This is a genomic window from Variovorax paradoxus (assembly GCF_040544635.1).
GTDB classification, from domain to species: domain Bacteria; phylum Pseudomonadota; class Gammaproteobacteria; order Burkholderiales; family Burkholderiaceae_C; genus Variovorax; species Variovorax paradoxus_R.
Map to the genome: position 1 here is coordinate 1 of NZ_JBEPKJ010000005.1, position 110,518 is coordinate 110,518.

Annotated in this window: 105 protein-coding genes and 2 pseudogenes (1 of these 107 cut by a window edge); 41 read left to right on the plus strand and 66 right to left on the minus strand. The window is 65.9% G+C overall.

What is annotated here, in order from left to right:
- Positions 1–130: 130 nt before the first annotated feature.
- On the minus strand, positions 131–1,441 hold the full coding sequence (locus ABIC94_RS09500) for an O-acetylhomoserine aminocarboxypropyltransferase (protein ID WP_354372778.1): 1,311 nt from the start codon (positions 1,439–1,441) through the stop codon (positions 131–133).
- A gap of 142 nt (positions 1,442–1,583) precedes the next feature.
- Between ABIC94_RS09500 and ABIC94_RS09505 the strand changes: the two genes are divergently transcribed.
- Positions 1,584–2,024, plus strand: coding sequence for a CBS domain-containing protein (locus ABIC94_RS09505; protein WP_354372779.1), 441 nt, complete (start codon positions 1,584–1,586; stop codon positions 2,022–2,024).
- Positions 2,025–2,054: 30 nt separating this feature from the next.
- Here the strand turns inward: ABIC94_RS09505 and ABIC94_RS09510 are convergent, their stop codons facing one another.
- Positions 2,055–3,047, minus strand: coding sequence for a Bug family tripartite tricarboxylate transporter substrate binding protein (locus ABIC94_RS09510; protein WP_354372780.1), 993 nt, complete (start codon positions 3,045–3,047; stop codon positions 2,055–2,057).
- Positions 3,048–3,055: 8 nt separating this feature from the next.
- Positions 3,056–4,147 (minus strand): adenosine deaminase, encoded by a 1,092-nt coding sequence (add, locus tag ABIC94_RS09515; RefSeq protein ID WP_354372781.1) that lies wholly within the window; start codon positions 4,145–4,147, stop codon positions 3,056–3,058.
- A gap of 85 nt (positions 4,148–4,232) precedes the next feature.
- On the opposite strand from add, the gene ABIC94_RS09520 reads away from it, so the two are divergent.
- The gene (locus ABIC94_RS09520) at positions 4,233–5,189 is read left to right on the plus strand and encodes a LysR family transcriptional regulator (RefSeq protein ID WP_354372782.1); all 957 of its coding nucleotides are present in this window, start codon (positions 4,233–4,235) and stop codon (positions 5,187–5,189) included.
- Positions 5,190–5,201: 12 nt separating this feature from the next.
- Here ABIC94_RS09520 and ABIC94_RS09525 read toward each other — a convergent pair whose 3' ends face one another.
- On the minus strand, positions 5,202–6,419 hold the full coding sequence (locus ABIC94_RS09525; RefSeq protein ID WP_354372783.1) for a polyhydroxyalkanoate depolymerase: 1,218 nt from the start codon (positions 6,417–6,419) through the stop codon (positions 5,202–5,204).
- A 101-nt stretch (positions 6,420–6,520) separates the two neighbouring features.
- On the opposite strand from ABIC94_RS09525, the gene ABIC94_RS09530 reads away from it, so the two are divergent.
- Positions 6,521–7,177, plus strand: a complete 657-nt coding sequence (locus ABIC94_RS09530) for a glutathione S-transferase (RefSeq protein ID WP_354372784.1) — start codon at positions 6,521–6,523, stop codon at positions 7,175–7,177.
- Positions 7,178–7,187: 10 nt separating this feature from the next.
- Here the strand turns inward: ABIC94_RS09530 and ABIC94_RS09535 are convergent, their stop codons facing one another.
- The 5 genes from ABIC94_RS09535 to ABIC94_RS09555 are packed head-to-tail and all read right to left on the minus strand — an operon-like array spanning position 7,188 to position 10,291.
- On the minus strand, positions 7,188–7,535 hold the full coding sequence (locus ABIC94_RS09535) for a DOPA 4,5-dioxygenase family protein (protein WP_354372785.1): 348 nt from the start codon (positions 7,533–7,535) through the stop codon (positions 7,188–7,190).
- Between the two features lie 7 nt (positions 7,536–7,542).
- Positions 7,543–8,172: a DUF4166 domain-containing protein gene (locus ABIC94_RS09540; protein ID WP_354372786.1), complete on the minus strand. Its 630-nt coding sequence runs from the start codon at positions 8,170–8,172 to the stop codon at positions 7,543–7,545.
- Positions 8,173–8,181: 9 nt separating this feature from the next.
- Positions 8,182–9,177, minus strand: a complete 996-nt coding sequence (locus ABIC94_RS09545) for an SAM-dependent methyltransferase (protein WP_354372787.1) — start codon at positions 9,175–9,177, stop codon at positions 8,182–8,184.
- A 17-nt stretch (positions 9,178–9,194) separates the two neighbouring features.
- Positions 9,195–9,620, minus strand: a complete 426-nt coding sequence (locus tag ABIC94_RS09550; protein WP_354372788.1) for a thiol-disulfide oxidoreductase DCC family protein — start codon at positions 9,618–9,620, stop codon at positions 9,195–9,197.
- A gap of 56 nt (positions 9,621–9,676) precedes the next feature.
- Positions 9,677–10,291, minus strand: a complete 615-nt coding sequence (locus tag ABIC94_RS09555) for a GbsR/MarR family transcriptional regulator (protein ID WP_354372789.1) — start codon at positions 10,289–10,291, stop codon at positions 9,677–9,679.
- A 119-nt stretch (positions 10,292–10,410) separates the two neighbouring features.
- Here ABIC94_RS09555 and ABIC94_RS09560 point away from each other — a divergent pair, with 119 nt between their 5' ends.
- Complete coding sequence (locus tag ABIC94_RS09560) at positions 10,411–11,505, plus strand: PA0069 family radical SAM protein (protein WP_354372790.1); 1,095 nt, start codon at positions 10,411–10,413, stop codon at positions 11,503–11,505.
- Positions 11,506–11,643: 138 nt separating this feature from the next.
- Positions 11,644–12,138 (plus strand): gluconokinase, encoded by a 495-nt coding sequence (locus tag ABIC94_RS09565; protein ID WP_354372791.1) that lies wholly within the window; start codon positions 11,644–11,646, stop codon positions 12,136–12,138.
- Here ABIC94_RS09565 and gnd read toward each other — a convergent pair.
- The 11 genes from gnd to ABIC94_RS09620 all read right to left on the minus strand — a co-directional run bounded on the left by gnd (position 12,135) and on the right by ABIC94_RS09620 (position 20,884).
- A complete protein-coding gene (gene gnd, locus ABIC94_RS09570) occupies positions 12,135–13,553 on the minus strand; it encodes a decarboxylating NADP(+)-dependent phosphogluconate dehydrogenase (RefSeq protein ID WP_354372792.1) in 1,419 nt (472 codons plus the stop codon). The genes ABIC94_RS09565 and gnd overlap by 4 nt on opposite strands.
- A gap of 105 nt (positions 13,554–13,658) precedes the next feature.
- Positions 13,659–14,267, minus strand: coding sequence for a 3'-5' exonuclease (locus tag ABIC94_RS09575; RefSeq protein ID WP_354372793.1), 609 nt, complete (start codon positions 14,265–14,267; stop codon positions 13,659–13,661).
- Entirely contained in the window at positions 14,264–14,677 is a 414-nt protein-coding gene (locus ABIC94_RS09580) for a TfoX/Sxy family protein (RefSeq protein WP_354372794.1), read from the minus strand. The genes ABIC94_RS09575 and ABIC94_RS09580 overlap by 4 nt, the downstream gene beginning before the upstream one ends.
- A 55-nt stretch (positions 14,678–14,732) precedes the next feature.
- Positions 14,733–15,122 carry a VOC family protein gene (locus ABIC94_RS09585; protein ID WP_354372795.1) on the minus strand — a complete coding sequence of 130 codons (390 nt, stop codon included), beginning with the start codon at positions 15,120–15,122 and terminating at the stop codon, positions 14,733–14,735.
- 22 nt (positions 15,123–15,144) lie between these two features.
- A complete protein-coding gene (locus tag ABIC94_RS09590; RefSeq protein WP_354372796.1) occupies positions 15,145–15,657 on the minus strand; it encodes a GNAT family N-acetyltransferase in 513 nt (170 codons plus the stop codon).
- A gap of 36 nt (positions 15,658–15,693) precedes the next feature.
- Positions 15,694–16,569, minus strand: coding sequence for an S-formylglutathione hydrolase (fghA, locus tag ABIC94_RS09595; RefSeq protein WP_354372797.1), 876 nt, complete (start codon positions 16,567–16,569; stop codon positions 15,694–15,696).
- Positions 16,566–17,492, minus strand: a complete 927-nt coding sequence (locus ABIC94_RS09600) for an alpha/beta fold hydrolase (protein ID WP_354372798.1) — start codon at positions 17,490–17,492, stop codon at positions 16,566–16,568. The genes fghA and ABIC94_RS09600 overlap by 4 nt, the downstream gene beginning before the upstream one ends.
- A gap of 22 nt (positions 17,493–17,514) precedes the next feature.
- Positions 17,515–18,621: an S-(hydroxymethyl)glutathione dehydrogenase/class III alcohol dehydrogenase gene (locus ABIC94_RS09605; RefSeq protein ID WP_055799863.1), complete on the minus strand. Its 1,107-nt coding sequence runs from the start codon at positions 18,619–18,621 to the stop codon at positions 17,515–17,517.
- A 53-nt stretch (positions 18,622–18,674) separates the two neighbouring features.
- Positions 18,675–19,313, minus strand: coding sequence for a glutathione S-transferase family protein (locus ABIC94_RS09610; RefSeq protein ID WP_354372799.1), 639 nt, complete (start codon positions 19,311–19,313; stop codon positions 18,675–18,677).
- Positions 19,310–20,173 (minus strand): aromatic ring-hydroxylating dioxygenase subunit alpha, encoded by an 864-nt coding sequence (locus ABIC94_RS09615; protein WP_354372800.1) that lies wholly within the window; start codon positions 20,171–20,173, stop codon positions 19,310–19,312. The genes ABIC94_RS09610 and ABIC94_RS09615 overlap by 4 nt, the downstream gene beginning before the upstream one ends.
- Before the next feature lie 9 nt (positions 20,174–20,182).
- Positions 20,183–20,884, minus strand: a complete 702-nt coding sequence (locus ABIC94_RS09620) for a Rieske (2Fe-2S) protein (protein ID WP_354372801.1) — start codon at positions 20,882–20,884, stop codon at positions 20,183–20,185.
- Between the two features lie 76 nt (positions 20,885–20,960).
- Here ABIC94_RS09620 and aroQ point away from each other — a divergent pair, with 76 nt between their 5' ends.
- Positions 20,961–21,401: a type II 3-dehydroquinate dehydratase gene (aroQ, locus tag ABIC94_RS09625; RefSeq protein ID WP_337295296.1), complete on the plus strand. Its 441-nt coding sequence runs from the start codon at positions 20,961–20,963 to the stop codon at positions 21,399–21,401.
- 25 nt (positions 21,402–21,426) lie between these two features.
- Here aroQ and ABIC94_RS09630 read toward each other — a convergent pair whose 3' ends face one another.
- The 19 genes from ABIC94_RS09630 to ABIC94_RS09720 all read right to left on the minus strand — a co-directional run bounded on the left by ABIC94_RS09630 (position 21,427) and on the right by ABIC94_RS09720 (position 43,332).
- Positions 21,427–22,980 (minus strand): SpoVR family protein, encoded by a 1,554-nt coding sequence (locus ABIC94_RS09630; protein WP_354372802.1) that lies wholly within the window; start codon positions 22,978–22,980, stop codon positions 21,427–21,429.
- Positions 22,977–24,269, minus strand: a complete 1,293-nt coding sequence (locus ABIC94_RS09635; RefSeq protein WP_354372803.1) for a YeaH/YhbH family protein — start codon at positions 24,267–24,269, stop codon at positions 22,977–22,979. Before ABIC94_RS09635 ends, ABIC94_RS09630 begins: the two co-directional genes overlap by 4 nt.
- A gap of 63 nt (positions 24,270–24,332) precedes the next feature.
- Complete coding sequence (locus tag ABIC94_RS09640) at positions 24,333–26,255, minus strand: PrkA family serine protein kinase (RefSeq protein ID WP_354372804.1); 1,923 nt, start codon at positions 26,253–26,255, stop codon at positions 24,333–24,335.
- A 648-nt stretch (positions 26,256–26,903) separates the two neighbouring features.
- Positions 26,904–28,040 carry a molecular chaperone DnaJ gene (dnaJ, locus tag ABIC94_RS09645; protein ID WP_354372805.1) on the minus strand — a complete coding sequence of 379 codons (1,137 nt, stop codon included), beginning with the start codon at positions 28,038–28,040 and terminating at the stop codon, positions 26,904–26,906.
- 97 nt (positions 28,041–28,137) lie between these two features.
- A complete protein-coding gene (gene dnaK / locus ABIC94_RS09650) occupies positions 28,138–30,075 on the minus strand; it encodes a molecular chaperone DnaK (RefSeq protein WP_354372806.1) in 1,938 nt (645 codons plus the stop codon).
- A 117-nt stretch (positions 30,076–30,192) separates the two neighbouring features.
- Positions 30,193–30,768: a nucleotide exchange factor GrpE gene (grpE, locus tag ABIC94_RS09655; protein WP_354372807.1), complete on the minus strand. Its 576-nt coding sequence runs from the start codon at positions 30,766–30,768 to the stop codon at positions 30,193–30,195.
- Between the two features lie 232 nt (positions 30,769–31,000).
- The gene (locus ABIC94_RS09660) at positions 31,001–31,351 is read right to left on the minus strand and encodes an FKBP-type peptidyl-prolyl cis-trans isomerase (RefSeq protein ID WP_012746856.1); all 351 of its coding nucleotides are present in this window, start codon (positions 31,349–31,351) and stop codon (positions 31,001–31,003) included.
- Between the two features lie 91 nt (positions 31,352–31,442).
- Positions 31,443–31,898, minus strand: coding sequence for a winged helix-turn-helix transcriptional regulator (locus tag ABIC94_RS09665; RefSeq protein ID WP_354372808.1), 456 nt, complete (start codon positions 31,896–31,898; stop codon positions 31,443–31,445).
- A 175-nt stretch (positions 31,899–32,073) separates the two neighbouring features.
- Entirely contained in the window at positions 32,074–32,925 is an 852-nt protein-coding gene (gene asd / locus ABIC94_RS09670; RefSeq protein ID WP_354372809.1) for an archaetidylserine decarboxylase, read from the minus strand.
- Positions 32,926–33,054: 129 nt separating this feature from the next.
- Positions 33,055–34,047, minus strand: a complete 993-nt coding sequence (locus ABIC94_RS09675) for a Bug family tripartite tricarboxylate transporter substrate binding protein (protein WP_354372810.1) — start codon at positions 34,045–34,047, stop codon at positions 33,055–33,057.
- A gap of 41 nt (positions 34,048–34,088) precedes the next feature.
- A complete protein-coding gene (locus tag ABIC94_RS09680) occupies positions 34,089–35,180 on the minus strand; it encodes a lactonase family protein (protein WP_354372811.1) in 1,092 nt (363 codons plus the stop codon).
- Positions 35,177–36,163 (minus strand): Bug family tripartite tricarboxylate transporter substrate binding protein, encoded by a 987-nt coding sequence (locus ABIC94_RS09685; RefSeq protein WP_354372812.1) that lies wholly within the window; start codon positions 36,161–36,163, stop codon positions 35,177–35,179. The genes ABIC94_RS09680 and ABIC94_RS09685 overlap by 4 nt, the downstream gene beginning before the upstream one ends.
- A 68-nt stretch (positions 36,164–36,231) precedes the next feature.
- Positions 36,232–36,993 (minus strand): SDR family NAD(P)-dependent oxidoreductase, encoded by a 762-nt coding sequence (locus tag ABIC94_RS09690; protein ID WP_354372813.1) that lies wholly within the window; start codon positions 36,991–36,993, stop codon positions 36,232–36,234.
- Between the two features lie 17 nt (positions 36,994–37,010).
- Positions 37,011–38,618 carry a galactarate dehydratase gene (gene garD / locus ABIC94_RS09695; protein WP_354372814.1) on the minus strand — a complete coding sequence of 536 codons (1,608 nt, stop codon included), beginning with the start codon at positions 38,616–38,618 and terminating at the stop codon, positions 37,011–37,013.
- A 31-nt stretch (positions 38,619–38,649) separates the two neighbouring features.
- Positions 38,650–39,948 carry a TRAP transporter large permease gene (locus ABIC94_RS09700; protein ID WP_354372815.1) on the minus strand — a complete coding sequence of 433 codons (1,299 nt, stop codon included), beginning with the start codon at positions 39,946–39,948 and terminating at the stop codon, positions 38,650–38,652.
- Complete coding sequence (locus ABIC94_RS09705) at positions 39,939–40,385, minus strand: TRAP transporter small permease (protein ID WP_354373148.1); 447 nt, start codon at positions 40,383–40,385, stop codon at positions 39,939–39,941. Before ABIC94_RS09705 ends, ABIC94_RS09700 begins: the two co-directional genes overlap by 10 nt.
- 201 nt (positions 40,386–40,586) lie before the next feature.
- Positions 40,587–41,555 carry a TRAP transporter substrate-binding protein gene (locus ABIC94_RS09710; RefSeq protein WP_354372816.1) on the minus strand — a complete coding sequence of 323 codons (969 nt, stop codon included), beginning with the start codon at positions 41,553–41,555 and terminating at the stop codon, positions 40,587–40,589.
- Between the two features lie 35 nt (positions 41,556–41,590).
- Positions 41,591–42,490, minus strand: a complete 900-nt coding sequence (locus tag ABIC94_RS09715; RefSeq protein WP_354372817.1) for an SMP-30/gluconolactonase/LRE family protein — start codon at positions 42,488–42,490, stop codon at positions 41,591–41,593.
- Between the two features lie 8 nt (positions 42,491–42,498).
- Positions 42,499–43,332 (minus strand): NAD-dependent epimerase/dehydratase family protein, encoded by an 834-nt coding sequence (locus tag ABIC94_RS09720; protein WP_354372818.1) that lies wholly within the window; start codon positions 43,330–43,332, stop codon positions 42,499–42,501.
- A 184-nt stretch (positions 43,333–43,516) separates the two neighbouring features.
- Between ABIC94_RS09720 and ABIC94_RS09725 the strand changes: the two genes are divergently transcribed.
- From ABIC94_RS09725 to ABIC94_RS09750, 6 genes are all read left to right on the plus strand, one after another.
- Positions 43,517–44,332, plus strand: coding sequence for a FadR/GntR family transcriptional regulator (locus tag ABIC94_RS09725; protein WP_354373149.1), 816 nt, complete (start codon positions 43,517–43,519; stop codon positions 44,330–44,332).
- An 81-nt stretch (positions 44,333–44,413) separates the two neighbouring features.
- Positions 44,414–45,388, plus strand: a complete 975-nt coding sequence (locus ABIC94_RS09730; RefSeq protein ID WP_354372819.1) for a Bug family tripartite tricarboxylate transporter substrate binding protein — start codon at positions 44,414–44,416, stop codon at positions 45,386–45,388.
- A gap of 66 nt (positions 45,389–45,454) precedes the next feature.
- A complete protein-coding gene (kdgD, locus tag ABIC94_RS09735) occupies positions 45,455–46,366 on the plus strand; it encodes a 5-dehydro-4-deoxyglucarate dehydratase (RefSeq protein WP_354372820.1) in 912 nt (303 codons plus the stop codon).
- Between the two features lie 38 nt (positions 46,367–46,404).
- Complete coding sequence (locus ABIC94_RS09740; RefSeq protein WP_354372821.1) at positions 46,405–46,854, plus strand: nuclear transport factor 2 family protein; 450 nt, start codon at positions 46,405–46,407, stop codon at positions 46,852–46,854.
- Between the two features lie 21 nt (positions 46,855–46,875).
- Positions 46,876–48,231 (plus strand): glucarate dehydratase, encoded by a 1,356-nt coding sequence (gudD, locus tag ABIC94_RS09745; protein ID WP_354372822.1) that lies wholly within the window; start codon positions 46,876–46,878, stop codon positions 48,229–48,231.
- 87 nt (positions 48,232–48,318) lie between these two features.
- Complete coding sequence (locus ABIC94_RS09750; RefSeq protein ID WP_354372823.1) at positions 48,319–49,755, plus strand: aldehyde dehydrogenase family protein; 1,437 nt, start codon at positions 48,319–48,321, stop codon at positions 49,753–49,755.
- Between the two features lie 55 nt (positions 49,756–49,810).
- Here ABIC94_RS09750 and ABIC94_RS09755 read toward each other — a convergent pair whose 3' ends face one another.
- A complete protein-coding gene (locus tag ABIC94_RS09755) occupies positions 49,811–51,058 on the minus strand; it encodes an MFS transporter (protein ID WP_354372824.1) in 1,248 nt (415 codons plus the stop codon).
- Positions 51,059–51,158: 100 nt separating this feature from the next.
- Between ABIC94_RS09755 and ABIC94_RS09760 the strand changes: the two are divergent.
- Positions 51,159–51,971, plus strand: a pseudogene (locus ABIC94_RS09760) (LysR family transcriptional regulator); the annotation flags it as partial.
- A gap of 49 nt (positions 51,972–52,020) precedes the next feature.
- Here ABIC94_RS09760 and ABIC94_RS09765 read toward each other — a convergent pair.
- Positions 52,021–53,559 (minus strand): ABC transporter permease/substrate-binding protein, encoded by a 1,539-nt coding sequence (locus ABIC94_RS09765; RefSeq protein ID WP_354373150.1) that lies wholly within the window; start codon positions 53,557–53,559, stop codon positions 52,021–52,023.
- 135 nt (positions 53,560–53,694) lie between these two features.
- On the opposite strand from ABIC94_RS09765, the gene ABIC94_RS09770 reads away from it, so the two are divergent.
- A complete protein-coding gene (locus ABIC94_RS09770; RefSeq protein WP_354372825.1) occupies positions 53,695–54,747 on the plus strand; it encodes an ROK family protein in 1,053 nt (350 codons plus the stop codon).
- Here the strand turns inward: ABIC94_RS09770 and ABIC94_RS09775 are convergent.
- From ABIC94_RS09775 to ABIC94_RS09795, 5 genes are all read right to left on the minus strand, one after another.
- Positions 54,744–56,279, minus strand: a complete 1,536-nt coding sequence (locus ABIC94_RS09775) for an efflux transporter outer membrane subunit (protein ID WP_354372826.1) — start codon at positions 56,277–56,279, stop codon at positions 54,744–54,746. The genes ABIC94_RS09770 and ABIC94_RS09775 overlap by 4 nt on opposite strands.
- A 15-nt stretch (positions 56,280–56,294) precedes the next feature.
- Positions 56,295–57,413, minus strand: a complete 1,119-nt coding sequence (locus tag ABIC94_RS09780; protein ID WP_354372827.1) for an ABC transporter permease — start codon at positions 57,411–57,413, stop codon at positions 56,295–56,297.
- 13 nt (positions 57,414–57,426) lie between these two features.
- Complete coding sequence (locus tag ABIC94_RS09785; RefSeq protein WP_354372828.1) at positions 57,427–58,563, minus strand: ABC transporter permease; 1,137 nt, start codon at positions 58,561–58,563, stop codon at positions 57,427–57,429.
- Positions 58,560–60,353, minus strand: coding sequence for an ATP-binding cassette domain-containing protein (locus ABIC94_RS09790; RefSeq protein WP_354372829.1), 1,794 nt, complete (start codon positions 60,351–60,353; stop codon positions 58,560–58,562). Before ABIC94_RS09790 ends, ABIC94_RS09785 begins: the two co-directional genes overlap by 4 nt.
- A gap of 161 nt (positions 60,354–60,514) precedes the next feature.
- Positions 60,515–61,525, minus strand: a complete 1,011-nt coding sequence (locus tag ABIC94_RS09795; protein WP_354372830.1) for an HlyD family efflux transporter periplasmic adaptor subunit — start codon at positions 61,523–61,525, stop codon at positions 60,515–60,517.
- Between the two features lie 101 nt (positions 61,526–61,626).
- On the opposite strand from ABIC94_RS09795, the gene ABIC94_RS09800 reads away from it, so the two are divergent.
- Positions 61,627–62,349, plus strand: coding sequence for a TetR/AcrR family transcriptional regulator (locus tag ABIC94_RS09800; RefSeq protein ID WP_354372831.1), 723 nt, complete (start codon positions 61,627–61,629; stop codon positions 62,347–62,349).
- On the opposite strand, the gene ABIC94_RS09805 is transcribed toward ABIC94_RS09800, so the two are convergent.
- From ABIC94_RS09805 to ABIC94_RS09815, 3 genes are read right to left on the minus strand one after another with little or no spacing between them, the layout of a single operon-like run.
- A complete protein-coding gene (locus tag ABIC94_RS09805; protein ID WP_354372832.1) occupies positions 62,327–63,706 on the minus strand; it encodes a phospholipase D-like domain-containing protein in 1,380 nt (459 codons plus the stop codon). The two genes, ABIC94_RS09800 and ABIC94_RS09805, sit on opposite strands and share 23 nt — an antisense overlap.
- A gap of 36 nt (positions 63,707–63,742) precedes the next feature.
- The gene (locus ABIC94_RS09810) at positions 63,743–64,420 is read right to left on the minus strand and encodes a glutathione S-transferase family protein (RefSeq protein ID WP_354372833.1); all 678 of its coding nucleotides are present in this window, start codon (positions 64,418–64,420) and stop codon (positions 63,743–63,745) included.
- A 27-nt stretch (positions 64,421–64,447) separates the two neighbouring features.
- Positions 64,448–65,569 (minus strand): 5-methyltetrahydropteroyltriglutamate--homocysteine S-methyltransferase, encoded by a 1,122-nt coding sequence (locus ABIC94_RS09815; protein ID WP_354372834.1) that lies wholly within the window; start codon positions 65,567–65,569, stop codon positions 64,448–64,450.
- A gap of 146 nt (positions 65,570–65,715) precedes the next feature.
- Here ABIC94_RS09815 and ABIC94_RS09820 point away from each other — a divergent pair, with 146 nt between their 5' ends.
- The 9 genes from ABIC94_RS09820 to ABIC94_RS09860 all read left to right on the plus strand — a co-directional run bounded on the left by ABIC94_RS09820 (position 65,716) and on the right by ABIC94_RS09860 (position 75,375).
- Complete coding sequence (locus tag ABIC94_RS09820; RefSeq protein ID WP_354372835.1) at positions 65,716–66,822, plus strand: aromatic ring-hydroxylating dioxygenase subunit alpha; 1,107 nt, start codon at positions 65,716–65,718, stop codon at positions 66,820–66,822.
- A complete protein-coding gene (locus ABIC94_RS09825) occupies positions 66,819–67,592 on the plus strand; it encodes a GntR family transcriptional regulator (RefSeq protein ID WP_354372836.1) in 774 nt (257 codons plus the stop codon). Before ABIC94_RS09820 ends, ABIC94_RS09825 begins: the two co-directional genes overlap by 4 nt.
- Before the next feature lie 39 nt (positions 67,593–67,631).
- On the plus strand, positions 67,632–68,618 hold the full coding sequence (locus tag ABIC94_RS09830; protein WP_354372837.1) for a PDR/VanB family oxidoreductase: 987 nt from the start codon (positions 67,632–67,634) through the stop codon (positions 68,616–68,618).
- 154 nt (positions 68,619–68,772) lie between these two features.
- Entirely contained in the window at positions 68,773–69,948 is a 1,176-nt protein-coding gene (locus ABIC94_RS09835; RefSeq protein ID WP_354372838.1) for an ABC transporter substrate-binding protein, read from the plus strand.
- A 363-nt stretch (positions 69,949–70,311) separates the two neighbouring features.
- Positions 70,312–71,184 carry a branched-chain amino acid ABC transporter permease gene (locus ABIC94_RS09840; protein WP_126747390.1) on the plus strand — a complete coding sequence of 291 codons (873 nt, stop codon included), beginning with the start codon at positions 70,312–70,314 and terminating at the stop codon, positions 71,182–71,184.
- Positions 71,185–72,189, plus strand: a complete 1,005-nt coding sequence (locus ABIC94_RS09845; RefSeq protein WP_354372839.1) for a branched-chain amino acid ABC transporter permease — start codon at positions 71,185–71,187, stop codon at positions 72,187–72,189.
- A complete protein-coding gene (locus ABIC94_RS09850; RefSeq protein WP_354372840.1) occupies positions 72,186–72,947 on the plus strand; it encodes an ABC transporter ATP-binding protein in 762 nt (253 codons plus the stop codon). The genes ABIC94_RS09845 and ABIC94_RS09850 overlap by 4 nt, the downstream gene beginning before the upstream one ends.
- The gene (locus tag ABIC94_RS09855; RefSeq protein ID WP_354372841.1) at positions 72,940–73,644 is read left to right on the plus strand and encodes an ABC transporter ATP-binding protein; all 705 of its coding nucleotides are present in this window, start codon (positions 72,940–72,942) and stop codon (positions 73,642–73,644) included. Before ABIC94_RS09850 ends, ABIC94_RS09855 begins: the two co-directional genes overlap by 8 nt.
- 66 nt (positions 73,645–73,710) lie before the next feature.
- Positions 73,711–75,375 carry a tannase/feruloyl esterase family alpha/beta hydrolase gene (locus ABIC94_RS09860; protein WP_354372842.1) on the plus strand — a complete coding sequence of 555 codons (1,665 nt, stop codon included), beginning with the start codon at positions 73,711–73,713 and terminating at the stop codon, positions 75,373–75,375.
- Between the two features lie 40 nt (positions 75,376–75,415).
- Here the strand turns inward: ABIC94_RS09860 and ABIC94_RS09865 are convergent, their stop codons facing one another.
- The 3 genes and pseudogenes from ABIC94_RS09865 to ABIC94_RS09875 form a co-directional block, all read right to left on the minus strand.
- A complete protein-coding gene (locus ABIC94_RS09865; RefSeq protein WP_354372843.1) occupies positions 75,416–76,147 on the minus strand; it encodes a DsbA family protein in 732 nt (243 codons plus the stop codon).
- A gap of 2 nt (positions 76,148–76,149) precedes the next feature.
- Positions 76,150–77,043: pseudogene (locus ABIC94_RS09870) on the minus strand (MBL fold metallo-hydrolase); the annotation flags it as partial.
- A 135-nt stretch (positions 77,044–77,178) separates the two neighbouring features.
- The gene (locus ABIC94_RS09875) at positions 77,179–78,081 is read right to left on the minus strand and encodes a LysR family transcriptional regulator (RefSeq protein WP_354372844.1); all 903 of its coding nucleotides are present in this window, start codon (positions 78,079–78,081) and stop codon (positions 77,179–77,181) included.
- 146 nt (positions 78,082–78,227) lie between these two features.
- On the opposite strand from ABIC94_RS09875, the gene ABIC94_RS09880 reads away from it, so the two are divergent.
- Genes ABIC94_RS09880 through ABIC94_RS09890 form a run of 3 tightly spaced genes read left to right on the plus strand, consistent with a single transcriptional unit; the run spans position 78,228 to position 81,403 of the window.
- On the plus strand, positions 78,228–79,181 hold the full coding sequence (locus ABIC94_RS09880) for a hydroxymethylglutaryl-CoA lyase (protein WP_354373151.1): 954 nt from the start codon (positions 78,228–78,230) through the stop codon (positions 79,179–79,181).
- Entirely contained in the window at positions 79,172–80,377 is a 1,206-nt protein-coding gene (locus ABIC94_RS09885; protein WP_354372845.1) for a CaiB/BaiF CoA transferase family protein, read from the plus strand. The genes ABIC94_RS09880 and ABIC94_RS09885 overlap by 10 nt, the downstream gene beginning before the upstream one ends.
- Positions 80,378–80,416: 39 nt before the next feature.
- Positions 80,417–81,403 (plus strand): tripartite tricarboxylate transporter substrate binding protein, encoded by a 987-nt coding sequence (locus ABIC94_RS09890; RefSeq protein WP_354372846.1) that lies wholly within the window; start codon positions 80,417–80,419, stop codon positions 81,401–81,403.
- Between the two features lie 9 nt (positions 81,404–81,412).
- Here the strand turns inward: ABIC94_RS09890 and sugE are convergent, their stop codons facing one another.
- From sugE to dnaG, 5 genes are all read right to left on the minus strand, one after another.
- The gene (sugE, locus tag ABIC94_RS09895; protein ID WP_354372847.1) at positions 81,413–81,733 is read right to left on the minus strand and encodes a quaternary ammonium compound efflux SMR transporter SugE; all 321 of its coding nucleotides are present in this window, start codon (positions 81,731–81,733) and stop codon (positions 81,413–81,415) included.
- 20 nt (positions 81,734–81,753) lie between these two features.
- Positions 81,754–82,887: an HPP family protein gene (locus ABIC94_RS09900; RefSeq protein WP_354372848.1), complete on the minus strand. Its 1,134-nt coding sequence runs from the start codon at positions 82,885–82,887 to the stop codon at positions 81,754–81,756.
- A gap of 4 nt (positions 82,888–82,891) precedes the next feature.
- Complete coding sequence (locus ABIC94_RS09905) at positions 82,892–84,127, minus strand: multidrug effflux MFS transporter (RefSeq protein ID WP_337314471.1); 1,236 nt, start codon at positions 84,125–84,127, stop codon at positions 82,892–82,894.
- Between the two features lie 89 nt (positions 84,128–84,216).
- Positions 84,217–86,571 (minus strand): RNA polymerase sigma factor RpoD, encoded by a 2,355-nt coding sequence (gene rpoD, locus ABIC94_RS09910; protein ID WP_354372849.1) that lies wholly within the window; start codon positions 86,569–86,571, stop codon positions 84,217–84,219.
- A 335-nt stretch (positions 86,572–86,906) separates the two neighbouring features.
- Positions 86,907–88,883: a DNA primase gene (gene dnaG, locus ABIC94_RS09915; protein ID WP_354372850.1), complete on the minus strand. Its 1,977-nt coding sequence runs from the start codon at positions 88,881–88,883 to the stop codon at positions 86,907–86,909.
- 94 nt (positions 88,884–88,977) lie between these two features.
- On the opposite strand from dnaG, the gene ABIC94_RS09920 reads away from it, so the two are divergent.
- The gene (locus ABIC94_RS09920) at positions 88,978–89,919 is read left to right on the plus strand and encodes a YihY/virulence factor BrkB family protein (protein ID WP_354372851.1); all 942 of its coding nucleotides are present in this window, start codon (positions 88,978–88,980) and stop codon (positions 89,917–89,919) included.
- Here the strand turns inward: ABIC94_RS09920 and ABIC94_RS09925 are convergent.
- Complete coding sequence (locus ABIC94_RS09925; protein ID WP_354372852.1) at positions 89,867–90,625, minus strand: 3-hydroxyacyl-CoA dehydrogenase; 759 nt, start codon at positions 90,623–90,625, stop codon at positions 89,867–89,869. The genes ABIC94_RS09920 and ABIC94_RS09925 overlap by 53 nt on opposite strands.
- A gap of 135 nt (positions 90,626–90,760) precedes the next feature.
- Complete coding sequence (locus ABIC94_RS09930; RefSeq protein ID WP_354373152.1) at positions 90,761–91,315, minus strand: phasin family protein; 555 nt, start codon at positions 91,313–91,315, stop codon at positions 90,761–90,763.
- A gap of 187 nt (positions 91,316–91,502) precedes the next feature.
- Here ABIC94_RS09930 and ABIC94_RS09935 point away from each other — a divergent pair, with 187 nt between their 5' ends.
- Positions 91,503–92,429: a histone deacetylase family protein gene (locus tag ABIC94_RS09935; RefSeq protein WP_354372853.1), complete on the plus strand. Its 927-nt coding sequence runs from the start codon at positions 91,503–91,505 to the stop codon at positions 92,427–92,429.
- A complete protein-coding gene (locus ABIC94_RS09940; protein ID WP_354372854.1) occupies positions 92,426–92,869 on the plus strand; it encodes an acyl-CoA thioesterase in 444 nt (147 codons plus the stop codon). The genes ABIC94_RS09935 and ABIC94_RS09940 overlap by 4 nt, the downstream gene beginning before the upstream one ends.
- A gap of 70 nt (positions 92,870–92,939) precedes the next feature.
- Here ABIC94_RS09940 and ABIC94_RS09945 read toward each other — a convergent pair whose 3' ends face one another.
- Together ABIC94_RS09945 and ABIC94_RS09950 are read right to left on the minus strand one after the other, a co-directional pair.
- Positions 92,940–93,347: a hypothetical protein gene (locus tag ABIC94_RS09945; protein ID WP_354372855.1), complete on the minus strand. Its 408-nt coding sequence runs from the start codon at positions 93,345–93,347 to the stop codon at positions 92,940–92,942.
- Positions 93,348–93,403: 56 nt separating this feature from the next.
- Entirely contained in the window at positions 93,404–93,637 is a 234-nt protein-coding gene (locus ABIC94_RS09950; protein WP_354372856.1) for a CsbD family protein, read from the minus strand.
- Between the two features lie 175 nt (positions 93,638–93,812).
- Here ABIC94_RS09950 and pncB point away from each other — a divergent pair, with 175 nt between their 5' ends.
- From pncB to ABIC94_RS09975, 5 genes are read left to right on the plus strand one after another with little or no spacing between them, the layout of a single operon-like run.
- Positions 93,813–95,033, plus strand: a complete 1,221-nt coding sequence (pncB, locus tag ABIC94_RS09955) for a nicotinate phosphoribosyltransferase (protein WP_354372857.1) — start codon at positions 93,813–93,815, stop codon at positions 95,031–95,033.
- 27 nt (positions 95,034–95,060) lie between these two features.
- Positions 95,061–96,473: a sodium:proton antiporter gene (locus ABIC94_RS09960; RefSeq protein ID WP_354372858.1), complete on the plus strand. Its 1,413-nt coding sequence runs from the start codon at positions 95,061–95,063 to the stop codon at positions 96,471–96,473.
- Positions 96,474–96,486: 13 nt separating this feature from the next.
- Positions 96,487–97,473, plus strand: coding sequence for a 2-hydroxyacid dehydrogenase (locus ABIC94_RS09965; RefSeq protein ID WP_354372859.1), 987 nt, complete (start codon positions 96,487–96,489; stop codon positions 97,471–97,473).
- A gap of 33 nt (positions 97,474–97,506) precedes the next feature.
- Positions 97,507–98,877, plus strand: coding sequence for a DNA recombination protein RmuC (locus ABIC94_RS09970; RefSeq protein WP_354372860.1), 1,371 nt, complete (start codon positions 97,507–97,509; stop codon positions 98,875–98,877).
- Complete coding sequence (locus ABIC94_RS09975; protein ID WP_354372861.1) at positions 98,874–100,037, plus strand: MFS transporter; 1,164 nt, start codon at positions 98,874–98,876, stop codon at positions 100,035–100,037. The genes ABIC94_RS09970 and ABIC94_RS09975 overlap by 4 nt, the downstream gene beginning before the upstream one ends.
- Before the next feature lie 31 nt (positions 100,038–100,068).
- On the opposite strand, the gene ABIC94_RS09980 is transcribed toward ABIC94_RS09975, so the two are convergent.
- The 4 genes from ABIC94_RS09980 to earP form a co-directional block, all read right to left on the minus strand.
- Entirely contained in the window at positions 100,069–100,932 is an 864-nt protein-coding gene (locus ABIC94_RS09980) for a TIGR00730 family Rossman fold protein (RefSeq protein WP_354372862.1), read from the minus strand.
- A gap of 61 nt (positions 100,933–100,993) precedes the next feature.
- A complete protein-coding gene (locus ABIC94_RS09985; RefSeq protein WP_354372863.1) occupies positions 100,994–101,773 on the minus strand; it encodes a crotonase/enoyl-CoA hydratase family protein in 780 nt (259 codons plus the stop codon).
- Between the two features lie 83 nt (positions 101,774–101,856).
- On the minus strand, positions 101,857–102,411 hold the full coding sequence (gene efp, locus ABIC94_RS09990) for an elongation factor P (RefSeq protein ID WP_093011949.1): 555 nt from the start codon (positions 102,409–102,411) through the stop codon (positions 101,857–101,859).
- Between the two features lie 177 nt (positions 102,412–102,588).
- On the minus strand, positions 102,589–103,689 hold the full coding sequence (earP, locus tag ABIC94_RS09995) for an elongation factor P maturation arginine rhamnosyltransferase EarP (protein ID WP_354372864.1): 1,101 nt from the start codon (positions 103,687–103,689) through the stop codon (positions 102,589–102,591).
- A 96-nt stretch (positions 103,690–103,785) separates the two neighbouring features.
- Between earP and uvrC the strand changes: the two genes are divergently transcribed.
- The 3 genes from uvrC to ABIC94_RS10010 are packed head-to-tail and all read left to right on the plus strand — an operon-like array spanning position 103,786 to position 107,253.
- The gene (gene uvrC, locus ABIC94_RS10000; RefSeq protein WP_354372865.1) at positions 103,786–105,747 is read left to right on the plus strand and encodes an excinuclease ABC subunit UvrC; all 1,962 of its coding nucleotides are present in this window, start codon (positions 103,786–103,788) and stop codon (positions 105,745–105,747) included.
- 55 nt (positions 105,748–105,802) lie between these two features.
- Complete coding sequence (pgsA, locus tag ABIC94_RS10005; RefSeq protein WP_354372866.1) at positions 105,803–106,369, plus strand: CDP-diacylglycerol--glycerol-3-phosphate 3-phosphatidyltransferase; 567 nt, start codon at positions 105,803–105,805, stop codon at positions 106,367–106,369.
- Positions 106,366–107,253 (plus strand): DMT family transporter, encoded by an 888-nt coding sequence (locus ABIC94_RS10010; protein ID WP_354372867.1) that lies wholly within the window; start codon positions 106,366–106,368, stop codon positions 107,251–107,253. The genes pgsA and ABIC94_RS10010 overlap by 4 nt, the downstream gene beginning before the upstream one ends.
- 19 nt (positions 107,254–107,272) lie before the next feature.
- Here ABIC94_RS10010 and ABIC94_RS10015 read toward each other — a convergent pair whose 3' ends face one another.
- A complete protein-coding gene (locus ABIC94_RS10015) occupies positions 107,273–108,220 on the minus strand; it encodes a LysR substrate-binding domain-containing protein (RefSeq protein WP_354372868.1) in 948 nt (315 codons plus the stop codon).
- Positions 108,221–108,305: 85 nt separating this feature from the next.
- On the opposite strand from ABIC94_RS10015, the gene ABIC94_RS10020 reads away from it, so the two are divergent.
- The 3 genes from ABIC94_RS10020 to ABIC94_RS10030 all read left to right on the plus strand — a co-directional run.
- Entirely contained in the window at positions 108,306–109,220 is a 915-nt protein-coding gene (locus ABIC94_RS10020; RefSeq protein ID WP_354372869.1) for an alpha/beta fold hydrolase, read from the plus strand.
- On the plus strand, positions 109,217–110,302 hold the full coding sequence (locus ABIC94_RS10025) for a tartrate dehydrogenase (RefSeq protein ID WP_157613134.1): 1,086 nt from the start codon (positions 109,217–109,219) through the stop codon (positions 110,300–110,302). Before ABIC94_RS10020 ends, ABIC94_RS10025 begins: the two co-directional genes overlap by 4 nt.
- 214 nt (positions 110,303–110,516) lie before the next feature.
- On the plus strand, positions 110,517–110,518 hold a 2-nt sliver of the coding sequence (locus ABIC94_RS10030; RefSeq protein WP_354372870.1) for an HU family DNA-binding protein. 271 nt of this gene lie beyond the right edge of the window; a 2-nt sliver of its 273-nt coding sequence is all that appears in the window; the start codon is cut by the window's right edge — 2 of its three bases fall inside, at positions 110,517–110,518; the stop codon falls past the right edge of the window.

Below are 110,518 nucleotides of genomic sequence, written 5' to 3' on the forward strand. Positions count from 1 at the left end.
GATGGGGTGCCTTGCGCAGCGAAATAAAGGAGGAGGCCGCAGGCCGGGGGACATTCGCGGAGCAAGGTACCCCGTCGGCGGGAGCGCGCCCCGAATGAACCCACGAGCGTTGAACACGAAAACAAAACATTCAGCCACCCGCCTTTTCCGCAGCCTTCAGCGCCCGCTTCAGGTCGTCGATCAGGTCGGCCGGATCTTCGAGCCCGATCGAAAGCCGGATCGTCCCTTGCGAAATGCCCGCACCCGCCAGCGCCTCGTCGGTCATGCGGAAATGCGTGGTGCTTGCAGGGTGAATCACCAGGCTGCGGCAATCGCCTACGTTGGCCAGGTGGCTGAAGAGCTTCAGCGCTTCGATAAACGCCTTGCCCTGCGCGCGGCTGCCCTTGATGTCGAAACTGAACACCGCGCCGGCACCGCGCGCACCATGGCGCAACAGCTTCTGCGCGAGTGCGTGGCTAGGGTGCGATTCGATCAGCGGGTGGCCCACGCGCGACACGAAGGGGTGGCTGGAAAGGAACTCGACCACCTTCTGCGTGTTGTCGATGTGACGCTCCATGCGCAGCGGCAAGGTTTCGATGCCCTGCAATATCAGCCAGGCCGTGTGCGGGCTCATTGAGGCGCCGAAGTCGCGCAGGCCCTCGCGCCGGGCGCGCAGCAAAAAGGCGCCGACCGTGCTTTCCTCGCTGAAGACCATGTTGTGGAAGCCGTCATAAGCCTGGGTGAGCTCGGCGAATTTGCCCGATTTCTCCCAGTCGAAACTACCGCCGTCGACCACCACGCCGCCAATCACGGTGCCATGGCCCGAGAGAAACTTGGTCGCCGAGTGATAGACCAGATCGGCGCCCCAGTCGAAGGGCTTGATCAGGTACGGCGACGTGAGCGTGGAATCGACCAGCAGGGGCACGCCGGCTTCGTGGGCAATGTCGCTCACCGCCGGAATGTCGAGCACGTCGAGCCCGGGGTTGCCCACGGTTTCGCCGAAGAAGAGCTTGGTTTCGGGGCGCACGGCGGCACGCCAGCCGTCCAGGTCGCCGGGCTTCACGAAGGTGGTTTCGATGCCGAAGCGCCGCATCGTGTAGTGCAGCAGGTTCTGCGAGCCGCCGTAAAGCGCGGTGCTCGCCACGATGTGGGAGCCCGCGCCCATGAGCGTGGCTATCGAGAGATGCAGCGCGGCCTGCCCGCTGGCGGTGGCAATGGCGCCAATGCCGCCTTCGAGCGCTGAAACGCGCTGCTCGAGCACCGCATTGGTGGGGTTGCTGATGCGCGAGTACACATGGCCCGCGCGCTCGAGGTTGAAGAGCGCCGCCGCATGGTCGCTCGACTCGAAGACGAAAGAAGTGGTGAGGTGGATCGGCACCGCCCGCGCGCCGGTGGCGGGGTCGGGTGCGGCGCCTGCATGCAGCGCCAAAGTATCGAATCCGGGGTCGGAATAGCCGGGCATGAGGACCTTTCTGGGTTCGTTCGCAATGCCCCGTTACGTCTGCTAATCATGCGCGCGCATCATGGGCGTGGGAGTCGGCGCCGATTGTGGGCTATATTCAAATCGGCACCCCGCCGAGAACGATTTCCGAGAGGAGCACACGATGAAAGTCAGCGACATCCTTCGCGTCAAGGGCAGCACGCTCTTCACCATCACGCCTGACGACCTGCTGGCCGAAGCGGTCAATACCATGGCGGAAAAGGACATCGGCTCCCTGGTGGTCATGGAACACGGCGATCTGGTCGGCATGCTCACCTTTCGGGAAGTGATCCTGGCCCTTGTCGACAACGGCGGCCAGGTGGGCGGCACGCTCGTGCGCAAGGCCATGGACGACGCGCCCGTGACCTGCACGCTCGAAACCGAACTCGACGAAATCCGCCGCATCATGCTGGAGCGCCACGCGCGCTACATGCCCGTGATGGACAAGCGCATGCTGATGGGCGTGATCAGCTTCTACGACGTGGCCAAGGCCGTGGTGGACAGCCAGAACTTCGAGAACAAGATGCTGAAGGCCTACATCCGCGACTGGCCCGAAGAGCAGTAACCAGCCGAGCTCCGGCTCTGGCTGGATAGCTTATTCCTTGATATTGGCCGACTGCACGATCTTCTGATTGCGGGCGTATTCGGCCTGCACGAACTGGCCGAACTGCTCGGACGTGCCGCTACCGGGCAGGGCGCCTTGCTCATTGAGCTTGGCACGCACCTGTTCTTCGGCGAGCACCGCGTTCAGCTCTTGGTTGAGGCGCGCCACCACAGCGGGCGGGGTCCTGGCGGGGGCGAAGATGCCGGTCCAGCTCACCATGTCGTAGCCCTTGAGTCCGGGCATCTCGTTGAAGGTGGGCAAGTTGGGCAGCGCGGCGAGGCGCTGGCTGCCGGTGACGCCCAGCGCCTTCAGGCGATTGCCGTTCACATGCGGAATGGCGCTGGTGCTGACCAGCATCGCCAGGTCGACCTGGTTGCCGATCACGTCGGTGGCAATCTGCGCGCCGCCGCGGTAGGGCACATGGGTCACGAAGATGCCGCTGCGCTGCTTCAAAAGCTCCATGGCCAGCTGCAGCACCGTGCCCACGCCCGAGGTGGCGTAGCTGTAGGCACCGGGCTTGGCCTTGGCGAGCTTCACGAAGTCGGCATAGGTCTGGGCCTCGAGGCCGGGGCGAGCCACCAGCACCATTGGCGCGGTGTTGAGCATGCCGATCGGGGCCAGGTCCTTGAGCGGATCGAACTTGAAAGCCGAGGGGTTGACCAGCCGGCCGATTGCGATGGCGCTGTCGGGCCCGACCACCAGCGTGTAGCCGTCGGGCGCCGCATTCACGGCCTTGGCCACGCCGATGGCGCCGCCCGCGCCGCTCACGTTCTCGATGACGACCGACTGCTTCAGCCGCTCGGCCAGCCGCGTGGCGACGAGGCGGGCGTTGACGTCCACGCTGCCGCCCGCCGTGTAGGGAACGATCAGCGTGATCGGCTTGGCGGCGGGCCATGCGGCCTGCGCGAGCGCGGCGGCAGGCAGCATCGCGCAGAGGGTGGCGGCAAGAAGAGTGCGGAGGGGCAGGCTGAAGGGTTTGGTCATGGCTTGGCTCATTGCGGGTGGGCGGGATGCGGCTCTTGTGCAAGGCGGGCGCGCAGCGTGTCGAACTCCCGGCTCCATTGCATGCGCCATGCGCGGCGCTGGGTGTCGTCGATCCATGCGCCGTCGAGCCCGTTGTGCATGAAGCCGCGCAGGTCGTCCAGCCCGAAGCCAAAGTCGCGCACCATCATCAGCCAGGCCTGCGTGGGCGTCACCTTGTGCAGCGTCGGGTCGTCGGTATTGGGGTGGATGCGCAGGCCCAGGCCGGGCATGCGGCGAATGGGATGGTCGAGCGCCCAGCGCTCGGGTGGCAGGGTGCGCAGGTAGTAGGAGTTGGTCGGCACCACGGTAAAGATCACGCCGCGCTCGGCGCACTGGCGTGCGAAGTCGGGCTGGTCGACCACCGTGTAGCCGTGGTCGATGCGGTCGACCTGCAGCATGTCGAGCGCGGTGCGCACGTTGGTCCACGGCATGCCGAACTCGCCGGCGTGCGCGGTGGCCTTGAGCCCCGCGCGCCGCGCTTCGGCATAAGCCTCGGCGAAGAGTTCGGGCGGCCGGTCGACCTCGCGGTAGTCGATGCCGATGCCGATCACCTCGTCGCAGCGGTGGGTCTTGACCCACTCCACCATCTCTACGGCGGCCTCCGGGCTGGCCTCGCGGTCGATGGCGGCAATGAGCCGGCCGGTAATGCCGAACTCCTGCTGCGCGTCCTGGATTGCGCGCACGATCGCGCACTGCGCCATGGGATACGGAATGCCGGAACCATGCACAGTGCCCGTCGGGTTCCAGAAGAACTCGGCGTAGCGCACGTTGTGGGCCGCCGCGTCCTCGAGGTATTCGCGCGTCAGCTGATAGAGGTCGCCGGGGCCGCGCACCAGTTGCGCATCGAGCGCGCGCAGCACGCGCAGCACGCCCACCGGCTTTTCTCCACGCGTATAGAAGCCTTCGATTTCCTCGGCCGCGAGCGGCGAACCGGCGCGATGGTTGAGTTGCCTGAAGGTTTCGTGGCGCACCGTGCCGAACAGGTGGCAATGCAGCTCCACCTTCGGAATCGCGTGCAGCATGGATTCCAGCGTGAGGGGCGGCAAGGTGGGGCTGGTCATGCCGGCCAGTCTAGGGAGCGGGGCTCCATAAGCGAAATTTTGAATTTCTATAATTTGATTCATCAAATCGATAACCGGAACGCCAATGGCCTCTTCGCCGCTTCGGGCGCTCACCCTGCGCCAGCTTCAGTTCTTCTCGGTGCTGGTGGAAGAAGGGCACTTCGGCCGCGCGGCGCGCCGGTTGGCCATTACGCAGCCGGCGCTGAGCAACGCCATCAAGCAGATGGAAAAACTGCTTGGCACAGAACTGCTGACCCGTTCCACCCATCGCCTGGAGCTCACGCCTGTGGGCGCCGAGGTGCTGGCGCGCACCGATTTCCTGGTCAACGCCTTCGACGTGGCGCTGCGCGATATCGAGAGCACGGTGCAACGCGGCCGGGCCTTTGTGCGCGTCGGCGTGATTCCATCGGCCAGCGCGCGCGTCATGGCCGCGGCCAGCGAGTTTCTTCAAGGCGGCGGGCGCGAGGTCGAGATCGCCTGGCATGACGCACCCTCGACCGACTTGCTGGCCGAGCTGCGAGGCGGCCAGCTCGACATGGCGATTGCAGCCATTACCGAGCCGCCCGGCGGCCTGACCTGCGTCGACCTGTTCCGCGACCCGCTGGTGCTGGTGGTGCGGCGCGACCATGCGCTGGCCGCGGCCGAGGACACGAGCTGGGAGGCCATCGGCAAGGAGCGGCTGGTGCTGTTCGAGAGCGGCAGCATGCCGGCACTCGGCAACCCGGCCCGCGCGCAATTCGAGCAGGGCCCCGAACCCTACCGCGTGAGCTATTCCGAAACGCTGTATGCACTGGTGCGCAGTGGCCAGGCCCTGGGATTGATGCCGCGGCTCTACACCTCGTCGCTGCGCGATCCCGAACTGGTGGTGCTGCCGCTGCTGAAGCCGCGCATCGAGCGCCGCGTGGTGCTGGCCTACTTGCCGGGGCCCATGCGCAACGTGGCAGCACAAGAGCTGATTGCGTTCCTGCGCGAGCGGCTTCCTCAAGCCGGCGAAGTGGCGGTGCGGCGCGTGGCTGCGAAGGGCGCGCGCAGCCGGCGCTGAACGCTGGTTGATCTAGTGCAGCTCAGCCGCAGCGTGAATGGTTTCCCGCACCCGCGGATAGATCTGCGCATTCCACTTGCTGCCGCTGAAAACGCCGTAGTGACCCACGCCGGCCTGCAGGTGGTGCGTCTTCAGGTATGGCCGGATGCTGGTGCAAAGGTCTTGCGCCGCCACGGTCTGGCCGACCGCGCAGATGTCGTCGCGCTCGCCTTCCACGGTGAGCAGCGCGGTGCGGCGGATGGCGGCCGGGTTGACCGTGCGGTCGCCCACGGTGAGCACGCCGCGCGGCAGGTCGTAGGTCTGGAACACGCGCTCCACCGTCTCCAGGTAGAACTCGGCCGGCAGGTCGTTCACCGCCAGGTATTCCTCGTAGAAGGCGGCAATGGTGCGGGCCTTCTCGATCTCGCCTTCGACCAGGTGCTTGGCCATGTCCTCGAACTGCTTCTTGTGGCGCGCGGGGTTCATGCTCATGAAGGCCGAAAGCTGCAGGAAGCCCGGGTACACGCGCCGCATCATGCCGGCATGCGGCCACGGCACGTGGCTGATCAGGTTGCGGCGGAACCACTCGATGGGCTTGCTGGTGGCGAGCTTGTTCACACCGGTGGGGTTGATGCGGCAATCGACAGGGCCGGCCATGAGCGTCAGGCTGCGCGGCGTGGCGGGGTTGTCGTCTTCGGCCATGAGCGCGGTGGCGGCCAGCGCGGCCACGCAGGGCTGGCAGACCGCGACCATGTGCACGCCCGGGCCGACGGCCTCGAGAAATTGGATGAGCTGCAGCGTGTAGTCGTCGAGGCTGAAGCCCCCATGCCAGAGCGGCACGTCGCGCGCGTTGTGCCAGTCGGTCAGGTACACGTCGTGGTCGCGCAGCAGGGTGCGCACGGTTTCGCGCAGCAGTGTCGCGAAGTGGCCCGACAGTGGTGCAACCAGCAGCACGGGCGGGTGCACGGCTTTCGTGTCCTTGCGGAAATGCAGCAGCGTGCCGAAGGGCGAGACCAGTGTTTTCTCTTCGTGCACGGGGGTTTCCGCGCCATCGACCAGAACGCTGCCAATGGCGTAGTCGGGCCGCGAATGGGTCAGTCGCATGCGCGAGAAAACCTCGAACTGCGCGGCCATGCGCCGCACCATGGTGCGTTCGGTGCCGTCCTTCCAGAGCGCCTGGCCGAGGTACTGGGCTGCGAGCCGGGAGGGCGAGAGCAGGTCGGCTTGGTTCTGGTAGGCCCGGTACAACATATAAGTAGTACAGGCAAGTTGCGGGCCAAGCGGTGGCACAGGCCTTGCACGGCCATGGGAGCCAACCCGGCAGCAAGGCAGATCCGCCAAGGAGACCCACGATGGCCAAACCCGTTCTCACCATCAGCAGCAAGAACTACGGCGCCTGGGCGCTGCGGGGCTGGCTGATGTGCAGGCTGGCCGGGCTGGATTTCAGCGAAAAGATCATTCCGCCCGACGATCCGGCGATGAAGGCCGAGATGCTGCTGCTCTCGTCGTCGATGCTGGTGCCTTCGCTGCAGCACGGCAGCGTGAAGGTGTGGGACACGCTGGCCATCGGCGAATACCTGAACGAGATCAAGCCCAAGGCCGGACTGCTGCCGGCCGACATCCAGGCCCGCGCGCATTGCCGCGCAATCTGCGGCGAAATGCATTCCGGATTTGCTTCGATGCGCGGCGCCTTGCCGATGAACATCAAGGCCCGCTTTCCGGGTTTCAAGATCTGGTCGCGTGCGCAAGCCGACATCGACCGCATCGTCGCCATCTGGCGCGAGTGCCTGAAGACCTATGGCGGCCCCTTCCTGTTCGGCAAGCAGCCCGGCATGGCCGACGCCATGTACGCGCCGGTGGTTACGCGCTTTCTGAGCTACGACGTGCCGCTGGACACCGTCTGCGCCTCATACTGCAAGCGCGTGATGGACTTGCCCGCCATGCAGGAGTGGGTGGCCGCCGCGAAGCAGGAACCCGAGGAAATCGACGAACTGGACGCGGAGTTCTGAGCCGAGCCCCCTAGTGCCGGAACATCCGCAGGTCGAGCGCGCTTTCCTCGCCAAGCCACATGGCATGCGCCGTGTGGTCGGCCAGGTCGTCGCCCGTGACGCCGTGCACAAAAATGTCGAGGCCGTTGCGGTTGGCCTCCAGCCACTCGATGACCTGATCGAACTCGGCCGCGTCGAACGCCAGTTGGCAGCTCCAGTGCGGATGCGGGCCGACCAGCCGTTCGTGCACCCGGCCCACCACCACCATCAGCTCGCGGCCCGCGCGCTCGCACAACTGCCTTGCCTGGGCCACCGTGGCGGGGCCGAAGTAGACGTGGGCGTGGTATTGCGGATAGAGGTTTTCAGGGCGGCGCGGCATGATCGGCTCATTGTGGCCCCAACCGGAAGCGCCCGCTGTAGCGGAACACATCGCCGAACCAGCGGTGGCGCAGCACCATCTTCATGGTGAAGCCGTCGGCATCGTTCGGATCGGGCCGTTCTTCGACGTAGGCGGTGCCGAGCAGCAGGCCGAGCGGCAGCGGCAAGCGCAGCCTGCCAAGGCGCCAGATGTAGCCCCGGTCGCGGAACACCAGCGCGCCTTCTTCCGCGCTCACGGCCAGGCGCATGCCGATACCGAAGCGCACGTATTCGATGACCTCGTTGCCGCCCTTTTTCGCGTGCGCCACGTGTGCCATGTGCGATCGGAAGTGGAACGGTGCGCGGCCTTCGAAGCTGAAGACGCGGTCCCAGTACAGAAAGGCGTCGCCGGGGCGGCAGCGGTAGTGCACTTCGATGGGCACGCCGGTGCCGGTGTAGGGAACGAGCGCACCGAACAAGCGGCCGAAGGGCATCAGCATGCCCGCCCAAGGCGCGTGATGCACTTCGTCCATGATGCCTCGCACGCACACGTGGGCGTTCGAGAACGGCGCCATCGTGTAGTGCCGGCGGATCACGTCGCCGAGTTGCTCCCAGCCAGGGCCGAGCGCTTGCTGGAAGACGGGCCGTGTGTCGTTCATGCGGCCGTTTCAGCCGCTGCGCTTGGCGGTCACGATGCAGTAGTCGAAGTCGCGCCAGAAAATTCCCAGCACCAGGGCGCAATAGCTGGCCACGATGTGCTTGCGGCGCCAGGGGCTGAGCCGGCCGCGCGCCTTCCAGAGCTCGACCAGCGCAAAGCGCGTGGCCAGCGCCGGAATGTGCAGCGCACTGGGTGCCACGCGCCAGCGCAGCGACTGCACCTCGATGTCTTCGAAGCCGTTGTCGCGCAGCGCGGCCACGAAATCGTCCTGCACGGCCAGCGTGGGCACGGCCCAGCTGTCGGCCCACAGACGGTGCAGCCAGCCGGCACTGCGGCCGGGCTGGCGCCGCAGCAGAAAGCCGTCGACCACCGCCAGCCGCGCGCCGGGCTTCAGCAGGCGGGCCGCCTCGCGCACGAAATCGGCCTTGGCCGTGCCATTGGCATAGCAGGCGCTTTCCACGGCCCATGCGCCGTCGGCTTGCGCCGCGGGCAGGCCGGTGCGCGTGTAGTCGGCCTCGATGTGCGCCATGCGATCGGCCACTCCGGCACGGGCGTCGAGCCGGGCGGCGATGCTGTTCTGCACAGCCACGTTGGTCACGGTGACGGCGTACAGCGACGGGTCGTCGCCTACCAGCGTGCGCGCGGTTGCGCCCGCGCCGCAGCCGAGATCGATCACGCAGCGGCGGCGTTGCGAGGCCTCTTGCGCCAGCCGTGGTTCACCCGATTCGTCGAGCTTCAATGCGCGGCCGACCGCGCGGTTCATTTCCACCAGCATGACTTCGCGGCGCAGCGGATTGAGCCCGAGCCGCCAGAAGCCGAAGTGCATGTTGTAGCTGGGGCTCCATGCGCGGTAGTCGTCGGCCACCTCGGTGAAGTAGTCGTGCGTGTCGGCCGTGGTGATGGCGGGGTTGGAGAACGGAGCTTCGGGCGCGGCAAGCGGGTGTGGCGCGAGAGGGCCACCTGGCGTTTGCGGCACGCGGAAATCGGGCTGGAAAACATTGGGCACGAAAGCTCCTTCTTTTTTCAGATTCGGCAGTTGCCGCCGGCGCACGTGGCCGACGAGCGCGCGGCCTTTCCGGCGAGCACGGCGACCAGCCAGCGCGGCAGCCGGTAGCGGTTGCGTGCGAGCACCGCATAGGCGCGGTCGGCCAGCGGCGCGACGAGCGGCAAATCGAGCAGGAAGCTGCCGCTCGGCAGCCCCACGGCATCACGGCAGGCCCGTATGGCGGGAACACCCGCGAACACTTGCCCGGCGGCATCGACCGCATGAATGGCTGTCATCAACGCCTCGCGCGGCGCAGGGCCGGCGTTGAAATCGGCGGGCGAGCAGTCGACGAGGTTCAGGCGCTCGGCGGAATCGCGCGCCTTCATGCCGTTCATCTCGGCCGTGCAGAGGGCGCAGGTGGCGTCGTAGTAGACCGTGAGGGGATAAGTGGCAGTGGAGCGCATGGGTTTTGTTTCGTTATTTCTGTCAAAACAGAAATTAATGGGCAAAAAAAGAGAGCTCAGATCATCGGCAGGCTGGCATGGTGTGCATCGGGGTCGTCGTCGTTCTTCTTGGGTGACTTGGGTGGTGCGGGGGCTGCAGGAGCGGAATCGCCGCCGCGAACGAACTTCTGCACGCTGGCGCCGAGCGTCAGCACCTTGTCGAGCGTGCCGGGCGAGAGCCGCAGCATTTCGTCGGCCCAGGTGGCAAGCTTGCTCATCAGGTCCATGGTGGAGCGGATGCGGTCTTGCGCGTCGGCGGGCTCCTTCTGGAAGTCGGGGCTGGAGACCAGTTCGCGCAGCATGCGGATGGTGGGGTCGAACTCGCGTTCCTTGCGCTCGCGCACCACGGTGCGGAACAGCTCCCACACGTCGACGCTGGTTTCGAAGTAGTCGCGCCGGTCGCCGAGGATGTGCGTCACGCGAACCAGGTTCCACGCCTGCAGTTCCTTCAGGCTGTTGCTCACATTGGAGCGGGCCACGCCGAGCGTCTCGGAGAGCTCTTCCGCGTGCATGGGCTTGCCGTGCGCGAACAGCAGCGCGTGGATCTGCGAGACGGTGCGGTTCACGCCCCACATGGAGCCCATTTCGCCCCAGTGGAGGACGAACTTGCGTTGGATGTCGGTGAGTTCCATGTCTCGGAGTCTAGGATTTTAGAAATTTCTGTCAATAGAGAAATTGAAAATTCGTTTGCCGGATCGATCGGATTGGAATACTGTACAAATAACCAGTATTCAGCGAGAAAGGATCTGCCATGCCGGCTGCCCACATTCCCATCCACGCCATCAAGGGCCGCGGCGCGGCCACGCGCCTGGCGCACCGCTTTTCGCGCGACGAGCGCAATGCCTTCGACGACGGCTGGGGCACGCTCGAAGAAGGCGCGGCCGAAGCCGAAGACCTGCCGCCGCTTGCTACCGAGGTGCGCTTCGAAGACGTGAAGTCGGTGCTCAATGAAAACGACTCGCCCGATGTGTCGTTCGACCGTTCGCTGAACCCGTACCGCGGCTGCGAGCATGGCTGCATCTACTGTTTTGCCCGGCCGACCCACAGCTACCTCAACCTCTCGCCGGGGCTCGACTTCGAAACCAAGCTCATCGCCAAGCGCAACATCGTCGAGGTGCTGCGTACCGAACTCGGCCGCAAGGGCTACCGACCCAGCCACATCGCGATAGGCACCGCCACCGATTGCTACCAGCCCATCGAGCGCGAACTGCGGCTGACCCGATCGATCATCGAGCTGCTGAAGGAAACGCGGCACCCGTTCGCGCTGGTGACCAAGTCGAGCGCGGTCGAGCACGACCTCGACCTGATCGCGCCCATGGCCGCCCAGCACCTGGCCGCGGTGTACGTGACCGTGACCACGCTCGACGGCGAGCTGGCCCGCAAGCTCGAGCCGCGCGCGGCCGCGCCGCATCGGCGGCTGCGCACCATTCGCACCCTGGCCGAAGCGGGCGTGCCGGTGGGCGTGAGCGTGGCGCCGCAGATTCCGTTCGTCAACGAAGACATGGAGCAGGTGCTCGAAGCGGCCTGGGCGGTCGGTGCGCGCAGCGCCTTCTACACGGTGATCCGGCTGCCTTGGGAAGTGGCGCCGCTCTTCAAGGAATGGCTGGAGCTGCACTACCCGCAGCGCGCCGACCGCATCATGGCGCGCATCCACGAAATGCGCGGCGGCAAGGACTACGACGCCGACTTTGCGACGCGCATGAAGGGCTCCGGCCTCTGGGCCGACCTGATCCGCCAGCGCTTCGAGAAGGCGGCAAACCGCATCGGCTTCAACCGCGAGCGCATTCCGCTCGACCTGGGCGCTTTCCGGCCGCCCGGTGCGGCGGGGCAGGGCAGTCTTTTTTGAGGGCTCTTGCCGTGCGGCCCGCAGCCGGGTATTGCTTCAAATCCGTTTCAAAATAAGCGGTAGATTCAACCCACCGGCGGCAGCGGCCGTCCGGCCTTGGCTGCAAAGGTACACATGAACGGGATATGGATGGTGGTAATGGGAGTTTCAGGCTGCGGCAAGTCGAGCCTGGGGGCGGCGCTTGCCACCGCCTTTGCGCTGCCGCTGATCGAAGGGGACGATCACCACCCTGCGTCGAACGTCGAAAAAATGCGCCAGGGCATTCCGTTGACCGATGCCGACCGCGCCGGCTGGCTTGCCACGCTCGGCCGCGCGCTTGCCGACAAACCGCAGGGCGCGGTGTTGACTTGCTCGGCGCTCAAGCGTGCTTACCGCGAGCAGTTGCGTGCGGCCATGCCGGACCTGCGTTTCGTGTTCATGTCCATCGAGCGTGACGAGGCCGAGCGGCGCGTGGCCGCACGTGCGGGCGCGGGCGAGCACATGTTTCCGGCCAGCCTGGTGGCCAACCAGTTCGCGACGCTCGAATCCCCGGTGGGCGAACCCGGCGTGGTGACCGTCGACGCGACCGCGCCGCTGCCGGAACTGGTAGCGCAGGTCAAACGCGAAATCCCGGAAGCTGCGCGCCAGCCCTAGATCACTTCCGGCCAGTTGGTATGGAAGAACTCGCCCGCGGGCTTGTCGACCCGCTCATACGTATGCGCGCCAAAAAAGTCGCGCTGTGCCTGCAGCAGGTTTGCCGATAGCCGCTCAGTGCGGTAGCTGTCGTAGTAGGCGAGCGATGCGCTGAACGCCGGCACCGGGATGCCGTTGCTCACGGCTAGCGCCACCACGTCGCGCCAGTTCTGCTGCGTGCGGTTGAGCACGTCCTTGAAGAAGGGGTCGAGCATCAGGTTGCCCAGTGCGGGATCGGTGCGGTAGGCGTCGGTGATGCGGTTCAGGAAGCGCGCGCGAATGATGCATCCGCCGCGCCATATCGCCGCGATGCGGCCGAGGTCGAGCTTCCACTCCTTCTTTTCGCCCATGGTCTTGATGAGGTCGAAGCCCTGCGTGTAGCTGATGACCTTCGAGGCATAGAGCGCGTCGTGCACCTTGGCCACCAGCGCCTTCTTTTCGAGCGAGAGTGCGGCCTTCGGCCCCTGCAGCAGCTTGCTCGCCGCCACGCGTTGCTTCTTTTGCGACGACAGCACGCGCGCCTCGACAGCGGCGTTGATGGTGCTGATGACCACCGCGTTCTCGGCCGCGTTGATGAGCGTCCACTGGCCCGTACCCTTCTGGCCCGCCTTGTCGAGAATGAGGTCGACGATCGGCTTGCCGGTTTCCGGGTCTTTCTGCTCGAGCGCCTTGGCGGTGATCTGGATCAGGTAGCTCTGCAGTTCGCCTTCGTTCCATTCGTTGAAGACCGCGGCCATCTCGTCGGTGGTGAAGCCGGCGGCCTTGAACAGGCTGTAGGCCTCGCAGATCAGCTGCATGTCGCCGTACTCGATGCCGTTGTGCACCATCTTCACGTAGTGGCCCGCGCCGCCGGGGCCGATGTGAATCACGCAGGGCTCGCCGTCCACCTTGGCTGCAATGCTCTCGAAAATCGGCTTCATCACCTCCCAGGTGGAAAGCGGCCCGCCCGGCATGATCGACGGGCCCTTGCGCGCGCCTTCTTCGCCGCCCGACACGCCCGCACCGATGAAGCGCAGGCCCTTGCCCGAAAGATGCGCATCGCGCCGTTCGGTGTCGGTATACAGGCTGTTGCCGCCGTCGATGACGATGTCGTCCTTGTCGAGCAGCGGAATCAATTGCTCGATGACCTGGTCGACCGGTGCGCCGGCCTTCACCATGATCTGGATCTTGCGGGGCCTGGCGAGGCTTTGAACGAATTCCTCGAGCGTCTTCGCGCCGATCAGCTTCTTGCCGGGGTTCGCCGCCACGAAGGCCTCGGTGGTGGCTTCGGTGCGGTTGTGCACGCTGACCTGGAAGCCGCGGCTTTCCACGTTCAGCACGAGGTTCTGGCCCATCACGGCCAGGCCGATCAAACCGAAATCGCTTTTGTTGCTCATGGCCCTTCTTTCGTGTGCGATGGATGTGACCGGCATTGTGCCGGGGGTACCGCCGGGCTGCTGCTGGAGCGCGCCTATGGCCGAGCGGGCCGCAGGGGCGGCAGTTCAGCCGCCGAAGAGCGCATCGAACACGCGGATGGAGGCATAGGCGTCGTTGGCCGCGTAGCGGATCTGCGCTTCGGTCAACTGCTTATTGGCCCAGTTCGACGTGGTCGCCTTGCGCGACTTGACGAAGCGGCGGTTGAACACCAGCGCCACGGCCGTCTTCACGCCCACCGACTTGCGGTAGCCCTGGCGGCGAAACTCGGTGTCGATGTCGAACACCGCCTTCGGCTCGATGTTGAGGCGGTTGCGTATGAGCGTGAGATCGCTCGAAAGGCCGAAGCCGACCTTCTTGAGTTCGGTCGAGGCGAGCAGCGCGGCGACGACCGGGTTGCATTCGGTGCGGTGCAGCTGGAAAAGCCACGCCTTCTCGCGCGTGGAAAACTGCACCACGTGCGGGCCGCCAGACACCTCGTTCTTGGCGAAGGTGGGCTTCGATTCAGTGTCGAAGCCTGCAACGCCGGCGGCCAGCAGCTCGGCGGCGGCGTGCTCGGCGTCTTGCAGCGTTGTGACGACGACGATGTCCTGAAGGCCGAGGCCCTCGAAGGCTTCCAGAAGCGCGATCTGCTCGCGTTCGGGAAGGGGCGGCAGCGCGATGATGTCGTCGCTCACGAGGAGGCTGCTTTCTTTTTCTTCTTCACTGGGACTTTCTTTGCGGTTGCCTTCTTTGCGGCGGTTTCGGTCTTTTTCTTCTTCGGCGGCTGGCCCGAGCGCAAGGCCGCTTCGTAGGCGCGGCGGCCCCAGAGCGCGGCTTCCTCGCGGTCCTCGAAGAGGTCGGCGGGCGCTTGCCGGTACGACATCGGCATGGCCTTGCCGTTGCGCTCGTAGGTGAAGGGCGGCAGGTTCAGCTTGTCGAAATGCTCGGCACTGCCGGCATCGGACTTCAGGTAGAGCGTGTCCCTGGCCACGAACGCGATCATCCGGGCCTCGTGCCACACGCCATGGCCGCCGAACATGCGGCGCGTCTCGATGCGGCCGAGGCGCTCGAAGATCTCGTGCAGGCTTTGTACGAATTCGCTCATCGCGCAAGCTTCGCGAGATGCGCTGCGGCATGCGCCGTGGAAACGGCCCGGCGGCTCATGCGGTGATCTCGATGCGGTTGCCGTCCGGGTCGAGCACCACGCTCTCGTAGTAGCCGTCGCCCGTGCGGCGCGGGCCGTCGAGCAGCGGGTAGCCGTCGGCCTTCAGGCGCTGCGTGAGCTCGTCCACGGCCGCGTCCGAACCCACGCTGATGGCCAGGTGCGTCCATCCCATGCGCTGCGCGCCGGGTTCGGCGGGCACGGGCGAGAGGGTGCTGGTGGCCATGGCTTCGATGCGGGCGCCGTCGCCCAGGCTCAGGAAGCAGGAGGCAAAACCCTTGGCCGGGTTGACGTAGCCCGCGCCGGCCGTGGCGCCGAAGTAGTCGACGTAGAAGCGCTTGCAGCGTTCGAGATCGGTGGTCCAGAGAGCAATGTGATCGATGCGCATGAGAAACAGGGAAAGAAAGCGCTCAGCCGATAGGCCGTGGCTGTCGCGATGGCCGTGGCAGGCTCTGCGGATACCAATGGTAGGCGACGCGTTCGCGTCCGCTGGTGGGATGCCGGTCGACCGCGCCGCGCACGAGGCCGTAGCGCTCGTAGAAGCGCTGGGCCGCGGTGTTGTTGATGGCAACGTGAAGCTTCCAGCCGAGCGGCATGCGCACGCTGGCTTCGTCGAGCAGCGCCTGCCCGAGACCCTGGTTGCGCAGGTGCGGTTCGACAAACAGTTGCGCCACGTATTCGCGCCGCGCCAGCAGCACCATGAAGGCAAGCACCTGGCCTTCGCGCTCTGCGAGCACGATGTCCGCCGGGGGCACGAATTCGGTTTGCACGCGCCGCAGCCAATGCGTGATCGGCTCGATGACGGTGGCCCTGCGGTTGGCCGCGATCCAGGCCCGGCGCCAGATGCCGGCCAGCACCAGGTTCTCTTCGGGGGCGCCGTCGCGGGAGCGCAATTGGAAGGCAGGAATCTGTGCTGCGGACATGCGCTACATGATACGGCGCCCGTCCGTCGAGGTCGATCAGCCGTGCAGCGTTTGCGCGTGGTGCGCGATATGGTCCGCCATGAAGGTCTGGATGAAGTAGTAGCCGTGGTCGTAGCCCGCGTGGCGGCGCAACGTGAGCGGCTGGCCGGCGGCAAAGCAGGCGCCCTCGAACGCCTCCGGATACAACTGCTCGGCAAGGAATTTGTCGGCCAGGCCCTGGTCGATCAAAATGCCCTGCGGGTAGGGCGCGGCGGTCTGCGATTTCATGAGTGCGCTGGCGTCGTGCGCAAGCCATTGGGCGCGGTCGCCGCCGGGCTCTCCCAGGTAGCCGCTGAACGCCTTTTCGCCCCAAGGGCATTGCGTGGGCGCGCAGATGGGGGCAAAAGCCGACAACGACTTGAAGCGGCCCGGGTGCCGCATCGCGAGCGTGAGCGCACCGTGGCCGCCCATCGAATGGCCGAAGATGCCAAGGCGCTGGTCGTCGACGGCGAAGTGCTTTGCCACGAAGGGCAGCAGCTCGTGCACGATCCAGCTTTCCATGCGCCAGTGGGCGGACCACGGAGCCTCGGTCGCGTCGAGGTAGAAGCCCGCGCCAATACCGAAGTCCCAGTTCGCGGTGGCGCCGGGCAGGCCTTCTACAGCGCTCCCGCGCGGGCTGGTGTCGGGCGCGATCAGTGCCAGGCCCAAGCTTGCCGCCATGCGCTGCGCACCGGCCTTCACCGCGAAGGTTTCCTCGTTGCAGGTCAGCCCCGCGAGGTAGAGCAAAGCCGGCACGCGTTCATGCGCGGCCTGCGGCGGCAGGTAGACCGAGAAGCGCATCGGCAACCCGATTTCGTGCGAGGCGTGCTCGTGAAAACTTTGCACGCCGCCGAAGGCATGGTGCTCGGAAAGGGTCTTGAAGATGTCGGTCATCGGGAGTTGGTGTTGTGCCGTAGAGCGGGCACGAGTTCGAGCACGGCGTCGGCAAAGATGCGCGGCGCCTCTTGCGGCATGTTGTGGCCCACGCCCGGCACCAGCCGGTGCGAGCGCGCTCCGCTGAAGCAGTGCGCATGGGCCGAGGCCTCGGCGGGCGGGCGTACGCCGTCGTCGAGGCCGTCGAAGGTGATGGTGGGCACGGAGACCGCAGGCTGCGCGGCCAGCCGGCGTTCGATGCCGGCGCAGGCCGGGTCGCCCGGAACGAGCCCGAAGCGGTGCCGGTACGAATGGATCACCACGTCGACGAAGTCGGGGTTGTCGAAGGCGGCGGCGCTACGCTCGAAAGTGGCGTCATCGAACTTCCATGTCGGCGACCACAGTTGCCACAGCAGGCGGGTGAGCGCCTTGCGGTCTTTTGCCAGACCGGCGCGGCCGCGCTCGCTGTGAAAGTAATACTGGTACCAGAGGCTGTGTTCGTTCGCGGGCGTGTCGGGCGTCATCGCCTTCGCGATGTTCTGGATGTTGTAGCTGTTGAACGAAACCAGCCCCGCACAGCGCTCGGGCCACAGGGCCGCCACCACGCAGGCGGCGCGGCCGCCCCAGTCGTAGCCGGCGAGCACCGCGCGCGGAATGGCAAGCGCATCGAGCAGCGCGAGCAGGTCGGCGCCGAGCGCGGCCTGCTCGCCGGAGCGCGGCGTGGCATCGCTCAGGAAGCGCGTGGCGCCGTAGCCTCGCAGATAAGGAACGACCACGCGGCAGCCCTGGTCGGCGAGCATTGGCGCCACTTCGGCATAGGTGTGAATATCGTAGGGAAAGCCGTGCATCAGCAGCACGGGCGGGCCGTCGGCCGGGCCGGCTTCGTAATAGGCGATTTCGAGAACGCCCGCTTCGATCTTGCGCAAGGGCTCCATGCGATTCATGGCGGGCGTTCTCCTCGAAAGGCTAGTAAAGCACCACGCCGCGGATCGACTCGCCGCGCTTCATTAGGTCGAAGCCCTTGTTGATGTCTTCGAGCGGCATGGTGTGCGTGATCAGGTCGTCGATGTTGATCTTGCCTTCCATGTACCAGTCGACGATCTTGGGCACATCGGTGCGGCCGCGCGCGCCGCCGAAGGCCGAGCCTTCCCACTTGCGGCCGGTGACCAGCTGGAAGGGGCGCGTGCTGATCTCGGCGCCGGCCTCGGCCACGCCGATGATGATGCTGCGGCCCCAGCCCTTGTGCGTGCATTCGAGCGCCTGGCGCATCACCTTGGTGTTGCCGATGCACTCGAAGCTGTAGTCCGCGCCGCCGTCGGTCAGCTGAACGATGGCATCGACCACGTTCTCGGTGTCTTTGGGGTTGATGAAATGCGTCATGCCGAACTTGCGCGCCATGGCTTCGCGCTCGGGGTTCAGGTCGACGCCGATGATCTTGTCGGCGCCCACCATCTTCGCGCCCTGGATCACGTTCAGGCCAATGCCGCCGAGGCCGAACACCACCACGTTGGCGCCGGCTTCCACCTTGGCCGTGAAGATCACCGCGCCAATGCCGGTGGTCACGCCGCAGCCGATGTAGCAGACCTTGTCGAACGGCGCGTCTTCGCGGATCTTGGCGAGCGAGATTTCAGGCGCGACCGTGTAGTTGCTGAAGGTCGACGTGCCCATGTAGTGGAAGATCGGCTTGCCGTCCAGGCTGAAGCGCGAGGTGGCATCGGGCATCAGGCCCTTGCCTTGCGTGCCGCGGATCAGCTGGCAGAGGTTGGTCTTGCGCGACAGGCAGAACTTGCACTGGCGGCACTCGGGCGTGTAGAGCGGAATGACGTGGTCGCCCTTCTTGAGCGTGGTAACGCCGGGGCCCACGTCGACCACGATGCCCGCGCCTTCATGGCCGAGGATGGCCGGGAAGATGCCTTCGGGGTCGGCGCCCGAGAGCGTGTAGTAGTCGGTGTGGCAGATGCCGGTGGCCTTGATCTCGACCAGCACCTCGCCGAACTTCGGGCCCTCGAGGTCGACGGTTTCGATGGTGAGGGGGTCTCCGGATTTCCAGGCGACGGCAGCTTTGGTTTTCATGGGGCTTCAGGGCAAAGAGGGGAAGGGATCGGCAAGGATACCCAGACCGGCGTTCAGGCGGGGTCGGCAGGAAAGATACCCGACATTCCGATGAAATCGGGCAGATGGCGAAAGTCCCAGACCCAGCTTCGCAATGCGGGGTATTCGTCCAGGGAAATTCCGCCTTCGCCGGCCAGCGCCACATAAGGAAAACAGGCCAGGTCGGCCACGGTGGCGTGCGGCCCGGCCAGCCATTGCCGGCCCTCGCAGGCCCGCTCGGCCAGGTGATCGTCCAGCATACGAAAGACCGCATGCGCGCCGCGCCGGCAGGCTTCGATGTCGAGATTTTCGTAGCCGAATGCATCGTGCAGCCGGGCCGCCGATGCGGTGCGGGTGATGTCGTCGGCCGTGGCGAACCACATCGCGATCTGCCCGCGCAACCGCGGGTCGGCCGGGTACCAGCGGCTTTGCGGGGCGTACTTGCTCGCGAGATAGACGAGGATGGCCTGCGCGTCGCGCAGCACGAAACCGTCGTCGTCGATCACCGGGAGCTGCCCCAGCGGATTGACCTGCGCCAGAAACGCGGCCGACTTGTGCTCGCGGCCTGGGTGAAAGTCGACCGGCAGGCCCTGGTAGTCCACGCCGAGCCAGGCGAGCATCTGCCGCACCTTGAAGCAGTTGCCCGAAAGGGCGTAGTCGTAGAGCCGGATCATGCGGCTTCCCTCACGCCGAAGCGCATGCCGCGCTCGCGCAGCCAGCGCCGGTAGGTGACCGAAGAGGTGTCGCCGCGCGTCGGTGTTTCGGCGCGGCCTTCGAGCGGCATGCGCTTGAAGGCGTGGTTCTCGAGAATCGGCTTGTCCTGACCGAAGATCGTTTGCTGGAACGCAATGAGTTCGGCGTCTGTCGAGGTGTCGTCGTAGCAGGCGAGCAGCGTATGGGCGATCACGTGTTCATCATCGAGCGGCTGCAGGAACAGTGCGATGGCATCGAGTTCGCCGGCACGACTGCTCGACTTGTAGAGCATGGCCGTGAGCGGCTGCATGACCCGGTATTTGTAGACCACCTCGCTGCCGCTGTCATGCGCGGCCGAGGCGCGAGGCTGCCAGAAGCGGCAGTCGGTGGCCCAGATTTCTCCGGTGCCTGGTTCGACTTGCACCTGGTACTTCACCACCTCGGTGTGCGGCACTTGGCCCAGGAAGCCGGCATGCACGAAGGGGAAGTGCGCCATGTCGAGAAAGTTCTCGATCACGCGCAGCCCCGACACGGCCACGCCGATGCTGCCGCAATCGACGAGGCGGCGCCCGGGTTCGTCGTATTCGGCAAAGTCGAACAAGGGCCGTGCCGGCTTGCCGCTGGGGCAGACCCAGAGATAGCCGTAGCGCGACTGGATGGCCAATGCCTGCGCGCCAAGCCGGCACTGCGGCGTACCGGTTGCATCGGCCCACAGCTGCAGCGTTTCGCCGAGCAGGCGCGTCGTGCGAGGCTGTGCGTCGGAGGTGCCGGTGAGCGCCGCCGAAGGGCCGGCGACCAGCCAGTCGTCGAGCATGTTGGGGTCGTCGGTGATGAAGGGCATGGTTCTTTTTCAGGCTGCCTTCTGCGGCCGGCGATATTGCTCGATCTCGCCTTCGATCTCGCTGCGCAGGCCTCGCGCGGCTGTATGCAGAGCCTTCATCTCTTCGGTGCCGGGTGCGGCATCGGCCCAGAGATGAACGAAGGCCAGATTCGGTTGTGCGTCGAGCACCAGGGCCAGCGTGTCGACCTGACCGATTACCCCGCGCCATGCGATCCATGCCGCATCTGCCGCGAAGCCGCGCCGAACGAGCGCGTCGCGCACGCCGGCCGCATCGGCGCGCACGGTGAGCGTGCGGCAGAACGACCAGCCGGCAGGCACGATGTCGTCCTGCGGCGGGGCGGGCGGCGCCTCGGATGCAAGGTTGACCCACAGCATGCCCGCCGCGTCGACCGCGCTGAAGACCTTGGCGCACAGGTTGCGCGGCGGCGGCATGTCGGGATGCGCGGGGATGCTCGTGCACTGGCCGCTGCCGGCGGCGTACTGCCAGCCGTGGTACGCACAGGAGAGGCGGTCTTTCAACACTCGCCCGAGCGTGAAGCGCACGCTGCGGTGGGGACAGCGGTTTTCCCATGCCTGGGCCGCGCCGTCGGCCGAACGCCAGAGCGCAAGCTCCTGGCCTTGGACAAAGCCCGCGACGATGTTGGCGCCGGGTCGCACATCGGGCGAGCGGGCCACGGGATGCCAGGGTGAAATGCTGTCTGCGCTCATCATGATGCGCGTTACCTTAGCGCAAGTCTTTGCCGGGGGCGCGCACTCATAATGGCGGCATCGCCAGACGCCATTCATCATGAAGAAAATACTCGTCCTCAACGGTCCCAATCTCAACCTGCTCGGCACGCGAGAGCCCGAGCAATACGGACGCGACACGCTGGCCGACGTCGAGCGCCTGTGCAAGGATGCGGGGGCCGCGCATGGCGTGGAGATCGAGTGCCGCCAGTCGAACCACGAGGGCGTGCTGATCGACTGGATCCACGAAGCCGGCCGCGAGGTGGCCGCGGGCAACATGCTCGGCGTGGTGATGAACCCGGGCGCCTACACCCACACATCCATTGCGCTGCACGACGCCATCAAGGGCGCGAGCGTGCCGCTGATCGAGCTGCACATCTCGAACGTGCATGCGCGTGAGGAGTTTCGCCACCGCTCGTACATTTCGCCGGCGGCGCGGGGCATCATCGTCGGCTTGGGCGTGAAAGGCTACGCACTGGCCATCGCGGCCCTGGTGCCCTGACTCTCCGCCCTGGGGGCGCGGCCGGTCAGTCGTTTTGCCTGGGAGCCGCAGCCTTCCAGCTGCGGCTGATGTGGCCCTGCGCGTCGACGCTCTCCAGGTGCACATCGAAGCCCCACAGCCGTGCGACGTGCTTCAGGACCTCTTCGGCGCCGTCGTGCAGCGGCAGGTTGTTGCGTTGCGTGTGGCGCAGTGTCAGGGCGCGATCGCCGCGCATGTTGACGTTCCAAACCTGGATGTCGGGCTCCCTGCTGCTGATGTCGTACTGGCGTGACAGCGATTCGCGCAGGGCGTGATAGCCGCTGTCGTCGTGAATGGCGGACACCTCGAGCTCGGACTCGCTCTGATAGTCGCGGATGGAGAAAAGCCTGAAATCGCGCATCGTCTTCGGGCTCAGGAACTGGCCGATGAAGCTCTCGTCCTTGAAATTGCGCATTGCATAGTCGAGTGTCTTGACCCAGTCGGTGCCCGCGAAGTCGGGAAACCAGCGCTTGTCTTCCTCGTTGGGCTTTTCGCAGATGCGCCGCAGCTCCGTGAACATGGCGAAGCCCAGCGCATAGGGGTTGATGCCGCTGTAGGCGCGATGCCCCACCGGCGGCTGAAAGATCACGCCCGTGTGCGAACTGAGCCATTCCATCATGAAGCCGTCGGCGAGTTGGCCACGGTCGTACATGGTGTTCAGCAGCGTGTAGTGCCAGAAGGTGGCCCAGCCCTCGTTCATGACCTGGGTCTGGCGCTGCGGATAGAAATATTGGGCGATCTTGCGCACGATGCGCACCACCTCGCGCTGCCAGGGTTCGAGCAGCGCGGCGTTCTTCTCGATGAAGTAGAGCAGGTTCTCCTGCGGCTCCGAAGGAAAGCGGCGGGATGAGTCGGACTCGGTGGTGTGTTCGCTCTTGCGCGGCAGGGTGCGCCACAGGTCGTTCACCTGCTGCTGCATGTAGCGTTCGCGCTCGGCGCGCTGAGTGCCTTCCTGCGCCAGCGATCGCTTCTGCGGACGGCGATAGCGGTCGACGCCGTAGTTCATCAGCGCATGGCAGGAGTCGAGCAGTTGCTCCACCGCATCGAGGCCGTGGCGCTCCTCGCACTCGGCGATGTAGTGCCGCGCGTACACGAGGTAGTCGATGATCGACGACGCATCGGTCCACATCCGGAACAGGTAGTTGCCCTTGAAGAAGCTGTTGTGGCCGTAGGCCGCATGCGCGATCACCAGGGCCTGCATGGCCATGGTGTTTTCTTCCATCAGGTAGGCAATGCAGGGGTCGGAGTTGATGACGATCTCGTAGGCCAGCCCCATGTGGCCGCGGCGGTAGTTCTTCTCGGTGGCGATGAACTGTTTGCCGTACGACCAGTGGCGGTAGATCATGGGCATGCCGACGCTGGCATAGGCATCCATCATCTGCTCGGCGGTGATCACCTCGAGCTGGTTCGGGTACACGTCCAGGCCGAAGCTCTTGGCCGTTTTCGCGATCTCGGTGTGATAGGTCTCGATGAGGTCGAAGGTCCAGTCCGATGGGCTGGGCAGGCGTTCCAGGCGGTCCGTGGGGGTCATGCGCTCGAAGGGAGGGTGGTCGGAGGTCATGCGGGCACTCCCTCCTTCTTGAAGAGGTCGCGGAAGACGGGGTAGATGTCTCGTGCGTCCGACACCTTGCGCATCGCAAAATTGGGCTCTATGCCTTCGAGCTGCGCGTATTCCTGCCACAGGTTCTGCTCGGTCTCGGCCACCTGCACATAGGCGTAGTAGCGCACCACCGGAAGGATGTGGTCGACCAGCAGCTCGCGGCAGCGCCCGCTGTCCTGGTGCCAGTTGTCGCCGTCGCTCGCCTGCGCGCCGTAGACATTCCATTCGCCGCTCGGGTAGCGCGCCTTGATGATTTCATCCATCAGCACCAGCGCGCTCGACACCACGGTACCGCCGGTTTCGGTGGCGTGGAAGAACTCTTCCTCGTTCACTTCCTGCGCCTGGGTGTGGTGGCGCAGAAATACGAGGTCGATGGTTTCGTAGTGGCGCGTGAGGAACATGTAGAGCAGCATGAAGAAGCGCTTCGCCATGTCCTTGCGCGCCTCGTCCATGGAGCCGGAAACGTCCATGAGGCAGAACATCACCGCCTTGGCGCTGGGCACTGGCGTCTTCACGCGGTTGCGGTAGCGCAGGTCGATGGGATCGATGTACGGCACGTGCCGCGCGGTTCGCCGCAGCTCCGCAATGCGTTCCTCTGTTTCGTGGATTTCCTTCTGGATGAGGGGCTGGTCCGCCTGCGGATGCTGTTTCAGCCGCAGCAGATGCGCCTCGAGGCGGCGCAACTCCTTGCGCGGCTCGCCGCCGAGCGCGATGCGCCGTGCCAGCGCACCGCGCATGGAGCGCACCACGTGCAGATTGTTGGGCGTGCCGTCGCTGGTGAAGCCGGCGCGGTGGCTCTTCCATTCGGGCACTTCGGCGATCTGCGTGCGAATGAGGTGCGGCAGCGCCAGGTCGTCGAAGAACACGCGCATGAACTCCTCGCGCGTGAGGCGGAACACGAAGTCGTCCTCGCCTTCGCCGCTGTCTCCGGCCTCGCCGCTGCCCGAGCCGCCGCCGGCTTGCCCTTCGGGCCGCGCGATGCGGTCGCCCTTCAGGTATTCCTGGTTGCCCGGGTGCACGTACTCGCGGTCGCCGCCGCGTGCATGGCCGAACACCGGTTCGGACACATCGTGGCGCGGCAGGGTGACATCTTCGCCTTGCTCCAGTTCGCGGATGTTGCGCCCGCTGACCGCGCGCCGCACGGCCTCCTGGATCTGTCCCTTGTAGCGCCGGAGAAAGCGCTCGCGGTTGCCAATGGACTTGTTCTTGCCCGAAAGCCGGCGGTCGATGATCTGCTGCAGGATGGCCACGATGATGTCAAAGCTCCTTGCAAAAAGGGGGCGAAGCCTTTGCCTCGCCGCTATGAACTGTCGCTATGAACTCTTGCGTACCCGCAGGTACCACTCGCAGAGCAGGCGGACCTGCTTGGCCGTATAGCCTTTCTCGACCATGCGGGTCACGAAATCTTCGTGCTTCTTCTGTTCGTCGGCGCTGCTCTTCGTGTTGAAGCTGATCACCGGCAGGAGTTCCTCGGTGTTGGAGAACATCTTCTTCTCGATGACCGCGCGCAGCTTTTCGTAGCTGGTCCAGGCGGGGTTGCGCCCGGCGTTGCCGGCTCGCGCGCGCAGCACGAAGTTGACGATCTCGTTGCGGAAATCCTTCGGGTTGCCGATGCCCGCGGGCCGTTCGATCTTCTCGAGCTCGGCGTTGAGCGAAGCCCGGTCGAACACCTCGCCGGTGTCCACGTCGCGAAACTCCTGGTCCTGGATCCAGTAGTCGGCGTAGGTCACGTAGCGGTCGAAGATGTTCTGGCCGTACTCGCTGTAGCTTTCCAGGTAGGCGGTCTGGATTTCCTTGCCGATGAACTCGGCGTAGCGCGGTGCCAGCAGTTCCTTGATGTAGCTGATGTACTTCTGCTCGGTCTCCGGCGGGAACTGCTCGCGCTCGATCTGCTGCTCCAGCACGTACATCAGGTGCACGGGGTTGGCGGCAACCTCGGAACTGTCGAAGTTGAACACCTTCGAGATGATCTTGAACGCGAAGCGGGTCGAGACGCCGCTCATGCCTTCATCGACTCCGGCGTAGTCGCGGTATTCCTGGATCGACTTGGCCTTGGGGTCGGTGTCCTTGAGGTTTTCGCCGTCGTACACCTGCATCTTGCTGTAGATGCTGGAGTTCTCGGGCTCCTTCAGCCGCGTGAGCACCGAGAGCTGGGCCATCATGCGCAGCGTGCCCGGAGCGCAGGGCGCCTTGGCGAGCGACGAGTTGCGCACCAGCTTCTCGTAGATCTTGATTTCTTCCGAGGCACGCAGGCAATACGGAACCTTGACGATGTAGATCCGGTCGAGAAAAGCTTCGTTGTTCTTGTTGTTGCGGAAGGCCTTCCACTCGCTCTCGTTGCTGTGCGCCAGCACAATGCCGTCGAACGGAATGGCGCCGAAGCCTTCGGTACCCTTGAAGTTGCCTTCCTGCGTGGCCGTGAGCAGCGGGTGAAGCACCTTGATGGGTGCCTTGAACATTTCCACGAACTCCAGCAGGCCCTGGTTAGCCAGGCACAGGCCGCCCGAGTAGGCGTAGGCGTCGGGGTCGTCCTGGGCGTAGGTCTCGAGCTTGCGGATGTCGATCTTGCCGACCAGCGAGGAGATGTCCTGGTTGTTTTCGTCGCCCGGTTCTGTCTTGGCCACGGCGATCTGCCGCAGCACCGAGGGGTAGCGCTTGACCACCTTGAATTGGCGGATGTCGCCGCCGTATTCTTCGAGCCGCTTGACGGCCCACGGCGAGAGGATGCGGTTCAGGTAGCGCCGCGGGATGCCGTATTCCTTTTCGAGGATTTCGCCGTCTTCCAGGGTGTCGAAGAGGCCGAGCGGCGTTTCGTTCACCGGCGAACCCTGAATGGCATAGAAGGGCACGTGCTCCATGAGCTGCTTCAGGCGCTCGGCGATCGAGCTCTTGCCGCCGCCGACGGGGCCCAGCAGGTAGAGGATCTGCTTCTTTTCCTCGAGGCCCTGGGCGGCATGCCTGAAGTACGACACCACCTGTTCGATGGCGTCCTCCATGCCGTAGAACTCCTTGAACGCGGGGTAGATCTTGATGACCTTGTTCGCGAAGATTCTCGAAAGCTGGGAATCGTTGCGCGTGTCGACCAGCTGGGGTTCGCCGATCGCCTTGAGCATCCGCTCGGACGCAGTGGCATACGCAGTGGGGTCGCGTTTGCAAATATCCAGGTAGTCCTGCAGCGAGAGGACTTCCTCGCGGGTGCGCTCGTAACGGGCGGCAAAGTTGCTGATCACATCCATGGTCACGCCTCCATCAGGTCTGCGGGTTTATTGACCCGAAGCCTGCAGCCGCAATGCGTCGCAACTTTTTAAAGGTGTGCCCGCCCCATGGCTGCAAGCCGTGGAAAACTCCCTTAATCACATCTGCACAAACAGCATAAAGCAAAGAGTGCACCCGGAATATTGTTTGTTAAATCAGAACCACAGTGCCGAGTAAAGTTCCCAAGAAAAACCCGCACCATTTCTCAAATTCCAGCTAAATTTCAAGGTTCGGCAAACGGACTCAGTGCTACCCCGATGCCCAGTGAAAATACCTATGGCAATCGGTCTATGCAGTCATTGCATCTTTTCCGGCGAAAGCACCTCCTATTGAGCCCGCCGCGGCTCAAAAACGGTTACATCACAATAACGCGCCAAGGCCTGTTTGGGTTTATTGCTCAAACGAAAAATATATAAAAGCAATCTGCGCGCCATCTTTTGATGGGCCGGTCGCGCATGTTTGCGTGGGAAAGCGCGCCAAAGCTCGGTCGGCGTGATTCTGGAGGGAGCCGTCATGGTGCGCGGCACCGAACAAGGTCGGCAGGCACCGTTCGCGTGCGTAGAGCACGCGGCAAGAGCAGCCGCAAGAACAGGATGCAGCGGGTGCGCCCTGTTCCTGCGGCGGTTTCTTCAGCTGAAGAATTCCTTGGCTTTGTCGAGCCAGCCTTTGTCCGTGGGGCTGTGCTTGTCGCCGCCCTTCTTGAGCGATTCGTCGAGATCCTTCAAGAGCTTGCGCTGGTGCTCGGTGAGCTTGACCGGCGTTTCGACGCGCACGTGGCAATACAGGTCGCCCGGATAGCTCGAGCGCACGCCCTTGATGCCCTTGCCGCGCAGGCGAAACTGCTTGCCGCTCTGGGTGCCGTCGGGAATGTCGATGGCGGCGGGGCCCTTCAGCGTGGGCACGCTGATCTCGCCGCCCAGCGCAGCCGTGGTCATGCTGACGGGCACTACGCAGTGCAGGTCGTCGCCGTCGCGTTCGAAGATCTCGTGTTTCTTGAGCCGGATGTCGATGTAGAGGTCGCCCGGCGGCCCGCCATTGGTACCCGGCTCGCCATCGCCGGTGCTGCGAATGCGCATGCCGTCGTCGATGCCGGCCGGAATCTTGACTTCGAGCGTCTTGTAGTTCTTGATCTTGCCCTGGCCGTGGCACACCGTGCAGGGCTCGGGAATGATCTTGCCGCTGCCGTGGCAGGTGGGGCAGGTCTGCTGCACGCTGAAGAAGCCCTGGCGCATCTGCACGGCGCCGGCGCCGTGGCAGGTGGTGCAGGTGATGGGCTTGGTGCCGGGCTTGGCGCCCGAGCCGTGGCAGGTGCCGCAGTCATCCCAGCTCGGAATGCGGATCTGCGCTTCCTTGCCCTCAGCGGCTTCTTCGAGAGTGACCTCCATGGCGTAGTGCTGGTCGCTGCCGCGGAACACCTGGCGGCCGCTGCTGGTGCGGCCGCGGCTACCGCCGAACACGTCGCCGAAGATGTCGCCGAAGGCTTCCGCGAAGCCGCCGAAGCCCTCGGCACCGGGGCCGCCGCGCATGTTCGGGTCGACGCCGGCGTGGCCGTACTGGTCGTAGGCTGCGCGCTTCTGTCCGTCGGACAGCATTTCGTAGGCTTCCTTCACCTCCTTGAACTTGGTCTCGGCATCCTTGCTGGTGTCGCCGTGATTGCGGTCGGGGTGGTGCTTCATCGCAAGCTTGCGATAAGCCTTCTTGATTTCTTCCTCGCTCGCGTTCTTGGGAACGCCGAGGGTTTCGTAGTAGTCGCGTTTTGTGGCCATGGCAGATTCGGTCGGGGCGGGCGTGAAGCCTTAACTTGAAGCGAGAAAGGCTGGAACACCCTGTCAGGTGCTCCAGCCTTGTTCGAAGGGCCGAAGATCAGCCCTTCTTGACTTCCTTGACTTCGGCGTCGACCACGTTGTCATCGGCCGGTGCACTTGCAGCTTCCGGGCCAGATGCAGCGCCCTGGCCGCCGGCGGCGCCTGCCGCAGCCTGCGCTTCGGCATACATCTTTTCGCCGAGCTTCTGGCTTGCGGTCATCAGCGTGTTGGTCTTTTCCTCGATCGAGGCCTTGTCCTCGCCCTTGAGGGCTTCTTCCAGGTCCTTGATCGCGGCTTCGATCTTTTCCTTTTCGCCGGCATCCAGGCTCGCGCCGTGTTCGCCGAGCGACTTCTTCACGCTGTGCACCATGGCTTCGCCCTGGTTGCGGGCCTGCACGAGCTCGAGCTTCTTCTTGTCGTCGGCCGCATTGAGTTCGGCGTCCTTCACCATCTTCTGGATCTCGTCTTCCGAGAGGCCCGAGTTCGCCTTGATGGTGATCTTGTTTTCCTTGCCGGTGCCCTTGTCCTTGGCGCCGACGTGCAGGATGCCGTTGGCGTCGATGTCGAAGCCCACCTCGATCTGCGGCGTGCCGCGCGATGCCGGCGGAATGCCTTCGAGGTTGAACTCGCCGAGCAGCTTGTTGCCCGAAGCGATCTCGCGTTCGCCCTGGAACACCTTGATGGTCACGGCCGGCTGGTTGTCTTCGGCGGTGGAGAAGGTCTGCGCGAACTTCGTCGGGATCGTGGTGTTCTTCGTGATCATCTTGGTCATCACGCCGCCCATGGTCTCGATGCCCAGCGACAGCGGGGTCACGTCGAGCAGCAGCACGTCCTTGCGGTCGCCCGAGAGCACCTGGCCCTGGATGGCGGCGCCGACGGCCACGGCCTCATCGGGGTTCACGTCCTTGCGTGGTTCCTTGCCGAAGAAGGCCTTCACCTTTTCCTGCACCTTGGGCATGCGGGTCATGCCGCCGACCAGGATCACGTCGTTGATGTCCGACACGCTGATGCCGGCGTCCTTGATGGCCAGGCGGCAGGGCGCGATGGTGCGCTCGACCAGCTCGTCGACCAGGCTCTCGAGCTTGGCGCGCGTGAGCTTGATGTTCAGGTGCTTCGGGCCCGAGGCGTCGGCCGTGATGTAGGGCAGGTTGATGTCGGTCTGCGCGCTGTTCGACAGCTCGATCTTCGCCTTTTCAGCGGCTTCCTTCAGGCGCTGCAGTGCGAGCACGTCCTTGCCCAGGTCGACGCCTTGCTCTTTCTTGAACTCGGCAATGATGTAGTCGATGATGCGCTGGTCGAAGTCTTCGCCGCCCAGGAAGGTGTCGCCGTTGGTCGACAGCACTTCGAACTGCTTCTCGCCGTCGACGTCTGCAATTTCGATGATCGACACGTCGAAGGTGCCGCCGCCCAGGTCATACACGGCAATCTTGCGGTCGGCCTTGTCCTGCTTGTCGAGGCCGAAGGCCAGGGCCGCAGCGGTGGGCTCGTTGATGATGCGCTTGACGTCCAGGCCCGCAATGCGGCCGGCGTCCTTGGTGGCCTGGCGCTGGGCGTCGTTGAAGTAGGCCGGCACCGTGATCACGGCTTCGGTGATGGTTTCGCCGAGATAGTCTTCGGCGGTTTTCTTCATCTTGCGCAGGATGTCGGCGCTCACCTGCTGGGGCGCGATCTTCTTGCCGCGCACTTCCACCCATGCGTCGCCGTTGTCGGCCTTCGCAATGGTGTAGGGCATCAGGTCGATGTCCTTCTGGACTTCTTTTTCTTCGAACTTGCGGCCGATCAGGCGCTTGATCGCGTACAGCGTGTTCTTGGGGTTGGTCACGGCCTGGCGCTTGGCCGAGGCGCCGACCAGCACTTCGCCGTCTTCCTGGTAAGCGACGATCGACGGCGTGGTACGCGCACCTTCCGAGTTCTCGATCACACGCGTGGTGTTGCCTTCCATGATCGACACGCACGAGTTGGTGGTGCCGAGGTCGATGCCGATGATCTTTGCCATGTTCTGTACTCCTGAAAGCCTGAAAAATATGTTGTTATGAACTTGTGGATAACCCGGCGCGATTCAAGGTATGAAGCGGGGATTTCCTGTGGGAATCGTGTGTATCGGTAGAGCGGATTACTTGGGCGCGCTGACGGTGACCAGCGCCGGGCGCAGCACGCGCTCGTTGATGGTGTAGCCCTTCTGCAGCACGCTCACCACGGTGTTCGGCTCCTGCTCGGGCGCGGGCACCACCGAGATGGCCTGGTGCTGGTGCGGATCGAACCTGGTGCCCGGGGCCGGGGCCACTTCGATCACCTTGTTGCGTTCGAGCGCGCTCTTCAGCTGGCGCAGCGTGGCTTCGGCGCCTTCGCGAATCTGCTCGGGCGTGGCGTCCTTGATGGCCAGGCCGGCTTCGAGGCTGTCGGTCACGGGCAGCAGGCTCTCGGCAAAGGCCTCGACGGCGAACTTGCGCGCCTTGGTGATCTCGTCGTCGGCGCGGCGGCGCGCGTTCTGCACGTCGGCCTGCGCGCGCAGGTATTGATCGGCCAGTTCGGCATTCTTGGTCTGCAGGGCTGCGAGCTCGCCTTGGGCTGCGGCCAGGGCGTCTATCGCCTCGGCTTCGTTGGCAGCCTGCGCGGCTTCCAGTTCTTCGGGGCTTGGCTCGCCTTGCAGCATTTGAGAATTCTGTGCGGATTGTTGCGGGTCAGACATTTTTCAAAGAACCGGCGTATGCCGGAAAACAAACGATAGCCAGCCACTTGGGGCTGGCTCGGGGCATTTCAAGCGAAAAAATGCGGCCTAAGTGGCCGCAACAGGGGGGCGAAGCGAATTTCACGTGGGGCACCGCGGAACCGGCTTTGCCGGGCCGCTGGTGTCGCCCCCGGTAGGGGGTTGGCGAAGCGGACACGAAGTGCCGCGCAGCCTGGGGGTGAGCCTAGCTTGTTCAGTGCGCGTCGAGCAGTTCGACGTCGAACTTCAGCGTGGCGTTCGGGGGAATCACGCCGCCGGCGCCGCGTGCGCCATAGCCCAGCGAGGCGGGAATGATCAGCGTGCGCTTGCCGCCGATCTTCATGCCGGCAACGCCTTCGTCCCAGCCCTTGATGACCTGGCCGGCGCCCAGCGAGAACGCGAACGGGTCGTTGCGGTCGCGGCTCGAGTCGAACTTGGCGCCTTGCACGCCGTCGTTGTAGAGCCAGCCGGTGTAGTGCACGTGCACGTGTTGGCCGGCCTTGGCTTCAGCGCCGTCGCCCACGGTGGTGTCTTCGTATTGCAGGCCGGAAGGGGTGGTAGGCATGTGAACGCTCCTTGCGTCAATTTGGATGTGAATGGATGGACAAACGAGGCCCGAAGTTTACCGACGCCCCAGGAGGGGTCCGCGAGCCTGCTCAATTGGCAGGGTCGACAGGCGGGGTAGACGAGGACGGCGAAGACGACGGTGCGGACGGTGCCGAAGGAGAAGAAGACGCAGGCGCCCCGGCGGCGGAAGAAGCCGGAGCGGCAGGCGCCGCACCGGGCGCGGCCGGTGCCGGTGCCGCCGCCTTCTTGACCTGCCCCAGCTGCCATTTACCCGCAAAGGCCTGCAGGTCGGACAGCCGCTTGAGCAGGTCTTGCCCGCTCACCGTGAGGCTGTAGCCGTCGCCGCCGTGGCTGACGAGGCCGGCCTCGCGCAATTCCTTGATGCGGGTATTGAGCGTGTTGGGAGTGATGCTGCCGACGCTGTCCTGCAGCAGCCGGAAAGTCTGGGCATGCCCGTCGCGCAGCGCCCAGAGCACGCGCAGTGCGTAGCGGGCCTCGAGCAGCGCAAGCAGCTGGCTGACGGCTGCGTTTTCCTTGGTACTCATCGACATCATCTCCTCGGGGCTGGGCGGGCCATCGATCCTGGGGCAGGGCCGGTGCCGCGCGTTCTTGTTGGCTTGCTATGGCCGCTCGTTGGCCGGCGACTATAGCGCAAGGATCAAGATGCTACTAGTTTTATAGCTACGGGTGCATGCTGCATGCGGGCCGTGAGACAAAGCCTCACAAATTAACAGAATCGGCCATGGCTTCGCCCAAGCGAACGGCACGGGCGGGCGACCACTCGGGGTTGAACACCAGCGCGGGCGCCGGGAACAGCATGACGACGGTGGAGCCGAGCAGGAAGCGGCCCATCTCCTCGCCTTGCTTGAGCACGATCTGCTGGTCGGCGTAGTGCCATTCGCGCAGCTCGCCCCCGCGCGGCGGATTGACCACGCCGTGCCACACGGTGGCCATGCTGCCGACGATGGTGGCACCCACCAGCACCAGCACGAAGGGGCCGCGTCCGGTTTCGAAAACGCACACCACGCGCTCGTTGCGCGCGAACAGGCCGGGCACGCCGCGCGCAGTGGCGGGGTTGACCGAGAACAGGTCGCCGGGCACGTAGATCATGCGCAGCAGCCGTCCGTCGCACGGCATGTGAATGCGGTGGTAGTCCTTGGGGCTCAGGTACAGCGTTGCGAAGCTGCCGTGCGCGAACCGGGCCGCCAGCGTGGAGTCGCCGCCGACCAGCGCGGTGGTCGTGTAGTTGTGGCCCTTGGCCTGGAAGATCTGGTCGCCCTCGATGGCGCCGAACTGGCTGATGGCGCCGTCCACCGGGCATACGAGATCGGCCTGTGCGAGAGGCCGCGCGCCCGGCTTGAGCGCGCGCGTGAAGAACTGGTTGAAGCTCTTGTAGTGGTTGATGTCGGACTCGAGCGCTTCGCCCATGTCGACACCGTACTTGGCAACGAAGCGCCGGATGATCCACGTGGTGACGGCGCCGCGTTCCTTGCCTGCGACCCAGCCGGCGAAGTTCGTCAGTGCCTGCTTGGGAAACAGGTATTGGTGCAGTACAGCTGAGCGGTCGGACACGTGTGAAAGGCCGGGAAGGCCTGGAATGCAAATCGGAGGGGCATTCTATAAAGGCCCCCGGGGCCCGAGCGTAGGAAGCTTCCCTTGTATCGCCCGGGCCCGGAACGGGTCGCGTGCCCGGGGCCGCAATCAATCCGCCTTGATGCCCGCCGCCTTGATCACCTGGGCCCACTTCTCGACCTCGGCCTTCTGGAAGGCCGCGATCTTTGCCGTGGTCAGGTCGGCGGGTTCCATGCCGAAGCCCTTGAGCTTTTCCTGCATTTCCGGCGTTGCAAGAATCTTGCGGATCTCGGTGTGCAGCCGGTCGACCACGGGTGCCGGCGTGCCCGCGGGCACGAAGATCGCCTGCCACGACAGCACCTCGAAGTCCTGCAGCCCCGCGATGCCGGACTCGGCCACGGTCGGCACGTCGGGCATCGAAGCCAGGCGCTTGGCCGAGGTCACGGCAATGGCGCGCAGCTTGCCGCTCTGCACGTGCGGGCCCGCCACCACGCTGGTGTCGAACATCATGTCGACCTGGCCGCCGATCACGTCCTGGATGGCGGGGCCGCTGCCCTTGTAGGGAATGTGCGTGAACTTCACGCCCGACTTGAACGCCAGCAGTTCCAGCGACAGGTGCTGCGAGGTACCCGTGCCAGCCGATGCCGACGAGAGCCCGCCCGACTTGGACTTGCTGGCTTCCAGCACGTCCTTCAGCGTCTTGTACGGGCTGGCCTGGTTCACCACCAGCACCAGCGGGTTGGTGCCGATCAGCGTGACGGGCGCAAACGACTTCTGCGGGTCGTAGCCGAGCTTCGGATACAGGCTGATGTTGATTGCGTGCGAGCTGATCGTGCCGCCCACCATCGTGAAGCCGTCGGGCGCCGCGCGCGAGCCGATTTCCGAGCCCACGCTGCCGCCGGCGCCACCCTTGTTGTCGATGATCACGCTCGTGCCCAGCACCGTGCCGAGCTTCTGCCCGATCAGGCGGGCCAGCACGTCGGTGGTGCCGCCGGCGGGGAACGGCACGAGATAAGTAATGGCCTTGCCCGTGGGCCAGTTGCCGGGGCCCTGCGCGAAAGCAGGCAGGCCCACGGCCAGCGAAGAGGCGAGGGCGGTGCGAATCAGTGTGCGGCGTTGCATGGCGATGTCTCCTTTGATGATGATGATGTTCGGTTTCGTCGTCACGGTGTGTCGACGATTTCGATCCAGTTCGGGTTCTTGCCCACGCTGACGCGCGAAGGCTTGCCCAGCGCGCCGGTGGCGGAATCGATGGCGTACAGCGAAACGCCGTGCGACTCTTGTCCGGCGGCAATCAGGTAGCGGCCGCTCGAATCGATCGCGAAGCCGCGCGGCGTTTTCTCGGTCGGCGTCTGGCCGAGCGGCTGAAGCTGCCCGGTGGACGCATCGACCCTGAAGGCTGACAGCGTGCTCGACGTGCGCTCCGAGGCATACAGAAAGCGCCCGTCGGGCGTCAGGTGCAAATCGGCCGCCCATGGCTTGCCGGTGAATCCGGCCGGCAGCACGGTGGTGCTCTGCTCTAGCTTGAGCGTGCCGCGCGCGGCATCCCAGGCGTACACGTGCAAGCTCGCGTCGAGTTCGTTCAGCAGGTAGACGCGGCGCTGTGCCTTGTCCCACACGAAGTGGCGCGGGCCCGACTTCGCGGTGGCCATGGTCAGCGGCGGATCGTTGGCCGAGAGCAGGCCCTTCTCCGCATCGAAGCGCCAGCTCGACACGTTGTCGCCGCCCAGGCTGGTTGCGAGCACGAAGCGGTTGCTTGCATCCGCGCGAACCGCGTGCGCATTCGGCCCGGTCTGCACCAGTTGCTGAATGGCGCCCGCCGAGCCGTCCTTGCCGATGGCGTTGATCGAGATCTTGCCGCCCTGGTAAGAGGCCGCGAAGAGCCATTTGCCGCTCGCGTCGAGGTCGATGTTGGCCATGCTGTCGGCCAGCGGGGCCTCGCCGAGTTTCTGCAGCTTGCCGGTGGCTGCATCGATCGACATGCTGACCACGCGGAACGGCTGCGAGCGCAGCGCGGCATACAGCACGCGCTTGTCGTGGCTGACCGCCATCGGCATGACCGTACCGCCGACATTGAGCGTTTGCACGGGCTTGAGCACGCCGTCTGCGCGGTCCAGCTCGAGCACCGAGATTTCCTGGCTGTCGGCGTTGGAAACGTAGACCCAGGTGGCCGCCGAGGCGTGGCCCACGGCAGCAACCGACAGCAGCGCGACCGCAGCCCGAAGAGCGCGAAGGATGGGAGTAGGGCGGTTCATGGCTTGATGTTCAGTTTGGCGATCAGCGCCTTGAAGTACGCGTTGTCCTTGGCGAGCGTTTCCTTGAACACCGCGCCGTCGGTGTAGACGTAGCCGAGGTTCTGCTTATCCATCACTTCATGCATGAGCGGCTCGGCCGCGGTCTTGGCCGTGATCTCGCGCAGCTTTGCCATCACTTCGGGCGGCGTGTTCTTGGGTGCGCCCAGGCCGCGCCACGTGCCGATCGACAGGTCGATGCCGCGCTCCTTGGCGGTGGGCACCTTGTCGAAGCCCTTCACGCGCTTGTCGGCCATGACCATCAGCACCTTGAGCTTGCCGGACTGCACATGCGTCGTGACCTCGGCGGGGCTTACCGCCACCGCCTCGATGTGCCCGCCCAGCAGCGCCAGCACCGCAGGCGCCGCGCCCTGGAACGGAATGTGGCCGAACTTGGTGCCGGTCTTGTCTTCGAGCGCCGCCGCGGCCAGGTGCCAGATCGAGCCGTTGCCCGAATTGCCGACGCGCACGCTTTCGGGCGACTTCTTTGCCGCCGCCAGGAATTCTTCAATGGTGTTCCAGGGCGCGTCGGCCTTGACGGTGATTGCGGCCGGGTCGGCATTGAGCTGCGCAATCGGCTGGAAGTCGTCGTAGTTGAACTTGGCCAGGCCCAGGTGCGGCAGCGTGAGCAGCTCCACCGTCAGCACCGCGAGCTTGTAGCCGTCGGGCCGGGCGTTGATCACCTCGGTCCAGCCGATGGCGCCGCCGGCGCCAGGACGGTTGACGATCACGATGCTCTGCGACGTGTGCTTGCGGCTCGCTTCGGAAAACGCGCGCGCCAGGCCGTCGGTGCCGCCGCCCGGCTGGTAGGGCACCAGCAGCTCGATGGCGTGGTTCGGAAAGTTGTTGCTGTTGCTTTGGGCCGCGGCCAGTGCCGCGTAGCCGAGCGAGAGGCCCGCTGTCGCCGAAAGGGCGGCCAGGCCGCGAAGGAATCTGTTTCTTCTCATTGGTTGTTGTCTCCGTTATTGATCTTGATTCGGCAAGCCTCGAGAAAGGGCTGAAAAGGCGCTTCCCGTCAGGGCATGTACTGCCCGCCGTTGACTTCGATCACCTGGCCCGTGACATAGCCCGAAAGCTGCTCCGAGGCCAGATAAAGAAAGGCACCCACGCATTCGTCGGGCGTGCCGATGCGCCCCATGGGGATGCCGGCGCGGAATGTCTCGAGCATTGCGGGCGTCGAGAAGCGGTCCTGGAACGGCGTCTGGATGACGCCCGGCGCCACGGCGTTCACGCGGATCTTGTCGCCGACCAGTTCCCGGGCGAGCCCGTGCGTCGCGGTGCTCACGAAACCCTTGGAGCCCGCATACAGGTAGGCGCCGGGCCCCCCGCCGGTGCGCGCTGCGACCGAGGTCACGTTGATGATGTTGCCGCCGCCATGGGTGCGCATCAGCGGAACGACATCACGCGCAAACGCGAGCACGGAGCGCGCGTTGATGTGCATCACCTCGTCGAACAGCGCGTCGTCGAACTCGGCGATGGGCACGCGCTTCACCAGGCTGCCGGCGTTGTTCACCAGCACGTCGATGCGGCCGAAGCGTGCCGCCGTCTGCTTGACGCATTCGCGGATGGCGGCGGTGTCGAGCACGTCGCCCTGCAGCGCGAAGGCATCGCCGCCGGCCTTGCGAATGGTCTCGACGACGTGGTTCGCCGCTTCGGCGGAGCTGTTGTAGTGCACCGCCACACGCATGCCGCGCGCTGCGAACGCAATGGCCACGGCGGCGCCGATGCCGGTGCTGGCGCCGGTAACCAGCGCTGTCTTGCCTTTGAGGTCTTCCATGGTGTTTCCTTTCGAGGTCAGGTCACGGGAGCGGGGTTGAACAGCACCAGCGCGTTGTGCAGCTTCCACTGTTCGGCCCAGGTTTTCTTCCTGCCGCTGGCCACGTCGAGCATCAGGCGGAACATCTCCCAACCCACGTCCTCGATGGTGGCGTCGCCATCGGCGATGCGACCCGCGTTCACGTCCATCAGGTCGTGCCAGCGGCGCGCCAGGTCGCTGCGCGTGGCGACCTTGATCACCGGCACTTCGGCCAGGCCGTAGGGCGTGCCGCGGCCGGTGGTGAACACGTGCAGGTTCATACCGGCCGCCAGCTGCAGCGTGCCGCAGATGAAGTCGCTGGCGGGCGTGGCGGCATAGAGAAGGCCCTTTTGCCTTGCCTTCTCGCCCGGGGAAACCACGCCGGAGATCGGCGAGCTGCCGCTCTTCACGATCGAGCCCATGGCTTTTTCGACGATGTTCGAGAGCCCGCCCTTCTTGTTGCCCGGCGTGGTGTTGGCGCTGCGATCGACGCGGCCACGGTCCAGGTAGGCGTCGTACCAGGCCATCTCGCGGATCATGGCTTCGGCCACCTCGGGCGTGGTCGCGCGCGAGGTCAGCTGGTCGATGCCGTCGCGCACCTCGGTCACTTCCGAGAACATCACCGTGGCGCCGGCGCGCACCAGCAGGTCGGTGCAGAAGCCGACCGCGGGATTCGCCGTCACACCCGAAAACGCATCGCTGCCGCCGCACTGCACGCCCACCACCAGCTCGCTGGCCGGCACGGTCTCGCGCCTGCGGGCATTCAGCCGCTCGAGGTGTTCCTCGGCCTGCCGCATGATCGAATCGATCATCGACATGAAGCCGACATGCGCGTCGTCCTGCAGGCACACCACGTCGAGCTTCTCGTCGGCCGTGGTGCCGACATCGGCCACGTTGCGCTCGTCCACCAGCGCAATGCTGCCTGGCGGCAGCAGGCGCTCGGGCTGCAGCTTTTCGCAGCCCAGGCTGATGACCATCACCTCGCCGCCGAAGTTCGGGTTGAGGCTGATGTTGCGCAGCGTGCGAATCGGAATGACCGCGTCGGGCGCATCGATGGCCACGCCGCAGCCGTAGCTGTGCGAGAGGCCCACCACGTCGTCGACGTGGGGGTACTTCGGCAGCAGCTCGGCCTTGATGCGCTGCACCGCGAAGTCAACCACGCCCGCCACGCATTGCACGGTCTGCGTAATGGCGAGGATGTTGCGCGTGCCCACCGATCCGTCCAGGTTGCGGTAGCCCTCGAAGGTGTAGCCCTCGAGTGCCGGCTGCACCGGTGGCTTGACGGTGGCAATCGGCAAGCCCTCGAGCTCGCGCGCGGCGGGCATCTTCAGCAGCCGTTCATGCACCCAGCTGCCGCGCGGTATGGCCTTCAGCGCGTAGCCGATCGGCACGTTGTAGCGGACGACCGCGTCGCCTTCGGCCAGGTCGGTCAGCGAGACCTTGTGGCCCTGCGGCACGTTGTCGACCAGCACCAGGCCATCGGCGAACGTGGCGCCCGCCTTCAGCCCGCCGTCGTTGGCAACGATGGCGACGTTGTCCGCCGCGTGCATGTGGATGCGGTGCGGCGGACGCACTGCCGGGGAAGAGGTGAGCGATGAGTCGGCCATTGAACGAAATTCGCGTTGCTGGTCTTTGCAGTTACTTGACCGAGTTGACGAGGTCGGGGAGCCACATCGAGAACGCCGGCACGTAGGTCACGAGCATCAGGCAGATCAAAAGAGCACCATAGAACGGCCAGATCGACCGCATCACCTGCCCGACCGATACCCCTCCGATCGCACAGCCTATGAACTGCGTGGTGCCCACCGGCGGCGTGTTGAGGCCGAGCGCGCAATTGATCAGCATGACGATGCCAAACTGCACCGGGCTCATGCCGAACTGCATGGCAATGGGCAGGAAGATGGGCGTGCAGATCAAAATCGTGGCCGCCATGTCCAGGAAGGTGCCCAGCACGAACAGCAGCACGTTGATCATCAGGAAGATGACCCACGGATCGCTCGAGACGCTGGTCATGAGCTCGCCGGTCTTCTGCGGCACTTCGTACAGGGCCATGAAGTAGCCGAAGGCGGAAGAAATACCGATCAGCAGCAGCACCACGCCGGTCGTCTTGCAGGCCTTGGCGCAGGCCTTGAAAAAGTCCTTGCGGCTGAGCGACCGGTACACGAACACGGTCACGCCCAGCGCCCACAGCACGGCCGTCGCCGCCGATTCGGTGGCGGTGAACACGCCCGACAGAATGCCCACCAGGATGATCGCCACGATCATCAGGCCCGGCAGCGCGCCGATGAAGGCCGAGAGCACCTCGCCCCAGCCGGGGAACGCGCCGCGAATCGGGTAGCCGCGGCGAATTGCCACGTAGTAGGCGGCGCCCAGGTTGCACAGCGTGAGCAGCAGCGCGGGAATCAGGCCCGCGAGAATCAGGCTCAGCACGCTGACCGACGCGATGCCGGTGGTTGCGAGCGTGAAGATGATCAGGTTGTGCGACGTGGGCATCAGCGCGCCCACCAGGGCCGCGTGCGTCGTCACGTTGACGGCGTAGTCGGCGTCGTAGCCTTCCTTCTTCATGAGCGGAATCATCACCGAGCCCATGGCCGAGACGTCGGCCACCGGCGAGCCGGCAACGCCGCCGAACAGCGTGCAGCCGATCACGTTGCTCATGCCCAGGCCGCCGCGCACGTGGCCCACCAGGCTGTTGGCAAAACGGACGATGCGCTGCGCAATGCCGCCGTAGAGCATGAGTTCGCCGGCGAACACGAAGAACGGAATCGCCAGGAACGAGAAGATCTGCATGCCGCCAACCATCTTCTGGAACACCACGGCAACGGGGAGGCCCGCATAGAGCACCGTTGCAACGGAGGCCAGGCCGATCGAGAAAGCGACCGGCACGCCCAGCACCAGCAGCACCAGGAAAACGAGAGAAAGGACAGTCAGTTCCACGCCGGCACCACTTCTTCATCGCGCAGCAGGGCGACGATATGTTCAATCGAAAAAAGCACGATCAGGAGGCCCGCAATCACGAGGGCCAGATAGTCGAGACCCACCGGAATGCCCATCATGGGCTTGATGTCGGTCCACTTGAGGCGGGTCCAGATCCAGCCGCTCCAGGTCATGATTCCGCCGAAGAGCGCGACCAGCGCATGAATCAGTATTTCGATCTTCAGGCGGAGCGATTCGGGCAGCAGCACCACCAGCGAGTCGAGCCCGATGTGGCCGGCATCCCGCACACCGACGGCAACCCCGAGAGCGGTGACGTACAACACGAGTTGAAGCGCGAGGCCTTCGGCCCACGTGGGCGTGTCGTTGAACACATAGCGGCCGACCACCTGGTACTGGACGCACACGATGATGGTGATGAGCATCGCGACGGCGAGCATCAGGCTGGCCTTCGACAGGAATGCGCAGAAGCGCGAATAGGCGTGGCTGGACGGAGGGCGTCCGTTCGGATGAACCAGGTCTTCGAGCTCGACGGGCGCGCCGGCTGCCATCGTGTCTACCGCGGGGACGGTCAGTGTCATGGGAACTTCCCTGAATATGGGTGAAGGGCCCTCCCGGAAAGCGGGAGGGCCTGGACACGTTTACTTGTTGTCTTGAACGGCCTTGACGAGGCGCTGCAGATCAGGCGTCGAAATGAACTTCGTGTAGACCGGCGTCATGGCCGAGCGGAACGAGGCCTTGTCCACATCGGCAACGATCTGGGCGCCGCCCTTGGTGACCACTTCGAGCGACTTGGCTTCCTGCTCGTCCCACTTCTTGCGCTGGAACCCGACCGATTCCTTGGCCGTGGCGCGGAACAGGTCCTGGTCGGCCTTGGGCAGCTTGTCGTAGATGGCCTTCGACATCACGAGCATTTCAGGCGCCATCGAGTGTTCGGTGCGCGAATAGAACTTCACTGCTTCGTAGTGCTTGAAGCCGTCGTACGAGGGAATGTTGTTTTCCGCCGCATCGATGAGGCCGGTCTTGAGCGCGGTGAACACCTCGCCGGCAGGCATTGGCGTGGCATTGGCGCCCATGGCGCTCACCAGCGCAACCCACAGGTCGGACTGCTGCACGCGGATCTTCAGGCCCTTGGCGTCGGCCAGCGTCTTCACCGGCTTCTTGGCGTAGATCGAACGTGCGCCGCTGTCGTAGAAGGCCAGGCCGACCAGGCCTTCGTGCTCGCAGCCCTTCAAGATTTCTTCGCCGATGGGGCCGTCGAGCGACTTGCGCATGTGGGCGATCGAGTCGAACAGGAAAGGCATCGTCGGCACCAGCGTCTTGGGGCAGATCGAATTCAGCGCGCTGATGTTGACGCGGTTCATTTCGAGCGCGCCGATCTTGACCTGGTCGAGCGTTTCCTTCTCGCTGCCGAGTGCGCTCTTGTTGAACACCTTGATCTTGTATTTGCCGTTGCTGCGCTTGTCGAGCAGCTCGCTCATGTGCTTGACGGCTGCGACGGTGGGGTACTCGTCGCTGTTGTGCACGTCGGCCGAGCGGAACTCGATGGCGTTTGCTGCCATGGCGCAGACGCCGGCGGCCAGTGCAATCAGGTGGCGGTTGTATTTCATTTGTCTTCCTCTTTGGTTTGGTGGATAAAAAGCAGTCAAAAACGGCATTCGGGTTCCGGCAAACCCTTGATGCCGGGACGCAGTGCAAAAACACCGCCCGCCAGCGGCTGATCGGACAGATCGCCCCCGGGGCGGATCGATGTCACGTAAAGCGTGTCGAGTTGCGGGCCGCCGAAGGCGCACATCGCGGGCTTCTTGACCGGCACTTCGAGCGAGCGGTCGAGCTTTCCCTCGGGCGTGAATCGGTGCACCAGGCCTGCGTCGTTGCCACAGATCCAGTAGCAGCCGTCGGCGTCGACCGCGGCGCCGTCGGGGCGGCCCGGCAGCGGCTTCATGTCGACGAACACGCGGCGGCCATGCGGCGTGCCGGTGTCGGTGTCGTAGTCGAAAGCCCAGATGGTTTGAACCGACGGATGCGAGTCCGAGAGGTACATGGTCTTGCCGTCGGGGCTGAAGGCGAGGCCGTTCGGAACAATCATTTGTTCTAAGTGCGGACGCAATGCGGCACCCGCGTTCACGTCGGCCTGGTAGCGGTAGACACGGCCCACCTCGTGCGCCGCCGCCATGTCCATCTGCATGGTGCCGGCCCAGAAGCGGCCCTGGCGGTCGCAGCGGCCGTCGTTGAAGCGCATGCCGTGCTCGGCATGGGCCGCACTGGCAAGCGGGCTCGCGGCCAGCGTGCCATTGGCAAGCGTTGCGATCACGAACAGCCCGCTTTCCATGCCGGCGATCCATTCGCCCGGGTGGCCCGCGCGCGGCGCGATGCAGGCCAGCATTTCGTCGCCGGTCCATCGGCTGTGTTCACCGGTTGCGGCGTGCCAGCGATGCAGCTGCCTCGCCGGAATGTCGACCCAATAAAGCGCCTGTTCGTCCGCGCGCCAGACCGGGCTTTCGCCAGTCGCGCACTGCACATCGAGCACGAGTTCGGCCTTCATGCCGGCAGTCATTGGGTGTCGCCGAACGGGCCTTGCGCCGTGAAAGCGCCGCCCTGGTAGATGGCGTTCGGGTCGGTCGGCGCCACGGGAGGCTGGGCCTCGACCTTGTCGCGGAACACTTCGGAGGTGTCCTGCGGCACGAAACCCAGGTGCGCCGCCGCACTGTTGTCCCACCACACGTCGCGGTTGGCCGACATGCCGTAGACCACGGTGTGCTTCACGTCGGGCGTGAAGAGCGATTTTTCGATCAGCGTGGTGAGGTCGCGGTAGCTGAGCCAGGTGCTCATCATCCGGCGGTTGAGTGGCTCGGGGAACGAGGAACCGATGCGGATGCTCACGGTCTCGATGCCGTAGCGGTCGAAGTAGAACTGCGCCACGTCTTCGCCGAAGGACTTGGACAGGCCGTAGTACCCGTCGGGACGGCGCGCAATGCCGGCGTCGAGCCGCTCGCTCTGCTTGTAGAAGCCGATCACGTGGTTCGAGCTCGCGAACACCACGCGCTTCACGCCATGGCGGCGGGCGGCTTCGTAGATATGGAACACGCCCTTGATGTTGGCTTCGAGAATCTCTTCGAACGGACGCTCGACCGACACGCCGCCAAGGTGCACGATGGCGTCGCAGCCCTCGACCAGTGCATGCACCGCGGCTTTGTCCGAAAGATCGCAAGGCACCACTTCTTCATGCGCACCCTCGGAAGGTGCGACTGCGGCAATGTCGGAAAGGCGAAGGATCTCGGCATAGGGCCGGAGGCGTTCGCGCAATACCTTGCCCAAGCCGCCGGCCGCGCCGGTGAGCAGAATCCGGTGGAGCTTGTTGTTTGGGACTTGTGAAGACGTCGACATGTTTGTTGGCGCGTGAAATGGGTTGGTGCTGTCGGTCAGAAATCCGGCGGCCTCAGGGCTGAAACTTCAGCTGGATATCGGGTCAGTCCAAATAACCGGCCGATGGATAGAGCAGCGCTTTCGGAGGGCTGGAGTGATAAGTTATCTGTTGTCGTACAACTAATAGGGGATTATTATCTTGACCATGGTCCAAACGGCTACGGGTAATCCCTCAATATCCACCGCGGCGGCAGAAGTCGCCGGCGGCGGCTCCTTCGTGGGGCGCGCGCGCCCGCGCGGCCTTGCCCATGGGCTGGTGGAAGACCTGGGCGAGAAAATTCGCAATCAGTCGCTGCGCCCGGGCGACAAGCTGCCTACCGAGTCGGCCATCATGAAGTCGTTCGGTGTGAGCCGCACCGTGGTGCGCGAGGCGCTGTCGAAGCTGCAGGCCGCCGGGCTGGTGGAAACCCACCATGGCGTCGGCACCTTCGTGCTGCAGCCGCGCGCGGCGGGCATGTTCCGGCTGGACTCGACCGACATCGCCAACTCCGTGGATGTGCTGGCGGTGCTCGAGCTTCGCATCAGCCTTGAAACCGAATCCGCCGGGCTGGCCGCCTCGCGCCGCACCGAGGAACACCTGCTGGCCATGCGCCAGGCGCTCGACGATTTCGAGCGCAATGTGGCGGTGGCAGGGGATACAGTGGCGCCGGACTTCCGCTTTCACCTGCAGATTGCCCAAGCCACCGGCAACCCGTATTTCGCGGACATCATGAGCCACCTGGGCACCACGATCATTCCGCGCACGCGCATCACCGCCATTCGCAACTACGACCGGCGCGGCGAATACCTGAGCCGCGTGAACCGCGAGCACGAAGAGATCTACGCAGCCATTGCGCGCCGCGATCCCGAATCGGCCCGCGCGGCCATGCGCATCCACCTGACCAACAGCCGTGAGCGGCTGCGTGTGGCGCAGGAAGCTGCTCAGCAGACGGCAGCCACCACACCGCCGACGGCGTCCTGAGCGAAATTTCCAGCAATACGCTGGACAATCGTTGTTTGTAGTTGTACGATGACTGACAACATAAACCAGCTGGAGACTTGAATGAGTTTGAAAAGACGCGATCTGATGCTCGGCGCCCTCGGCGGCGGTGTACTTGCAGCCAGCGGCGCACATGCAGCCGACGCCTGGCCATCGAAGCCCGTGCGCATCGTGGTCCCTTACCCGCCCGGTGGTTCGTCCGACATCATTGCCCGCTCCATCAGCCAGTTGCTGTCGGAAGCCCTCGGCCAGCCCGTCATCGTCGAGAACAAGCCGGGTGCCAACGGCAACCTCGGCGCCGATTACGTTGCCAAGTCGAAGCCCGACGGCTACACGCTGCTGTTGTGCGACGTGGGCGCGCTCGCGATCAGCCCCTCGGTCTATACAAAGCTGCCTTTCGATCCCTCGAAAGACCTGCGCGGCGTGACCATGCTGGCCTACTCGCCGCACTTGCTCGTGGTGCACCCGTCGGTGCAGGCCAACAGCCTGAAGGAACTGATTGCACTGTCGAAGAAGTCGGACATCAATTTCGCCGTGACCGCCACGGGCAGCGCGCCGCACCTTGCCGGCGTGGCGCTCGAGCGCGCCAGCGGCGCACGCTGGCAGTACGTGCCCTACAAGGGCGGCGTGCAGGCGGTGCAGGACACAGTCGCAGGCCAGACCCAGATTCTGATGAACGGCATGCTGGCCACCCTGCCGCACGTGCAGAGCGGCAAGCTCAAGGTGCTCGGCGTTTCGAAATCGACGCGCATGCCGCTCATCGGCGACGTGCCCACCATTGCGGAGCAGGGCGTGGCCGGCTTCGAGTCGGGCACCTGGCAAGGCGTGCGGGTTGCCAAGGGCACGCCCGACGCGATCGTTCAGCGCCTGAACAAAGAGCTGATCACCGTCATCCGCTCGGCTGACATCCGCTCGCGCCTTGCAGGGCAGGGCGCCGAGGTCGTGACCATGGCGCCGACGGAAGAAGAGCAGTTCTTCGGCAAGGAGCGCGCACGCTGGGCCAAGGTGGTCGCCGATGCCGGTATCAAACTCGACTGATCCGCTGCGAACGCGGCACCCTCTTTTCTTCGATCTTTTCTTCCATCCTCACGTTTCTTCATTCCTATGAACCCGCAAGAACTCAAGACCATCATGGGCTCCGGCCTGCTCTCGTTCCCGTTGACCGACTTCGACGCGAACGGCGACTTCAACAAAAGCAGCTACGAGAAGCGTCTCGAGTGGCTTGCCCCCTACGGCGCGAGCGCGCTGTTCGCGGCCGGCGGCACGGGTGAGTTCTTCTCGCTGACCGGCGACGAGTACCCCGGCATCATCAAGACCGCGGTCGACACCTGCCGCGGCGTGGTGCCGATCATCGCGGGTGCCGGCGGCCCCACGCGCTTTGCCATCCAGTGCGCACAAGCGGCCGAGAAGGCTGGCGCGCACGGCATCCTGCTGCTGCCGCACTACCTGACCGAAGCCGGCCAGGAAGGCCTGGCCGCGCACGTCGAAGCCGTGTGCAAGAGCGTGAAGTTCGGCGTGATCGTCTACAACCGCGCCACCAGCCGCCTCAAGCCCGACACCCTGGCCGGCCTGGCCGAGCGCAACCCGAACCTCGTCGGTTTCAAGGATGGCGTGGGCGACATCGAAGCCATGGTTGCCATCTACCAGAAGATGGGCGATCGCTTCGCCTACCTGGGCGGATTGCCCACGGCAGAGGTCTATGCCGCGGCCTACAAGGCCATGGGCACGCCGGTGTACTCGTCGGCCGTGTTCAACTTCATTCCGAAGACCGCGGTGCAGTTCTATGAAGCCGTGCGCGACGACGACATGGCCACCCAGCATCGTCTGCTGAAAAACTTCTTCATGCCCTACCTCGAGCTGCGCAACATCACGCCTGGCTACGCAGTGAGCATCGTCAAGGCCGGCGCCAAGATCGTCGGCCACGACGCAGGCCCGGTGCGAGCGCCGCTCACCGACCTGAAGCCCGCCGAGATGGAACAGCTCAAGGCGCTGATCGATACCCTCGGCCCGCAGTAAGCAGCTAGGTCAACAACAAAAACAACGGAGACAACGACATGTTCATGAAGAAGCTTCTTCTCATTGCCGCCTCGGCGGTTCTGTTCACCGGCTGCGCAATGATGCCCGCGGGCGGCGGCGCAGCGGCGGAGCCGGCGGTGGCCGCGGCCGCCGAGCGGCTGCGCCTTGCGATGGTCGACCCGACCGCTGCCGCCCTCGGCGCGCTGGTGGCCGACGACCTGAGCTACGGCCATTCGGGCGGCAAGGTCGACACCAAGGCCAGCTTCATCGGCGACCTCGTCGAACGCAAGTCGGACTTCGTTTCCATCACGATCACCGACCAGACCATCAAGGTGGTCGGTGGCAACACGGCCATCGTGCGCCACACGCTCGCGGCCGACACCCTCGATTCAGGCAAGCCTGGCAAAGTAGCGCTGAAAATCCTCGGCATCTGGCAGAAGCAGGGCAACGACTGGAAGTTGCTGGCCCGGCAAGCCGTGCGCATCTAGCATTCATCAGGTTTCGGGCACATGACACTTTCAGCATCCACTTCTTCCGTCTCCGGCGCGCCGGTGGTCACCGGCATGCGCGTCGTGCCCGTCGCGGGCCACGACAGCATGCTGATGAACCTCAGCGGTGCGCACGGTCCGTTCTTCACGCGCAACCTGCTGATCCTGACCGACAGCGCCGGCAACACCGGCGTTGGCGAAGTGCCCGGCGGCGAGAAGATCCGCCAGACGCTCGAAGACGCGCGCGGCCTCATCGTGGGCCAGCCCCTCGGTCGCCACAACGCGGTGCTCAACAGCATGCGCAGTGCCTTCGCCAACCGCGACAGCGGCGGCCGCGGCCAGCAGACCTTCGACCTGCGCGTGACCATTCATGCGGTCACCGCCGTCGAGGCGGCATTGCTCGACCTGCTGGGCCAGCATCTCGAAGTGCCGGTGGCCGCATTGCTCGGCGAAGGCCAGCAGCGCGATGCCGTGCAGATGCTCGGCTACCTGTTCTATGTGGGCGACCGCAAGAAGACAGACCTGCCGTACGAGAGCGACGCCGGCGCCGACAACGACTGGTTTCGCCTCCGCCACGAAGAAGCGATGACGCCCGAAGCCATCGTGCGCCTGGCCGAAGCCACGCACGCACGCTACGGCTTTACCGACTTCAAGCTCAAGGGCGGCGTGCTGCGCGGCGAAGAAGAGGTAGAGGCCATTCGCGCACTGCACGAGCGCTTTCCGCAAGCGCGCGTCACGCTCGACCCGAATGGCGGCTGGTTGCTGCAGGACGCGATTCGCCTCTGCCGCGACCTGCATGGCGTCATGGCCTATGCCGAAGACCCGTGCGGTGCCGAAGGCGTGTTCTCCGGACGCGAGGTGATGGCCGAGTTCCGCCGCGCCACCGGCCTGCCGACCGCCACCAACATGGTCGCCACCGATTGGCGCGAGATGGTGCACAGCCTCTCGCTGCAGTCGGTCGACATTCCGCTGGCCGACCCGCACTTCTGGACCATGCAGGGCTCCGTGCGCGTGGCGCAGCTGTGCCAGGCCTGGGGCCTGACCTGGGGCTCGCATTCGAACAACCACTTCGATGTGTCGCTCGCCATGTTCACGCACGTGGCGGCGGCGGCACCGGGCAAGGTCACCGCCATCGACACGCACTGGATCTGGCAGGACGGCCAGCGCCTGACGAAGGCGCCGCTGCAGATCGAAGGCGGGTTCGTGAAGGTGCCGACGCGCGGCGGGCTGGGCGTGGAGCTCGACATGGACGAAGTCGAGAAGGCGCACCAGCTCTACCTGAAGCACGGCCTGGGCGCGCGCAACGATGCGCAGGCCATGCAATACCTGATCCCCAATTGGAGCTTTGACAACAAGCGTCCATGCATGGTCCGATGAGGGTTTAATCTCGGAATCCCTTTCCGCAGCCGGGGCCCCATCGCTCCGGCTTCTTTCTTTTCATTTCGCAGCAGCAAGGAACCCTACATGCAAAACTTCGACAACCTGATCGGCGGCGAATGGCGTGCCGGCGCAAGCTACAGCCCCAACCTCAACCCCAGCAACCTGGCCGACGTGCTGGGCCAGTACACCCAGGGCGATGCCTCGCATGTGGACGCCGCCGTGGCCGCCGCCACCGCCGCCTTCCCCGCCTGGGCCACCGGCAGCATCCAGGCGCGCTCCGACGCCCTGGACAAGATCGGCACCGAAATCCTTGCCCGCAAGGAAGAGCTCGGCACCCTGCTCGCGCGTGAAGAGGGCAAGACGAAGGCCGAAGGCATCGGCGAAGCCACCCGCGCCGGCCAGATCTTCAAGTTCTTCGCCGGCGAATGCCTGCGCCTGTCGGGCGAGCTCGTGCCTTCGGTGCGCCCCAATATCGGCGTCGAGATCACGCGCGAGCCGGTCGGTGTGGTCGGCCTCATCACGCCCTGGAATTTCCCCATTGCCATTCCGGCCTGGAAGATCGCCCCGGCCTTGGCCTTCGGCAACTGCGTGGTGCTCAAGCCCGCCGACCTCGTGCCCGGCAGCGCCTGGGCCCTGTCCGACATCATCCACCGCTCGGGCATCCCGGCCGGCGTGTTCAACCTCGTGATGGGCCGCGGCAGCGTCATCGGCGAAGCGCTGGTCAGCCACCCCGGCATCCATGCCATCAGCTTCACCGGTTCGGTGGGCGTGGGCCGCAACATCGCCATCCAGTGCGTCACCAAGCACAAGAAGGTGCAGCTCGAAATGGGCGGCAAGAATCCGCAGGTCATCCTGGACGACGCCGACCTGGCGCAGGCCGTGGAGCTCAGCGTGCAAAGCGCCTTCTATTCCACCGGCCAGCGCTGCACCGCCTCCAGCCGGCTCATCGTCACCGAAGGCATCTACCCCAAGTTCATCGAGGCGATGAAGGCGCGCATGGCCAAGATCAAGGTCGGCGATGCGCTGGCCCAGGGCACCGACATCGGGCCCGTCTCGTCCAAGTCGCAGCTCGACCAGGACATGGAATACATCGCCATCGGCAAGGGCGAAGGCGCCACGCTGGCGGCCGGCGGCGAGCTCCTGAAGCTGGAGACCGACGGCTACTACATGTCGCCGGCGCTGTTCAGCGAAACGGCGGCGGCCATGCGCATCAACAAGGAAGAAATCTTCGGCCCGGTGGCGAGCGTCATCCGCGTGAAGAACTACGAAGAGGCGCTGGCCACGGCCAACGACACGGAGTTCGGCTTGTCGGCCGGCATTGCGACCACGAGCCTGAAGTACGCCACGCATTTCAAGCGCCACAGCCAGGCCGGCATGGTGATGGTGAACCTGCCCACGGCAGGCGTGGACTATCACGTGCCGTTCGGTGGCCGCAAGGGTTCGAGCTACGGCCCGCGCGAGCAGGGCAAGTACGCGCAGGAGTTCTTCACCACGGTAAAGACGGCGTACACGTTGGCCTGATGCTTCCCGGCCGGGCGCGCTGCGCCCGGCCTTCGAACATCCGCCTGCATCCGCTTCATCGGGTGCGCCCGCTGCGTGCCAGCGAGCGCCGCAACCCGAGCGCGAGCAGCACACCCATCACGCCCGCCACTGCCACGATGGCGGCCGCTGCGGGCCAGCCCAGCGTATCCACCGCGCCGCCCACGACCAACGGCCCGATCATCTGGCCGAGGTTGCTGCCCAGCATGAGCAGGCCCATCGACATCGGCGCCAGCCGTGCGCTCGGCGCCACCATGGCGGAGGTGCCGATCAGCGTTGCGGGAAGCAGGCCGCCCGCGCCGGAAAAAGCCAGGCACAGCACAAAGGCCGGTACCGCGCCGAGCACCGGCAGGAAAATGCCGATGGCCGAGAGGCCCATCAACGCGCTGGCCGACGCCGCCAGCAACCAGCGTGCGACGCCACGCTTCAACAGAACGCCGGCCGCAAGATTTCCCAGCACGTTCGCGCAGCAGGCCACGGCGCTGAGCGATCCGGCCGTGGCCGTGCCCACGCCCATGCGCTCGATCAGCAGCACCGGCAGAAAACTGAAGAGCGCGAAGAACTGCAGGCTGTAGATCACGAACGAAGCGGCAATCAGCGCCGGCGCACCGGCTTTCGCGGTAGCGGCTGCATCGCGGGCCATGCTGCGCCATGACACCGCCGCCTCGTGGGCACTCCCACCCGCGCCGCGCGAAACGCCCGCCAGCACCAGCGCCGCGAGCACGGTCGCGAGGGCGGCATTGCCCAGCCAGAAGCCGCGCCAGCCGTCCAGCAGCGCACCGCTGAACAGTGCAATGGCAATCCCGGCCGGCATGAAACAGCTCCAGATTGCAAAGGCAAGATCCTTGCCACCGGGCGTGACCATGCGCTGCAGCACCGAGGGGCCGGCGATGGTGATCAGCACGAAGCCCAGGCCCTCGATGACACGGCCCGTCAGCAGCATGGCGATGCTCTGTGCCAATGCGCCCGCCGTGCTGCCGATGGCAATGGCCAACAGGCCGACCAGCAGCAGGCGCCTGTCGCCGGCGCGCGCCACCCGTGCGCCCACCGGGACGGCGCCGACCACGCCCAGCAGCGAGAACATTGCCATGAGCCAGCCGACCATCGAGAGATCGAGGCCGAAGTCGGTGCGCAATTGCGGCACGGCAATGGCGACCTTGCCGACCTGAAGGGATGCCACGACACCCGCGGCCACGACCAGCGCCACACCGAGCCAATGCGTCGAAGAAGGTGAGAGAGGAGCCGCGGCGGGCGGCGCGCCGGGCATTTCGAATTGCTCTTGCATGCCGCCACTTTGCGGCGAACACCCGATCAATGAAAGCGAATAATATCGTCCAACTCAATCGATTTTCCAGATCATGTTGGACATCCTCACGCTCAGTCAGATGCAGATGTTCGTCGCGGTGGTGGACGCCGGCAGCTTTCGCGCCGGCGCTGCACGGCTGCACCGGGTGCAGTCGGCCGTGAGCCATGCCATCGCCAACCTCGAAGAGCAGCTTCAGGTGCGACTCTTCGACCGTTCCGGCCACAAGCCGGTGCTCACGCCCACGGGCAAGGCGCTGCTCGGCGACGTGAGAGTCATCCTGTCCAAGGTCGAGGCCTTGCGCTCGCGCGCGCAGGGGCTCGAGCAAGGCATCGAGCTCGGGCTGGCGATAGCGGTGGACACGCTCTTTCCGCCGGCCCTGCTGGCCAACGCCCTGCGGGGCATGTACGCGGTCTACCCGAGCATTGCAGTTCGCGTGGAATACAGCTCGATGGGCGGCACCATCGATGCGTTGAATTCAGGGCGGTGCGATCTCGCCATTGCGGCCTTCGGCCATGCCGACGAAAAAATAAGCCGCGAATTCCTGATGCAGATTCATACGCTGGCCGTGGCCGCGCCTTCGCATGCGCTGGCGGCCCATGCAGGGCGGAATGGTGCCAAGGGCCTGGATGCCGCCGCGGCGGAGCACGTGCAGATCGTGGTGGAAGACCCGAGCACGCTCAGCCAGGGCTACGACATCGACGTGCTCTCGCCTTCGACCTGGCGTGTGACCGACATGTACATCAAGCTCGAACTGCTGCGCGCGGGCCTGGGGTGGGGAAAGATGCCTTCGTGGCTGGTAGCCGACGACCTGGCCGCTGGAACACTGGTGCAATTGCCGGTGAGCCGCATCGGCCCGGGCGGCGGAACGAGCCAGCAGTGCCACTTCTGCCATCGTGCCGACAAAACGCTGGGGGCGGGCGCCGCGATGCTGCGCGAATGCCTCATGGCAGAAGCGAAGACGACGGCGGCGCCCGGCGCCGGCGGCGCATCAGCATCTCCACGAGCTCGAAGATCCCCTCGCTCAGCAGCGCCAGCGCCGCGGCCGGCAGCGCGCCTGCCAAAAGCAGCTCGCGGTCGTTGAGCGCCAGCCCGGTCACGATGCGCTCGCCGAAGCCGCCCGCGCCGATGAACGCCGCAATGGTCGCCGTGCCGATGGCGATGGCCGTCGCCGTTCGAACACCCGCCAGCAGCGTGGGCAGCGCCAGCGGCAGCAGTACCAGCCGAAGGCTTTGCGGCGGCGTCATGCCAAGCGCGGTGCCCGCCATGCGCAGGCCGTTCGGCACTTCGGCCAGGCCGGTCACCGTGTTGCGCATGATCGGCAGCAGCGAATAGAGCGTGAGCGCAATCAATGCAGGCAGTGCGCCGATGGCGCCGAGCAGGGAGATGAGCACCGCCAGCAATGCGAGCGACGGCACGGTCTGCAGAATGCTCGCAATACCGAGCACCACCGCGCGCAGCCGCATATGCGAAAACACCAGAATCGCAAGCGGCACGCCGATCAGGATCGCGACGCCCACGGATACCGCCACCAGCAGCAGGTGCTGGCGCGTGAGCTGCCAGAGGTCCGGCCCGAACAGCTTGGCGGCGAAGCCGCGCCTGGGCTCCTGGGCCTGGGTCTTGCCGTCCTTGCCTGTGCTGGCCAGGAAGTCGCGCGCAATCGCATCGAAGGGCACGCTCTGCAGTTCGGCGCGTGCGTTCATCGCGATCATCGCGCGCTCGTCGATGCGGCCTTCGAGCGTCTGCAGCGCGGCCCATGCTTTGGGCAGCCGCGTCGGCAGGTCGAGCCTGTAGAGCAGCACGGCGTCGTAGCGCGGAAAGTACTTCTTGTCGTCTTCGAGCACGCGCAGGCCGAGGTGGTCGATCTTGGCGTCGGTGGTGTAGATGTCGATCGCGTCGATCTGCTTCGCGGCCACGGCTTCGTAGGCCAGGCCGTGGTCGAGGCCGGTCGGTGTCTGCGTGAAGCCGTAGCGCGCGGCAAGCCCCTTCCAGCCGTCGGCGCGGCCGATGAACTCGTTCGACAGGCCGAGTTTGAGCTCGGGGTGGCGCGCCAGGTCGCTCAACGTGCGCAGGCCGAGCCGGTCGGCATCGGCTGCGCGCACGGCCAGCGCATAGCCGTCGTTGAAGCCCAGCGGAACGGCCACGCCGAGGCCCAGCGGCGCCAGCGCCGCATTCATGGCTTCGCGCGTTTCGGCGGGCGAGCCCTTCAGGATTTCGAGCGCGATGGTGCCGGTGTACTCGGCATAGAGGTCGATGGCGCCCGAGCGCAGCGCTTCATACACGATGGCCGTGTTGCCCAACCCTTGCCGCACCACAGGCGGCGATGCGGTGTGCGGCGCCGCCGTCTGCGCCAGCAGCTCGGCCAGGATGTACGACTCGGTAAAGCGCTTGGAGCCGACGCGCAGCGTGCCCTCGCCGGGTTGCGCCGATGCGGCGGCACCGAGCCAGGCCATGGCGAACAACAACAAGGCGGCGCGCAGCATGCGGTGGTGGGGCAGTTGCATCGGGAGGCCAGTGTATAGACATCGAAGGGCCGCCGGTGCACCCGCCAATCTCCTACAAACCTTGGTGCGGGCTACCGATGCTTTGTAGATGCAACGGCATTCATAGTGGCCCCCATGAAGAAGAAAACCCAACTCCTGCCCGGCCCCGACGTGCACGGCCTGCGCGAACTCCCGGGGCTGCGGGTGGAGGGCTACAGCCTGCAGCTGCGCGACAAGGACGGCTTCGTCGGCGACCAGGCCAGCCAGACCGCGTTCAGGGAACTGCTCGAACGCTGGCGCAAGCGCCGCCGCAAGACCGGCTCCGATCCGCTTGGCAAGGAACACTCGCGCGACATCAGCAAGAAGCAGCTCGACAGCGTGCTGCAGAAGACCTCGGCCGCCGGCGACCTGATGCACGGTGCCATCGAGGAATTCGCCGAAGAACTGGCCTTCGTGATCCAGCGCTTCACGCGGCAGCCCTCATGGAAGAAGGTGGAGCGCATCGTGGTGGGCGGCGGCTTCGCTGAAAGCGACGTGGGCGAACGCGCCATTCTGCAGACCTCCGCCATCCTCGAGGACATGGGCGTGCACGTTCAGCTCGGCCGGCTCTCGCACGAGGTCGACGACGGCGGCCTGATCGGCTGGGTGCACCTGGCCCCGCCGGCCATGCTCAAGAAGCACGACGCCATCCTGGCCGTGGACATCGGCGGCACCAACGTGCGCTGCGGCATCGTGAAGACGCGCCGGCGCAAGGCGCCTGACCTGTCGCGTGCCAAGGTGGTGCGGCGCGAGAAGTGGCGCCACGCGGACGATGACCCGAACCGCACCGACATGATCGAGCGCATCGCGGTCATGCTCGAGGACATGGTTCGCTATTGCGAGCGCAGGAAAATCAGGCTTGCGCCCTTCATCGGCATTGCATGCCCGGGGTTGATACGCAAGGACGGCTCGATCGAGCGCGGCACGCAGAACCTGCCGGGCGACTGGGAAAGCCGGGCGTTCCACCTGCCCAGCGCACTGTGGCGCCGCATGCCGATGATCGGCTCCGGCCCCACGCTGATACTGATGCACAACGATGCGGTGGTGCAGGGGCTGAGCGAGCTGCCCTTCATGCGCGATGTTTCCCACTGGGGCGTGCTGACCATCGGCACGGGCCTCGGCAACGCGAGCTTCACCAACACCTTCTAGCCCGGTGCCGCTCCGGCGGCAGGCAGCATGCCGCCGCCGAGCGCCTTGTAGACGGCCACCATGCCCACCGCCATGCGGCTCGTGCTTTGCACCCGGTCGCGCCGGGCCTGCAGCAGCGTGCGACGGGCATCGAGCTCGACGCCAAAATCCGTGAGCCCGTTGGCATAGCGCGCATGCGCGAGCGTGAGCGCGTCGCGGCTGTTGCGCTCGCGCTCGACCAGCTCCGCATGGCGCTGACGTTCGGCGGCATAGGCGTTGAGCGCCGAGTCGATTTCGTGCCATGCCTTGAGCACGGTCTGCTGGAAGGCCACCGCCGCTTCCTGCTGTTGCAGTTCGCGCAGGTTCACCGTGCTCCGGCGCCGGCCGTTGTCGAAAATCGGCAGGCTGATGGAAGGGCCGACATGCCACTGCCGGCTGCCCCATTCGCCGAACCGCTCGCTGCCCACCGATTCGTAACCGAAGCCCGCACCCAGCGTCACGCGCGGATAGAGGTCCGCCACGGCCACGCCGATGCGCGCCGTGGCGGCATGCAGCTGGGCCTCCGCCGCCGCAATGTCGGGGCGGCGGCGCGCCAGGTCGGAGGGCAGGCCCAGTGCAAGGTCGGGCAGCGGCGGTGCCTGCGGCGCTTCGAGCGCGTCGCCCGCACGGTCGGCGGGCGGAGGCGCGAGCTCGGCGTTCAGCGCGCCGGGCGATGCGCCGGTCAGCAGCGTGATCTGGTTCATGGCCTGGGCCTCCTGCTGCAAAAGCATCGGAATGCGCGCCTTGAGTTCGGCCAGCTGCGTGCGCTGGCGCGTGGGGTCCAGGTCGGTGACCAGGCCGCCGTTGGCGCGTGCCTGCACCAGTTCGAGCGATTCGGCCGCGGCCGCGATATCGGCCCTTGTCAGGCGCAACTCGCGCTGCGCACCGCGCAATTCGAAGTAGTTGCGCGCCACCTCGGCCTGCACGCTGAGCTGCGCCTGCCGCAGCAGCGCGGCCGATGCGCCGGTGTCCGCATCGGCGGCCTCGATGCTGCGCCGCACGCGGCCCCAGAGGTCGATTTCCCACGACGCATCGAAGCCGGCCTGGTAGAGGTTGTAGGGTTCGCTCAGCGTGCGGATCAACTGGTCGCGGTTGGCCACCGACGAACCCAGTGCATCGATCATCCGCGTGGCGGCGCCGGTCTCGCTTTGGCGCTGTCGGTTGACGCCGCCGCCGGCATTGAGCTGCGGTGCCTGCTGCGATGCTGCCGCGGTGCGCTGGACGCGGCTTTGCGCAAAGCGCAGGGCAGCGGTCTGCAAGTCGTGGTTGGCCGCGAGCGCGCGGGCCTGCAACTGGTCGAGCAGCGGGTCGTTGAAGGCTTTCCAGTCGCCGGACGCGGCGGCCGTGGGCGCTGCACTCCGCTCGGCCCCGAGCAGCGCCGGAGAACCGCCGTGCCATGCGGACCAATCGGCTGGCGCCTGGGGCTCCGCGGGCCGGTGGTCGGGCCCCGCGGCGCAACCGGCAAGGAGAAGCGCGAGCGCGGAACAGGAGAAGAGGGTGCGTGATGCGGACATACGAAGCTCCCGGGTTTAGACCAGGCGATGGCGAAATAGCCAGGCCGCCAGCGGCAGCGTGACGATGGCAATGATCGAAAGCGGAATCAGGTTGTGCCACACCGTGGCCAGGCCCACGCCTTCGAGGTAGACGCGCTGCACCATGTCGATCGCAAAGCGCAGCGGGTTGGCCATGGTGATCACCTGCAGCACGTGCGGCATGTTGCGCACCGGCGTGGTCAGGCCCGACAGCAGCATCATCGGCATCAGCAGCACGAAGGTGTAGAGCATGGCCTGCTGCATGTCGGCCGACACCGCCGAGATCGAGAGGCCGATGCCCACGCTGGCCACCGTGAAGAAAACCAGCCCGGTGTAGAGCGTGGCCAGCGAGCCCGCCATCGGAATGCCGAACCAGAACAGGGCCACCAGCAGGATTAGCGTCGACTGCGCGAGGCCGACCAGCACCGGCGGCAGCGCCTTGCCGATCATGATTTCGAGCGGCGACATCGGCGTGACCAGCAACTGGTCGAAGGTGCCTTGCTCGCGCTCCCGCGCAACGGAGAGCGCGGTGAGCAGCAGCGTCTGCAGCATGCTGAGCGCGGCGATCAGGCCGGGCAGCAGGTTCCAGCGCGTCTGGAGGTTCGGGTTGAACCAGGCGCGCGATTCGACGGTGAGGGGCGCTGGCGGCGTGCCGGCGCGCGTGCGCAGCTCGGCGTTGTAGCGTTCGACCACTGCGCTCACGTAGCCGGCCGCGGAACCCGCCGTGTTGGAGTTGCGCGCATCCAGAATCAGCTGGATGGCCGCGGGCTGGCCGGCGCTGAGCTGCTGCTCGAAGTTCGGCGCAATCTGGATCACCAGCAATGCTTTTTCGGTATCGATCACCTCGCGGATATCGGCCTGCGTGCGCAGCGTGGCCACGCGGTGGAAGACGCCGGTGCTGTCGAGGTGCGCAATCAGCTCGGTCGATGCGCCCGTGCGGCTCTGGTCGAGCAGCGCATAGGGCACGTTCGAGAGGTCGTAGGTGGCGGCGTAGCCGAAGATCAGGCTTTGCATGATGGCCGGAACGAACAGGATCACGCGGCTTGCCGGGTCCTTGAAGATGGCGAGCAGCTCTTTCCTGCAGAGATTCGCAATGCGCAGCAAAAAGTCGGTCATGGGGTGCTGTCCTTCAGTCGAGGCTCTTGCGCGTGACGGCGCGCGCAAGCAGCAGCAGGCCCACGGCATAGGCGAGCAGGACCGCGCAGTTGCGCCAGATCAGCGGCCAGACGTCGCCCGCGAGGAACAGCGTCTTGATCAGGTCCATGAAGTAGGTGGCCGGCAGCACGTGGCCGATCACGCGCACGGCGGTGGGCACGTTGCGCAGGTCGAACAAGAAGCCCGACAGCATCATCGAAGGCATGAAGGTGGCAATCAGCGCCACCTGGCTCGCGAGAAACTGGTTGCGCGTGACCGACGAGATCACGAGGCCCAGGCTCACCGCGACGATCAGGTAGAGCATGGAGCTGAGCACCACCGCGAACAGCGAACCGACCATCGGCACCGCGAACAGGTAGCGCGCGGCCAGGAGGCACAGCGCCAGGCCCAGCATGCCGACCGCGAAGTACGGAATGATCTTGGCCAGCAATATTTCCACCGGCCGCACCGGCGTGACGAACAGCGCCTCGAGCGTGCCGCGTTCCCATTCGCGGGCCATCACCAGCGCGGTGAGAAACGCGCCGACCAAAGTCATGATGAGCACGATGAGCCCGGGCACCAGATACCAGGTGCTGGTGTTCGCGGCGTTGAACCACATGCGCTGTTCCACGGTCACGCGGCCGATGGCAGGGGCATCTGCGCCGGTGGTGCCGCCGCCGCGATCGGCCTGCCGCACGGCCGTTTGCGCGAGAGCGCCGCTCACATAGGCCTGGATGATGGTCGCGCGTCCCGCGTCGGCACCGTGCACGATGAGCTGCACGCGCGCGTTGCCTGCCGCCAGTGCGCGCGAGAAGTCGGCGGGCACGCGCACGATGCCGTCGACCTTGCGTTCGCGCATCAGGGCCTCGGCGTCGTGCATCGAGCCCAGCAGCACGGGCGCGATGGTGGGCGAGAGCTGCAGGCCGGCAATGGCCTCGTGCGCGGTGGGCGAGGAGTCTTCGAGCACCACGGCCACCGGCGCGTTCTTCACGTCGAGCGACATGCCGTAGCCGAAGATCAGGATCAGCACCATCGGCAGCAGGATGCCGATGGCCAGGTTGCTGCGGTCGCGCAGAAGCTGGCGAAACTCCTTGCGCGTGAGTGAGATCAGCCGGGTCCAGAAGCCGCTCATGGCACCACCTTTTCCCGGTCTTCTTGCCGCGCCTTCTCGACGATGCCGATAAAAGCCTGCTCCATGTCGATGCGCTTTTCACTGTCACCGCCGTCGAGCGCCTGCATGCGCACTTCCCGAGGCGTGCCGATGGCCAGCACCTTGCCCGCGTCCTGGATCACGATGCGGTCGCAGTACTCGGCCTCTTCCATGAAGTGGGTCGTGATGACGACGGTGGTGCCGCCTTCGGCCAGTGCCGTGATGCGGCGCCAGAACTCGCGGCGCGCCAGCGGGTCGGCGCCGCTGGTGGGCTCGTCGAGAAACAGGATTTCGGGCTCGTGCAGCAGGCCCGTGGCCATGGCCAGGCGCTGCCGGTAGCCGCCGGGCAGTTGGCCGCTGGGCGCGTCGAGTTCGCGCTCGAGGTCGAACTGCCGCAGCACCGTGTCCATGCGTTCGCGCAGCTTCTCTCCGCGCAGGCCGTAGGCGCCGCCGAAGAACGAGAGGTTCTCGCGCACCGTGAGGTTGCCGTAGAGCGCGAACTTCTGCGACACATAGCCGATGCGCTGGCGGGCTTGCGCGCGCGCATGGCGCAGGTCGACGCCGGCCACGCGCAGTTGGCCGCCGCTCGCGGGCAAGAGGCCGCAGAGCATGCGAAAGGTGGTGGTCTTGCCCGCACCGTTGGGGCCGAGCAGGCCGAAGATCTCGCCGCGCCGCACGGAGAAGCTGGTGCTCGCCACGGCCACGAAATCGCCGAAGCGGCGGACCAGGTCTTTCACCTCGATGACCACTTCGCCGGGCTCGCCCTGTGCGGGTGCAAGGCCTTCGGCCGTTGCTGACGGGGTGATGGCGGGGGCGGTCGCGGGCGCCTGCTGCGTGCGCAGCAGCGTCATGAAACCATCTTCGAGCCGGGGTGGAACGGGCTCGGCGCGTGCGCCCGCCAGCAGCGCGGCAAGCGCCGCGTCGTCCGTGCCCTGGCGGCGGATGAAGTGCACCTCGCCGCCTTGCGGCACTGCATCGACGATGTGCTGCTGCGCATCGAGCAGGCGGGCCTGCATGAGGCGCGGCGCCTCGCCTTCCGGCGGCGCGGCGACGAAGCACATGCCCAGTGCGCGGTCGCGGATTTCGGCCGGCGTGCCCTCTGCAATCAGCTTGCCTTCACGCAGCACGAACACATGGCTGCAGCGCTCGGCCTCGTCGAGATAGGCGGTGCTCACGATGACCGAAAGTTTTTCTTCGTCGACCAGCTGCTGAACGATTTGCCAGAGCTCGCGCCGCGAGAGCGGGTCGACGCCCACGGTGGGCTCGTCGAGCAGCAACAGGTCGGGCGAGCGCACCAGCGTGCAGGCGAGGCCGAGCTTCTGCTTCATGCCGCCCGAGAGCTTGCCCGCGGGGCGGCCGGTGAAGCGGCCGAGGTCGGTCATTTCCATCAACCGCCCATAGCGCTCGCGGCGTTGGCTGGCCGACACACCGTGCAGGTCGGCATAAAGGTCGAGGTTCTCCTGCACGCTCAGGTCGTCGTAGAGGCCGAAGCGCTGCGGCATGTAGCTGATGCGGTCCTGCACCGCCTGCGGGTCGGCCGACACGTCGATGCCGAGCACGCGCAGTTCGCCTTCGTCGGCGCGCATCAGGCCGGCCATGAGCCGCAGCAGGGTGGTCTTGCCGGCGCCGTCGGGCCCGACCAGCGCGGTGAGCGTGCCCGCTGGCACTTCGAGCGACACATCGTCGAGCGCACGCACCACCTGCTTCGAGGCCTTGACCACGAAGCGCTTGTGGAGGGAGCGTGCGCTGACGGCCGGCTCAGTGCGCAGCATTCAACGTCCCTCCGAGCATGCGGTCTTGCGCCTTCCCCTCCGGGGGAAGGTTGGGATGGGGGCAGGGCAGAGCGCCCGATAGACACGCCGCTTGCCCCCACCCCAGCCCTCCCCCGGAAGGGGAGGGAACAATGCGCAACGACGGTCGATGAGGTCCGTCATCACGGCTTGCCGTTCGATGAAAGCTGCAGCCGCACGGTCGCCGGCATGCCCAGCCGCAGCCGGTTTTCCTTGTCGTCGACCATCACGCGGATTTCGTAGACCAGGCTGCTGCGCAGTTCCTCGGTCTGCACCGTCTTGGGCGTGAACTCCGCCACCGACGAGATGTAGCCCACCTTGCCCGCGATCGGCTGGCCGGGATGGCTGTCGGTCGTCACGCTGGCTTCCTGCCCGGGGCGCACGCGGCCGAGGTCGGGCTCGGCCACGTAGGCGCGCACCCACTTGGGATCGGTGATGGCCAGCGTGAAGGCCGGGCGCTGCGGCGAGGCCATGTCGCCGGGCTCGAGCAGGCGGGCGCGCACCACGGCATCGATGGGCGACTTGAGCTCGGCTTCGGCCAACTGGTGGTTCATGAGCGCGAGGTCGGCACGCGCGGATTCGAGCTGGGCCTGCGCCTGCGCGATGTCTTCCTTGCGCGGGCCGGCAATGGCGAGCTGCTGCGCCCTGCGCGCGTTGTCCAGTTGCGCGAGCGCCACCTTGCGGCGGGCCTGCGCGCTGTCGAGGTCCTGCTGGCTCACGGCGCGGCCGGCCGTGGTCTGGCCGATGGCCTGCAGGCGTGCGAGCTGCTGCTGCGCCAGGTCGGCATCGGCCTGTGCGGCGGCCACCTGCGCGCCGGCCTGTGCCAGTTCCTCGGGGCGGCTGCCGGTCTTCAGGCGCAGCAGGGCTTGCTCCTGCACGCCGATGCGCGCCTGCGACTGCGCCACGCGCAGCACGAGCGAGCGGGTGTCGAGCTTGCCGAGCAGTTGCCCGGCGCGCACAGGGTCGCCTTCGCGCACCGCGAGTTCGGCCACGCGCTCGTTGGCGTTGAAGGCGAGCGAGACCTGGCGCACATCGACGTTGCCGTACAGCACGAGCTGGTCGGACGGCGTGGCTGAACGATGGAGGTACCACCAACCACCTGCCGCGGCGGCCAGCACCACGACGGCGGCGGCAATGAGAGGTTTCTTGTTCATGAGGGCGGGCTCCTGCCGGTTTCCAGATCGGAATATGGCGGGATGTTATCAAATTGAAATTTGAATTTGAAGTATTTTTTTAATTCGATTAACCTCGGACCATGGTTTCCCGCACTTCCAGCACCCGCTCTCCCGCCGCGCGCCAGGCCGCGGCGCGCACCCCGCGCACCGACGGCAGCACCACGCGCCTGCACATCCTCGAAACAGCGGGCCAGCTGTTTGCTGAGCGCGGCTTTGCCGAGAGCACCAGCAAGGAAATCTGCACCCGCGCCGGCACCAACATGGCCGCGGTCAATTACCACTTCGGCAGCAGGGACGGGCTCTACGAAGCCGTGCTGATCGAGGCGCATCGCCAGCTCGTGAGCATGGACGAGCTGGTCAGCCTGGCCAGCGTGCCGACCGACCCGCGGCTCAAGCTGCGCGCCTTTCTCACGCACCTGATCGAGCTGGGCAGCCAGCCCAAGGCGCCCTGGGGATTCCGCGTGGTGCTGCGCGAGGCGCTGTCGCCTTCGCCGGCCCTGCCGGTGCTGATCCGCCAGGCGGTGCTGCCCAAGGCCAAGCTGATCCGGGGCCTGATCGGCGGCATCATGGGCCTGCCCGACGATCATCCCTCGGTGCAGCGAGCCATGCTGTTCGTGGTGCTGCCCTGCATCGTGATGACGGTGGCCCCCAAGAACCTGCACAACGAAGTGCTGCCGGCTCTTAAGAACACCGAAGGACTGGCGGACGACCTGATGCGCTACGTGTTCGCCGGGCTCGACGCCATCGCGAAAGAGGCCAAGGCTTCGGCGCCCGCCACCGCTACAGCTGGAAAGCGACGGTGAGCAGCAGCCCTTCGGCCACGTCGCGCATGAGGCCCGGCCGCCGCGCGCGGTAGGGCTCGCCGGCCGAGGCCGTGGTGTCGATCCATTCGGCCAGCCAGTCGATTTCTTGCGGGCCGTAGAACACCACGGCCGCCTCGTGGTTGAGCAGGAGGCTGCGCAGGTCGAGATTGATGGAGCCGCACATGGCCAGCTCGTTGTCGACCACCACCGCCTTGGCGTGCGCCATGAAGGGCAGCATGCGAAAGCTCACGCCGGCGCGGGCCAGGTCGCGCATGGCGCGCGCGCGAACGAAGTCGGCCAGGCGGTGGTTCGACTGCGCGGGCATGGCGATGGTCACCTGCACGCCGCGCCGCGCGGCCAGCCGCAGCGCATCGCGCAGCCCGTCGCCGGGCACGAAGTAGGGCGTGACGGCGAGCACCCGGTGCTCGGCCCTAAAGCAGGCGTCGATCAACAGCGCGTGGGCGGTGTCTTCGGTCTGGTCAGGGCCGCTCGGCAGGAACTGCGCCATGGCGCAGCCCGGGCCTGCTTCCACGTCGTCGGCGGTGATGGCGCGTGCCTTGCGGCCGCGCACCGAACTCCAGTCGTGGTCGAACTGGCGGGCCGCCGCCGCGGCCACGCTGCCGCGCAGGTCGAACGAAAGATCGCGCCAGGCTTCGGGGTGCTTCTCGTTGCCGGTGAAGTATTCGCCCGCGAGGTTGCGCCCGCCCGACCACAGCCAGCCGTCGTCGGCAATGGTGAACTTGCGGTGGTTGCGCAGGTTGCGCGGCCCGATGCGGCGCAAGCTGAAGAAGGGGCGGAACACGGCGATCTCACCGCCCGCGGTGCGCAGCAGGCGGATGTGGCGGCGCGGCAGGGTCAGCGCGCCGAAGCCGTCGAGCAGCACGCGCACCTTGATGCCTTCGCGCGCGCGCTGGGCCAGCCGCTCGATGACCGCGCGGCCCAACGCGTCGTCGCCGATGATGAAGGTGCACACGTCGATGCGCTCGCGCGCGCCGTCGATCACCTGCCACAGCGCCTCGCGCGCGGCCTCGCCGTCGGCGTGCAGGCGAATTGCGCAGCGGCCGGGCGGTGCGAGGCCGAAGCTCTCGATGAGGTCGGCCGCCCAGTGCCCCGGCGGCATCGAGCGCGGCGGCCGCGGCGAACCTGCGGGGCGCAGCTTGCGCTGGCCGAACAGCAGGTACATCGGCAGGATGAAATAGGGCATGAGCACCAGCCCCATGACCCAGGCAATGGCCGTGGTGGGCGCACGCTGCTCGCGGCGCGCGCGGGTGGTCAGTATGTAGACCAGCAGCGCAAAGGTGACGACAAGAAAATGCTGGGACGGTGAGGGGAGCCAGTCGAATGCGGAATTCGGCATGGGGCGATGATGCCTGAGGGCAAGGGGCGCCAGTGGTCAGCGCGGCATAAGGAACGAGGCCACGTCGCGCCCTTCCGAGGCCAGGAAGCGCATCATCGGCTCGACCACCGCTCGCACGGCGGGCCGCTCGCCCATGCGGCTGCGCCAGGCCAGAAGCCGCGGCGTGGCCTGCGTCATTCGGGCACCCTTGCGGTCGGCGAAGATGCAGGCCATGTAGAAGGCGATGTCCGCGAAGGAGTACGGCCCCGCGAGGTAATCGCGCGTGGCCAGCAGGCCTTCCATTTCTTCATAGAAGCGCGCACAACCGGCGCAAGCCGCGACCGCCGGGGCGCTCTGCATGTCGTGCTGCAGCCCGAAGAGCTTGATCACGTTGGGGAAAAAGACCTCGTCCGACTTCTGCTCGAGCTGCCGCGCCCGTGCCCGTTCGGCAATGCCTTGGGGCCACAGCGCGGGGGTGGGGTAGCGGTCTTCGAGGTATTCGAAGATCTGCGTCGAGTCGAAGAGCTCGACGTCGCCGTCGATCAGCACCGGCACCTGCTGCTTGACGGGGTTGATGCGCAGCACATCCGGGTGCTTGGGCTCGTAGGCATCGCCCTTGGTGAACGGCACCATGATCTGCTCGAAGTCGATGCCTTTTTCGAGCGCGGCGATCTGCACCTTCGCGCCGAACATGCTGAGGGGGCCTGAGTAGATTTTTGTGATGGTCGTCGTCATGCCCCCGACTTCACCAGAAATGAAGCGTCAGGTCGAGCCCCAGACCTCCTGCGCCGTCTCGACCACCAGGCGCAGCTTGTTGCGCTGCGCTTCCACGGCAATGTTGTTGCCGTGCACCGTGCTCGAGAAGCCGCATTGCGGCGAGAGCGCGAGCTGTTCGAGCGGGGCGTACTTGGCGGCCTCTTCGATGCGGCGCTTGAGTTCGTCCTTGTCTTCCATCTCGCCGAACTTGGTGGTCACGAGGCCCAGCACCACGGTCTTGCCCTTGGGCAGGTAGCGCAGCGGCTTGAAGTCCCCCGAGCGGGCGTCGTCGTATTCCATGAAGTAGGCGTCCAGGTCCATCTCCTTCAGCAGCGCCTCGGCCACCGGCTCGTAGTTGCCGGCCGCGGCGTGGGTGCTCTTGAAGTTGCCGCGGCACAGGTGCATGGCCAGCAGCATGCCAGGCGGCTTCTGTGCCACCACCTTGTTGATGAAGGCTGCATAGCGGTGGGGCAGCTCGTTCGGGTCGTCGCCGCGCTTGCGGGCGGCTTCGCGCATGTGCTCGTCGCACAGGTAGGCCAGGTTGGTGTCGTCCATCTGCACATAGGTGCAGCCGGCGGCGGCCAGCGAGCGCAGCTCGTCGCCGTAGGCCTTGGCCACGTCGTCGTAGAACACCGGGTCGAGTTCGGGATACGCGTCCTTGCTGATGCCGGCGCGGCCGCCGCGGAAGTGCAGCATCGTCGGCGAGGGGATCGTCACCTTCGGCGTGCGGCCTGCGGAAACCTGGCTCTTCAGGTACTGGAAGTCGGCCAGCTGGATGTCCTTCACGTGGCGCACCTTGTCGATCACGCGCATCGCGGGCGGTGCCAGCTCCTCGGTGCCGTCGGGCTTGCGGATGGTGACCGGAATGTCGGTCTTCACGCCGCCGAGCTGGTCGAGAAAATCGATGTGGAAATACGTGCGGCGGAATTCGCCGTCGGTGATGCTCTTCAGGCCGATGTCTTCCTGGAACCGGACGATCTCGGTAATGGCCTTGTCTTCGACCTGGCGCAGTTGCTCGGGCGTGATCTCCCCCTTGGCGTTCTGCTCGCGTGCTTCGAGCAGGTATTTGGGGCGCAGAAAACTGCCGACGTGGTCGTAGCGGGCGGGCAGGGCGGCGTGCTGGGACATGGGGGAATCTCCGTCGTGGCTGTGAACGAATCGAACATCGTATCGCCTTGGAAACACGCGTATCTGTATACATCAATCTTGGTATTTACCCTGAATTCGGCGGGTTTCAGTGGAATTTTTCTGATTTATGTATACATTGGGTATTCATGAAAACGCCCACGACCGCCTTTCCACTGAACGCCTGGTATGCCGCCGCCTACGACGTCGAAGTGCGTCATGTGCTGCTGCCGCGCACGATCTGCAATGAAAAACTGGTGCTGTTCCGCCGTACCGACGGGCAGGTTGCCGCGCTCGAGGACGCGTGCTGGCACCGGCTCATGCCGCTGTCGATGGGCCGGCTAGAAGGCGACGAACTGGTGTGCGGCTACCACGGCCTGGTCTACAACAGCCAGGGCCGCTGCACCCACATGCCGAGCCAGGAAACGCTGAACCCCTCGGCTTGCGTGCGCAGCTTTCCGGTGGTCGAGAAACACCGCTTCGTCTGGATCTGGCCCGGCGATCCGGCCAAGGCCGACCCGGCGCTGGTGCCCGACATGCACTGGAACGACGACCCGGCCTGGGCCGGCGACGGCAAGATGATTCGCGTGAACTGCGACTACCGCCTGGTGGTCGACAACCTCATGGACCTCACGCACGAGACCTTCGTGCACGGTTCTTCCATCGGCAATCGCGAAGTGGCCGAGGCGCCTTTCGTCGCCACGCACGGCGACCGCTCGGCCACCGTCACGCGCTGGATGGAGAACATCGACGCGCCGCCGTTCTGGGGCGGCCAGATCCGCCATGCGCGCGGCTACACCGGCAAGGTCGACCGCTGGCAGATCATCCGCTTCGAGGGGCCGTGCACCGTGAACATCGACGTCGGCGTGGCCGAGGCGGGCAGCGGCGCGGTGCCGAAAGACGACAACCCCGGCGACCGCAGCAAGGGCGTGAACGGCTACGTGCTCAACACCATCACCCCCGAGACAGACAAGACCTGCCTCTACTTCTGGGCTTTTGCGCGCAACTACTGCCTGGGCGAACAGCGCCTCACGCACGAGCTGCGCGAAGGCGTGGCTGGCATCTTCCGCGAAGACGAGATCGTGCTCGAGGCACAGCAAAAAGCCATGGACGAGCGTCCCGACCACCAGTTCTACAACCTCAACATCGACGCCGGTTCGATGTGGGCGCGCCGGCTGATCGACCGCATGGTCGAGAAGGAAAAGCCCGCGCGCGCCGCGATTCCGATCCGTCCCGCCGAGAAGCAGGCCGCATGAAAGTCGCAGCCGTATCACCCGTCGAGCCCGGCGACGGCGGCAGCACGCAGGCCGTGAAGGCGCAGCTGCGCTTGCGCGAAATGATCCTGGCCGGCGAACTGCCCGGCGGCGCGCGCATTGCCGAGGTGGCCATCTCCGAGCAGCTCGGCGTTTCCCGCACACCGGTGCGCAGCGCGCTCATGCGGCTGGAGCAAGAGGGTCTGCTCGAGGCGCTGCCCAACGGCGGCTACGCGGTGCGTACTTTTTCCGAGCGCGACGTGGCCGATGCCATCGAATTGCGCGGCACGCTCGAAGGGTTGGTGGCGCGGCTTGCGGCCGAGCGCGGCGCGGCGCCGGTGGTGCTGCGCGAGGCGCGCGCCTGCCTGGCACGCATCGACGAACTGCTGCGCGAACCCGCGCTGGACGATGCGGCTTTCTCGCGCTACGTGACGCACAACGAGAAGTTTCATTCGCTGCTGTGCGAAATGGCGGCGAGCCCGGTCATCGCGCAGCAGCTCGAGCGCGTGATCAACCTGCCGTTTGCATCGCCCTCGGGCTTTGTCATCGTGCAGGCCAATTCGCCCGCCGCGCGCGACATGCTCGTGATCGCGCAAGACCAGCATGTGCAGGTGCTCGACGCCATTGAGGCCGGCGAGGGCTCGCGCGCCGAGGCGCTGATGCGCGAGCACAGCCGCATCGCGCGGCGCAACCTGCGCGAGGCGCTGCACGGCACGCCCAGCGCCGAGCAGCGGCCGTTGCCCGGCGTGCAGCTGATCCGCCGGCGCGGCTGAACCGCCGCTTTTTTCCGTCGATTCCCGTTGGTATTCCCGATGAAAAACGATCTTCAATGGATGCAGGCGCAGGTTGTTGCGCTGCGCGACGTGACGCCCACCGTGCGCGAGTTCGAGTTGCGGCCCGAGCCGGGCTTTGCCGCCGCCTACGAGCCCGGTTCGCATCTGCAGGTGCAGGTAATGGCGGCCCAGGGCAAGCTGCAGACGCGTTCGTATTCGCTGGTGGGCGAGGGCGACGGCCAGTGCTGGCGCATTGCGGTCAAGCGGCTCGATGACGGCCGTGGCGGCTCGCTCGCGATGTGGCGGCTGGCGGTGGGCGACCGGCTGCAGGTGAGCGCGCCGCAGAACCACTTTGCGCTCGACACCAGCGCGCCGGGCTACCTGCTCGTGGCCGGGGGCATCGGCATCACGCCGCTGGTGCTGATGGCGCAGCGCCTGGGCGGCCATGCACGGCGCAACGGCGTACCCGTGAAGATGCTCTACGGCGCGCGCCATGCGGGCGAATTCGCGTACCTCGACCGGCTGCGCGAGGCCTTGGGCGACGAGGTCGTTGCGCATGAGGGCGCGGCACCCATCGACTTTGCATCGGCCATCGCGGCACTGCCGCCCGGCGGCCAGCTCTACACCTGCGGCCCGGTGCCGATGCTCGAAGCCGTCAAGCGCGCCTGGCAAGCGGCGGGCCGCGCCCCGGCCGACCTGCGCTTCGAGACCTTCGGCAGCAGCGGCCGGCTCGCGACGCAGGCCTTCACGGTGCGCATTCCCCGGCACGACCTGGCGATTACCGTGCCGGCCGATTGCACGTTGCTTGAAGCGCTCGACGCCGCCGGCGTGGAAACGCTCTGGGACTGCAAGCGCGGCGAATGCGGCCTGTGCGCCATGGACGTGCTCGCGGTCGACGGCGAAGTCGACCACCGCGACGTGTTCCTGAGCGAGCACGAGAAGCAGGCGACCACTCGCATCTGCGCCTGCGTGTCGCGTGCCGTGGGTACCCTCACGCTCGACTCCGCGTACCGGCCCGACAACTGAAAACCTCCTGCGCGATGATCGCGCAGTTCATTTGTTCATCGCGCAACAAAGCTCCGGCTCGGGGGCGGAGTAGGTGATTGCCTGCTCCGCCGGATGTTGCAAAGTGTTGAAAAATGGCCCCTGGTTCGCATTCCGTCTCCCCAAGGAAAACTTCATGCAAAGACGTCACCTCATCCAGACCGCAGGCCTTACGGCGCTTGCGCTTTCCATGTCGCTTGCCAGCGCGCAAGACAACAACAAGTTCAAGATCGGCCTGATCCTGCCCATGACGGGGCAGCAGGCGTCCACCGGCCGGCAGATCGAAGCGGCGGCCCGGCTGTACATGGCGCAGAACGGCGACACCGTGGCGGGCAAGAAGATCGAGCTGATCATCAAGGACGACGTGGCCACGCCCGACGTGACCAAGCGCCTCGCGCAGGAACTCATCGTCAACGACAAGGTGAACGTGATCGCCGGCTTCGGCGTCACGCCGGCCGCGCTGGCCGCCGCGCCGCTGGCCACGCAATCGAAGACGCCGCAGGTCGTGATGGCCGCGGCCACCTCGAGCATCACCGAAGCCTCGCCCTACATCGTGCGCAGCAGCTTCACGCTGCCGCAGGTGTCGGTGGCCATGGGCGACTGGGCGCCGAAGAACGGCGTGAAGACGGTCGTCACGCTGGTGGCTGACTACGGCCCCGGCAACGACGCCGAGAAATTCTTCAGCGAGCGCTTCCAGCTCAACGGCGGCAAGGTGATCGAGAAGCTGCGCGTGCCACTGCGCAACCCCGATTTCGCGCCGTTCCTGCAGAAGGTGCGCGACGCCAAGCCCGACGCGCTGTTCGTCTTCGTGCCCTCGGGCGCCGGCGCGGCCGTGATGAAGCAGTTTCTCGAGCGTGGCATGGACAAGGCCGGTATCCGCATGATCGCGACCGGCGACGTGACCGATGACGACCAGCTCAACGACATGGGCGACGGCGCACTGGGCGTGGTCACTTCGCACCACTACTCGGCCGCGCATCCGTCGCCGGCGAACAAGAAGTTCGTCGAGGCCTTCCAGAAGGCCAACCCGAAGATGCGCCCCAACTTCATGGCCGTGGGCGGCTATGACGGCATGCGCGTGATCTACGAAGCGCTCAAGGCCACCAAGGGGCAGGGCGGCGGCGACGCGCTGCTGGCGGCCATGAAGGGCCAGATCTTCGAGAGCCCGCGCGGCCCGGTGTACATCGATGCGCAGACGCGGGACATCGTGCAGGACGTGTATCTGCGCAAGGTCGAGAAAAAGGACGGGCAGCTCTACAACGTCGAGTTCGACGTGATCAAGGGTGTGAAGGATCCGGGCAAGGCGAAGTAATTGGTTGAGTGCTGGGGCGCTGCTGTTCAGGGCGGCGCTCCCGCCGACGGGGTACCTTGCTCCGCGAATGTCCCCTGGCCTGCGGCCTCCTCCTTTATTTCGCTGCGCAAGGCACCCCGCCAGCGGGCGCGTTGGAAAGAGCGGTCATTGATCGGCGGTGCACAAGCAGCGCGTCCCAGTGCACAGGGCATCGGGTGCTCCCCGCAGCGAAATAAAGGAGGAGCCGAAGGCGGGGGACATTCGCGGAGGGGAGTACCCGGTGGCCTTTGCACGCGCCCTGAACAACAACACCTGAACAGCAGCGCCCCGAACAAGAACCGAAAAACAAGCGAGCCAAAGCAAACGCCGTAGCGGAACAATGACATGTTGACCATTCTTTTCGACGGCATCGCCTACGGCATGCTGCTCTTCGTGCTCGCGGTCGGGCTGGCCGTGACGCTCGGGCTGATGAACTTCATCAACCTGGCGCACGGCGCCTTTGCCATGGCGGGCGGGTATCTCACGGTGTTTGCGATGCAGAAGCTCGGCGTGCCGTTCCTGGCTTGCCTGCCGCTTGCGTTCATCGTGGTGGCCCTTGCTGGCGCGCTGCTCGAACGCACGCTCTACCGGCCCATGTACGGCAAGCCGCACCTCGACCAGGTGCTGTTCTCCATCGGCCTTGCCTTCATGGCCGTGGCGGCCATCGACTACTTCGTCGGTTCGTCGCAGCAGAACATCCAGTTGCCCGAATGGCTGCGCGGCCGTACCGAAGTCGGCGACGGCGCGCTGCTGCTCGGCATGGGGCACTACCGCCTGTTCATCATTGCCGTGTGCGCCGTGCTCACCGTGGTGCTTCAGCTCATTCTCTCGAAGACCCGCTTCGGCAGCCGGCTGCGCGCCGCCGTCGACGACCCGCGCGTGGCGGCGGGGCTGGGCATCAACGTCAACATCGTGTTCCTGCTGACCTTCGCCGTGGGCTCGGGGCTCGCGGGCCTGGGCGGTGCGTTGGGCGCGGAAATTTTGGGGCTCGATCCGACCTTTCCGCTCAAGTACATGATCTATTTTCTGATCGTGGTGTCGGTCGGCGGCACCTCGTCGATCACCGGGCCGCTCGCGGCCGCGCTGCTGCTCGGCATTGCCGACGTGGCGGGCAAGTACTTCATTCCCAAGATGGGTGCGTTCACCGTTTACCTGCTCATGATCCTGATACTGATGTGGCGGCCCCAGGGCTTGTTCACGCGCAAGGGAGGCCGTTGAATGAGCGCGCCTTCTTCTTCCTCTTCGGTTGATTTCCAATCCGCCCTGCTGCGCAAGGCGCGCTGGCGTCCGCTCGAATTCGTGGTCTGGGCCGCGGCGTTTGCGCTGCCGTTCGTCATGCCTTCGCACTCGCTGCTGGTCAACGAGATTGCCATCGTTGCGCTGTTCGCGATGTCGCTCGACCTCATCCTCGGCTACACCGGCATCGTGTCGCTGGGGCATGCCGCCTTCTTCGGCTTTGGCGCCTACACCGCGGCGCTGTTCGCCAAGCTCGTGATGCCGGACCCGACGGTGGGGCTGGTGGTGGCCACCGTGCTCTCGGCCGTGCTCGGCCTCGTGGCCAGCGTGACGATTCTGCGCGGCAGCGACCTCACACGGCTGATGGTCACGCTGGGCACCGCACTGCTTCTGCTCGAACTCGCCAACAAGCTCGACTGGCTCACCGGCGGTGCCGACGGCCTGCAGGGCGTGGTGATGGGGCCGGTGCTCGGCCTGTTCGAGTTCGACCTGTTCGGCCGTACGGCGGCATGGTATTCGCTGGCCGTGATGCTGTTGCTGTTCCTCGTGATGCGCCGCATCGTGCATTCGCCCTTCGGCGCCACGCTGAAGGCAATTCGCGACAACCGGCTGCGTGCCATGGCCATCGGCATTCCGGTGGTGTCGCGGCTCGTGGTCATCTACACCGTGGCGGCCGGCATCGCCGGTGCCGCGGGTGCGCTGCTGGCGCAGACCACCGGCTTTGCCTCGCTCGACGTGCTGGCCTTCGACCGTTCGGCCGACGTGCTGCTGATGCTGGTGATCGGCGGCGTGGGCTGGCTCTATGGCGGCGTGGCGGGCGCCATCGTCTTCAAGCTGCTGCAGAACTGGCTCTCTGCCGTGACGCCGCAGTACTGGATGTTCTGGATCGGGCTGCTGCTGGTGCTGCTGGTGCTCGTGGGGCGCGACCGTGTGCTCAAGCCGTGGACGTGGCTGGGTGCCGGCAAGAAGAAGGGCGGTGCATCGTGACCGAAACCGTGCTTTCGACGCAAGGCCTGGTGATGCGCTTCGGCGGCATCACGGCCACCAACAACGTCACCATGGAACTCAAGCGTGGTGCGCGCCATGCGCTGATCGGCCCCAACGGCGCCGGCAAGACCACGCTCATCAACCTGCTGACCGGTGTGCTCACGCCCACCGAAGGCCGCATTTCGCTGCTCGGCGAAGACATCACGACGCTGGCGCCGCACAAGCGCGTGGCGCGCGGGCTGGTGCGCACCTTCCAGATCAACCAGTTGTTCGATTCGATGACGCCGCTCGAAACGCTGGCGCTCGTCGTGTCGCAGCATCAAGGCATCTCGTCGCAATGGTGGCGCCCGCTGGGCTCCGCCAAGGCAGTGACGGAACGCGCATCGCAATTGATCGAACAGTTTCATCTCGGCGACGTCGCGCAGCAGCAGACGAAGTTCATGGCCTACGGCAAGCGGCGCCTGCTGGAGATTGCGATTGCACTGGCCTGCGAACCGCGCGTGCTGCTGCTCGACGAGCCCGTGGCGGGCGTTCCCGCGGGTGAGCGCGAAGAGCTGCTGCAGACCGTGGCCGCATTGCCGGCCGATGTGTCGGTGCTGCTGATCGAGCACGACATGGACCTGGTGTTCAGCTTTGCCGACCGCATGACGGTGCTGGTCAATGGCACGCTGCTGACCGAGGGCGACCCCGAAACCATCGCCAACGATCCGAAGGTCAAAGAGGTCTATCTGGGCCACGGGGAGCATGCCCATGTCTGAACTGCTGCGCATCGAGAACCTGAGCGCCGGCTACGGCGAGGCCGTGGTGCTGCACGACGTGGCGTTTGCGCTCGGAGAAGGGCAGACGCTGGCACTGCTGGGCCGCAACGGCACGGGCAAGACCACGCTCATCAACACGCTGGCAGGCGCCACCCGGCAGCACGGTGGAACCATCACGCTCGGCGGGCAGGCCCTGCACAAGGTGGCACCGCATCAGCGCGCAGCAGCCGGCATCGGCTGGGTGCCGCAGGAGCGCAACATCTTCAAGTCGCTCACGGTGCACGAGAACCTCACGGCGGTGGAGCGGCCCGGAAAGTGGAACCCGCAGCGCGTCTACGAGATGTTCCCGCGCCTGGCCGAGCGCAAGACCAACCTGGGCACGCAGCTCTCGGGCGGCGAGCAGCAGATGCTGGCCGTGGGCCGCGCGCTGGTGCTGAACCCCAAGCTGCTGCTGCTCGACGAGCCGCTCGAAGGCCTCGCGCCGATCATCGTGGAAGAGTTGTTGCGCGCCATCCGCCGCATTACGCAAGACGAAGGGCTGGCCGCCATCATCGTGGAGCAGCATCCGCAGGCGATCCTCGCGATTTCCGACCACGCGGTGGTGCTCGACCACGGCACCATCGTGCACACCGACAGCGCGGCGGCATTGCGCAACCAGCCGCAGGTGCTCGAGCGGCTGCTGGGTGTGGCGCGGTAACGGTTCCGGCGAATAAAAGGAGACAGACAAATGGCGATCCCGAAAACAGTGTTTTGCAGGGGCGCCATGTTGGCCTCCGCCGTATTGTTGGCTGCCTGCGGCACCACCACCGGCCCGCAGAGCCTCACGCTCGGCGGCAATCCGGCGGCGTCTTGCGCGGCGCTCGTCGCACCGGTCGCTCCCGCGGCCATCGGCCTGCCGAGCGGTGCGGCGACGATCGATTCGGCCACCCTCATTCCCGCCGCTGCGCTTGCCGTGGCCGAACGCGGGCCTACCCCTGCGGGGCGCATCACGCCGATGACACCCGCGCACTGCAAGGTGCTCGGCCGCATTGCGCCGCTCGATGCAACGGCACCGCCCATCCTGTTCCAGGTCAACCTGCCGCTCACGTGGAATGGGCGCAGCGTGCAGTACGGCGGCGGTGGCTTCAACGGCGTGTTGATCACCGGCCTTGCGCTGGTGCCGGCCGCGCGCTTCGACCTGCCCACGCCGCTGGCGCAGGGCTACGTGACCTACGGCACCGACTCCGGCCACCAGAACGTGCAGGGCCAGCCGCCGCAGGCCTTTGCGCTCAACGACGAGGCGCTGGTGAATTTTGCGCACGCCTCGTACAAGAAGGTGCGCGACGTGGCGGTGGCACTGATGCAGCGCGCCTACGGGCAGGCGCCGCAGAAGCTGTACTTCGTGGGCAGCTCCGAGGGCGGGCGCGAGGGGCTCACCATGGCGCAGCGCTATCCGCAGGACTTCGACGGCATCTTCAGCCGCGTGCCTGTCATCAACTGGACGGGGCTGCAGCACGCCGGCACGCGCAACGGCATTGCCACCTTCGGCGAAGGGTGGCTTCGGCCCGCGCAGGTGCAGCTGGTGCACAACGCGGTGCTTGCATCGTGCGACGCCGCGGACGGCGTGGCGGACCGCGTCGTGTCGAACCCGGCGGCCTGCCTGCAGCGCTTCGATCCGGCGAGCCTGCGCTGCGCGGCGGGCACGAGCGGCGACAACTGTCTCAACGATGCGCAGGTGCAGGCGGTGCGCACGCTGCGCTCGCCATGGCGCTCGCCCGTGCCGCTGGCCCATGGCGTTGCGGAATACCCGGGCTGGGGCATCGGCGGTGAAGGCACGCCGGCCTTCGCGGCAACCGGCGGCTGGAACGCATGGTGGACGGGTACCGCTGCACCCACGGTGCCGCCGCAACCGAGCAACGGCATTGCTTGGTTCTACGGCAGCGGTGCGCTGCAGTATTTCTATGCGCGCAATCCGTCTCTCGACGTGCGCAACTACCGCGCGGAAGACTTCGCCGCGCGCATCGCCACCGTGTCGCAGCTGATGGATTCGACCAACCCCGACCTCAGCGCCTTCCACGCGCGCGGCGGCAAGCTGCTGATGCTGGAGCACATGGCCGACTACGCGCAGAGCCCGTTCGCCGGCATCCTCTATTACGAATCGGTGGTGGCGCGCATGGGCCGCGACAACGTGGACCGCTTCATGCGCCTCTACACCGCGCCCGGTGTCGATCACGTGGGCAGCGGGGCGCCGGCCAATGTCGACATGCTCGGCGCGCTCGCCGACTGGGTCGAACGCGGTCGCGCGCCGGCCGGCCTGCAACTGGCCGAGCAGGAAGTGCAGCCGCCGTTCAGGGTCGTGCGTGCCCGCCCGCTGTGCGAATGGCCGCTGTGGCCGCGCTACACGGGCGGCGATGCGTCGCAGGCGGGCAGCTTCCAATGCAGCCGGTAGCGCGCGCGGTTAACGCGGGTAAGGCGAACGGCGTGACAGCCTAGATGGCGCAGCTGTCGGGGCCGCACATGGCCGATGTCGACCCGGTGTCTGCCGCCGGCAACGGCGCGACCAACCCGGAGAGCTGTGCTTTCCATTCTTCGGTGCGCCCGAGCCACGGACCGATGTCGATGCGGCTTGCAGTGCCATCGGCCTGCGCCAGCACCAAGGTCGGAAAGCCCTGGCCGCCCGCGCGTTGCAGCAGTTGACGGCTCTCGGCGAAATGCCGCGAGGTGGCCTCGCCGGACAGCCGGGCAAAGGCCGATGCGAATGCCTCACCGTCGAAGCCGAGTTCTGCCGCCAGCGCATTGAGCACGTCCACGTCGGCGATGCGGCGGCCTTCGACATAGTGCGCGCGCTGCAGCCGATGGATCATGTCGAGGCCGCCTCCTGCCCGCAGCGCGTCGGCCGCGAGGATGGCGGTGGTGGGCGGCTCGGAATCCATCATTGCACCGATGTCGCGCAGCAGCCCTTCGAAGTACGCTTCGCCAAAGGGCTGGCCCGTGAGCTCGGCGATGCGGTGGTCGTGCGGCATCACGTAGTCGCGCCACTGGGGCGTGATGGCGCGCCGGTTGGCGCCGGTCATCATGCCGCCGCCATGGAACTCGACCTTGAGGCCCGGCACGCTGCGTGCCGCGTCGATCAGCGGTGCGACCGCGTAGCACCAGCCGCACATCGGATCGAAGATGTAGTGCAGCGTGGCGTCCGCCGAGGGGGTGTTGCTGTCGCTCATTGCGGCCACTTCATTTCTCCCTTGATGACCTTGGCGCTCAGTTCGAGCGACGAGGCGTGTTCCAGCTTCGGGTAGCGCTTCTTCATGGCGGCGATGAGCGCGGCCGAATCCTTGGCCTTGGCGGCTTCGGTTTCAAAGGCCTGCAGATAGCTGCGCGTGAACTTTACCGATGCCACCGAGTAGGGCATCGATCCATCGGCGTTGGGTTCGAAGTGGCCGGGCACGACGGTCTTGGGGCGCAGCGCTTCGATGCGGCCGAGCGTCTTGATCCAGTCGCGGCGCGACTCGGGCGTTTGCGTATCGGCCACCCACAGGTGGATGTTGGCCGACACAGGCACGCCGCCGACCACCGCCTTGATCGAGGGAATCCACGCGAAGGTGCGCGCCGGCGTCGGGCCGTCGAGGCCCACCACCTGGATCTTGCGGCCTTCGAGCTCGATGCTGTCGCCGGCGAGCGGCTCGGGCACCACCAGCGCCTTGGGGGCGTTCTCCTTCAGGATCGGGCCCCAGTGCGCGAGCTTGCCGTCCTTCGACGCCTGGATGGCGGCCACGGTCTGCGGCGTGGCGACGATCTTCGCGTCAGGAAAGGCCGCCTGGATCACGTCGAGGCCGAAGTAGTAGTCGGGGTCGCTGTGGCTGATGTAGACCGTGGTCAGCTTCTTGCCGCTGGCCTTGATCTTCTGCACCAGCGCCTCGGCGTCGTTGCGCTGGAACTGCGCGTCGATCAGCACGGCGTCGGTCTGGCCGGTCACCAGTTCGGAGGACACCGGGAACATCGACTTGGCGCCGGGGTTGTACACGTCGAGCTTGAGCGGCCCGGCGGCATGGGCTGCCAGCGAAACGAGGGACAACGTGGCGGAAAGGGCGGCTGCGGAAAGAAGGGTTCTGCGGAACATTTCGGGTCTTTCAGGTGAATGAACTTGATGGGTGGCAACGTGACAGGCCCGATGGTAGGTTTCTATAAAAGAAACAAAAACCTCGATTCGACCAATGAATAGTTTCTGTTTTCGGTCGAATCCAACGCGAAATACTCAGTCCGTAGCGCACCGCTCGAGATGCGTGACGAGCAGCTGTGCCGCCAGCGACAGCGTCTCTTCGCCGCGAAAGCAGATGGCGAAGCGGCGGCGCGCCCAGGCGTCGGTAAGCGGCATCAGACGAAGGCCGTAGGCGTCGGCAAAGGGTTGCGCCACTTCCGAAGGAACCACGCTGATCGCAAGCCCGGCGCGCACCACGCGCAATGCGGCGTCGAAGTTGGTCACCAGCACGCGATAGGCCAGCGGCTTGCCGGCCACGGCAGCTTCCCGGGCGAGCATCAGCTGCACGGCGCTCAGCGCGGGCATGCCGACGAACTCATGCCCGAGCACATCCTCGAAGCGCACCTTGCCGCGGCGCGCCACCGGGTGCGACGGATGGGCGACCACGGCCAGGTGGTCGGTGCGGTAGCTGCGCCGCTGCAGGCCTTCGAGGTCGGCGGCGTCCCAGCACAGGCCGATCGATGCGCTGCCTTCACGGATGCCGCGCACGATCTCGGGGCTCACGCGCTCTTCCATGTCGACCCGGATGTCGCGGTGCGCCGGGTTCTGCAGAAAGTTGGCCACGTCTTCGGCCAGCGATTCGGCCATGACCGAGGCCGAGGCGAGGATGCGCACATGCCCCCGCGCGCCACCGGCGTAGGCCGCCATGTCGCGCTCGATGCGCTGCGCACTGCCCAGCATCGCGCGCGCGTGCTCCAGCAGCGTTTCCCCGGCCGCAGTGGGCACCACGCCGCGGCGCTTGCGCAGCAGCAGGGGCGTGCCGACGGCGTCTTCGAGCTGGGCCAGTCGCTTGCTGATGGCCGAGCCGACGATGCTGGCCTGCTCGCCGGCGCGCGCGATGCTGCGGGTTTCGCAAACAGAAACGAAGAGGCGCAGGGTGGTCAGGTCGAGGTCTCGCATGTGGGGTTCCGAGCCGGAAGATGTGGTATTCCATTTTGGAACGAATTGGCTTCCGAAATCTATTTTCTGAATCGAATCGGAACTTCTAACATAGGCGCCAAACCACGAAGGAGACACCTATGAACGACGCATCGGTCGCAGCGCCCATCGCGCACGCCTTTCTGCCGCCTCGCGCGGTTGTCCGCGAAGTGGGGCTGCGCGACGGCCTGCAGAGCATCGCGAGAACGCTGCCCACCGCCCAGAAGCTCGAATGGATTCGCGACGCGCATGCCGCCGGCCAGCACGAGATCGAGGTCGGCTCCTTCGTGCCGGCCCGCTTGCTGCCGCAACTGGCGGACACCGCCGAACTGCTGGCCTATGCGAAGACGCTGCCGGGCCTTTTCACTTCGGTGCTGGTGCCCAACCTGCGGGGCGCGGAACTCGCCATTGCGGGCGAGGCCGATCTCATGATGGTGCCGCTGTCGGCCAGCCACGCCCACAGCCTGGCCAACCTGCGCAAGACGCCAGACGAAGTGGTGGCCGAGGTCGCCCGCATCCGCGCCGCGCGCGATGCCGCGGGCTCCAGGACGATGATCGAGGGCGGCGTGGGAACCGCCTTTGGCTGCACCATCCAGGGCCACGTCGCGACGGAAGAGGTGCTGCGCCTGATGCAGGCGCTGCTCGATGCGGGCGCCGACCGGGTGGGCCTGGCGGACACCGTCGGCTATGCCGATCCGGCCATGGTCCGCAGCCTGTTCGAGCGCGCGCAGCGCATCGCGGGCGATCGCCTCTGGTGCGGCCATTTCCACGACACGCGCGGCCTCGGTCTTGCCAACGTGTATGCCGCGCTGGAAGTCGGCATCACGCGCTTCGACGCCTGCCTGGCCGGCATCGGCGGCTGCCCGCACGCGCCCGGCGCCAGCGGCAACGTCGACACCGAAGACCTCGTGTTCATGCTCGAGAGCATGGGCGTTGCCACCGGCGTCGATCTGCCGAAGCTGCTCGACCTGCGCCAGCGCGTGGCGGGTTGGCTGGAAGGCGAGACGCTGCAAGGCACGGTGTGGCGCGCGGGTTTTCCGAAGACCTTTGCGGCCACCGCGGGAGCCGCGGCATGCGTGTGAATACTGAAGAAAAGCGCCTGCCGCTCACCGGCATCCGCGTGGTCGAGTTCACCCACATGGTCATGGGCCCGACCTGCGGCATGGTGCTGGCCGACCTGGGCGCCGAGGTCATCAAGGTCGAGCCGATCGACGGCGACCGCACGCGGCACCTGCTGGGCGCGGGCACCGGCTTCTTCCCGATGTTCAACCGCAACAAGAAAAGCATTGCGCTCGACCTGCGCCATCCGCAGGGGCTCGAAGCGGCGCTGCGCCTGTGCGCCACCGCCGACGTGGTGGCGCAGAACTTCAGGCCCGGCACCATGGACAAATACGGGCTTGGCTACGCCGCGCTCGGCAAGCTCAATCCGCGGCTGGTGTACGTGAACCACACCGGCTTTCTGCCCGGCCCCTACGAGCACCGCACCGCGCTCGACGAGGTGGTGCAGATGATGGGCGGCCTCGCCTACATGACGGGCCGGCCCGGCGACCCGCTGCGCGCGGGCACCAGCGTGAACGACATCATGGGCGGCATGTTCGGTGCCATCGGCGCGATGGCCGCGCTGATGCAGCGCATCCAGACCGGCAAGGGGCAGGAGGTGCAGTCCGCGCTCTTCGAGAACAACGTGTTCCTGGTCGGCCAGCACATGCTGCAGTACGCGATCACCGGCCAGGCCGCCGCGCCGATGCCCGAGCGCATCTCGGCCTGGGCGCTGTACGACGTGTTCACCGTGAAGGACGGCGAGCAGATCTTCCTGGCCGCGGTGAGCGACGCGCAATGGACGGTGTTCTGCGACGCGCTGGGCTTCGACGATCTGAAGGCCGACCCGGCCTTGCGCACCAACAACGACAGGGTCCGCGTGCGGCCCGCGTTGCTGGCGGACCTGCGCGAGCGCCTGGCCGACTGGTCGGCCGCGGAGTTGTCGGCGATCTTCGAGGCGCGCGGCCTGCCTTTCGCGCCCATCGTGCGGCCCGAAGACCTCTACGAAGATCCGCATCTGAAGGCCACCGGCGGCCTCGCCGACATCCGCCTGCCCGACGGCGAGCGCGCCGGCCAGATGGCGCAGACGACCCTGTTCCCCATCACGCTGGGCGGCGAGCGCCTGGGCGTGCGGCTGGACCCGCCGACACTCGGCGAGCACACGCGGGAACTGCTGGCCGAACTCGGCTATGCCGAGGCGCAGGTGGCGGCCATGCAGGCCGAGTCGGCTGTTGCCTGAGCGCTTTTATTTCCGAAAACCATAAAGAGAGACAAGACCATGCACACGATGCTTCCTCCCATGACCCGCCGCGCCGTACTGGGCTTCGGCGCCTCCGCTGCCGCACTGGCCGCTTGCCCCGCAATCGCGCAGGGCTCCGACAAACCCGTCCGCTTCATCCTGCCGATCAGCGCCGGCTCGGGTGTGGACGCCATCGCGCGCGCGGCCTCGGTCGCACTCGGCAAGGCCTTCGGCCAGCCGGTGGTGATCGAGAACCTGCCGGGCGCGGGTGGCATCACCGGCACTTCGGTCGTGGTCAAGGCCGCGCCCGACGGGCTCACGCTCGGCATGGTGTCGAACAACCACGTCATCAACCCGGCCGTGTACAAGAAGATGCCCTTCGATGCCATCAATGACGTGACGCCCATCAGCGTGGTGGGCGCGACCCCGCTGGTGCTCGTGGTCAACCCGAAGCTGCCGGCCAAGAACGTGAAAGAACTGGTGGCGTTGCTGCGCGCCAAGCCCGAGAGCTACAACTACGCTTCGTCGGGCAACGGCACCATCATCCACCTGGCGGGCGAAATGTTCATGGAAGAAGCCGGTGTGAAAGCGCGGCACATTCCCTACAAGGGCACCGGCCCGATGGTCACCGACATGATCGCGGGCCAGGTCGAGATGGGCGTGGTGGCGTTGCCCGCGGTGCAGCCGCACCTCAAGAGCGGCGCGCTGCGGGCCATCGGCCTGTGCAGCCCACAGCGCTCTCCGGCTGCGCCCGATATCCCGACCATTGCGGAGCAGGGCTTGCCCAACTACGCGGTCGAAGGCTGGTTCGCGGTGATCGGCCCGCCGAAGATGCAGGCCGCCGACATTCAGCGCGTGCACGCCGCGGTGGCGGCGGCTTTCACGAGCGAAGAGGTGCGGGAAGCCATGGACAAGCAGGGGAACGTCATCAAGCCCACCTCGCCCGAGCAGGCCGCGAGTTACTTCCGCAGCGAAGCCGCGCGCTATGCGTCGCTGGTGAAGAAGGCGAACGTCGTGGTGGAATGAAGCGCGGGCTCAGGCCGGGCTCGTGATCTTGAGCCCGAGAATGCCCGCGACGATCAGGCCGACGCAGATGAGCCGCGCCGCGTTGGCGGGCTCATGGAACAGCACGATGCCCAGGATGACCGTGCCCACCGCGCCGATGCCGGTCCACACCGCATAGGCCGTGCCCACGGGCAGCGAGCGCATGGCCCAGCCGAGCAGCACGATGCTGAGCACCATCGAAATGGCCGTGCCGATCGACGGCCAGAGCCTGGTAAATCCTTCGGTGTACTTGAGGCCGATGGCCCAGCCCATCTCGAGCAGGCCCGCCACCAACAACACGATCCACGCCATGCGCGCTCCTTGAAAAGGTTTCAGTTCTCGGGCCGCACGGCGCGGTAGAGCGCGCGCACGAAGTCCGACTGCGTGATCATGCCGGTGAGCCGCCTTTCATGGTCGATGATGGGGATATGGTGATGGCCGCCCTCGGAGAACAGCGGCACCAGGTCGACCACCGGGCGGTCGGCGCTGGCCACGCGCACCTGGCGCGTCATGATCTGGCCGACCACTTCCGGCTTGTTCGACACCACGGTGCGCGTGGCGCGGATCAGGTCGCGCAGGCGTCCCGCAATGCCTTCGTGGTGCTCGAGGTCGAGCATGCGAAAGAAGTCGGCCTGCGTCACGATGCCGACCACGCGGCGCGTGCGGTCGATGACGGGCAGCGCCTTGATGCGGCGCTGGTTCATCAGCGTCCAGGCCTCCTGCAGCGGCGTGCCGAACTCCACCGACACCGGGTCGCGCGACATGATGTCGGCGCAGTGCAGGGTACCGAGGCGCCGCTTGTACGACTCGAGCTCGGTCTGCTGGATCAGCGATTCGAGATCGTCGCGGCTGATGTCCAGCACCTGGTTGTAGCGGGCCAGCACCGCGTCGATGTCGGCCTGGCTGAAGCGCGCATCCGCTGACGGCGGCCGCGCCACCTGCACGTGCGGATAGCGCCTGCCGGTGAACGTGTTGTAGGCCACGCCGGCCAGCACCAGCAGCAGCGAGTTCACGAGGGTGGGGAACAGCGCCGCTGAAAAATCGGTGGTGTGCGTCAGCACGGCGAGCAGCGCGGCTGCGCCGCCAGGCGGGTGCAGGCTGCGCGTCGCAAACATCAGCCCGATGGCCGCGCCGACAGCCAGCGCCGCGGCCCAGGCCGCATCAGGCACCCAGCGCACGCAGGCAATGCCGACCAGCGTGGACAGCGTGTTGCCCACGATCACCGACCAGGGCTGCGCAAGCGGGCTCGCAGGCACCGCGAACACCAGCACCGCGCTCGCGCCCATCGGCGCAATCAGCCAGACGCTGATGCCCGCTGCCTCTGCCATCCAGCGGCACAGCAGCGCGGTGATGAGCAGGCCAATTGCCGCTCCGCCCACGGCGCGCATGCGCTCGCGCACGTCGACGGTGTTGCGGCCGGGCAGCCAGGCACGCGCATGCGTCAGCAAAGCGGAAAGCTGCGGCATGGCGTCAGACCTCCGCGGCCACGCGGCGGCCGATTTCGGGCCACTGGCCGTGCAGCCAGACCCAGGCGACCAGGCCGATGCCCAGCATCAGCATCGAGGTCAACGCCAGAGCCAGCGTGGAATGCATGACCAGCGGCGCCACCACGCCGGCAACAAGGCCGTTGGCCGTGGAGCCGATCACGGCCTGCAGCGACGAGGCCATGCCGCGCCGCTCCGGATGAAGGTCGAGCACCAGCAGCGTGACGACCGGCACCATCAGCGCCCAGCCGAAGGCGAACACAGCGAGCGGCCACAGGGCCCATGCGGCGTGCGCGGTGAACAGCGCGTTGGCCGCAACGTTGACCAGCGAGGTCACCAGCATGATCAGAAAGCCGTCGCGGATCTGCCGCTTGGGCGCCACCTTGCCCGCCATGCGGCCGCTGGCCCATGCGCCCGACATGATGCCGCCGATGGTCAGCAGGAAGAACCAGAAGAACTGCGTCGGCGCCAGGGCAAGGTGGTCGCCCAGAAAGGCCGGCGCCGCCAGCACATAGAGGAACATGCCGTTGAACGGAACGCCGCTCGCGAATGCGAGCAGCAGAAAGCGCGGGTCGGAGCACAGGTCCCAGTAGCCGCGCATCAGGTGGCGCACCTGGAACGGCTGGCGCTGGCTCTGGTGCAGCGTTTCGGGCAGCAGCTTGTAGTTGGCCACGAACAGAATCACGCCGACCGCCACCAGGAACCAGAAGATCGCGTGCCAGCCGGCATGAACGAAAAGAAAGCCGCCGACGATGGGCGCAATGGCCGGTGCCACGCCGAAGTAGATGGTCACTTGGCTCATCACGCGCTGCGCGTCGGCGGGCGGAAACATGTCGCGGATGACCGCGCGCGAGACCACGATGCCGGCGCCGGTCGAAAGGCCCTGCAGGCCGCGGAACAGCACCAGCTGCGCAATGTTCTGCGACAGCGCGCAGCCCAGCGAGGCAATGGTGAACACCGCCAGCCCCCACAGCACCACCGGTCGGCGGCCGAAGCTGTCCGACAAGGCGCCGTGGAACAGGTTCATGAACGCAAAGCCGAACAGGTAGGCCGAAAGTGTCTGCTGCATTTCGGCGGGCGTGGCACCGATGGAGCGCGCTATGCCCGAGAAAGCCGGAATGTAGGTGTCGATGGAAAAGGGACCGAGCATGCCCAGCACGGCGAGCAGCACGGCAAGCGCCCAGCGCGGGGCCAGCCAGAGCTTGTCTGCATCGGGATTCATGAGGTGTGCTCCATTCTTCTTATCCGAAGGCCAAAAAAGAAAGCGCCCTTGCGGGCGCCTCCTCGTCAGAGAAATACCGGGAGACCGGCTTAGAGCGTATCAATAAAGCTGCGCAGCTTGTCCGAACGCGAAGGATGCTTGAGCTTGCGCAGGGCCTTGGCCTCGATCTGGCGGATGCGCTCGCGGGTCACGTCGAACTGCTTGCCGACTTCTTCCAGCGTGTGGTCCGTGCTCATCTCGATGCCGAAGCGCATGCGCAGCACCTTGGCTTCGCGCGGCGTGAGGCTGTCCAGGATGTCCTTGACCACGTCGCGGAGGCCCGCCTGCATCGCGGCTTCGATAGGCGCCGTGTTGCTGCTGTCCTCGATGAAGTCGCCCAGGTGCGAATCGTCGTCGTCGCCGATGGGGGTTTCCATCGAGATCGGCTCCTTCGCGATCTTCATGATCTTGCGGATCTTGTCTTCCGGAATTTCCATCTTCGCGGCCAGGATGCTGGCGTCGGGCTCGAAGCCGAACTCCTGCAGATGCTGGCGCGAGATGCGGTTCATCTTGTTGATCGTCTCGATCATGTGCACCGGAATACGGATGGTGCGCGCCTGGTCGGCAATCGAGCGCGTGATGGCCTGGCGGATCCACCACGTGGCGTAGGTCGAGAACTTGTAGCCGCGGCGGTATTCGAACTTGTCGACCGCCTTCATGAGGCCGATGTTGCCTTCCTGGATCAAGTCCAGGAACTGCAGGCCGCGGTTGGTGTACTTCTTGGCGATGGAAATCACGAGGCGCAGATTGGCCTCGATCATTTCCTTCTTGGCGTCGCGCGAGGACGATTCGCCCTCGTTCATGCGCTTGTTGATTTCCTTCAGCTGCGTGAGGGGCACCACCACGCGCGACTGGATGTCGGTGAGCTTTTGCTGCAGTTCCTGCACCGGCGGAATGTTGCGCGCGAGCACGGCGCTCCAGGGCTTGCCGGAGGCGGCCTGCTTCTCGACCCACTTCAGGTTGAGCAGGTTCGACGGCACGCGGTTGCCGTTCTTGTCGTAGCCCGAGAAGTCGCGAATGAACTCGTCCTGCGGGAAGCCGCACTTGTCCACGATGATGCGGCGCAGCTCGCGCTCCTTCTTGCGCACGTCGTCGACCTGCGTGCGAACCAGGTCGCACAGCTTCTCGATGGTCTTGGCCGTGAAGCGGATGGTCATGAGCTCGTCCGACAGGGACTGCTGGGCCTTCTGGTAGGCCGGCGTGCCGTAGCCTTCCTTGTCGTAGATCTTGTGGACCTTCTCGAACATCGCGGCGATGCGGTCGAAACGCTCGAGCGCGTCGCGCTTGAGTTCTTCGAGCTTCTTGGTCAGGGCCTTGGAGCCGCCCTTGCCGTCGTCGTCGTCTTCTTCGTCGAATTCGTCGAAGTCTTCTTCGGCCACGTAGTCGTCGGCCTCGTTGGGGTTCGAGAAGCCGTCCACCACGGTGGAGATGACGACCTTGCCTTCACGGATGTCGGCGGCCAGGCGCAGGATTTCGGCGATGGTGGCGGGGGAGGCCGAAATGGCTTCCATCATGGCCATCAGGCCGCCTTCGATGCGCTTGGCGATTTCGATTTCGCCTTCGCGCGTCAAGAGCTCGACCGTGCCCATTTCGCGCATGTACATGCGCACGGGGTCGGTGGTGCGGCCGAATTCGCTGTCCACCGTGGAGAGCGCGGCTTCGGCTTCTTCCTCGGCTTCTTCCACCGTGGTGGCGGTGGGCGCGGTGTTGTTCAGCAGCAGGGTTTCGGCGTCGGGCGTTTGCTCGTACACCGCCACGCCCATGTCGTTGAGCATGGTGACCACGACTTCCATGGTCTCGGCGTCGACCAGCTTGTCGGGCAGGTGGTCGGAGATTTCGCCGTGCGTGAGGTAGCCGCGGGTCTTGCCCAGCGTGATCAGGGTCTTCAGGCGCGAGCGGCGCTTGGCCAGGTCTTCCTCGGAGAGCACGGTCTCGTCGAGGCCGAACTCCTTCATCAAGGCGCGTTCCTTCGCCTTGCTGATCTTCATGCGCAGCGGCTTGACCTTTTCTTCGGTGGTCGTGGCAGCCGCCGGCTCGTCGCCGACCAGGTCTTCCTCGATGTCCGACAGGTCGATGTCGCTTTCGGGCGCGTCATTGCCGGCCTTGGGCTTGCGGCCGCGCTTGGCGCCGGTGGCGGGCGCGGCGGCGCCGGCGGCCTTGGGCGGGCGGCCGACTTTCTTGGCGGCAGGGGCGGCGGCAACCGTCTTGGCGGCGGCTTTTTTCGGATCGTCGATGGAGGTCGATTTCGTGGGCACGGTTTTCACTTTCGTTACGGCTGCCGATTTGGAAGCGGCGGCACCCGACTTAGTTGCCGGCATAACGCCAGCTTTCAACGGTTTTTCTGCGACAGGCTTTGGGGCGGCGCCTTTGGCGAGTGAAGGAGCAGGCTTCTTTGAACTGGGCATACGACCTCGTTACAGCAAGATGGACCAAGCGAAATCACAGGCGCACCGCCCAACGGGCAGCGCCACCACGGCCGTGCACAGGCACGGACGAGACTCAAAGCCCGCGCACAGGCGCGGACAGAACAATTGGGAAAGAGGAAGTAATTCCTCGTCAGGCAAGATGTCGGGCGAACATTTGGTGTGCAGTCCTTGCGGTTATTGACCCTTTCCGACGGATTTTTTCCGTTGGAGTGCGTTGCGCTAGGGGTCGGCCCGGAGGTGCTGCTGTCGCTCTTGCCTAATTTCGCCAGTTGCGAAGCCTTACATTATAGCTTACTGCGCAAATTTCAAGCAGTTTATGCACCGGACGGCTTGAGGCGGGCGCGCAATTCGAGCCTTCGCGCCTCCAGCGCCTTGTAGCGCTCCAGAGCCTTGGGGTCTTTGCCCACGGCGGCAATGGCCTCGCTCTGCTGGGCTTTCAGGCGGTCGTCGAGCATGAAATCGAGCACACTCGAAAGCTCCTTGGCGGCGTCGGCCAGGTGCTGGTCTTCCTCGCCCTCGGGCACCGGCGCGCTTTCGGACACGCTCATGAGCCGTTCCGCCAGCGATTCGAAGTCGAGCCCGCGCATGCCTTCGCGCAGCGCCGCCCAGGGTTGCACGCCGTGTTCGTGCAACTGGCTGTCGAGCCAGGTAAACAGCGCGCCGTGCGGGCCGGGCAGGTCGCACAGCATGACGTGGAGTTCATGCGATAGCGCTTCCCATTGCGCCATGTTCGACAGCAGCAGCCGCACTGCCACGTCGGGCCGGCTCGGCGGCTTGCCGCGGCCGCGCAGCGGCTCGATGGGCGCCTCGAACTTGCCGCCCCAGCGCTTGCCCTTGGTGAATTTGCCGCGCGGCTTGCTATCGTTTTCGTAGCGAGGCGGCTCATATTCCGCGGGGGGCGGCATGTTGGGGTAGTCGAACGGATCGCCCGGCTCGCCGGAGGGGCGGGGCGCGGGTGCCGTGGCGGCCTTGCGCGGGCCGGGCGTGGCAGCCCAAAGCTCCGAGAGGGCGTTTGCATCCAGCTGCACCAGCGTGGCGATCTCGCTCAGCAGCTGCCGCTTGAGCGCCCCGTCGGGCATGGCGCTCCAGAGCGGCCGTACGTTGCTGCTCATGTGGGCGCGGCCTTCGGCGGTCGTGAGGTCGCAGCCTTCGCGCGCGGCTTCGATCATGAAGCGCGAGAGCGGCGTGGCTTCCTGCACGAAGCGGGCGAAGGCGTCGGCGCCGAATTCGCGGATGAAACTGTCGGGGTCGTGCTCCGCAGGCAGGAACAGGAACTTGATGCTGCGCACGTCGGTGGCATAGGGCAGGGCGCCGTCGAGCGCCTTGCGCGCGGCGCGGCGGCCGGCGGCATCGCCGTCGAAGCTGAACACTACCGATTCGGTGAACCGGAAGAGCTTTTGCACGTGCTCCGTGGTGCAAGCCGTGCCCAGGGTGGCCACAGCGTTCGGAAAACCGAGCTGGGCCAGGGCGACCACGTCCATGTAGCCCTCGGTCACCAGCGCATAGCCGCGCTCGCGGAAGGCGGCGCGCGCCTCGTAAAGGCCGTAGAGCTCGCGGCCCTTGCTGAAGACCGGCGTTTCGGGCGAATTCAGGTACTTGGGCTTTTCGTCGCCGAGCACCCGGCCGCCGAAGCCGATGCATTCGCCCTTCACGTTGCGGATGGGGAACATCACGCGGTCGCGAAAGCGGTCGTAGCGCTTGGCGTCCTCGGCGCCGTCTTCGGTGTTGACGATGACCAGGCCGCTTTCGGCGAGCAGGGGGTCGTCGTAGTCCGGGAACACGCTGGCCAGGGCGCGCCAGCCGGCCGGCGCATAGCCGATGCCGAATTGCTTGGCCACTTCGCCCGAGACGCCGCGGCCCTTCAGGTATTCGATGGCGCCCGGCGCCTGCCGCAAAGACTTGCGATAGGCCTCGCCGGCCTTTTCGAGCACGTCGGTCAGCGTGGCCTGTTTCTGGCGCTGGTTCGCGGCGCGGGCGCGTTCGGCGGGCGAAGCATCGTCTTCGGGCACCTGCAGGCCGTATTGGCCGGCAAGGTCGTGCACCGCCTCGACGAAGCCCATGCCCGCGTGTTCCATGAGAAAACCGATGGCATTGCCGTGCACTCCGCAGCCGAAGCAGTGATAGAACTGCTTGGTCGGGCTGACCGAGAAAGAAGGCGACTTTTCCCCGTGGAACGGGCACAGGCCCATGAAGTTGGCGCCGGCCTTCTTGAGCTGCACATAGCGCCCGACGATCTCCACCACGTCGGCGCGCGCGATGAGTTCCTGGATGAAAGAGGCGGGGATGGTCATGTAGGCGAAGAGCGGCAAATCATACGCAAGCGGCAGAACGCCCGCGCCCGGACGGCATACTGGCCGCACCGGATGAATGACCGGATTTCCACGGATGACGACGCCCAACCGATTGCACCACGCCGCTGCGCTGCTGCGCCATCCCCTCCGATTCGTGTGGGATGCGCTCAAGGCTTTTCGCGCGAACCAGGGCCTGCTGCTCGCGGGCGCGGTGGCGTATTACGCGCTGCTCTCCATCGTGCCGCTGCTGATCGTGAGCGTGATCGCGATGTCTCATGTCATCGAACAGGCCGAATTGCTGCGCACCATCGGCCGGTACCTCGAGTGGCTGCTGCCCGGCCAGTCGAAGGCCATCGTCGCGGAGTTGTCGAACTTTCTCGACCACCGCGACGTGATGGGCCCGGTGCTGCTGGTCACGATGATTTTCTTCAGCTCGCTGGCCTTCAGCATTCTCGAAAGCGCAATGGCGGTGATCTTTCATCACCGCAAGGCCGACCACCGGCGGCATTTCCTGGTCTCCGCCGTCATGCCCTACATCTACATCCTGTGCCTGTGCGCGGGCCTGCTGCTGGTCACCCTGGTTTCGGGCGCGCTGCAGCTGGTGGGGCAGGAGAGCGTCGACCTGTTCGGCCGCAACTGGTCGCTCTCGGGTGTGTCGGGGCTGCTGCTCTACCTGCTCGGGCTGGGAGGCGAGATTTTCATGCTGACCTCGCTCTACCTCGTAATGCCGGCCGGGCGGATGTCGCTGCGCCACGCGCTGCTCGGCGGCGTAACCGCCGCGCTGCTGTGGGAGGCCACGCGGCACGTGCTGATCTGGTACTTCTCGACGCTCTCGCAGGTCAACGTGGTCTACGGCTCGCTCACCACGGCCATCGTGGTGCTGCTGAGCCTGGAGATTGCCGCCACGCTCGTGCTGCTGGGGGCCCAGGTCATCGCCCAGTACGAGCGGCTGGACCGCACCGGCAGCACGGCGGTGCCGCCGCTCACCGGGGCGGAAGTCGAATCGCTCCGTCGAGACGAATCACCTCGCCGTTGAGCATGTCGTTCTCGATGATGTGTTTGGCGAGCTTGGCGTAGTCCTCGGGCGTGCCCAGGCGGGAGGGGAAGGGCACGCTGGCGGCCAGCGCGTCCTGCACTTCCTGCGGCATGCCGAAGAGCATGGGCGTGCCGAAGATGCCGGGGGCAATGGTCATGTTGCGGATGCCGTTGCGCGCCAGGTCGCGCGCAATGGGCAGCGTCATGCCGACCACGCCGCCCTTGGAGGCGCTGTAGGCCGCCTGACCCATTTGCCCGTCGTAGGCCGCGACCGAGGCGGTCGAGATCAGCACGCCGCGTTCGCCCGTGGCTTCGGGCTCGTTCTTGCTCATGGCGTCGGCCGCGAGGCGGATCATGTTGAAGCTGCCGATCAGGTTGACGGTGACTGTCTTGCTGAACACCGCCAGCGCGTGCGCGCCGTTCTTGCCCACGGTCTTTTCGGCCGGCGCAATGCCCGCGCAGTTGACCAGGCCCACCAGCTTGCCGAGCTTGGTTGCCGCGGCAACGGCCGCCTGGCCGTCGGCCTCCTGGCTCACGTCGCACTTGACGAACATCCCGCCGATCTCGCGCGCGACGGCTTCGCCCTTTTCAGCCTGCATGTCGGCGATGACCACTTTGCCGCCATTGGCTGCCAGCATGCGCGCCGTGCCTTCGCCGAGGCCCGAAGCGCCACCGGTCACGATAAAAACCTTGCCGTCGATCTGCATTGAGAGTCTCCTGAAATAAGACCCGCATTATCGAAGACGGTTGGCTGGCCAAAAAAAAGGCCTCATCCGAAGATGAGGCCCTGAATTGGATCCGTGAGGACCCAAGGAGACAACTGGTAGTAGTCGGCCGGCGGCTTAGCGCTTGCGCGAGGTGGTGGTCGCGGTCTTCGCGGCGGCGACGGCTTGCGACGACACGGCGTTGAAGTTGGCTTCGGCGACGTCGGAGGCTTGCTTGACAGCCTTCTGGACCGATTCGAAAGCGTTGTTGGCGGCAGCCACGGCGCTCTTCAGCACGGCAACGGCGGTTTCCGAACCGGCGGGTGCGTTCTTGGAAGCGCTGTCGACCAGGCCGACAAAGTTTTGCTGGGCTTCAGCAGCCTTGGCTTCGAAAGCCTTGGTGAACTCGGCGCCGGTGCCTTGGGCGATGTCATACAGATGACGGCTATAGGCGGCGGTCTTTTCGGCCAGGGGCTGGAACAGGCTGGCTTGCAGCGTCAGCAGTTCTTGTGCGTCCTTGACGTTCAGGGCGGCTTGGGCGGTGCCGGCGGCTTCGGCCAGGGCAGCCTTGGAAGCGGTCACGTTGAGTTCGACGAGCTTCTCGACGCCTTCGAATGCCTTGGTGGTCAGGCCGAACAGGGTTTCGAGGTTTGCTTTTTGGGCGGCGAGGATTTGGTCAGCGGTCAGGGCCATGTGGAATCTCCAGTAAGGATGATGGGTGGTCGGTTCACGTTGCGCTGCCTCGTCGTCTTTGTTTTTGTTGCGGTGCAGCATGGCCTCAAGTATAGGCAGCACAGTTTTTGGATCAAGGGGGTTTTGCTGCTTTGCAGCAATTTAGAACACACTTTCTAAATTCGCCTCGCGCTCCAGAATGCAGCCCATGCGCGCCTTCTATTCCGGCCAGTTCGTCTTGCCTTTGCCGCCCGGCCACCGCTTTCCCATGTCCCGCTACGCCTTGCTGCGCGACCGCCTGCTCGAGCACCTGCCGGCGGTCGAAATGGACCAGGCCCCGCGTGCCACCGACGGCGAACTGGCGCTGGCCCACACCCCGCAATGGATCTCGGCCATCAGCGACGGCAGCGTGAGCCCGCAGGCCATGCGGGAGATCGGCTTTCCCTGGAGCGAGGCCATGGTCGAGCGCTCGCGCCGCTCCACCGGGGCGACCATTGCGGCCTGCCGAGCGGCATTCGCCGGCGGCGTGGCGGCCAACATGGCCGGCGGCACGCACCATGCCTACGCCGACAAGGGCGGGGGATTCTGCGTCTTCAACGACGCCGCGGTGGCGGCGCGGCTGATGCAGGCGGAACATGGGCGCAGCGGCCGGCAGCTCAAGGTCGCGGTCGTCGATCTCGACGTGCACCAGGGCAACGGCACGGCCAGCATCTTCCGCAATGACCCGAGTGTTTTCACGCTCTCGGTGCACGGCCAGAAGAACTTTCCGTTCCGCAAGGAGGCGAGCGACCTCGACGTCGAGCTGCCCGACGGCTGCGGCGATGCCGACTACCTCACGGCGCTCGAGCACGCGCTCGACGAGCTGGAGCGGCGTTTCTCCCCCGGCCTGGTGATCTACCTGGCCGGCGCCGATCCGTTCGAGCGCGACCGGCTCGGGCGGCTCAAGCTGACGTTCGACGGCCTGGAGGCGCGCGACCGGCGGGTGTTCGATTGGGCCTGGCAGCGCCGCCTTCCGCTGGCTTTCTCGATGGCCGGGGGTTATGCCAGCGACATTGCCGAGACAGTGCAGGTGCAGCTCGGCACCTTCAAGGTCGCGGTCGACTACTGGCGCCGCTGGCAAAATGCCGCGCGATGAGCTCCGCCACCAAACCCACGCCGCATTCCCGAAGCGGCTACCGCGCGTTTCGCAGCATCCCGACGCGCTGGGCCGACAACGACATGTATGGCCACGTCAACAACGTCGTCTACTACAGCTGGTTCGACACCGCGGTGAATGCGCTGCTGATCGAGCGCGGCGCGCTCGACATTCACAACGGGCAGACCATCGGCTTCGTGGTCGAGACGCAATGCAACTATTTCGCGCCGGTCGCGTTTCCGCAGACCGTGGAAGCCGGCATCCGGGTGGCCCAGGCGGGCCGTTCGAGCGTGCGCTACGAGATTGCGCTTTTCGCGGAGGGCTCGGAAACCGCGGCCGCGCAGGGCCACTTCGTGCATGTGTATGTGGACCGGGCCACGCAGCGGCCGGTGCCGTTGCCCGAGCCGCTGCAACGCGTGGTCGACGCGCTGAAGGCCTGACACCCCCATGAAAAACGGCGCCCGAGGCGCCGTTGTCTTTTGCCGTGCGGCCGGTCAGGCCGCCAGGGTCTTACATGGTCTTCTTCATGGCCTTGATGTCGGCCTTGCCTTGGGCTTCGTCGGCCTTGGCCTGCTTCTCGCACGCAGACTTGGCTTCGCCCTTCTGATCGTCGCACTTTTCCTTTGCGACCTCGTACGTGGCCTTCACCTTCTCTTCAGCGACCTTGCGGGCATGCGCATCGCTCGGCTTGTACTGCTGTTCGAGTTCGGCCTTCGCCACGTTTTCCGTGCCCTTGGCTTCCTTCTGGCAGACGTCCTTCGCGTTGTCCTTCATCGTGTCGCACTGGGCCTTGGCGGACTTGTAGTCGGCCTCGACCTTTGCCTTGGCGGCCTTGTATTCGTCCTGGGTCATTGCGCCGGCTTGGGCGGCCATGAAGCAGGTCGAAGCGAGCGCGATCATGAGCAGATTTTTTTTCATTGGTTTTCTTTCTTTCGCAGTTAGGAAGAGAAGTTGAGAAGAGGTCGACTCAGGCGTCAGTACTTTTCGTACCAGAGGGTCTCCGGCGAACGGCCGTCGCGCGATTCCCATTCCTTGACCTGTTTTTCGGCTTCGTCGCGGCTGATGCCGTGGCGTTCCTGGATGCGGCCGAGCAGTTGGTCGCGCTTGCCGGCAATGACGTCGAAGTCATCGTCGGTCAGCTTGCCCCATTGCTCCTTGACCTTGCCCTTGAGCTGTTTCCAGTTGCCTTCGATGGTGTCCTTGTTCATGCGAATCTCCTTGAAAAGTTGATTCGGCGGGCTCGTTGCCGCCGTGAACAAAATGTGGCGGGGCCCATTCACCCTGACGGTAGGACGTGCAGTGCAGGCCCCGTAGGCACAAGCCGACGCTGCCCGTGATAATCGAACGCACGCCGAAAAAGCCTGAGACAACGCGCGCCGAACCATGATCATTCACAGCCTGCTCGACACCGACCTCTACAAGTTCACCATGATGCAGGTCGTCCTGCATCACTTTCCTGGCGCCCGGGTCGAGTACCGGTTCAAGTGCCGCAACCCGGGTGTCGACCTGGCGCAATTCGCCGGGCAGATCCGGGAGGAGGTGCGAAGCCTCTGCTCGCTGCAGTTCCGGGATGCCGAGCTGGCCTACCTGCGGTCGATGCGCTTCATCAAGAGCGACTTCGTCGACTTTCTCGGGCTCTTCCGGCTCAACGAGAAGTACATCAACATCATTCCGCAACCCTCGGGGGAGCTCGAGATCCGCATCCAGGGGCCGTGGCTGCACACCATCCTGTTCGAGATCCCGGTGCTGGCGATCGTCAACGAGGTCTACTTCCGCAATACGCAGAAGAAGCCCGATTTCGAGGAAGGCCGCCGCCGGCTCGAGACCAAGATCGGCCAACTGCAGGATGCCGGCCTGGCCGACCTCAAGATTGCCGACTACGGCACGCGCCGCCGTTTCTCCAAGGACTGGCATGAAGAGGTGCTGCGCACGCTCAATGCGCGGCTCGGCGCCGTGACGCCGCCGCCGATGCACGCCAAGCCCGGCGCCCGGCTGCCCCAGCTCGCGGGCACGAGCAACGTGCTCTATGCCATGAAGCTCGGCCTCATTCCGCTCGGCACCATGGCGCATGAATACCTCCAGGCCTGCCAAGGGCTCGGCCCGCGGCTGCGCGACAGCCAGATCTTCGGTTTCGAGAGCTGGGCCCGTGAATACCGCGGCGACCTGGGCATTGCGCTTTCCGACGTCTACGGCATGAGCGCCTTCCTGCGCGACTTCGACCTGTACTTCTGCAAGCTGTTCGACGGCGCCCGCCACGACAGCGGCGACCCCTTCCAATGGGGCGAGCGCATGCTCGCGCACTACGCCGCGAACCGGGTCGATCCGCTCACCAAGACGCTGATCTTCAGCGACGGCCTCACGGTGCCGCGCACCATCGAGCTCTACCAGCAGTTCCGCGGCCGCTGCCAGCTGGCTTTCGGCATTGGAACCAACCTCACCAATGACCTGGGCTACGAGCCGCTGCAGATCGTCATCAAGATGATCAATTGCAACGGCCAGCCCGTGGCCAAGCTGTCGGACACGCCGTCCAAGAACATGTGCGAGGACGAAAAATACCTGGCGTACCTGCGCCAGGTGTTCGAAATCGAACAGCCGCCGGCCTGACCCCCGTCTGGTACGGTACGGCCCCCGATGAAGAAAACAGTTCGTCTTGCGGTAGCCGCTGTGCTGCCGATGATGTTTCCCGCGCTTGCCATGGCTGCCGAGTTCGACGGCAGCAAGCTGTCCCCGCTCTGGGGTGTTCCGTTCGCGGGCCTCCTGTTGTCGATCGCGCTGATGCCGTTGCTGGCCCCGTCGTTCTGGCATCACCACTACGGCAAGATCTCCGCCGCCTGGGCGCTGGCGTTTCTGCTCCCCTTTGCCGCCATTCACGGAGCGCCGCTGGCCGGGGCCCAGTTCGTGCACGCCCTGGTGGAGGAATACATTCCCTTCATCATCCTGCTTACCGCGCTGTTCACAGTGGCGGGCGGCATCCACATTCGCGGCAACCTGCATGGCGCGCCCGGGCTCAACACGGCCATCCTCGCCATCGGCGCGGTGCTTGCGAGCCTCATGGGAACCACGGGGGCCTCGATGCTGCTGATTCGGCCGCTGGTTCGCGCCAACGACAACCGCGAGAGCAAGGCGCACGTGGTGGTGTTCTTCATCTTCATCGTGTCGAATGCGGGCGGTTCGCTCACGCCGCTGGGAGACCCGCCGCTGTTTCTCGGTTTTCTGAAGGGCGTCGACTTTTTCTGGACGGCGCGGAACATCCTGCCCAACACGCTGTTTCTCATCGGCATGCTGCTCGCGTTGTTCTACGTCATCGACCGCCATCTCTATCGCAAGGAGGGCGTGCTGCCGTTCGACCCGACGCCGGACACCCGGCGCGTCGGCTTCGACGGTGCGGCGAATTTCTGGCTGCTGGGCGGCGTGGTCTTCCTGGTGCTGCTCTCCGGCGTCTGGAAGTCGCCCGTGAGCTTTGAGGTGTTCGGCACGCAGGTCGGCTTGCCGGGGCTGGTGCGCGACGTCGGCCTGATCGCCATCACGCTGCTCTCGTTCAAGATGACCTCGGCCAAGGTGCATGCCGACAACCAGTTCGAATGGGGCCCGATGGCCGAGGTGGCCAAGCTGTTCGCCGGCATTTTCCTGACCATCATTCCGGTGATTGCAATGCTGAAGGCCGGCACCCAGGGGCCCTTCGGGGCGGTGGTTTCGGCGGTGACGCGGGCCGATGGCCAGCCCGATCCGGCCATGTACTTCTGGGCAACCGGTATCCTGAGCTCGTTTCTCGACAACGCGCCGACCTACCTGGTGTTCTTCAACACCGCGGGCGGCGATCCGGCCGCGCTCATGACCACCTACGCCACCACGCTGGCCGCCATTTCGGCCGGCTCCGTGTTCATGGGCGCCAACAGCTACATCGGCAACGCGCCCAACCTCATGGTCAAGGCCATTGCAGAGAGCCGCGGCGTTCGCATGCCCAGCTTCTTCGGCTACATGGCATGGTCGGTGGCCGTTTTGATTCCGTTGTTCGTTCTCTCCACCTTCATCTTCTTCCGCTAGGCGCAGACACATCATGAGCAAGCCCAAGATACTGGTCGCACGCGCGATTTTTCCCGAAACCATCGAGCGTCTCTCGCAGCATTTCGAGGTCGAGTCGAACCAGGCCGACGAGAGCTGGAGCAAAGAGCAGCTGATCGCCAAACTCAAAGGCAAGCAGGGCGCCTTCACGACCGGCAGCGAGCGCATCGACGCCGCGCTGCTCGACGCCTGCCCCGACCTGAAGATCTGCGCCAACATGGCCGTGGGCTACAACAACTTCGACGTCGATGCGATGGCCGCGCACGGCGTGCTGGGCACCAATGCGCCCGACGTGCTCACCGAGACCACGGCCGACTTCGGCTTTGCGCTCTTGATGGCCACGGCCCGCCGCATCACCGAAAGCGAACACTTCCTGCGCGCGGGCAAGTGGCAGAAATGGAGCTTCGACATGTTCGCGGGCTCCGACATTCACGGCTCCACGCTCGGCATCATCGGCATGGGCCGCATCGGGCAGGGCATTGCCAAGCGCGGCGCGCACGGCTTCGGCATGAAGGTGGTCTATCACAACCGCTCGCGGCTCGACGCCGCGCTCGAGGCCGAATGCAAGGCCAGCTACGTGAGCAAGGACGAGCTCCTCAAGACCGCCGACCACGTCGTGCTGGTGGTGCCGTATTCGCCGGCTTCGCACCACACCATCGGCGCGGCCGAAATCGCGCTGATGAAGCCGACCGCCACGCTGGTGAACATTGCGCGCGGCGGCATCGTCGACGACGCGGCGCTGGCCGTGGCGCTGCGCGAGAAGCGCATTGCGGCGGCGGGCCTCGATGTGTTCGAAGGCGAGCCCAAGGTTCACCCCGATCTGCTGACCGTGCCCAACGTGGTGCTGACGCCGCACATCGCGAGCGCCACCGTGCCCACGCGCCGTGCCATGGCCGAGCTCGCGGCCGACAACCTCATTGCCTGGTTCGGCGGCAAGGGGCCGCTGACGCCTGTCACGCCCGTGCCGCCGGCCGCCAAGTAACTCCGACAAATTCAGCGAGACAGCGAACCGATTTTGCAATCCACCGACTTGATTCTTCTTCTGCTGGCCGCCTTCGCCGTGGTGCAGCTCGTGCTGGTGATCTGGCTGCTCGCGCGCCGCCAGCCCAAGCCCGACCACAGCGAAATGCTGACCATGCTGGCCGCCATGGGCGCGGCCAACGAGCGCACCGAGCGTGAGCTGCGCCACGAAATCGGCGAGAGCTCGCGCGGCACGCGGCAGGAAACCGCGCAAGCCTTCGCCACCTTTCAGCAGTCGCTGGTGCAGCAGGGGGCCGAGGCGACGCGCACGCAAAACGCCCAGCTCGATGCTTTCTCGCTGCAACTCGCATCCTTGCAGAAGAGCCTGGCCGACACGCTCAACACCCAGCTGCAGGGCCTGAGCGAATCGAATGCGCGCCGCCTCGCCGAAGTGCGCGAGACGATGGAAACGCAACTCGCGCAGCTTCAGCAGACCAACACCGCCAAGCTCGACGAAATGCGCAAGACCGTCGACGAGAAACTGCAAAGCACGCTGGAGGCGCGACTCGGCGAAAGCTTCAAGCAGGTGGCCGACCGGCTCGAGCAGGTGCACAAGGGCCTGGGCGAGATGCAGACGCTGGCTGTAGGCGTCGGCAGCCTGCAGCGCGTGCTGACCAATGTGAAGACGCGCGGCGTGTTCGGCGAGGTGCAGCTCGAGGCGCTGCTCGAGCAGGTGCTCACGCCCGAGCAGTACGCCAAGCAGATCGAGACCAAGCCGCGCAGCGGACAGCGCGTCGACTTTGCGATCCGCTTTCCGGGCCGCGGCGACGACGGCGCGCCGGTGTGGCTGCCGATCGACGCCAAGTTTCCGCGCGATGACTACGAGCGCCTGATCGATGCGCACGAGCGCGCCGATGCGGTCGGGGCGGAGCTCGCGGCCAAGGCGCTCGAAGCGCGCATCCGCAGCGAGGCCAGGTCGATTGCGGAGAACTACCTTGCCGCGCCGCACACCACCGACTTCGCGATTCTGTTTCTGCCGGTCGAGAGCCTCTATGCCGAGGTGCTGCGCCGGCCGGGCCTGATGGACGCCATCCAGCGCCAGCACCGCGTGACGCTGGCCGGCCCGACCACCTTGCTGGCGATGCTCAACAGCCTGCATATGGGCTTTCGCACGCTGGCACTGGAGCAGCAGGCCTCCGAGGTCTGGAAGGTGCTGGGCGCGGTCAAGACCGAGTTCGAGCGCTATGGCGAATGGGTTTCGCGCATCAAGGAGCAGGTGGCCAAGGCCTCCGACACGCTCGACAAGGCCGACACGCGCGCCAAGCAGATGCGCCTCGCGCTGCGCAAGGTCGAGGCGCTGCCCGAGGCGCAGTCGCAAGTGCTGCTGCCCCCCACGGCCGATAGCGAGGGCGACGACACCCCGTGAAAGGTTCCGAACTGCTGCGTGTGATCGGCGCCCAGGTTTGCCTGCACGCCACCATGGCCGGCATGCGTCTCGCAACGCCGCTCCTGGCGCTGCAGCAGGGGTACAGCGCAGCGGCGGTCGGGGTGCTGATTTCGCTGTTCGCGCTCACGCAGGTGTTCCTGGCGCTGCCCGCGGGGCGCTTTGCCGACCGGCATGGCTTCAAGCGGCCTCTGTGGCTTTCGGTCCTGGCGGCTTCCATCGGTGCGGGCCTCGTGGTGATCTTTCCGGTTTTTCCGGTCATGTGCGTCGCGGCGCTGTTGACCGGCGGCGCCACGGGCGCAACCGTCATTGCGCTGCAGCGCCACGTGGGCCGCTCCGCCACCAACGCCACGCAGCTCAAGCGCGTGTTCAGCTGGCTGGCGATTGCGCCGGCGGTCGCCAATTTCGTCGGCCCGTTCGTCGCCGGCCTGCTCATCGACCATGCAGGGCGCACACCCGCGGACATGCTGGCCTTCCGGGTTTGCTTTGCGGTGATGGCGGCCTTTCCCATCGTGTGCTGGCTGCTTGCGCGCGGCGCGCACGAGCCGCCACGCATCGAGCCCGCGGCAGGCGCCGTGCCGACGCGGGCCTGGGACCTGCTGCGCGAGCCGATGTTCCGGCGCCTGCTGTTCGTCAACTGGCTGCAGTCTTCGAGTTGGGACGTGCATGCCTTCGTGCTGCCGGTGCTGGGGCACGACCGCGGCATCAGCGCTTCGGTCATCGGCTCCATTCTTGGCGCTTTCGCCATTGCGGCAGCCGTGATTCGCGTCGTGCTGCCGCTCATTGCCTCGCGCGCTTCGGAGCGCAGCGTGATCCTGAGTTCGACCATCGTCACGGCCATGGTGTTCGCGGTCTATCCGCTGCTCGATTCGGCCCTGACCATGGGCCTGTGCTCCGTGGTGCTGGGGTTTGCGCTCGGGGCCGTGCAGCCGATGGTGATGAGCATGCTGCACCAGATCACGCCGCATGCGCGTCACGGCGAGGCGCTGGGCCTGCGGCTGATGACCATCAATGCATCGAGCGTGGCCATGCCGATGCTGTTCGGATCGCTCGGTGCGCTGATCGGCATCGGGGGTGTTTTCTGGGTGGTGGGCGGCGTTGTCGCGCTGGGCGCCCGGGCCACCTGGGGCTTGAAGGCCTGAAAGCCCGAAGGCCTGGCGCTGGCCGGTGCGCCTACAACTTGTAGAAGCGCTTGATCGCGTCCCAAGCGTCTTCGGGCGCGTCGACGTACTCGAAGAGCTTCACATCCGTTGGGGAGATCACGCCTTCCTCGACCAGGAAGTCGAAATCGATCAGCTTCTTCCAGTAAGCCGAGCCAAATAGCACGATCGGTACCGGCTTGGACTTCTTGGTCTGTACCAGCGTGATCACTTCGAACAGCTCGTCGAGCGTGCCGAAGCCACCCGGAAAAGCCACCAGCGCCTTCGCACGCATCATGAAGTGCATCTTGCGGATGGCGAAGTAGTGGAACTTGAAGCTCAGCGCCGGCGTGACGTACGGGTTGGCTTCTTCTTCCATCGGCAGCGCAATGGCAAGGCCGACCGAAAGGCCGCCGCCTTCGTGCGCGCCGCGGTTGGCCGCCTGCATGATGCCGGGGCCGCCGCCCGTGCAGACAAACAGCTTGTCCTCCGGTTCCTTGCCGTCGCTGTACTGCGCCACCAGCTTGCCGAAGGCGCGGGCCTTCTCGTAGTAATGCGAGCTGCGTGCCAGGCGGCGCCAGCGCTCGGCTGCCACGGCATCGCCGCCGGCTTCGGCCTGCGCGACCAGCGCGGCTGCTTCTTCCTCGCTGCGAAAGCGGGCGCTGCCGAACACCACCACGGTGTTTTCGATGCCGTGCGCGCGCTGCTCGAGGTCGGGCTTCATCAGCTCGAGCTGCATGCGGATGCCGCGGGTCTCGCGGCGCAGCAGAAACTCGGGGTCGGCGAAGGCGATGCGCGAGGGATCGGGGTCGAGCGGAAGGCCTTTTTCCGAATGCGTCTTGAGCGTGGCCCAGGCGTCGGCGAGGCGTTTGTCGTGAAGGTCGTGCGTGTTGTTCATGGAGGAATCAGACAGGGAGACGCGTACATTGTGCAGCCTTGCGGCCGGGCCGCCCGGCGGCTCAGAAACGGCCGTGCCGCCCCGCGCCTTGAACGAAGCGCTCGGCGCCCGCGGCGCCCTCGGCCGCGACGATCGGCACGCCCAGGCGGCCTTCCTGCTGCAACGCCTCGGCCAGCGGCAAGTCCCACTGGGCGTAGGCGGAATGGCGGTCCGCCAGCATGCACTGCTGCGGAAAGGCCGCAATCTCGCGCGCGAGCGCTTCGGCCGCCTCGCGGGCCTTGCCCGTGGGCACCACGCGGTTCACCAGGCCCATTGCAAACGCCTCCTGGGCGCTCACCGGCCGGCCCGTGAGGATGAGGTCGAGCGCACGGCCCATGCCGACGATGCGCGGCAGCCGCACCGTGCCGCCGTCGATCAGCGGCACGCCCCAGCGTCGGCAGAACACGCTCAGCACCGCATCTTCTTCGGCCACACGGAGGTCGGCCAGCAGGGCCAGCTCGAGCCCGCCGGCGACCGCATGGCCGCTAATGGCTGCAATCAGCGGCTTGCCCAGCGCCATGCGAGTCGGCCCCATGGGGCCGGAGCCGCCGCCGTCGGGATCGAGCTCGTTGCGCCGCGCGGGGTCGCCGACCGCGCCCAGGTCGGCGCCCGCGCAGAAGGTTCCGTGTTCGCCCCACAGCGCGGCGACGCGCTGGCTTTCGTCGGCCTCGAAGCGCTCGAAGGCGGCGCGCAGCGCATCGGCCATGGGTCGGTCGACCGCATTGCGCTGCTTCGGACGGCTCATGACGATGGTGCTGACCGGCCCATCGATTTCGGTGCGGACGCTGGCGGACGTGTTCATGGGCGCAAGAGTACGCCCCTCAACGGAAAAAGGCTCCTTGCGGAGCCTTTTGTCGTGGTGGCACCTGGCCAGCCGGAAAGCGCTTAGACGCGCTTGCGGTATTCGCCGGTGCGGGTGTCGATTTCGATCTTGTCGCCTTGCGCAACGAAGAGCGGCACGCCGATTTCGAAACCGGTGGCGATCTTGGCGGGCTTCATGACCTTGCCCGACGTGTCGCCCTTGACGGCCGGCTCGGTCCAGGTGATTTCGCGCTCGACGCTGGTCGGCAGTTCGACCGAGATGGCCTTGCCGTCGTAGAACACCACTTCGACAGCCATGCCGTCTTCGAGGTAGTTGAGGGCGTCGCCCATGTTCTCGGCTTCGACTTCGTACTGGTTGTACTCGGTGTCCATGCAGACGTACATCGGGTCGGCGAAGTAGGAGTAGGTGCACTCCTTCTTGTCGAGCACGATCTGGTCGATCTTGTCGTCGGCCTTGAAGACCACTTCGGTGTTGAAGTTGGCGATCAGGCTCTTGAGCTTCATGCGCACGGTGGCGGAGTTGCGGCCGCCGCGGCTGTATTCGGTCTTGAGGACGACCATCGGGTCCTTGCCGTGCATGATGACGTTGCCGGCGCGGATTTCTTGAGCGATTTTCATATCAGGTTCTCTGGATGTTGGCCGCTCGGTGCACGGGGCCATCGGCGACGTTTGCAATGTTGCTCTGCAGCGTCTTGCCGGCGTTATTGGCCCCGCGGTACATGTCCCGCGGCAGGTTTGGCGGACAGCATCTCGGATCTGTGTAAATCCGGGCCGAAATCCGCAAAGCCCGCTATTTTAGCTTTTTCCGGCGACCAGATGCCGCAGTTGCGTGACCAAGTCCTCTTGTCCGCACAGCCTTTCGCGGGCGGCCAGTACGGTTTCACGCCATGCGCCCGGCGTTTCGAGGGGGGGCAGGGGGCTGTCGCCGAAGCCGTTCCAGGCGTGGTGAAACAGCCGGAGGGACGGCGGGGCGCCGAGCCAGTCCAGCCAGGCGCCGAGCTTGACGTGGTGCGCGTCGTCATCCTGCGGGTAGATTTGCCAGACCAGCGGGGCGCCGGCCCAGAGGGCGCGCACCAGCGAATCTTCGCCGCGCACGAAATTCAGGTCGCAGGCCCACAGAAGATGGTCGAAATCCGGTTGGGTGAGGTAGGGCAGGTATGTAATTGCCAGCGCCCCCCATCCCGGGAGCCCATGGTCCGGCTGGTTCCCCCGGCTTGAAAAGAATGCCCTGACCGCATGCGCGGCGCGGCCCGACGTCACCAGGAGCCGTGTGGGCTGTGAATCCGCCGCGAGTTGCTCGAGCAGCTTCGCGAGCGCCGGAGGCTCGTAGCAGAAGAGCGAAACGAGACGCTCGCCTTCGCGCCAGGGGATTTCCTGCGCTGTCAGCCATTGCGCGCGGTCGAAGTGCGTTCGCCGCTCCAGCAGGCCGGGCTCTCGCAGCAGCCCTCCCGTGGCAGGCGTGAAGCCTGGATAGAAAAAGTGCTTGGTCAGCCCCGCGCCGGGCCCCTTGAACACCGGGGAAGGCAGCCCGTGCAGGCGCTCGACATAAGGTTCCGCCGAGAGGTATTCGAGATTGATCCACGCCCGGCCCGGTTCGCCCGCGGCCGGCGTCTCGGCAAAACGGCCGATCAATTCAGGTGCCGGTTCGCAGCCGAAGGCTTCGATCAGCACGTCGGGCGGCGGGGCCGCGGCGGCCTTCCGGATTGCGGCGGGGTCGAGCCAGTCGATCACGCTCACGCCATCGCAGCCCGCCGGCGCCATCCAGTGCAGCGCCGTGGCGTCGTCAATCCACAGGCGCACGCGCTCGCCGAGCGCCGCCAGTTGGCTGGCCAGACGCCAGCAAACGCCCAGGTCGCCGTGGTTGTCGATGACCTTGCAGAAGATGTCCCATTGCATGGTGCCAGTGTGCCTGTCTCCGGAGCAGGTCAGGGCAGAGGGTGGATGGTGGTCGCGGCCGCTGACTCATGCGCGCCACGCGCCACAATAGCCGCCATGTCAGACGTGCATTCCGATCAATTGCTGAGTGAAGTCGCGGCCCTGCCGCAGCTGCCGGGCGTCTACCGCTATTTCGACGCGGCCGGCGCGGTGCTCTATGTGGGCAAGGCGCGCAACCTCAAGAAGCGGGTTGCGAACTATTTCCAGAAGAGCCATGGCGGCACGCGCATCGGCCACATGATCTCGAAGATCGCGCGCATGGAAACCACCGTGGTGCGTTCCGAGGCCGAGGCGCTGCTGCTCGAGAACAATCTCATCAAGACGCTCAAGCCGCGCTACAACATCCTGTTCCGCGACGACAAGAGCTACCCCTACCTGAAGATCGCCTCGCACCAGTTTCCGCGGCTGGCCTACTACCGCGGCGCGGTCGACAAGAAGCACCGCTATTTCGGGCCTTACCCGAGTGCCTGGGCGGTGAAGGAGTCGATCCAGCTGCTGCAGAAAGTCTTCAAGCTGCGCACCTGCGAAGACACGGTGTACGCCAACCGCACCCGGCCTTGCCTGCTCTACCAGATCAAGCGCTGCACCGGGCCGTGCGTGGGCTACATCTCGCCCGAAGCCTATGCGCAGGACGTGGCGAGCGCCGAAGCCTTTTTGATGGGCGACACCCAGCTCGTGCTGTCGAAGCTCGAGGCGCGCATGACGGAGCACGCCGAGAAGCTCGAATTCGAGCAGGCGGCCGAGTTGCGCAACCAGATGTCGGCCATCTCGCGCGTGCTGCACCAGCAGTCGATCGAAATTGCTTCCGACAAGGACGTGGACATTCTTGCCGTGAAGGTGCAGGGCGGCAAGGCCTGCGTCAACCTGGCGATGGTGCGCGGCGGCCGGCACCTGGGCGATCGCCCGTACTTTCCCGTGCACGTGGAAGATGCTGCGCAAATTCATCATGGCGAGCTCGATGCGGAAGAGGGCGCGGTACCCGCGCCGGCCGATTCCATCGAGGTGCAGGTGCTCGAAGCCTTTATCGCGCAGCACTACATCGACGTGCCCGTGCCCGCCACGCTGGTGCTGAGCCATCTCGTGGGCCGGGAGCTGATCGAGGCCATCTCTCAGCAGGCCGGTGCGCGCGTGACGGCCGTGTTCCAGCCGCGCGAACAGCGCCGGCACTGGCTCGAAATGGCCGAGACGAATGCGGGCTTGCAATTGGCACGCCTGTTGGCCGAAGAGGGCTCGCAGCAGGCGCGCACCCGCGCGCTGGCCGATGCGCTGGAGCTCGCGCCGGACGATCTCGACAACTTCCGCGTCGAATGCTTCGACATCTCGCACACCGCGGGAGAGGCCACGCAGGCTTCGTGCGTGGTGTTCGAGCATCACACGATGCAGAACCGCGAATACCGCCGCTACAACATCGAGGGCATCACGCCCGGCGACGACTACGCCGCGATGCGCCAGGTGCTGCACCGCCGTTACGGAAAGCTCGCCGAGGCGATGGCGGCCGAGACCGACGCGCCGCCCATGGGCGACGCCGCCGGCGCGGGCAACGATGCCCCCGCGAGGACCAAGGCGGCGCGCATGCCCGACCTGGTGCTGGTCGACGGTGGCAAGGGCCAGGTGTCGATGGCGCGCGAGGTGTTCAGTGAACTGGGCCTGGCGCTGTCGCTCATCGTGGGGGTCGAAAAGGGCGAAGGCCGAAAGGTCGGGCTCGAGGAACTGGTGTTCGCGGACGGCCGCGAGAAGGTCTACCTGGGCAAGGATTCCGCGGCGCTGATGCTGGTGGCCCAGATTCGCGACGAGGCGCACCGCTTCGCCATCACCGGCATGCGGGCCAAGCGCGCGAAGGTGCGCGTGGGCGGCAGCCAGCTCGAAGACATTCCGGGCATCGGGCCGAAGCGCCGCGCGCGCCTGCTGCAGCGTTTCGGCGGAATCCGCGGCGTGGCGGCCGCCAGCGTCGAGGACATTGCATCGGTCGAAGGCATTGCCACGGACCTTGCCGAGGAAATCTATCGCGCACTGCACTGAGCCGATTTGCCCTTTGGCCTTCGGTCGGTCACGCGCGCATGACACAATCGCCCGCATGTTCTGGACCCTCCCGACCATCATGACCTGGACGCGCATCGTCGCGATTCCATTGATCGTTGGCGTGTTCTACCTGCCGATCGCAGAGCCGATGCGCAACCTGATTGCCACGGTCATGTTCATCGTCTTTGCCGCCACCGACTGGCTCGACGGCTACCTGGCGCGCAAGCTCAACCAGACCTCGGCTTTCGGCGCCTTCCTCGATCCGGTGGCCGACAAGTTCCTGGTGTGCGCCGCGCTGCTGGTGCTGGTGCACCTGCAGCGTGCCGATGTGTTCGTGGCACTGATCATCATCGGCCGCGAGATCGCCATCTCGGCGCTGCGCGAATGGATGGCGCGAATCGGCGCCGGCAAGAGCGTGGCGGTCCACATGATCGGCAAGGTCAAGACGACCGTGCAGATGATCGCGATTCCCTTCCTGCTCTATGACGGGCGTCTGTTCAACGTCATCGATACGGGCCTCTGGGGCCAGTGGCTGATCTGGATCTCGGCGGTGCTTACCGTGTGGTCGATGGTCTATTACCTGCAGAAGGCCATTCCCGAGATCCGGGCCCACAGCAAATGACGGTGGCGGCCACGGCACGCAGCTCGGGGTGGCTGCGGGCCATGCCGGCGGTCTTCGTGCTGATCTGGAGCACGGGTTTCATCGTCGCGCGGTACGGCATGCCATATGCGCCGCCCCTCAAGTTCCTGGCCGTGCGCTATGCGCTCTCCCTTGTTTGCTTCGCCATCTGGGTGGCACTGGCGAGAGTCGCCTGGCCGAAGGAACGCGCGCAGTGGGGGCACCTGGCGGCCACGGGCGTGCTGATGCAGGCGGGGTACCTGGGCGGCGTCTGGGCCGCGGTGCATGCGGGCATGGGCGCGGGGCTGGTGGCGCTGCTGGTCGGCATCCAGCCGGTGCTGACCGCCATCTGGCTTTCGTTCAATGGCGGGCGCATTTCGCAGCGGCAGTGGGCCGGCCTGGTGCTGGGCTTGGCTGGCCTGGTGCTCGTGGTGTCGCGCAAGTTCGGGCAGGGTTCGGAAGTCAGCGCGTTGACGATGGGGCTTGCAGTCATGGCGCTCCTTTCGATCACGGCGGGCACGCTGTACCAAAAGCGCTTCGTCGCGCCCTGCGATGTGCGCAGCGCGAGCGCCGTGCAAATGGTCGCGGCGTTGCTCGTGACCTTGCCCTTCGCGGCAATGGAAACGCAGGGCATCGAATGGAACGCGCATTCGACCGGCGCCATGGCCTGGTCGGTGCTGGCGCTGTCGCTCGGCGGCAGTTCGCTGCTCTACATGCTGATCCAGCGCGGCACGGCCACGGCCGTCACGAGCCTGCTCTATCTGGTGCCGCCTTGCACGGCGGTGATGGCCTGGCTGCTGTTCGGCGAGCCGATCACCTTGGTGACCCTGCTGGGCATCGGCCTCACCGCAATCGGCGTGAGCCTGGTAGTGCGCAGCGAGCGCTGACCCGGAGGTTTTTTCTTTATCAGCGCGGTGAACCGGCCTTGCCCGGTTTCCAGGGCTCGCCGCGAAACTGCTCCGCCAGGTGGTCGAGCAGCAGGCGCACGCGGCGCGGCGTCTTGGGCCGCCAGGGCGCAATCCAATGGATGTCGGCATCGGGCATGGCGTACTGGGGCAGCACGCGCACCAGTTCGCCGGAAGCCAGTTGCGGCGCGATATCCCACAGGCTGCGCAGCATGATGCCGTGGCCGGCCAGGCACCAATCGCGCACCATTTCGCCCGAATTGCTCGTCAACGGCCCTTGCACGCGCACGCGCGCCGTGCCGCCATCGCGCGCGTGGCGCAGCGTCCAGAGCGCGAACTGGCGTTGGTTGACCTCGCCGTTTTCGCGCGCCACCAGGCAGTCGTGCGTGCCCAGTGCGTCGACCGTGGCCGGCATGCCGCGTCGCTCCATATATGCAGGAGAAGCGGCAAGCACGCGCTGGTTGCGCGCGATGCGGCGCGTGACCCAGTCGGCCGTGCGGCGTTGCTGAACGGCCCAGAGCCAGAGCGCACCGTCGTAGCCTTCGGCGCCGAGGTCGGGGAGCCGCTCGGTCAGCAGCAATTCGATCTGCAGCCCGGGGTGCCGCGCCTGGAATGTTGCCAGGGCGGGGCCGAGCCAGCGCCTGCCAAAACCGAAAGTCGCCGCCAGCCGTATCGTGCCGACGAGTTCGTTCTGCCGTTCACCGAGTTCGCTTTCGAGCGCTGCAAAACCTTCGAGCAGCGTCTTGGCGTGCAGGCAGACGGCTTCGCCCTCGGCCGTGACGCTGAGGCGGCGCGTGGTGCGTTCGAACAACCGCTGGCCCAGCCGTGCCTCGAGCGCCCCGAGCCGCTTGGTCACGACGGAAGGCACCACGTCCAGCGTGGCGGACGCGCCCGCCAGGCTTCCCTGGTCGCGGATGGCCAGCACCAGCTCCAGATCGCCTCGGTCCATCGACAATGGATTCATGCCATATTGGAAAGTATGAATTGGCCTATTGTTGCTTGATGGTCGGCGGAGCGCAACGCACAATGGCCGCGTGACTGCTTCCTTCTTCGACTTTCCCGAATTCGATATCGAGCGCAACGGTGCGCGCGTGCATGGCCGCATCGGCGGCCGCGGCGCGCCCTTGCTGCTCTTGCACGGCCATCCGCAGACGCACCTGATCTGGCATCGTGTGGCGCCGACGCTTGCCGAGCGCTTCACGGTGGTGGCGGTGGACTTGCGCGGCTACGGCGATTCAGGCCGGCCTGCGGACGATGCCGACCATGAGGTCTACAGCAAGCGCGAAATGGCGCTCGATGCGCTCGCCGCCATGCGCCACCACGGTTTCGAACGCTTCGGCGTGCTTGCACACGACCGCGGCGCGCGGGTCGCGCACCGCCTGGCCGCGGACCACGCCGCTGCCGTCGACCGCATGATGCTTCTGGACATCGCGCCCACGCTCTCGATGTACGAGAACACCACCGAGGCGTTTGCCCGTGCCTATTGGCACTGGTTTTTCCTGATCCAGCCGCCACCGCTGCCCGAAGCGTTGATTGCCTCCGATCCGGTGCGCTATGTGCGCAGCGTGATGGGGGGACGTCACGCCGGTCTCGCGCCTTTCGCGCCGGAGGTGCTGGCCGAGTACGAGCGCTGTGCGGGTATTCCTGGCACGGCCGAATCCATTTGCGGCGATTACCGCGCTTCCGCCACCATCGACCTGGTGCACGACCGCGCCGACGTTGCCACCGGCCGCCGGCTTGCGCAGCCCCTGCGCGTGCTCTGGGGCGAACACGGTGCGGTGGGCCGCTGCTTCGATGTGCTGGCGCTTTGGCGCGAATGCGCCGACCAGGTTTCGGGCCGGGCGCTGCCGTGCGGCCACTATGTTCCGGAAGAAGCCCCGGGCGAGCTGCTCGCCGAGGCGCTCCAGTTTTTCACTCCCCCTTTCCAGCAAGAAGGAACCAGACCATGACCACCCACAGAATCGCAGTCATCGCCGGCGACGGCATCGGCAAGGAAACGATGCCCGAAGGCCTGCGCGTGGTCGACGCCGCGGCACGCAAGTTCGGTATCGACCTGAAGTTCGACCACTTCGACTTTTCGAGCTGGGACTACTGCGAGAAGCACGGAAAGATGCTTCCCGACAACTGGAAGGACCAGATCGGCGGGCACGATGCGATCTACTTCGGCGCGGTGGGCTGGCCCGAGAAAATTGCCGACCACGTGTCGCTCTGGGGTTCGCTGCTGCTGTTCCGCCGCGAGTTCGACCAGTACATCAACCTGCGCCCCGCGCGGTTGATGCCCGGCATCATCGCACCCGTGGTGCGCCGCGACGGCACGCCGCGCGAGCCTGGTGAGATCGACATGTACATCGTGCGCGAGAACACCGAGGGCGAATACTCGAGCATCGGCGGGCGCATGTACGAAGGCACGCCGCGCGAGATCGTGGTGCAGGAAACCGTGATGTCGCGCGTGGGCGTCGACCGGGTGCTCAAGTTCGCGTTCGAACTCGCGCAATCGCGCCCGAAGAAGCACCTGACGAGCGCCACCAAGTCGAACGGCATCTCGATCACCATGCCCTACTGGGACGAGCGCGTGGCCGAAATGGCCAAGAACTACCCGGGCGTGAAGCTCGACAAGTTCCACATCGACATCCTCACCGCCCACTTCGTGCAGCGGCCCGACTTCTTCGACGTGGTGGTGGCCAGCAACCTGTTCGGCGACATCCTTTCCGACCTGGGCCCGGCGTGCACCGGCACCATCGGCATTGCGCCCAGCGCCAACCTGAACCCCGAGCGCACCACGCCTTCGCTGTTCGAACCGGTGCACGGCTCGGCGCCCGACATCGCGGGAAAGGGCATCGCCAACCCGATTGGCCAGATCTGGTGCGGCGCGATGATGCTGGAGTTTCTGGGGCACAAGAAGGCCCACGACGCGATTCTTGCCACCATCGAAAAGGTGCTTGCGCCCCAAAGCGGAGCACCGCGCACGCCCGACATCGGCGGCAAGGCGAGCACCAGCGACCTAGGCAAGGCAATTGCCGAAGCGCTTTGAAATAGAGTTCACGAAACGCCCCTAAAATCGCGCGCTCCGCTGTTCTGCATGGCCTCGTGTCGTATTGACACCCTGCAGACCAGTGGTTGTAATCCTCGCTGGCAGTGCGCTGCCGAGGCGTCAGTCCTGCCAAATTTTTTGCGTCGCGTCATTTCGCGGCCGGTTCGCAGCTGACGAAAGCCGACCAACTTTATTTCTTCGACAAGGGGCCCTTGT

Excerpts from the sequence above, each read along its gene's own strand:
- ABIC94_RS09500 (WP_354372778.1), bottom strand. The coding sequence starts at position 1,441 with ATGCCCGGCTATTCCGACCCCGGATTCGATACTTTGGCGCTGCATGCA.
- ABIC94_RS09505 (WP_354372779.1), top strand. The coding sequence starts at position 1,584 with ATGAAAGTCAGCGACATCCTTCGCGTCAAGGGCAGCACGCTCTTCACC.
- ABIC94_RS09510 (WP_354372780.1), bottom strand. The coding sequence starts at position 3,047 with ATGACCAAACCCTTCAGCCTGCCCCTCCGCACTCTTCTTGCCGCCACC.
- add (WP_354372781.1), bottom strand. The coding sequence starts at position 4,147 with ATGACCAGCCCCACCTTGCCGCCCCTCACGCTGGAATCCATGCTGCAC.
- ABIC94_RS09520 (WP_354372782.1), top strand. The coding sequence starts at position 4,233 with ATGGCCTCTTCGCCGCTTCGGGCGCTCACCCTGCGCCAGCTTCAGTTC.
- ABIC94_RS09525 (WP_354372783.1), bottom strand. The coding sequence starts at position 6,419 with ATGTTGTACCGGGCCTACCAGAACCAAGCCGACCTGCTCTCGCCCTCC.
- ABIC94_RS09530 (WP_354372784.1), top strand. The coding sequence starts at position 6,521 with ATGGCCAAACCCGTTCTCACCATCAGCAGCAAGAACTACGGCGCCTGG.
- ABIC94_RS09535 (WP_354372785.1), bottom strand. The coding sequence starts at position 7,535 with ATGCCGCGCCGCCCTGAAAACCTCTATCCGCAATACCACGCCCACGTC.
- ABIC94_RS09540 (WP_354372786.1), bottom strand. The coding sequence starts at position 8,172 with ATGAACGACACACGGCCCGTCTTCCAGCAAGCGCTCGGCCCTGGCTGG.
- ABIC94_RS09550 (WP_354372788.1), bottom strand. The coding sequence starts at position 9,620 with ATGCGCTCCACTGCCACTTATCCCCTCACGGTCTACTACGACGCCACC.
- ABIC94_RS09555 (WP_354372789.1), bottom strand. The coding sequence starts at position 10,291 with ATGGAACTCACCGACATCCAACGCAAGTTCGTCCTCCACTGGGGCGAA.
- ABIC94_RS09560 (WP_354372790.1), top strand. The coding sequence starts at position 10,411 with ATGCCGGCTGCCCACATTCCCATCCACGCCATCAAGGGCCGCGGCGCG.
- ABIC94_RS09565 (WP_354372791.1), top strand. The coding sequence starts at position 11,644 with ATGGGAGTTTCAGGCTGCGGCAAGTCGAGCCTGGGGGCGGCGCTTGCC.
- gnd (WP_354372792.1), bottom strand. The coding sequence starts at position 13,553 with ATGAGCAACAAAAGCGATTTCGGTTTGATCGGCCTGGCCGTGATGGGC.
- ABIC94_RS09580 (WP_354372794.1), bottom strand. The coding sequence starts at position 14,677 with ATGAGCGAATTCGTACAAAGCCTGCACGAGATCTTCGAGCGCCTCGGC.
- ABIC94_RS09585 (WP_354372795.1), bottom strand. The coding sequence starts at position 15,122 with ATGCGCATCGATCACATTGCTCTCTGGACCACCGATCTCGAACGCTGC.
- ABIC94_RS09590 (WP_354372796.1), bottom strand. The coding sequence starts at position 15,657 with ATGTCCGCAGCACAGATTCCTGCCTTCCAATTGCGCTCCCGCGACGGC.
- fghA (WP_354372797.1), bottom strand. The coding sequence starts at position 16,569 with ATGACCGACATCTTCAAGACCCTTTCCGAGCACCATGCCTTCGGCGGC.
- ABIC94_RS09600 (WP_354372798.1), bottom strand. The coding sequence starts at position 17,492 with ATGAATCGCATGGAGCCCTTGCGCAAGATCGAAGCGGGCGTTCTCGAA.
- ABIC94_RS09605 (WP_055799863.1), bottom strand. The coding sequence starts at position 18,621 with ATGAAAACCAAAGCTGCCGTCGCCTGGAAATCCGGAGACCCCCTCACC.
- ABIC94_RS09610 (WP_354372799.1), bottom strand. The coding sequence starts at position 19,313 with ATGATCCGGCTCTACGACTACGCCCTTTCGGGCAACTGCTTCAAGGTG.
- ABIC94_RS09615 (WP_354372800.1), bottom strand. The coding sequence starts at position 20,173 with ATGCCCTTCATCACCGACGACCCCAACATGCTCGACGACTGGCTGGTC.
- ABIC94_RS09620 (WP_354372801.1), bottom strand. The coding sequence starts at position 20,884 with ATGATGAGCGCAGACAGCATTTCACCCTGGCATCCCGTGGCCCGCTCG.
- aroQ (WP_337295296.1), top strand. The coding sequence starts at position 20,961 with ATGAAGAAAATACTCGTCCTCAACGGTCCCAATCTCAACCTGCTCGGC.
- ABIC94_RS09630 (WP_354372802.1), bottom strand. The coding sequence starts at position 22,980 with ATGACCTCCGACCACCCTCCCTTCGAGCGCATGACCCCCACGGACCGC.
- ABIC94_RS09640 (WP_354372804.1), bottom strand. The coding sequence starts at position 26,255 with ATGGATGTGATCAGCAACTTTGCCGCCCGTTACGAGCGCACCCGCGAG.
- dnaJ (WP_354372805.1), bottom strand. The coding sequence starts at position 28,040 with ATGGCCACAAAACGCGACTACTACGAAACCCTCGGCGTTCCCAAGAAC.
- dnaK (WP_354372806.1), bottom strand. The coding sequence starts at position 30,075 with ATGGCAAAGATCATCGGCATCGACCTCGGCACCACCAACTCGTGCGTG.
- grpE (WP_354372807.1), bottom strand. The coding sequence starts at position 30,768 with ATGTCTGACCCGCAACAATCCGCACAGAATTCTCAAATGCTGCAAGGC.
- ABIC94_RS09660 (WP_012746856.1), bottom strand. The coding sequence starts at position 31,351 with ATGCCTACCACCCCTTCCGGCCTGCAATACGAAGACACCACCGTGGGC.
- ABIC94_RS09665 (WP_354372808.1), bottom strand. The coding sequence starts at position 31,898 with ATGAGTACCAAGGAAAACGCAGCCGTCAGCCAGCTGCTTGCGCTGCTC.
- ABIC94_RS09675 (WP_354372810.1), bottom strand. The coding sequence starts at position 34,047 with ATGCAACGCCGCACACTGATTCGCACCGCCCTCGCCTCTTCGCTGGCC.
- ABIC94_RS09680 (WP_354372811.1), bottom strand. The coding sequence starts at position 35,180 with ATGAACCGCCCTACTCCCATCCTTCGCGCTCTTCGGGCTGCGGTCGCG.
- ABIC94_RS09685 (WP_354372812.1), bottom strand. The coding sequence starts at position 36,163 with ATGAGAAGAAACAGATTCCTTCGCGGCCTGGCCGCCCTTTCGGCGACA.
- ABIC94_RS09690 (WP_354372813.1), bottom strand. The coding sequence starts at position 36,993 with ATGGAAGACCTCAAAGGCAAGACAGCGCTGGTTACCGGCGCCAGCACC.
- garD (WP_354372814.1), bottom strand. The coding sequence starts at position 38,618 with ATGGCCGACTCATCGCTCACCTCTTCCCCGGCAGTGCGTCCGCCGCAC.
- ABIC94_RS09705 (WP_354373148.1), bottom strand. The coding sequence starts at position 40,385 with ATGCTCGCCGTCGCGATGCTCATCACCATCATCGTGTGCGTCCAGTAC.
- ABIC94_RS09710 (WP_354372816.1), bottom strand. The coding sequence starts at position 41,555 with ATGAAATACAACCGCCACCTGATTGCACTGGCCGCCGGCGTCTGCGCC.
- ABIC94_RS09715 (WP_354372817.1), bottom strand. The coding sequence starts at position 42,490 with ATGAAGGCCGAACTCGTGCTCGATGTGCAGTGCGCGACTGGCGAAAGC.
- ABIC94_RS09720 (WP_354372818.1), bottom strand. The coding sequence starts at position 43,332 with ATGTCGACGTCTTCACAAGTCCCAAACAACAAGCTCCACCGGATTCTG.
- ABIC94_RS09725 (WP_354373149.1), top strand. The coding sequence starts at position 43,517 with ATGGTCCAAACGGCTACGGGTAATCCCTCAATATCCACCGCGGCGGCA.
- ABIC94_RS09730 (WP_354372819.1), top strand. The coding sequence starts at position 44,414 with ATGAGTTTGAAAAGACGCGATCTGATGCTCGGCGCCCTCGGCGGCGGT.
- kdgD (WP_354372820.1), top strand. The coding sequence starts at position 45,455 with ATGAACCCGCAAGAACTCAAGACCATCATGGGCTCCGGCCTGCTCTCG.
- ABIC94_RS09740 (WP_354372821.1), top strand. The coding sequence starts at position 46,405 with ATGTTCATGAAGAAGCTTCTTCTCATTGCCGCCTCGGCGGTTCTGTTC.
- gudD (WP_354372822.1), top strand. The coding sequence starts at position 46,876 with ATGACACTTTCAGCATCCACTTCTTCCGTCTCCGGCGCGCCGGTGGTC.
- ABIC94_RS09750 (WP_354372823.1), top strand. The coding sequence starts at position 48,319 with ATGCAAAACTTCGACAACCTGATCGGCGGCGAATGGCGTGCCGGCGCA.
- ABIC94_RS09755 (WP_354372824.1), bottom strand. The coding sequence starts at position 51,058 with ATGCAAGAGCAATTCGAAATGCCCGGCGCGCCGCCCGCCGCGGCTCCT.
- ABIC94_RS09765 (WP_354373150.1), bottom strand. The coding sequence starts at position 53,559 with ATGCTGCGCGCCGCCTTGTTGTTGTTCGCCATGGCCTGGCTCGGTGCC.
- ABIC94_RS09770 (WP_354372825.1), top strand. The coding sequence starts at position 53,695 with ATGAAGAAGAAAACCCAACTCCTGCCCGGCCCCGACGTGCACGGCCTG.
- ABIC94_RS09775 (WP_354372826.1), bottom strand. The coding sequence starts at position 56,279 with ATGTCCGCATCACGCACCCTCTTCTCCTGTTCCGCGCTCGCGCTTCTC.
- ABIC94_RS09780 (WP_354372827.1), bottom strand. The coding sequence starts at position 57,413 with ATGACCGACTTTTTGCTGCGCATTGCGAATCTCTGCAGGAAAGAGCTG.
- ABIC94_RS09785 (WP_354372828.1), bottom strand. The coding sequence starts at position 58,563 with ATGAGCGGCTTCTGGACCCGGCTGATCTCACTCACGCGCAAGGAGTTT.
- ABIC94_RS09790 (WP_354372829.1), bottom strand. The coding sequence starts at position 60,353 with ATGCTGCGCACTGAGCCGGCCGTCAGCGCACGCTCCCTCCACAAGCGC.
- ABIC94_RS09795 (WP_354372830.1), bottom strand. The coding sequence starts at position 61,525 with ATGAACAAGAAACCTCTCATTGCCGCCGCCGTCGTGGTGCTGGCCGCC.
- ABIC94_RS09800 (WP_354372831.1), top strand. The coding sequence starts at position 61,627 with ATGGTTTCCCGCACTTCCAGCACCCGCTCTCCCGCCGCGCGCCAGGCC.
- ABIC94_RS09805 (WP_354372832.1), bottom strand. The coding sequence starts at position 63,706 with ATGCCGAATTCCGCATTCGACTGGCTCCCCTCACCGTCCCAGCATTTT.
- ABIC94_RS09810 (WP_354372833.1), bottom strand. The coding sequence starts at position 64,420 with ATGACGACGACCATCACAAAAATCTACTCAGGCCCCCTCAGCATGTTC.
- ABIC94_RS09815 (WP_354372834.1), bottom strand. The coding sequence starts at position 65,569 with ATGTCCCAGCACGCCGCCCTGCCCGCCCGCTACGACCACGTCGGCAGT.
- ABIC94_RS09820 (WP_354372835.1), top strand. The coding sequence starts at position 65,716 with ATGAAAACGCCCACGACCGCCTTTCCACTGAACGCCTGGTATGCCGCC.
- ABIC94_RS09825 (WP_354372836.1), top strand. The coding sequence starts at position 66,819 with ATGAAAGTCGCAGCCGTATCACCCGTCGAGCCCGGCGACGGCGGCAGC.
- ABIC94_RS09830 (WP_354372837.1), top strand. The coding sequence starts at position 67,632 with ATGAAAAACGATCTTCAATGGATGCAGGCGCAGGTTGTTGCGCTGCGC.
- ABIC94_RS09835 (WP_354372838.1), top strand. The coding sequence starts at position 68,773 with ATGCAAAGACGTCACCTCATCCAGACCGCAGGCCTTACGGCGCTTGCG.
- ABIC94_RS09840 (WP_126747390.1), top strand. The coding sequence starts at position 70,312 with ATGTTGACCATTCTTTTCGACGGCATCGCCTACGGCATGCTGCTCTTC.
- ABIC94_RS09845 (WP_354372839.1), top strand. The coding sequence starts at position 71,185 with ATGAGCGCGCCTTCTTCTTCCTCTTCGGTTGATTTCCAATCCGCCCTG.
- ABIC94_RS09855 (WP_354372841.1), top strand. The coding sequence starts at position 72,940 with ATGTCTGAACTGCTGCGCATCGAGAACCTGAGCGCCGGCTACGGCGAG.
- ABIC94_RS09860 (WP_354372842.1), top strand. The coding sequence starts at position 73,711 with ATGTTGGCCTCCGCCGTATTGTTGGCTGCCTGCGGCACCACCACCGGC.
- ABIC94_RS09865 (WP_354372843.1), bottom strand. The coding sequence starts at position 76,147 with ATGAGCGACAGCAACACCCCCTCGGCGGACGCCACGCTGCACTACATC.
- ABIC94_RS09875 (WP_354372844.1), bottom strand. The coding sequence starts at position 78,081 with ATGCGAGACCTCGACCTGACCACCCTGCGCCTCTTCGTTTCTGTTTGC.
- ABIC94_RS09885 (WP_354372845.1), top strand. The coding sequence starts at position 79,172 with ATGCGTGTGAATACTGAAGAAAAGCGCCTGCCGCTCACCGGCATCCGC.
- ABIC94_RS09890 (WP_354372846.1), top strand. The coding sequence starts at position 80,417 with ATGCACACGATGCTTCCTCCCATGACCCGCCGCGCCGTACTGGGCTTC.
- sugE (WP_354372847.1), bottom strand. The coding sequence starts at position 81,733 with ATGGCGTGGATCGTGTTGTTGGTGGCGGGCCTGCTCGAGATGGGCTGG.
- ABIC94_RS09900 (WP_354372848.1), bottom strand. The coding sequence starts at position 82,887 with ATGCCGCAGCTTTCCGCTTTGCTGACGCATGCGCGTGCCTGGCTGCCC.
- ABIC94_RS09905 (WP_337314471.1), bottom strand. The coding sequence starts at position 84,127 with ATGAATCCCGATGCAGACAAGCTCTGGCTGGCCCCGCGCTGGGCGCTT.
- rpoD (WP_354372849.1), bottom strand. The coding sequence starts at position 86,571 with ATGCCCAGTTCAAAGAAGCCTGCTCCTTCACTCGCCAAAGGCGCCGCC.
- dnaG (WP_354372850.1), bottom strand. The coding sequence starts at position 88,883 with ATGACCATCCCCGCCTCTTTCATCCAGGAACTCATCGCGCGCGCCGAC.
- ABIC94_RS09920 (WP_354372851.1), top strand. The coding sequence starts at position 88,978 with ATGACGACGCCCAACCGATTGCACCACGCCGCTGCGCTGCTGCGCCAT.
- ABIC94_RS09925 (WP_354372852.1), bottom strand. The coding sequence starts at position 90,625 with ATGCAGATCGACGGCAAGGTTTTTATCGTGACCGGTGGCGCTTCGGGC.
- ABIC94_RS09930 (WP_354373152.1), bottom strand. The coding sequence starts at position 91,315 with ATGGCCCTGACCGCTGACCAAATCCTCGCCGCCCAAAAAGCAAACCTC.
- ABIC94_RS09935 (WP_354372853.1), top strand. The coding sequence starts at position 91,503 with ATGCGCGCCTTCTATTCCGGCCAGTTCGTCTTGCCTTTGCCGCCCGGC.
- ABIC94_RS09940 (WP_354372854.1), top strand. The coding sequence starts at position 92,426 with ATGAGCTCCGCCACCAAACCCACGCCGCATTCCCGAAGCGGCTACCGC.
- ABIC94_RS09945 (WP_354372855.1), bottom strand. The coding sequence starts at position 93,347 with ATGAAAAAAAATCTGCTCATGATCGCGCTCGCTTCGACCTGCTTCATG.
- ABIC94_RS09950 (WP_354372856.1), bottom strand. The coding sequence starts at position 93,637 with ATGAACAAGGACACCATCGAAGGCAACTGGAAACAGCTCAAGGGCAAG.
- pncB (WP_354372857.1), top strand. The coding sequence starts at position 93,813 with ATGATCATTCACAGCCTGCTCGACACCGACCTCTACAAGTTCACCATG.
- ABIC94_RS09960 (WP_354372858.1), top strand. The coding sequence starts at position 95,061 with ATGAAGAAAACAGTTCGTCTTGCGGTAGCCGCTGTGCTGCCGATGATG.
- ABIC94_RS09965 (WP_354372859.1), top strand. The coding sequence starts at position 96,487 with ATGAGCAAGCCCAAGATACTGGTCGCACGCGCGATTTTTCCCGAAACC.
- ABIC94_RS09980 (WP_354372862.1), bottom strand. The coding sequence starts at position 100,932 with ATGAACAACACGCACGACCTTCACGACAAACGCCTCGCCGACGCCTGG.
- ABIC94_RS09985 (WP_354372863.1), bottom strand. The coding sequence starts at position 101,773 with ATGAACACGTCCGCCAGCGTCCGCACCGAAATCGATGGGCCGGTCAGC.
- efp (WP_093011949.1), bottom strand. The coding sequence starts at position 102,411 with ATGAAAATCGCTCAAGAAATCCGCGCCGGCAACGTCATCATGCACGGC.
- earP (WP_354372864.1), bottom strand. The coding sequence starts at position 103,689 with ATGCAATGGGACATCTTCTGCAAGGTCATCGACAACCACGGCGACCTG.
- uvrC (WP_354372865.1), top strand. The coding sequence starts at position 103,786 with ATGTCAGACGTGCATTCCGATCAATTGCTGAGTGAAGTCGCGGCCCTG.
- pgsA (WP_354372866.1), top strand. The coding sequence starts at position 105,803 with ATGTTCTGGACCCTCCCGACCATCATGACCTGGACGCGCATCGTCGCG.
- ABIC94_RS10010 (WP_354372867.1), top strand. The coding sequence starts at position 106,366 with ATGACGGTGGCGGCCACGGCACGCAGCTCGGGGTGGCTGCGGGCCATG.
- ABIC94_RS10015 (WP_354372868.1), bottom strand. The coding sequence starts at position 108,220 with ATGGACCGAGGCGATCTGGAGCTGGTGCTGGCCATCCGCGACCAGGGA.
- ABIC94_RS10025 (WP_157613134.1), top strand. The coding sequence starts at position 109,217 with ATGACCACCCACAGAATCGCAGTCATCGCCGGCGACGGCATCGGCAAG.